We start from the raw sequence: 113,193 nt of genomic DNA, 5'->3' as shown, positions 1-113,193 counted from the left end.
CGAGTAGATAACTTAGTAAAACAAGCTCTTGATGATTCATTTTGCGTGAACCCCTCGGAACTGGAGCGCATTGTAGAGAGTTCTTAATAATGATCAAGCGTTATTTTCATTATTTTTATTTTTCTTGTTTGTTAGCTCATTTATCAAACAATTCATTGAGCTTCAGCTTAAAGCATGCTTCATATTTCTTTTTGTATGAGCTTAACTTTTGTTTAAATGTCAATATCAATTAAGCAGTAAAATACCTACCGGCTTAAGTATTGTCGTACACGCGGATAAAATTAAGACTTCTCTTCAATTGATTCATAGTTGGTTCTTATTAATCTATTATGCAAGTTCTAGCTCTTTAGCTCGGTAATTCAGTTAGATAGTTATTAAATGAAATGAGTACTATTTACTTCAATAACTTAACAATGAATTACATTTCCTTACTTGACTTGCACTTTTGTTACTATTGCATGATACTTATTAACAATAAAGAAAAGGCAAAGTACATGAAAGTGTATTACGCAAAACCACCGGTCTAAGGGAAAATCTATTTTATCTTTTCCTACGACAGCGGAGTCACCTCCATTAACAGGATATCCGGGGTTTTTTCTTTTATTGACTCAATAATAAGGTTATTAAATGAAAAAAGTATTAATAGTATCAACCATCAGTGTTTTAATATTTACATCGGCTATGACAGCCCCAAAAGTAAAAGCGGCAGATATTGGCACAACTATTTGTGAGTATGTCGCGAGTGATAATAAAAATCGTCTACGTTCACTTTTAAAACAAAATAAACTTAAAATTCGTCATATCTTTGGTGAACTCCGTTGTAACGGTCAAAATATATTAGAATTCTCGGCAACTTCTGGTTCACTAGATGTTGGTGAGCTGATCATTTCTAAATTACCTAAAGATGATGTTGCAGCGAATTTACCTGCATTAGAAACAACTTCAAAACCGTTATTTGATGCCGCTAACGATCGTATAAATGGTTAGGTCTATTTTAAGCTAGCGTTAAGCCTCTATATTTAGTTAAAATTTATCTCAATATTTTATTAAATGTGATTCAAAATATTTATTAATGTGAATATTTTGAATCACCTCACCTATGTTCACCATTAATTTATATGCCAATATATAGCGAAGTAAATTAAAACCACTTACACTTAATTCATTGAAATTGATCAAAAATCGATATATTTAAATTAACCAAATTATTATAATAATAACTCTATGATCCAAAAACGTAGTTACCTTAATAGCAATAATGCACTTGTACTTACTGGTGGAGGCGCGAGGGCTGCTTACCAAGTAGGTGTCTTATCGGCTATTGCAAAGTTAATTCCTCGAAATCATGGTATTCCCTTCCCAATACTTTCTGGCACCTCGGCTGGTGCTATTAATACAACTGCTTTAGCTTGTCATGCATCTTGCTTTAATTTAGGTGTTAAGAAATTAGAATGGGCTTGGAAGAATTTTAATATATCAAGTATTTATCATAGTGATCCACTTCATGTTTTTGGTCATATTGGTCAAGGCATGCTAGCCAGTTTTCAAGCCGATTATGCTAATAAAAAACCTCGAAGTATACTTAATAACTCCCCTTTACGATCTTTACTAAACCAGATACTTGACTTCAAGCGTATTGATCAGAACATAGCTCGCGGCTATTTGTCAGCCGTTTCTATCACCGCCTCAAGTTATAGTAACGGTGATTCAATCAGCTTTTATCAATCAAATGGTATAGCACTTCCCTGGACTCGTGCCAAAAGACGCGGCGTGTTATGCCAATTAAATACAGAGCACTTAATGGCTTCTGCTGCGATTCCGATGGTATTCCCTTCAGTCAACATTAGAAATCAACATTTTGGCGATGGCTCTGTGCATCAATTATCACCGTTAAGTCCTGCAATTCATTTAGGTGCGAAAAAAATATTTGTAATTGGTGTTGATCAACCCAAAGAGTCTTTGTATCCAATAGAAAACATTTCTCATCCACCAAGCTCTGCAACCGTTGCAGGTCATTTGTTAGACTCCATATTTGCAGATACCATGCACAGTGATTTAGAGCGTTTGAAACGAATTAATCAAACTCTCAAATTAATATCAGCTGAAGATCGAAAAGCTAATGCAGGTTTACAGCATATTGATACTTTTGTAATAAATCCTAGTCACGATTTTAATGCTATTGCTGCAAAGTATTACTATGATCTTCCCATAACTATACGCTTTCTATTACGAAGTGCTGGCATAGGTAATGATTCTGAATCGAGTATTCTCAGTTATTTATTATTTGATAAAAACTTTTGTAGTGAATTAATAAAGTTAGGTTTTGATGACGCAATGGAAAAAGAACAATCGATTAGGTATTTTCTCGATTTATAAGTGTTTAGAGTATTCAAAATAGATAAAGCTACTCACCTTTTACCTTTTTGTAAGTAATGTTCTGCACGTTCAACATCTATTGGCTTCCCTCTTATCACTAGCGTGTCTTGATTTTGCAAAGTAGTTTCCATTGCTGGATCAGCTATTTCAATTCCCTCTCTATGTAATGCAACCACATAAACATTACGAAGTTGTAATGCTAATAAATGAATTGACTTGTGGCATGCAAAAGAATGATCGCTTAATTGCACGCCATGGGCAAACTCAAGTCGATCAATAGTTTCAGGTCCCATATTCGTTTGCTCGCCCTGAAAAAATCCATGGAGATGGCTATAATGATTCTTACGTTCTTTTTGTACGCTACGCATAATTTTAATTAACGGCACCCCTGATAAAGACAACACTTGAGACACTAACATTAAACTGCCTTCTAAGCTTTCTGGTACTACTTCATTCGCCCCCGCTTCACGTAAATTATTTAATTGGTCGTCATTTCTTGTTCTAACTAAAATAGGAACATCGGTATTAATTCGTCTAATTTTTTTAATCACCTCTATCGATTGATTATCATTGCCAAACGCAATAACTACCAGTTTTGCTTTACCAAGATTTGCAGCAGTAAGCACCTCCGTTTGTCGTGATGAGCCAAATAATACCTTCTCACCAGCATCCCGTGCTTTTTGTGTACGAAGTGGATCAACATCAATAGCAATAAAGTCGATATTATCTTGTTTTAAAAATCGACTTACTGTTTGCCCAACACGACCAAACCCACAAATTATAACGTGACTCTCTAATTTTTTTGCCTCAGGTAAAATTGATAATTTCAAAGTAGCTTCGGTAGTTTTATCACAGAGTAATAAAGCCCACGCCCTGGCATTGTTTATCATATACGGAGTGATTGCCATACTAAGAATCCCTGCACCTAATAACATAGATGCAACATCCGTCGGTAATACATTACTTTGACTAGCTAATGCAATTAACACAAAACCAAACTCCCCCATCTGCGCCAACATCAAAGCAGATGCCCAGGCGTCTTTATCAGATTCTCTAGCTTTTACTGCCAGTACTTTAATCACTAATATTTTTATCGCCATAAAAACAAACATTAAACTGAGTAGACTAAATGGAGACGAAATAAGTAAAGCTACATCTAGTTTCATCCCTACGGTGATAAAAAATAAACCTAGTAAAATATCTCTATATGGGCGAATATCAGCTTCTAATTGATGTTTATATTCACTTTCACTGAGCATCATACCAGCTAGAAATGCTCCTAATGCCATCGACAAACCAAACCATTGTGTAAATGCCGCCGCTAATAAGGTGACCAATAGTGTGGTTAAAACAAACAGTTCATCAGTACGTACTTGAGCAATAATTTTAAATATTTTTGGTAGTAACCATTTGCCAATTAATAGCAGTAATGCAACAACAATTATCCCTTTAATCATGGCAAATATTAATGCCCAAACCATGGTTGTTTGATTAGATAATGTCAACATAGGAATAATAATTAACAAAGGAACAACCGCAACATCTTGAAAAAGTAAAATGGCAACAGAAATTTGCCCTGATTTACGCTTCATCGCCCCAGTTTCACTTAATTGCCTAATAACAATCGCAGTAGAAGAAAGTGTTAATATACCGCCGACCACAAAAGCTGCAGAAAAACTTAATCCCCAAAATACACCTGCCACCATAAAAATGAGAAGTGTTATAGCAACTTGTAAACTACCAACGGACAAAACCAAATGTCGCATGGCCATCAATCGAGGTAATGAAAACTCTAAACCCAGTGTAAATAGTAAAAAAACAATACCCAGTTCAGCAAAATGATCATAATCCACTTGATCATTAGTTATATCAAAACCATGTTGACCAACAATAACTCCTGCTACTAAGTAAGCCAAAATAGCAGGCAATTTTAGGCAGCGAAATACCCACACCACAAAAACGGCACAGCTGAGTATTACTAATATCTCAAAATATCCGTTCACATAAGATCCTTTATTATCAGTTTAATAATGATTTACATTGAGAATGTAGGCTTATTGATAACCTGATTACTTATCAACGCTTGATTCGTTGAATCTGGCCCTATTGACCATTCGAGATTATTTTTACAATAATTAACTTCTGATTTAAACAGATAGAACATCTAAAACAGCCTCTAGTAATACTATTTAGCCTTTATTACCAAGCTCTCTAAATAGCGGCAATTTATTGCCGCCTAAACTATTAAACAAATAACCTATTTCATCAAAAAAAAGACAACAAAACATAAAAACGATAAATATCAATCAATTAAAAAATACATTGCAATATGGCTTGTATGGAAATTAAAAAAAACATCAAAAAACAATGCTGGTATATATTTTGCTTTACTCTAACTAGATAAGATTTACCGTCAATATTTTCGCGCTTTGCAATGAATATTTGATCCCTACAGGTAAAAGATTAGTTAAAGAGGTTGTTGTATGCAAACACTAAACGTACTTGATAATAGATTCTCAGCATTGAATACCTATAATACGTTAAGCACGGATGCGCTTGTAGCAGAAGGTTTTACTCAGTTGTTATTTGACAAGCGTCAAATGGTAACCTTCATGAGTCAATTACAAACAACGCTTGATCTCGATAAATTATTAACTATATTTTCGATTGAGGCCGCTCGTTATATTGATTTTTCAGGTTTATACTTTAAAAGTCCTCAATTAAATAAAACGTTACGCGGCAGTAGAAAAGCTAAAAAAGAACGTTGTTTTGAATTAAAGATGGGGGACGATTTTGTCGGTACATTAACTTATGGGATTAATAGTCCGATAAGCTTAACTAACTTTAAAGTTTTAGAACAACTTCACAACTGTTTACTATACCCGATAAAAAATGCAATCGCTTATCACAGTGCTATACAACTAGCTATGCAAGACGGGTTAACAGGTCTTGGGAATAGAAGGTATTTTGATGAACAATTAAAACGAGCCATGCATAATGCGAATAGACACCATACTTTAGTGGGTTTAGTGTTAGGCGATTTAAATAAGTTTAAAGCAATTAACGATACCTTTGGACATGTAACTGGCGATCTTGTATTAAAAGAATTTGCTAGCGTGTTACGTCAATGTACACGAGACTCTGATAGCCTATTTAGGTTTGGTGGTGATGAATTCGCCATTATTGTAGAAAACTCTATTGATTCAGCATTGACTATTATTGAAAGTAGAATTGTTTTTGCTCTAGAAAACAATCCGCTGTTAAGTAAGTATCAATTATCATGCAGTGTAGGTTCAACGTTCATGAGTAGAGCTGATAATGAAGAAAGCTTTTTTGAACGGGCTGATCAAATTTTGTACCGAAGAAAAACACAAAGTGCAGCTCATTTATCAGTCGTTTAATAGGTAAAAACCAGTCACTAGTAAATTAATTATTTTGATTAATCATTCGAATTAATTAACGTCAAAAATGCCACCTTTAACTCACTCTGCGTGGCATTTACTAATAATCGACAAAAGCGAATCGTTTTCGCAAATGATTTCTCATCTATATGTCCATCAGCCATATATTGTAAAACCGCGTTAACATAACCTTGGTCTAATAAAAATATACCCGCATAATGTTCAATCGCCGCAGTAACCGATGGATATGCTACACCATCAAAGTGAAACAATTCTTCTGCTTGTAACTCCTCGTAAACCGACTCATCAAGTACCACGCCATTAGCAATTAATGGCCAACCGGCATAACTTACCCTCCCCTTTGCTACTTCATAAACAAACCAAGCACTTCTAGCAAACCCTGCAAAATTTCCGTGTTCAAATTCACTGCTTGCTAACTCTTCTTGCGTCCAATTTACACCAATAGCGAGATGTTTAGCGTAAATTTTTAATAACTGTTTTTTTACAAAAGCATTAACAGCCCAGATATTGTCGACTTCTGCTTTACGTGCAAGGCTTTTACACTCACTGCAACAAGGAACTGAAATACGCGGGTGTGGACAATTAACAACTAGATAATTAGTGTTATAAATAGCGCTAGAAGTGTTGGAAGATGGGGGGAAATTAAAGCTCACATGACTTGGCTCGCCACAAAACCAGCAACAGTGCCTTTTATCAAAAGGCGTTTCCGTTATAACAACAGTTTGTGTTATAAAATCCATTACTGGTTTTGTCATTTTAACAAGCTCTTCGAATAAAGCTTAACGCTTTTTCTGAATTTTATTATTGTACTTAGTACTTGTACGCGCAGCTTTGTTTTTATTCTGCTCTTTACCTTTTACATCTTTCTTTGCCAAGCTTTGGTTCTTTTCTTGGGTTGCGCGGTATCTATTTTTACTATCACGCTTTACAGTTGCTTCTTGATAAGCATCGAACTCTTGACGGTTAAATTCATAACCAGGGGCAACGATACGTTCAAATTTTCGCTCAATTAACTGTTCAATATTTTCTAAGAAGCGCTCATCTTTTGGACTTACTAAAGAGATTGCCGTTCCTGATTTACCTGCTCGACCTGTACGACCCACACGATGAACGTAATCTTCAGGTAAAAAAGGTAAATGGAAGTTAACTACATAATTAAGATTAGGTATATCTAGTCCGCGAGCGGCAACATCTGTTGCAACTAATACGCGAACGTTACCTTCACTAAATTGCTCTAATGCTTTATTTCTAGCTCCTTGGGTTTTATCGCCGTGACATAAAGCGGCTTTAATACCATCTAACTTCAATTCTTTCGCTAAAATATTCGCGCTTTCTTTAGTGCCCGCAAAAACCAGTACTTGCTGCCAATTATTAACGCCTATAATTTCAGAGAGTAATTCACGTTTTCGATCTTCACTTACCCAATAAACCGCCTGTTTAATTTTACCTGAGGTGGTATTTTGTTTAGAAATACTGATTGTTTTAGGTGATTTTAATAATTGATTAGCTAACGACTTTACGCGTTCTGAAAATGTTGCGGAAAACATAACGGTTTGATGTTTATGTTTTACCGCCACCAATAATTTTTCAATATCAGCTAAAAACCCCATATCTAACATACGGTCGGCTTCATCAAGAACCAAAAATTTTACCTGAGACAGGTCCACATTACGTAAGTTTAAATGCTCTAATAAACGTCCCGGCGTTGCAACTAACACATCGACACCTTGTTTTAGCATATTAGTTTGCGACGCCATTTTTCCGCCGCCATATACCACGCCACTTTTAATTGGTAAGTATTGACTATATTGTTTTATGTTGTCTGCAACTTGATTAGCAAGCTCTCGAGTAGGCGTTAATATCAAAGCACGAATTGCTTGACCTGAAGCGCTTTTCGAATCTTCTGACTTGTTCGCGCTATTAGATGCATGATTTGCTTTAGCGATTGCATCTAATATAGGTAAACTAAACGCGGCTGTTTTGCCTGTACCCGTTTGTGCGCTCGCTAAAAGATCAGAGCCTTGACGAATAACTGGAATAGCTTCTTGTTGAATCGGGGTTAAGTTTTTATAACCACACTCTTTAACCGCCTTTAATAAATCGGCTGACAAGCCAATTGCATCAACACTCATATCTCACCTGAACCCTAAATAAACTTATTACATGCTGAAAATAGCACTATTGGCGCGGATTATAATACAAATTGTTGTTAAAAGCAGAACTAGTATTGATTAATTTATTGTTTAGGTTAGTAAGTAGTTTAGTGATTAATTAATTGTCCACTTAATGGCTATTTTCTTAATCTCATAATTTTGTAATAGGAGCAGCAACCCCAGCGGCAACATAAGGAATAACTCGGGCAATAACACCAGCGATATCTAGTTTATTATTAAAATCATTTTGTGCAATATCAATTAACGCTTCACTAGATGACATAGTAAAAACCAAGGTGCCCATGGTAAAATGTAAACGCCAAAACATTTCTTCAGTACTTAATTCTGGGTAGGCTTTTTTAACAGCGTTAGTAAAATGAGTAAACACATTAGGGTATTGCGTAGTTAAAAACCAACGTAAAAAACCTTGGCTATCGGTGTAACCTCGACCTAATAATTGTAGAAAAGTACTTGTGCCATTTTCTTTAAAACTATTAAGGTTTAATAACGGCTCAATAAATGCCGAAAAAACCTCATCTAACGTAGGCTTTTCTTCTGCTTGACAGATCAAAGATAACGCTGATTCTAATTGCGGAGATAATTCATCCATATAACGAGACATTACCGCTTTGATCAATTCTTTTTTAGAACCAAAATGATAATTCACAGCAGCTAAATTAACATTAGCTTGGCTAGTGATTTCTCTTAACGATGTGCCATTAAAGCCTTTATTAGCAAAAAGTACATCGGCGACATCTAATATTTTATTTTTGGTACTCATATTCTACTTCTATTATTTACAGGTTATTGTCTAAGGGGTTAACGAAACGAAAAAAAGACAATTTAAAACACTCGTTTCAATACAAAAATTACGTGCTTTTAACAAATAGGTCAAGCGTTTCAACTTGGTGAATAAGTTTCAAGTAACTTAAGCTAATTAATTTTAGTGATAACTTTAACAAATTAATACATTGTAATAAATTATACCATAGTGCTATTACAAAAGCGTAATTACAATTCATTACCTAATCAATACAGTAAAATACAAAGCAAAGGGATATGATGAATTCAGTTTCAAGCAAGCAGCAATGACCATATTTACTGTGTTACTTGATATTGTTATCCCCCTATGTTTTATGTTGTTTTAGCTCATTCATTTTGAATGAGCTTTTTTTTGCCTAGAATATACCCATAAATAAAAAGCATCATACTCCTAGAATGTTTTCTAATTGTATCATTACAATTAATAACATAACTGAAACAGTAAAAAACACTATTACCTATTAAGATGAATTCAGTTTCAAGCAAGCAGCAATGACCAATATTTACTGTGTTACTTGATATTGTTATCCCCCTTATGTTTTATGTTGCTTTAGCTCATTCATTTTGAATGAGCTTTTTTTTGCCTAAAATTTAGGAGGGACGGAATTACTAGCTTCATTAATTTAATTAGCTATTTCACTTATGTAAGCCAACTCACATTTATAAGAGTTGTATCACACGAGTAATTTTATATACTGTTTTTAAATATCAATTCGCATTAATGATTATTATAAAATGAAACAACTTCATACAATGACTAAACTCTCAACACTAGCGTTTGCGATTAGTCTCGTTATTGGTATTACAGCCTGCGACCAAACCACGAAACGAGTATCAGATACACAAAAATTATCGGAAGACACTGTAAATGTTAAAGCACAATTAACCGCTAGTGATGCGCAAAATTTCTTAGAGAAAACAGCCGAAGAATTAACCGCCTTAAATATTGAAAATGCTCGCGCTGCATGGATTTATGCCAATTTCATTACTGAAGATACAGCACATTTAGCTGCACAGGCCGAACAAAAATCAACTGAAGCTGGAGTTAAATACGCAATGCAAGCGGCTATTTTTGATAACGTAGCCGTTAACCCTACGCAACGACGACAATTGAATTTTCTAAAGCAAAGTTTAGTTTTACCTGCACCACAAAACTCAGTTAAGTCGTCTGAATTAGCGTCAATAGGCGCTAAACTTAGCAGTATTTATGGTAAAGGAAGTTATACCACTAAAGACGGCAAGACATTGAGTTTAGGCGATATGACAACAATAATGGCTAATTCTCGTAATTATAACGAACTACTAGAAATATGGATTGGCTGGCGCGCCATAAGCCCAGTAATGAAACCGTTATATACCCGTCAAACTGAATTGGCTAATGAAGGCGCACAAGGTTTAGGCTATCAAGATTTAGGTGCTATGTGGCGCTCAAATTATGATATGCCTGCTGATGAATTTTCAATTGAATTAGATCGATTGTGGGCACAAGTAAAACCTTTATATGATGATTTACATTGTTACGTTCGTAGTGAGTTATCAAAAACCTACGGCAGCGAAAAAGTTCCATTAGACGAGCCTATTCCAGCACATTTGCTGGGAAATATGTGGGCACAATCCTGGGGAAATATTTATGATTTAGTTGCGCCTAATGAAGCCGATCCTGGTTATGATATTACCAAACAATTAACGGCTCACAATTACAGCGAAATTGATATGGTTAAAGGCGCTGAAAAATTTTTCACTTCACTTGGCTTTGAGCCTCTGCCTGAAACCTTTTATAGTCGATCTTTATTTACCAAACCTGCAGATAGAGAAGTAACTTGTCACGCAAGTGCATGGAGCCTTGATGCTAAAGATGATATTCGCATTAAAATGTGCATCCAAAAAACAGGCGAAGACTTTAACGTAATTCATCACGAACTCGGACATAACTTCTATCAACGCGCTTATAACAATCAACCGATATATTTTCAAAATAGTGCCAATGATGGATTTCATGAAGCCATAGGCGATACTATCGCTTTATCAGTAACACCAAAATACTTAAAAGAAATTGGTTTAATTGACACTATTCCTGATCAGTCTAAAGACATTGGTTTACTACTTAAAAAGGCGCTTGATAAAGTTGCTTTCATTCCATTTGGTTTGTTAGTTGATCAATGGCGCTGGAAAGTCTATTCAGGCGAAATAGGACCTGATGACTATAATAGTGCTTGGTGGGAGTTACGTGAAAAATATCAAGGCGTGACCGCTCCAATTGAGCGAAGTGAGCAAGACTTTGATCCCGGCGCTAAATATCATGTTCCTGGCGGAGTACCTTATAGCCGATATTTTTTGGCGCATATTCAACAGTTTGAATTTCATCGTGCGTTATGTGCAATAGCAGGTAATACTGATCCTATTCATCGTTGTTCTATTTATAACTCCAAAATAGCAGGAACTGCACTTAATAACATGTTAACCATGGGCTCCAGTCAACCATGGCAACAAGCTTATAAAGTGATAACAGGACAAGAGAAAATGGATGCTAGCGCTATCTTAGATTACTTTGCGCCTTTGCATGTTTGGTTGAAAAACAAAAACCAAGGTAAACAATGTGGATTTTAACCTTAGTATCTTAACGATCAACACATTACATAACGAATTACATAACTAATTAGATAGCTAGCACAACTTATATAAATAGAACGGAAAAGGCGCTATTACTCTAATTTAAATTAAGAGTAATAGCGCCTTTTATATCGAATTCACAAAGTACTAACTTAGCTAAATCCTTATGAACCTAATTTTTCTATGGCTATTAGAAAGCTGTAAGTTAACAATGTTAAATATTTATAATAATTCTCGGATCTTTTCAACATCCACATCACTATAGCCTAATGAAATTGCGGCTTTAGTTAACATCATCTTTTTACGCGTGGTGTTAGAATTGGTAATAACCCAAAAAGGACTTTCTGGAATTTGACGAGGCTTAGTGCTACTGCCACTTTCAGCCAGTTTGCTTTCGCTATCTGCAAAATATAAACGATCACGCCCACTAATTTCAGATACTACACCAAATTGCTCTGGATGAGCACGGTATAATCCAGCAAGAATTAATAAAAATCGACCAACAGCGCCGCGTTGCATAGCTAGTTCTTCTTTATTAATAAAATTAAAAACCGTTTCATGACTGTCGGTCTTAACTTTAACAACAGTCGTTTTATTCGCTTGTTTATCTATTGCTTTAGTTTCAAAATCACTTGTTGTTGGCTCACTATTCTCAGGCGTAACATTTTCGTTAACTATTGATTCAGGCTCTTTAAGCTCATGTATTTCCGCACCAGTTGCTAAATCAAAATTTAGTAAACGACGTAAAATGGCAGAAGCACTTTCGCCAATAAATTGAGTGTTGGTTGCAATATATTGATAAAGTTCTTCGTCTATTTCGATGTTTTTCATTGTTACCCTTTAACTTAAAAAAAACTTAACAGTATTATTTAGCTTAAATAATTCACGGTAGAATATCGCGGCAGAGTATATAGGTAAATGCGTTTATGTTGAACTTATTTATGCAAAATCACTTATCCACATCAATTCATCACTCACCCAATTATTTCACTTAATACAGAGGTAATGGGTTTAAATTGCAAATAGTCGTTAAAAACAGGACAATATTAACAAGCATAACTCAATAGAAATAAAAATCATGACAGCACAATCTCAATTTCTTAATTTTAAACAAATTGGTAATGGTGAAAACATCGTATTAATTCATGGTTTATTTGGCACTTTAGAAAACCTGAATATGGTCGCAAAACCATTAGCTGAACATTACCGCGTTACGAGTGTCGATGTTAGAAATCATGGTGATTCATTTCATGCCAAATCAATGGAATACTCTGAACTTGCCCAAGATATTGTCAACTTATTAGATCATTTAAATATTCAACGCTGTATTTTATTAGGCCATTCCATGGGCGGAAAAATAGCAATTCAAGTAGCATTAGAGCACCCTGAACGAGTAACTAAACTAATTGTTGCTGACATAGCACCTGTTAACTACCCTGCTCATCATTTAAAAATTATCGAAGGCTTACAAGCTATCGACTTATCAAAAGTAACGAAACGTAAAGATGCTGATACGCAATTAGCTCCTTTTGTTGAGAGTGTTGGCGTTCGACAATTTTTATTACGTAATTTAGCCCTGAACGATCAAGGACAATTCGCGTTTAAATGCAGCCTTACCGATATTAGTGCATGTTATCCACAGATAATGAAAGGCAATGAACTCACAAATAGTACAAGCGCATATCAAGGTTCTACATTATTTATAAAAGGTGGGACTTCCGATTATATTCTACCAGAGCATAGAACAACCATTGCTGCTCTGTTACCTAATAGTAAAGCAAAAGTGATTCAAGGCGCAGGACACTGGCTGCATGCAGAAAAAACTATCGCCTTTAATAAAATAGTGTCCGATTTCATTAATAACTCATAAATAAATATCAAAATTTATACAACCAAGTGGGCCATTAGTAATTTTAGACATGAGTAATTACTTTTTAGCGACAAATGCTAATGGTATGGCGGCGATGATATGCTATAATGTCGCCAATTTTTTGGCCGTAAAATAATTTGGCCTTGGTGTAAAGACGCTATAAGAATAAATAACCATTATGCTAGCAGAACATTTAGAGCTTATAGAGGCTATCGGTCTCAACTTGTTTTTTCTTTTTATCTTTGGTTTTATCGGCCTCTCCATACATGACGTAATGAATAAAAATGATATTCCTAAAATGGGCAAGTTTGTAGTGTATTTTGTATTGTTTTTAGGTTGTGCTGGCTTTATCGCTAAAGGTATTATTCAGTTTATTTTTGAAAGTCAGGGTGTTGGTTAACCATGGCAAAAGAAATAGCAGATTTAACAACCATTGATTTATTTAGCGATGAAAAGCGACCGGGTCGTCCTAAAACGAACCCCAATTCACGCAGTGTACAAATAAAAATCAATAAACGTAATCAAGTTAAACGAGATAAAAATAAAGGTTTAAAGCGTGTTGAGTTTAAAGTTCATCACAGCTTATTTGAACAATTAGAACAATTAGCTAAAGCTCAACAATTGAGTAGAAGCGAATTAATAGAATCGCTTTTAATAGAATCATTAGCGGCACACATTAAGTAATTTTAAGGTAGTATTTTCATGGCAATCGTAGGTTTATTCTTCGGCAGTGATACAGGTAACACTGAAGCAATTGGTAAAATGATCCAGAAAAAATTAGGTAAGCAACTGGTTGATGTAAAAGACATCGCCAAAAGTACTAAAGAAGAAATCGCTGAGTTCGATTTACTTATTTTAGGTATACCTACTTGGTACTACGGTGAAAACCAATGTGACTGGGATGATTTTTTACCTGATCTAGAAGAAATCGATTTTGCCGATAAACTTGTAGCAATTTATGGTTTAGGCGATCAAGAAGACTACTCAGAATATTTTTGTGATGCTATGGAGCCATTACGTGACATAGTTGAAAGTAAAGGCGCCATCGTTGTTGGAAATTGGCCAACTGAAGGCTATGAGTTTGAAGCCTCTAAAGCATTAATTGATGAAAATACTTTTATCGGCTTATGTATCGATGAAGATAGACAAAGTGAATTAACCGAAGAGCGTGTTGATAAATGGGTTGCTCAATTAAACGAAGAAATGTGTTTAGCTGAGCTAGTGTAATGCTTTCGGCTAAGTATATATAACTGTCACTGCGTATTAATAATACTTAGCAAAGAACATAAAAAACACACTATTCAAACTAGTATAATTAAAAGCTCATTTATTGGGCTTTTTTTTTATCTTTTGTAAACAAAGACAATATTTTCCAAAAAGAAATAAACTAAAGCTTTTCTCTTTAGCTATAACCCCCTATAATTTTGCCATCAAATAATTTAATTACTTTAGAGAATTAGTATGGCTGAACAAAACGAAGAACTTAAACGTGCAGGATTAAAAATCACCCTTCCTAGAATAAAAATCCTCAGTATTCTTCAACAGCCACAGAACCAACATATCAGCGCCGAAGATGTTTATAAAATATTATTAGAGCAACATGAAGAAATAGGGTTAGCAACAGTATATCGCGTATTAAACCAATTTGATGATGCTGGTATTGTTACTCGCCACCATTTTGAAGGTGGTAAATCAGTTTTTGAATTAGCGCATAAAGCACATCATGATCATTTAGTTTGTTTGAAGTGCGGTAAAGTTGTTGAGTTTGAAGATGATGTTATTGAACAAAGACAAAAAGATATCGCCGTTGCCGAAAAAATAAAATTAACAGCTCACAGCTTATATTTATACGGTGAGTGCGAAGATGAAGTTGCTTGTGAAGCTTATCGCAAAGACAATCTATAATAGTTACAAAAAATTGTTCTAACTATATTCATCTAAATAGAAAATATAAATAAAAAACGCTGTGATAGGAATATCACAGCGTTTTTTTGTATTACCATTTGTATGTTAAGAGCTTTATATAGAGATAAATTTTTAAGCTTTTTTCAAGTACGCTGCAACAAGCACGATACGCGTTCCGTTTACTTTGCCTTCAATATGCTCTGGGTTATCCGTTAAGCTAATACCACGAACCATTGTGCCCTGCTTAGCTGTAAAGTTAGCACCTTTAACCTTTAAATCTTTGATCAAAGTAACATTGTCGCCATCTTGTAATTCAGCACCGTTACTATCACGAGTTGGCCCTTCTCTACGCTCTGCGGCTATGCCTTGTTCGGCCCATGTTTTCACTTCATCTTCTAGGTAAATCATATCTAGTGCATCTTGTGCCCAACTTTCACTCGAAAGTTTATGTAGCATACGATAAGACATAACCTGTACAGCTGGCTCTTGGCTCCACATACTGTCATTTAAACAACGCCAATGATTAACATCTAGTGAATCTTGTCCTTCTATTTGAGATAAACAGTTTTGACATATATAAATAGATTGCTGAGCACTTAAGTCACTGGTTGGAGGCACTGGATATACCGTTAAATTTTCAGCGCTAGTGCAAAGTTCACAAGTGTTATTACTGCGGTTTTTTAAAGCTTGTTCAGTCGCCATAATTAATTCCATTAAGGTAGTAAATATCTTAACTCATCATATTAAATAATAGGTGATTATAATAATCACTAATATGATGAGTTAAATCATATAAGTAGCGATATTATACGCTTGTGCTCTTAATATCGCCTCAACTTTCTATAAAATATTGATTTTTAATGATTCTTGGATTCAAATAATAAGTGCATAACTTGAATCAGCTAAGGAGGAATAAGCTAGGGGAATAAAAATTAGGGGTTAACCGTTGAATTCAACAGACAACGAAGGTTGATTATTACTCGCGATAAAAGGCTTACATACAAAGTACCCTAAAGCAGAAACTAACACGTTGTCATAATATAAAAATGCAATACGCTTACGCTGCCAAGGAGGTATTGTTAGCTCTTGAAGTACTTTTTTTACACTGCGTGAGTGTTGTCTAAAGTGAGGTAAACATTTAGGGTTGTTATGACCAAAACTAATACTCACTTGTTGCCCTGTATTAGGTAATAAAATATTTGGCATTAGCTTTTCAACATCCGCTCTTTCATGCTGAACGTTAATAACAACATTAGCAGTAGCAGTAGCAGTAATATTTTTAGCTGTAAAAATTACCTTACCTAAATGATCAGGTAAAGTAACCTGACAAACATGTTTATGCGCGTCTGGCTGTGTTAATAGCTCTAGATTCGTTGTTTTCTCTGACTGCTCTGACTGAATAAGCGTTAATAGTTTAAATAGATCAAACTCTATTTGCCAACTACTTAAATCGCTATAAGTAGGCGTTAGATAAAGCGCATTTTTAAAACGTCTAAAAAAATGAGAGCCAACCTTAACTTCAGGTGTTTTATCATTACTAGCTTCAAGCTGCATACGTACCTGATTAATTTGCTCAGTATTTGGCATCAAGCAATGATAACTTGGATGTTGCGCCATAAAATATCGAAGCAGATTATTAAAGCGCGCTGTTGATAAAGCTTTTAACTCATCAATCCGTAAGCTGTCTAAACTTGCCTTACATTGTTGTAAATCTTGTTCAGCAAGCTCATCTAACAATTCTTGTCCTGCCAAACAATGCTCTGCACTGCGGTTAATAGTAGTATTAATACTTGGCCATCGTTTACGTAAAAGCGGCATGATGCTTTGTCTAATAAAGTTTCGGTCAAAGCTGATATCGCTATTCGATTCATCTTCTACCCAGTTTAATCCATTAGCTTTAGCGTAATGTTCAATTTCTTGGCGAGATGTATCAAGCAGAGGTCGCACTAATAAATGTTGAGCAAGATTAGTTTGAGCCAACATTGCTGACAACCCCTTTAAACCAGAGCCACGTTTGAGTGCTAATAGAAAGGTTTCACTTTGATCGTCACTATGGTGCCCTGTTAATATTATCGCAGGTTTATCTGTTAATGACTTAAGTGCATCATACCGAGCATCGCGAGCTAATGCTTCTAATGATTGTTGCGCCTGTGCTTGAACATTCACAGCTTTGACAATCAGTTTTACCGCGTATTTTTCACAGGCTTTCACTGCAAAATTTTGCCAAACTTCCGCATTATTACTCAAACCATGATTAACATGACAAACGGTAATTTCATTACGGATAAGTTGTTGCTGTTTTAATTGCACCAGAGCGTGTAAAAGCACTTGCGAGTCGACACCGCCACTGTAGGCAATAATCAACTCAATATTTCCATAAGTATGGAAAAGAGGTTTGAGTTTTTTTAGTAGTGTGGAGGTAAGTTTATCCATACAAAAATGTCGATAACTCATTATTATGCAATGAGGTTATCGACAATATTCCGCTTGTAAAGGCTACTAAAGCGTACTTAACTGCACACTTTAGCGAAGATTACTTAACAGTAACCAAATGACATTAATCTGTCGTAACGTTGCTCAATGAGCTCTTCTTTGCTCAAACCCTCAAGGTCGGCTAAATCTTGTTTAATTGCTTGTTTAAGATAAGCACCCATAAGATCCATATCACGATGCGCGCCACCTAATGGCTCTTCTACAATACCGTTAATTAAGTCTAACTCTTTAATACGCTGTGCAGTAATACCCATAGCAGCCGCTGCCGTTGAAGCCTTTTCAGCGGTTTTCCATAATATAGATGCACAACCTTCTGGTGAAATTACCGAGTAGGTTGCATATTTTAACATGTTAACTCTGTCGCCTACACCAATGGCTAAAGCACCACCAGAGCCACCTTCACCTATTACTGTACAAACAATAGGAACCGTTAAACGCGCCATCACTTTTAAGTTGCGAGCAATAGCTTCACTTTGACCACGCTCTTCAGCACCAACACCAGGGTAAGCACCAGGGGTGTCGATAAAAGTAATGATTGGCATATTAAAACGTTCTGCCATTTCCATTAAACGCAGCGCTTTACGGTAACCCTCTGGACGCGGCATACCAAAATTGCGTTTAACCTTTTCAGCCGTTGAACGACCTTTTTGATGACCAATAACCATTACTGGTCTGCCGTCTAAACGCGCAGTACCGCCAACAATAGCGCTATCATCAGCATAGGCGCGATCACCTGCTAACTCATCAAATTCAGTAAAAACACGTGAAATATAATCAAGTGTATAAGGACGCTGTGGATGACGTGCTACACGCGCGGTTTGCCAAGGATCTAAATTGGAAAATATTTTCTTGGTTTGCTCTTTATTTTTTTCACGTAATTGCGTGATTTGCTCTTCTATATCGAGATCAAGCTCTTGACCGTTATTAACTAACTGAAGCTCTTCAATTTTTGCATCAAGTTCAGCAATTGGCTGTTCGAAATCTAAAAAGTTTAATGACATGTTTATTTTTACCTAATAAATCTAGTTAATTTTTTAAAATAGTATTTACAACTTAACGTAAAATTCTCATCAATATCTTAACTATTAATATCTTAATTAAAAGATAATCAAAGAAAATCAAAAATAATACCGCTAACTTGTATTATTTAAATTCCATAGCGACATGTTCTTCGCCAAGTAATGTTTTTAATTCGTATAATAGCGTATCGGCCGGCGTTACTCGCCATTGTACGCCTAACTCAAGCGTAGCCTGAGCTTCTTCGCGCTGATAAAAGACTCTTACCGGACAGGTACCCTCTTTAAAAGGCGTTAATACCTGAGTAAATTGGTCAATGAAATTATCATTAATTAAACTGCTATTCACTTGAATATCGATAGAGCTAAGATAATTTTCTCGCGCATCTGTAATAGTCATTATATCCCGAGCGGTCATCGTATTACCACCAGAATAATCATCAAAACTGACTTGTCCACTACAAACTAAAATGGCATCGGTTACTAGCAGCTCAGCAAAGCGATCATAATCGTCTGGGAATAAGCGAATATCCATACGCGCGCTTTTATCATCTAAGGTAACTAAAGCCCAGCGCCGTCCGCGTTTATTAACAAGTACGCGTACACCAATAACTAACCCAACAGCGACAGCTTGTCTGTCTCGTCCTGTTGGTTGCATCGATACTAATCGATTTGAGGAGTATTTTTTTATTTCGGTTAGATAACGATTTATTGGATGACCTGTTAAATAGAGTCCTAACGTTTCTTTTTCACCATCAAGCCAAACTTCTTCTGCCCAAGGTTTAACAACTTTAAAACTTTGTCGTGAATCAGTTTGCTCATCATTAATTAAGCCAAATAAATCATTTTGACCTAAAGATTCTGCTTTAGCATGCTGTTCAGCCGCTTTTATCGCCTCAGGTAAGGTTTCAAAAAGCGCCGCTCTGTTAGCACCTTGATTTTTAGCCACACCTTTTTCAAAATTAGGACCTAGTGCATCCATGGCACCTGATTTGATTAACTTTTCTAATACGCGTTTATTGGTCTTTTTAAGATCAAGGCGAGCACAAAAGTCAAATAAATCGGTAAACGGGCCGCCCGATAATCGCGCTGCAATAATAGCTTCAATAGGGCCTTCACCAACCCCTTTAACAGCCCCGATACCATATACAATTTGATTATCATCATTAACCGTAAACTTATACTGTCCGGCATTAACATCAGGCGGTAATAAGTCAATTTCCATATTGCCACACTCATCAACGAGGGTAACAATTTTCTCGGTATTGTCCATATCAGCAGACATTACCGCAGCCATAAATGGCGCCGGAAAATGGGTTTTCATCCATAACGTTTGATACGATACAAGTGCGTAAGCAGCAGAGTGAGATTTGTTAAAACCATAGCCCGCGAATTTTTCAACTAAATCGAATATTTTGATGGCAAGCTCGCCATCAACACCACGATCTTTTGCACCTTGCTCAAAACCAGCACGCTGCTTAGCCATTTCTTCAGGCTTTTTCTTACCCATTGCACGGCGAAGCATATCAGCGCCACCAAGCGAGTAACCAGCAAGTACTTGGGCAATTTGCATTACTTGTTCTTGGTATAAAATAATGCCGTAAGTAGGTTCAAGTACTGGTTTTAAATCAATATGTTGCCACGTTTCATCAGGGTAACTAATGGCTTCACGACCATGTTTACGCTCAATGAAGTTATCAACCATGCCTGATTGTAATGGCCCTGGTCTAAATAAGGCTACCAGTGCGATGATATCTTCGAAGCAATCGGGTTTAAGTTTTTCAATCAGCGATTTCATACCGCTTGATTCTAATTGGAATACCGCGGTTGTTTTTGAGGCAAGTAACAATTTAAAACTGGCTGGGTCTTCTAAGTTGATTTTAGTAATATCGATTGGCTCTTTGCCCGCTTTTAACAATTTAGCATCGGCCATTTCAATAGCCCACTGCAAAATAGTTAAGGTACGCAGCCCTAAGAAATCGAATTTAACTAGACCTGCATCTTCTACATCATTTTTATCAAATTGTGTTACCGGGTTTTTTCCTTCATCATCACAATAAAGAGGAGCAAAATCAGTAATAGTCGTTGGTGATATAACAACACCACCAGCATGTTTACCCGCATTTCGTGTTGTACCTTCAAGAATACGACACATATCAATTAAATCTTTTACGTCGCTATCTTGCGCATAAACTTCAGATAATTTTGGCTCTTCTTCAAACGCTTTAGCTAAAGTCATACCAGGAGTTGGCGGAATAAGTTTTGAAATTCTGTCAACAAAGCCATAAGGATGACCAAGCACACGGCCAACATCGCGAATTACAGCTTTTGCAGCCATAGTACCAAAAGTAATGATTTGCGATACCGCGTCACGACCATATAATTCGGCAACGTGATCGATTACTTCATCACGTCTATCCATACAAAAATCGATATCAAAATCGGGCATGGAAACACGTTCAGGGTTTAAGAAACGTTCAAAAAGTAAATCGTACTCCAGCGGATCTAAGTCGGTTATATCAAGCGCATAAGCAACTAATGAGCCCGCACCTGAACCACGCCCAGGGCCTACAGGAATATTATTGTCTTTACTCCATTGGATGAACTCCATTACGATCAAGAAGTAACCAGGGAAGCCCATGTTGTTAACAACTTCTAATTCGACTTTTAGACGTTCATCGTACGGTGCTCGAATTTCAGCAAAGTTTTCAGCATTTCGATCAAACAATTGATCGAGACGTTTTTCTAAACCTTTTTCAGATACTTTGATAAAATAGTCATTGATTTCCAAACCTTCGGTTGGAAAATCCGGTAATACATATTCACCAAGGGTAACTGTAACATTGCAACGTTTAGCTATTTCAACACTGTTAGCTAACGCTTCAGGAATGTCACTGAAAAGCTCACACATTTCCTCTTCAGAGCGTAAGTATTGCTCAGCGCTATACTTTCTAGGTCGACGTTTATCATCTAATGTGTAACCGTCATGAATGGCAACACGAATTTCGTGGGCATCAAAGTCATCGGGCGAAAGAAACATTACCTCATTGGTAGCAACAACAGGCAAGCCATGTTTCTCAGCAAGCTCTATGGCTAAATGAATATAATTTTCTTCGTCATTTCGGCCGGTTCTGATTAACTCAAGGAAAAAACAACGGTCAAAATGTTGTTGGTAAAAACTAACCATTTCGGTTACAAGTGGTGTATTACCTTTTAATAAAGCTTTACCTATATCACCTTCCCTGCCACCAGAAAGTATAATGAGCCCTTCTTTATAGTCAACCAACCATGATTTATCTATAACGGCTTTATTTTGGATATGCCCACGAAGGTACGCTTTTGAAATAAGCTCGGTGATATTTTTATAACCAGCGTTATTAGTAGTTAACACGACAATGCGTGAAAGCTCATTTTCTAATTCATCACTCTTAACCCAAAAATCACAGCCGATAATAGGCTTTATGCCCGCGCCATGTGCGGCATGATAATATTTAACTAAGCCGCAAAGGTTAGTTTGATCGGTAAGCGCCAAAGCGGGCATATTTAATTCTGCCGCTTTTGCTATGATAGGTTTTACTTTTTTTAACCCATCACACATAGAGTAATCACTATGTACTCTTAAATGGATAAATTTAGGGGGAATAAAGACTTTTTCTTGTTCAACAATAACGTCTTCAGTCATATTATTACTCATGGTATGTGCCTAAAACGCGGGCTACAGGTTTAAAACTTTGTCGATAACAATCTAACACACCGTGCTCAATAATTTTTTCTAAATGGAGCTTAGTCGGATAACCTTTATGCTTAGCAAAACCGTATTCTGGATGAAGTTTATCAAGAGCTATCATTTCATCATCACGAGCAACTTTAGCAATAATAGATGCCGCACTAATTTCAGCAACACGCGCATCACCTTTTACTACAGCCTGACTTGGTATCTTTGTGCTATTTTCTTCGTGGTGAGTATGATTGCTAATACCATGAACTAAAAAAGTAGGACTGCGGTTACCATCTACCAAGACAAAGTCTGGCTCTACAGACAAACCTTCAACAGCGCGTTGCATAGCAAGCATGGTGGCATGTAATATATTTAACGTGTCAATTTCTTGTGGATTAGCTCGACCGATAGACCAAGCGATGGCTTTTTCTTTGATTTCAACAGACAATAAAGCACGTTTTTTTTCAGATAACTTTTTTGAATCCATCAAACCTGCAATAGGATTATCGGGATCTAAAATAACTGCGGCGGTAACTACATCACCAACTAAAGGTCCGCGCCCCACTTCATCAACTCCCGCAATGCAATAAGCGATGGGATATTCAAAATCTGGAAAAGTTGGTTTAGCTGCCATAGAATTTATACGCCGTTTATTTATGCTTTATGTGTCTTTTATCTGTAGTTTGTGTCTGTTTTACACCGCTTAAGTTTATACTACTGCTGAGCGACACTGAACTTATTTGTCGGTATAAACTTACCGCTTAAAGTATCATTGTCACATGATAGTTAATCATTTTTTTCAAGTACATTTAGCACGGCTTTAGCGGCTTGTTTACTGGCGTCACATTTAAGTTGTTGATGTATTGCGGTGTAACTTGCATTGAGTTGGCTTTGATCTTGGTATAAGCGCTCTTTAACTAATGGCACAATATTTTCAGGGCAAACTTCAGTTTGTAATAACTCAGGTACTAAGGTTTTATTCGTGAGTAAATTAGGCAGTGAAAACCATTTTAATTTAACAAAGCGTCGCCCAAGAAAAAAGGTGATCGGGCTAAATTTATAACAAATAACCATAGGTCGTTTGATTAAAGCCGCCTCTAAAGTAACAGTTCCAGATGCCATTAACAAACAGTCACTCGCTGTCATTACCGCTTGTGTTTTATTCAAAATAACTTGTACTGGTAAATCAGGCGCAAGCTCTGCTTTAAGAGCGTTAAACTGTTCAACTCTTTTCTCGCTGATCATCGGTGCGACAAGCACTAACTCACGGTCTTGTGCTAGTAGCTGTTGAGCACTTGTAAAAAAATCTTTAAGTAGACGTGATAATTCTCCGCCGCGACTACCAGGCATAAGCGCTAGAATTTTTTTGCCTTGAGGTAAACCTAAATTATTTCTTGCTAAGGCTTTGTCACTTTCCATCGGAATATCATCAGCAAGAGGATGACCAACAAAAGTACAAGGTACCTTATGCTTATCATAAAAAGCCTTTTCGAAAGGCAATAACGCTAACACCATATCGGTTGCTTTGGCTATTTTAAAGATACGTTTTTCACGCCAAGCCCAAACTGAGGGACTTACGTAATGAACAGTTTTAATGCCCTTTTCTTTAAGCTTTAATTCTAAACCGATATTAAAATCAGGCGCGTCTATACCAATAAGTATGTCTGGTTTATGACTCTCAAAATATTCTACTAAGGTTTTACGAACATAGAGTAAACGTCTGATCCGACCAAGTACTTCAACAAGTCCCATGACCGAGAGCTCGTCCATAGCAAAAAGGTTCTCAAAACCTAATGCTTGCATTTTAGGACCGCCCATACCAATAAACTTTGCACCAGGATGTGTTAGTCGTAATGCGGTAATTAAACCTGCACCTAGGGTATCGCCTGAATGTTCACCAACAACAATGGCGAATACGGTTTGCGGGATCTCACTTGGAGTTTGAGCAGTCATAAGTGTTAAAGTACTTAAAGTTGAAGTACTTATATTAAGCTAATAGCAAAATAACCACTTAATATAAGTATTAACGACACGGTAATATTAGTTAATATTAGTTAATATTATTCAGTAATATTAACGAATAATACCACGATTAGATTCTTTGATTGAATTACTAAATATTTCTAATTCAGCTGATTGTACAGGCATTTCAGTGATAGCCTGTAAAGCTTCTTCTACCGATAATCCTTGGCGATAGACAGATTTATAAGCACGTTTAATTGATAAAATAGTTTCTTTATCAAAGCCGCGGCGTTTCAAACCTTCGCTGTTCAAGCCAAATGGTTTTGCCGGTTGTCCTGAAGCCATAACGTATGCGGGTACATCTTTTAATATTAAAGCATTACCTGCAATGAAGCTGTGCGCACCAATATGACAAAATTGATGAACGCCAACCATACCGCCAATAATGGCATGATCACCGACATGAACATGTCCTGCAATTGAAGCGTTATTAGCAAAGACACAATGACTTCCAACCATACAATCATGGGCTACATGGGTATAAGCCATAAATAAGTTATTACTTCCTATTTGGGTAAGGCTGTTATCCTGAATAGTTCCGCGATGAACAGTACAAGACTCTCTAAACGTGTTGTTATCACCAATCACCAACTCTGTCAGCTCACCTGCATACTTCAGATCTTGACAATCTTCACCGATACTGGCGAATTGGAATATTTTGTTGCCTTTACCAATACGTGTAGGACCATTAATGACCACATGTGATTTAATTTCACAGTCATCTCCAATAACAACATTACTAGCAATGTGTGTCCACGGACCTATTGATACGTTTTTGCCAATAACAGCACCAGGTTCAATAATAGCTTGAGGATGAATCATAAGTAAAATCTTCTAATAGGTAATAATTAATAGGTAATCGACGAATAAGGTTTAGTGTAAATGAAATTTATAAGGCTCTACGAGCACACATAAGATCTGCACTACATACCACTTTACCATCAACAATAGCTTCACCATAAAATTTCCACATGCCTCTACGTTCTTTAATGAACTCAACATGAAGGTGCATAGTATCACCAGGAATCACTGGCTTTTTAAATTTAGCGTTATCGATCGAAGCAAAAAGATACATTTCGTTTTCGTCACGACCTTCTGTACTTTTAAAACCAAGAATACCAGTAGCTTGAGCTAAAGCTTCTAAAATTAAAACGCCAGGAAAAATAGCTAACTCAGGAAAATGCCCCGTAAAAATAGGTTCATTTATAGTTACATTTTTAATAGCATGTAATGACTTACCAGGTTCATGATCCAACACTCTGTCAACTAATAACATAGGGTATCTATGAGGTATAAGTGTTTTAATTTCATTAAGATCGATTGGTTTTTTAACAGTTTCCAAATGAATATTCCTTTTTGGCTAGTTCAACGCTAGAACAGTTAGTGTAATAAACTAATTGTTTTATTAATAGTTTGCTGTAATAGTCATCTTTCTGCCTTGATAAAGGCACAGTTACCATATAGTTACAATTGCGATATAGTTACTATATAGCTGCGATATAAAAGACGACACTAAATACTTTGCCGTATTTTACGCATTGGCGGGGGGAATAGCTAGTTTTTCAAAACTAATTTTTCTAACTCTTTAACTCGATTTATTAAACTTTCTAAGCGCTTAACTCTAGCGTTATTTTTATTCCATTCTTTATTTGATACAACCGGCATACCTGAAGAGTATACTCCCGCATCGGTTATGTTTTTAGTGACCATTGACATGCCTGTAAATACACAGTTGTCGGCAATATTAATATGACCGTTAATACCAACTAAGCCAGCAATAGTACAGTTTTTACCTATAACGGTACTACCAGCAACAACAGTGCAACCAGCAATAGCGGTATTTTCACCAACAACAACGTTATGCGCGATTTGGATTTGATTATCCAAAATAACCCCATCATGTATTTCGGTATTATCTAGCGCGCCGCGATCAATTGTCGTACTAGCACCTATTTCAACATGATTACCAATAATGACGCTGCCAAGCTGTGGTATTTTATGCCATTTGTATTGACCTTTAACAGGTGCATAACCAAAACCGTCTGAGCCAATGACAGTATTTGCTTGAATTAGGCAATGATGACCAATTTCGACATTGTGATAGATAGATATATTTGCCCAAAGTGTTGTCGATTCACCAATAATAGCATTTTTACCAATAAAGCAACCTGCGCCAACGCTAACATTATCGCTTAGTTTTACCCCTGTCTCAATTACCGCATTGGCGCCAATACTGACGTTATCACCAAAGGTAACATCTTCAGCGATTACGGCACTAGGGTGAATTCCATTCGCAACTTTAGGTGTAGTGTCTAATAAGCTAGCTAAAATAGCATAGCCCATATACGGATTATTCATTACAAGGGCAATGACCGGACAAAATTCTACCATATCAGGCGAAATAATAACGGCAGTCGCTTGCGTACTGCTTAATTGTTGCTGATATTTACTGTTTGCTAAAAATGCTACTTGCCCTGCTGATGCTTTAGCTAATGTAGCTAAGCTACTAATATGACAAGATTGCGCTGAAGAAGCATCAAGGTGCGATGGAATAATCAGATCGGCATCTAATTTTTTAGCTATCTCAGCTAGTGTAAGTGTCATACGTAGTATCTCTGCAGCAATAATTTGGGCAAGTTTTAGTTAATGTTTAACGTAAGTTATTTACATTAATTATCAACGTTATGTTAAACATTAATTAATAGTATTAAGCGTTACTTAATTTTACTTACTTGCTCAACAACAAGCTCTGTAATGCTTGAATCTGGTTTAGAGTAGATAACACCTTGTTGTGCTAATACTAAATCATAACCTTCTTTAACAGCGATACTATCAACTGCTTGGCGAACTACAGCAATAATTTTATTAGTTTCTTGGTTTTGACGTTCAGTGGCTTTTTGCTGTAATGCTTTGCCTTTAACTTGATAGTCTTGATATAAAGATTGAACCGTTGTTTCAAGTTCTTCTTTTTCCTTCGCGCTCATTAAAGAGCCGTCACGTTGTAGCTTTTCTGTGTAGTACTTAATATCTTTTTCAAGTTGGGTAATAAGCGCTTTTTCATCTTTAAATTCACTTTCTAAGCTTTGCATTAACGCTGCTGTTTGCGGTATTTTTTGCATAACTTCTTGAAAGTTTACAACACCAATTTTTTGATCTGCCGCCATTGCTGAACTTGCTAATAACATACCTGTAGCTGCTACGCCCATTACCATAGTTTTAATAACTTTTTTCAACGTTGTTCCCCTAAATTTGATTGATTGTTTTTTATCTGTGTCTTGTTAACAAACTTAATTCTTTAAGTGAGTTTGCTTCAAGTGAATTAATATAACAAGATTAAATTATTTCCGCATAAAAACTTACTTCTTAAGATATATGCGGATAAAAATATATATTTAAAAGGTGTATCTACACTTTTATTTAAATTCTTTAAAAAGTTTGCCCTATATTAAAACTAAAGAAGGATAAGTCATCACCTGGCTCTTCTCTAATTGATTTAGCAAAACTAAATATCATTGGCCCCATTGGTGATAACCACTGGATGGAAATACCTGCAGAACTTCTAAAACGCAAACCATCTGAATAATCTTGTAACTTATCATATTCATATGGAGATAAATCTTCATAGTTTTCTAAATTAAATTCAGTATCCCATACGTTACCAGCATCCCAAAATATACTAGTACGAACGCTATTAGAGAAACTTTCATCTAAAAATGGTGTAGGCACAATTAACTCTATACCCGCCAATGCCATTGCATTACCACCAACCGAGCTTAATGAAACATTAAGTGAATCATATTCTGGCCCTAAACAACAGCCCCCAGGTATAGTCTGTGGAGTGGCGTAGATAGCTCTTGGTCCAATGGTATTGTTTTCAAAACCACGTAATGTATCGGCACCACCAGCACTGAAGTTTTCCCAAAAAGGTAGTAATTGATCATTACCATCAATTTGCCCATAACCATTGGCATAACCTAGTTGTAAGCGAGTTAATAAGCTCCACTTTTGACTTCTGCTTAATGGAAAATAAAATTTTGCGTTGTAATTTAACTTAAAGTATTGCAGGTCAGACTTTGGTGTAGTTACTTTAGCATCAAGTCGTTGTGACGAACCATCTGACGGGAAAGTGCCTCGGTTTAATGTACTACGCGACAAACCAATATTTAAATCAAAAGTTTTAAACGTTAATGCTCCATCAGGATCGTTAGGATCAGCATAAATATCATAAAATGTCTGAATCTGCTCATATGGACGTAATTGTCCAATTTTATTGTACTTCCAGCCAACACCAAAATTTAAACGTAGGTATTCGTTAACAGGGAAACCCCAGTTAAGGCCAACACCAAAGGTTTTGTTATTGTACTCAACTAAGTTAGCATTACCTGCATCATAATCTTTATAATAAACTTGCCCGCCTAACGATACAGCGTCAACGGTAAAGTAAGGGTCAGTATATGAAATTGTTGCACTTTTTTGATAATAGTTTTTAGCAAGACTAAAACCTAACTGATTACCCGTCCCTAAAAAGTTATTTTGTTGAACACCTGCATTTAAACTTAATTTTGTTTGTGAGCCATAACCAACACCCGCAGTAAATTGACCAGATGGTTGTTCTTTAACCGTAAAGTCAACATTAACTAAATCATCTTCACCTTCAATTTGTTTGGTTTCAAATTCAACACTTTCTAAATAAGGTAAACGCATTAACCATGCTTTTGACGATTCAACAACCGAGTTAGATAACCAAGCCCCTTCCATTTGTCTCATTTCACGACGATAAACCTGATCTTCAGTAACATGGTTACCAACGATATTGATGCGATTTACATAAACACGCTTACCAGGGTCGATTGAAATTGAAAGTTTAACGGTTTTATTTTCGTCATCAATATCGGGGATTGTTGTTACTTTTGGATAAGCATAACCATATCGACCTAAAAATTTACTGATCACTTCTTCAGTATAAGTAACCTCAGCACCATTATATAATTCATTCGCTTGTAATGGATTAATAGCACGGATAGTGTTTTCAAAACCTGCCATTTCACCAATAAAGTCAACTTCACTAATGCGGTAAGTATCACCTTCTGTAACATTTAACGCGATATAAACTGCTTCTTTATCTGGGGTCATTGACACTTGCGTTGAATCTACTTTGAAACGTAAATAGCCACGGTTAAGGTAATAACTATTAATAGTTTCTCTATCACCTTCTAATGTTTGTTTTTGATACCTATCTGCCGCCATAAAATCCCACCATGGCGAATCGTAGGTCAGTTCAATTTTTTCTAATAACTCAGCATCGGTGAAAACTTCATTACCAACGATGTTTATCTGCTTGATAGCGGCAGAATCACCTTCAATAAAAACAAATTCAATATTGACTCGGTTTCTTGGTAAATGGGTGATTTTTGCGGTAACTTTGGCGTTGTATTTACCAACACTGTGATAAAAATTCTCTAAGCCCATTTCGATGCCTGAAATAACTGTACGATCAAGGGTTTCGCCTACGCGAATATCACTGTTATCAAGGCTTTCAGTTAACTGTTCATCTTTAAGATCTTTGTTACCATCAAAAGTGACTTCACTAATGGTTTCACGCTCACGGACGCGGTAAACTAAACGGTTGCCATCGCGATATACTCTAATGCCATTAAAGTGGCCAGATTTATAAAGTGTTTTGATAGATTGGGAAATACGGAAATCATTAACATTGTCACCAACGTTAAATGGTATGTGTGTTAATACCGCACCTAGTGCCACACGTTGCAGCCCTTTTACTTCGATATCTTCAACTTGGAAGCTTTGTTCAGACGCTTGTACTGCTTGAGCAGCTTGAACCGTTTGCGCTGTTGTGCCTAATACGCCTAATAAAAGGGAAAAGGTTAGATTTCTCATGATCATAAATTATAAACTTCGTTACTTCTTTTTATAAAAACTGTTAGCGACACTCTCTAAACGTCTTAACTAAACTAACACTCGACACTAACACTCAACCTACGCTCTGCTGGCACTGTTACTATTTTCAAAAATCACAGCGTTAAACCTATTCACTAAATATAAATGTATATACATTTATATTTAGGACTTAATGCCTAGTTTGTTTCGCAACTCGAAATATGCCGAGATAATCGTTATCTGAATTAGCCTAATACTCGACTAAAGTCATTGAATAAACCGATTGCCATTAACGTTAACAAGGCTAATGCGCCAAACTTAAAACCACTTTCTTGTATTTTCTCGGGTACTTCTTTTCCAGTAAAAAGCTCTATAAGATAATAGAGTAAGTGTCCGCCATCAAGTACTGGAAGCGGTAAAAGGTTAATTATTCCCAAATTAATACTTATTAAGGCTAAAAAGCCTAGAAAATATACAAATCCGTGCCCTGCACTACTGCCTGCTCCTTGCGCAATACCAATAGGCCCACTTAAATTTTTAACTGAAACATCACCAGTAATTAATTTACCAATCATACTAAAAGTTAAACTTGTTAGATTCCAAGTTCGCTCAGCACTTTCCATTAAGGCATCAAGTGGACCGTAACTCAACTCTATAAGTTGTGATTCAGGCCAAGCATCAGCTTTAGGTGCTACACCAATATAACCGACTGTTTTGCCACTTTGTTCAATACTGCTTGGTGTAATGGGTAACGACATTACATTCCCATCACGATTAATGGTAATTAATACTTCCTGCAACGGGTATAACTTTATTTCTTTCGCAAAATCAAGCCAAGTATCAAGAGGCTTTCCTTTAACCGCGACAAGTTTATCGCCAACTTTTAAACCTGCTAATGCTGCAGGGCTATCTTCAGCCACTGCTGATAATTCATTATGTACGTTAGGTCTAAAAGGCGTGATACCTAAACTTGTTAAGGCAGAAACTTTATCAGGTGAAAAATTCCAATCACGGGTATCTAAAACTGACGTAGCAATATAAAGATTGTCACCATCTTTTGTTTTAACTTCAATTTTTTCATTACCAATTTCACCTATAAGGGAAAGATTTACCTCTTGCCAATCACGTGTTTTATTACCACCGATACTGACTATCTCGGTATTATTAGGCAGACCCGCTTTACTCGCTATGGAGTTCACTTCAACATGGCCAATAACAGGTCTTACACTAGGCACACCAATCAAAAACATAAGATATAATGCAAACAAAGCAAAAATAAAATTAGCCATTGGCCCCGCAGCTACAATAGCAATACGTTGGTATACGCTTTTACTATTAAAGGTTTTATCTTTATCTTCGGGAAGTACATCATCAACACGTTCATCCAACATTTTGACATAGCCGCCAAGCGGTATCATCGCCAAAACGTACTCTGTGCCGTCTTTAGCTGTTCGTTTATAAATAGCCTTACCAAAACCAACAGAAAAGCGTTCTACTTTAACGCCATTTTTTCTCGCAACCCAAAAGTGACCGTATTCATGAACGGTAACTAAAATGCCTAAGGCAACCACAAACGAGGTTAGGTTCCAAATAAAATCAATCATGGTGTGCATTACTCTGTCGCATTAGCGCTGGAAACGACAGTAAAATCGCTCAACAATGTTTGTGCGAATATACGAGCTTGTTTATCAAGAGCAATCGCATCATTAATATTATCTACCTCTTGTGAGACAAATTTTTTCACAGAAGTTTCATTTATTTTAAATATATCGGTAAATTTTACCTGTCCGTTTAAAAAAGCAGCTACTGCTATTTCATTTGCGGCATTTAATGCGGTACATGCTGCCTGACCTGCACTACAGGCATCAATAGCCAACTTTAAATTAGGGTATCTTTTAAAATCAACATCTTGAAATTCAAATGCTGGCGTATTAAAAAAATCTAGTGGCTCTACACCAGAATTAATTCGATCAGGAAAACTCAATGCATGGGCAATAGGCGTACGCATATCGGGGTTACCCATTTGCGCAATGACCGAACCATCCTTATATTGCACCATTGAATGAATAGTACTTTGCGGATGTAAAACCACTTTAATATCTTCAGCTTGAACATTGAAAAGCCATTTAGCTTCAATAAACTCGAGGCCTTTATTCATCATAGTGGCTGAGTCGACAGATATTTTTCGTCCCATGTCCCAATTAGGATGATTACAGGCTTGATCTGGTGTAACGAACTCTAGAGCATCAACGGCTAGGGTTCGGAATGGACCGCCTGAACCAGTCAGTAAAATTTTATTAATGCCATTATCTAGTAAGTTACAATCACCAATTTTAGTCTGTTGATTGACAGGTAAACATTGAAAAATAGCGTTATGCTCGCTATCTATTGGCAAAAGTTGTGCGCCTGACTCTTTTACTGCACGCATAAATATTGCGCCTGAGGTCACTAAAGCTTCTTTGTTAGCTAACAGAACTCTTTTACCGGCATTAACAGCTGCAAGGGTTGGTAATAAGCCTGCTGCGCCAACAATTGCAGCCATAACTGTATCAGTGTTTGTTTCTTCAGCAATATCGACTAAAGCTTGCTCGCCAGATAACACTGTAATATCTAAGATATTAGCTATCGCTAATTTTTCAGACAATATAGCCGCATGCTCTGCTGAAACTAACACGACATTTTTAGGCTTAAATTCAACACATTGGGCAAAAATGACATCAACACTGGCATGTGCTGCCAAGCTGATTATTTGAAATTTATCGGGATGAAGTCGAACCACATCGAGTGTATTACAGCCGATAGATCCTGTTGAACCTAAAATACAAAGTTGTCGTTTAGACACGTTACTGCTCCCAATAAATTAATTAAAAATGCGCGCGTTATACATTATTTTCAAGCAAAGAGTCTTATGCTAGTAATATGTAACAAAGCGCAAAAATAGGAGCCGTTGCTGTTAAGCTATCGATACGATCTAAAATACCACCGTGTCCGGGTAATATCGCGCCACTGTCTTTAACCCCGGCTTGGCGTTTAAACATACTCTCGGTTAAATCACCTAACACTGAAATTGATGCAATAAGCAAAGTAACCAACAAAGCTGTAATATACTCTTCAACTGCCCATTGTAATGACATGCCAACAACCACTGTTAATATAGCGGCGCATACTACCCCACCTAAGAAACCTTCGATGGTTTTACCTGGGCTAACGTTAGGCATTAATTTATGTTTACCGACTGATTTACCAACAAAATAGGCGCCAACGTCAGCGCTCCATACCAGCATAAATAAATACATTAATAACTGTGCACCTTGAAAATCATCCACAGCATAATTGTTTGTTCTAAGCACCATGAATGCTAACCAAGTTGGTATTAATGTTAACCAACCAAAGACTGCAATAAAGAATTTATTCGTTGCCCATATAGCGCTAGATTTAGGAAATGAAAACATTAATATCGCAGCTAAAGCCCACCAAGCAACACTTAACCACAAGGTTGAAGTGATTTCATGTGTTACACCTGAAACGACTAGCCAGGTATCACTGACAGGTAAGAGCAGCCATAATGATGCAATTAATACGCACGTTATTCCAACATACGCTAAACGTTGAATGGTGCTAACTAAGCCCATAAAGCGAGCCCATTCCCAAGCACCTATAGCGATAATAGCCATTAAAAGTGTTGCGAAGTAGTTAATCGGAAAATAGAAAATTGCTGCGATTACAGATGGAGCTAGTATTAAAGCCGTTATAATTCGTTGTTTTAACAAGGGCTACCCTTTTTTTAGTATTAGACTATCACTAGCCAGATAATCGCTGAGTATCCTCTCAGCTTATTTTATCAGTTAATATCTTAGTGTTATTTATTAATTTTATTTATTTAACTTCGTATTCTTAACTCAGTCTTATAACTCTAGCTAATGGTTTCATTTCTAGCTTGCTCACCGGTTTTACCAAAGCGGCGTTCTCGTTGTTCAAAACTATCTATCGCTTTTTGAAATTGCGTTTCATCAAAATCAGGCCATAAAGTATCAGTAAAATAAAGCTCAGCATAAGCTGCCTGCCATAACAAAAAGTTACTTATGCGATAATCGCCACCTGTACGAATAAGTAGATCTAGCTCAGGGAGGTTAACTAAACACGTTTCTTGATGAAGGCTGTCTTCAGTAATATCATCAAGTGTCATTGTACCTTGTGAGACTTCAGTCGCCAATTTTTTAGCCGCTTGGGCTATATCCCATCGGCCACCATAATTTGCGGCAACAGATAAAACCAAACCAGTATTCTCTGCGGTAAGCTGCTCTGATTTAGCAATATTCTTTTGTAGCTTCTCAGAAAAACGACTTAAATCCCCAACAACTTGAAACCGAATATTATTTTTATGTAAGCGTTTAACTTCTTTCGTTAAAACAAACATAAATAGATCCATTAACACACTAACTTCTGTTTCTGGACGTTTCCAGTTTTCGCTACTAAACGCAAAAAGAGTAAGTGCTTTTACGTTTAATTTACGTGCACTAGCAACTGCAGCTCTAACAGAATCTACACCTGCTTTATGACCGGCTACACGTCCTTTGCCTTGTAACTGTGCCCAACGGCCATTACCATCCATGATGATAGCAACATGTTGAGGGATATTTTTATGCTCTGCTTGTTCAGCCACGACGTCACTATTACCCACTTAACTATTACCTATTTAACAAATACTTATTTACCAATCACTCGCTGACCATGTATAAGCTAGCAATTCATCAATCGATTATCTTATCTAATACATTACGGTGTAAGCTACTTAATACTTAGAGCCTAGCACTTAGTAAATTACCGAGTAACTTTTCAAATAAATTTTCGATTACGAAATTAAACAACCTGAAAAACTGACATTATCTAACGAGTTAATTTATAACTGTTAATCTTAGTAAAAAACGCCTGCTAGCTACCAATTTTTAATGAGCAGTACGGCGTTTTTTTCAAGGACAACATTAGATTTCCATTAATTCAGCTTCTTTCTTCACAAGTACTTCATCAACTTGCTTTACATAAATATCAGTGATTTTTTGGATAGAATCTTCTGCTTGATGATGCTCATCTTCACTGATTTCTTTATCTTTTAATAAGCTTTTAAAATCAGAGTTTGCATCACGACGAATATTACGAATCGCTACTTTTCCGCCTTCGGCTTCGCCACGAACAACTTTAACTAAGTCTTTACGACGTTCTTCTGTTAACGGAGGTAATGGTATACGAATTAAAGTGCCGTTCGACTGAGGATTCAAGCCTAAGTCAGATTTTAAAATAGCTTTTTCAACAGCACTGATCATGCCTTTATCAAAAACAGTAATTGATAAGTTACGGGCATCGGGTACTGAAATATTGCCAACCTGATTTAATGGCGTGTCCATACCATAATATTCAACTACTATGTTATCAAGTAATGAAGCATGCGCACGACCCGTTCTAATTTTAGTCAAGCTATTTTTTAAAGCTTCAATACTTTTACCCATGCGATCTTCTGCATCTTCAATTATTTCATCTATCACGTTAATCTTCCTAAATATTAAGAGGTTAATTTAAGCCAGCGAGTTCTAGGTGTTTACTTATTAAACATCACTTGTTCTATTTTTTGAGTAAACTAAACACTCAAATACTGACTTGTCTATCCTAAGTTTTGACTTAAGTCTCAACACGTTATTTGTGTGTGATCACTGTACCTTCGCTGCTACCCATGATGACTGATTTAAGTGCACCTGGTTTATTCATATTGAAAACACGAATTGGCATATTGTGATCTCTTGCTAAAGTAAAGGCAGCTAAGTCCATTACTTTTAATTCTTTTTCTAATACTTCATCATAGCTTAATTCGCTATAAAGCTCGGCATTAGGGTTTTTAACTGGGTCTTCTGAGTAAATACCATCAACTTTGGTTGCTTTAAATACGGCATCAGCTTCAATTTCAATTCCGCGTAAACAAGCTGCAGAATCGGTTGTGAAAAATGGATTACCTGTACCAGCAGAAAAAATAACAACGCGGCCTGATTTTAATAAACTTATTGCATTTGCCCAGTTGTAACGGTCACAAACACCCGCTAAATCAATAGCAGACATCAAACGTGTATTAACAAGAGCACGATGAAGCGCATCACGCATTGCAAGACCATTCATTACGGTTGCTAACATACCCATTTGGTCACCAACAACACGGTTCATACCCGCTTCAGCTAAGCCAGCACCGCGAAATAAGTTACCGCCACCGATAACCAAACCGACTTGAATTCCCATTTCCACTAGCTCTTTTATCTCTTGTGCCATGCGGTCTAGTACTTTTGGATCGATACCAAAACCTTCATCCCCCATTAGGGCTTCACCACTAAGTTTTAATAGAATGCGTCGATAAGCAGGTTTTGAATTGGTTGTCATAGGGGAAATTCCTGTCGCGGTTAAAGTAATAATATTTAAGCATAATATTTGCCTAGGTCAAAAAGACCGCGGCTATTTTAATACGTTTAGCTCATACACGATAGTCTAAACTTCAAAAACTCTATTTTATTATGTAATTTTTTAGCGCGGTTTAATTTTAACGGATAATTTTCATACAAAAAAAAGAACTTTCAATGTATTTATTATAGGGGCTGTTGACCTTTCAGGGTTAAAGTTTATTCAGTTTAAAACGGATTGAATCGCGGCGCGAGCTTTGTAGCATAGTAATTCTATTTAAAAAGCGTGTAACAAAGAGTAAATTCGTTTTAAATGAACCTAAAGACAGCACTTTTTTGAAATTTATACTGCGCTTGTGCATGTTGGTGTAGCCAGTTACACGAACATGCTCTGTCTTGTCTAAGTGCCAGACAAGTTGCTGTAAACTAATCTCGAAAGATCAACTGACACTAAAGTATAGACATAAAAAAACGCCTACCTAGGTAGACGTTTTTTGATTCTAATTATGAAAAAGCACTATTATTTAATAGTGTTTTTAATAATCTGAATTAACCTTTAGCAGCTGCAAGTTGAGCTTCAACTTCAGCAGCAAAATCTTCAACTTTCTTCTCGATACCTTCACCAACTTCTAAACGAATGAAGTTAGCTACAGTGATACCTTTTTCTTTCAAGATTTCACCAACAGTTTTCTTAGGTTCCATGATGAAAGCTTGACCAGTCAAAGAAACTTCACCAGTAAATTTCTTCATGCGGCCGTTAACCATTTTTTCAGCGATTTCTTGAGGCTTGCCTTCATTCATCGCGATTTCGATTTGGATAGCTTTTTCTTTTTCAACAACTTCAGCAGGAACATCATCAGGAGTTAAAAATTCAGGCTTGCTTGCAGCAACGTGCATTGCAATGTGCTTAAGTGCTTCTGCATCACCTTCACCAGCAACAACAACACCAATAGTAGCGCCATGGCTATATGAAGCTAATGCAGTACCGCCGATGTATTGAACACGACGTACATTGATGTTTTCACCAATTTTAGTTACAAGTGCAATACGCTTTTCTTCGAATTGAGCTTGTAATTCTTCAATGCTTAATGTTGACTCTACAGCTGCTTGAGCAACTTCGTTAGCAAATGCTAAGAAGTTAGCATCTTTTGCAACGAAATCAGTTTGACAGTTAACTTCAACTAATGCAGCCATGCCGTTAGCAGTTTTAATTAAAATAGCACCTTCAGCAGCAATGTTGCCTGCTTTTTTAGCTGCTTTAGCTTGGCCAGACTTACGCATATTTTCAATCGCAAGTTCCATATCGCCTTCAGCTTCTTGTAACGCTTTTTTACAATCCATCATGCCCGCAGCTGTGCGTTCACGTAGTTCTTTAACCATTGCAGCAGTAATTGCCATGAGTTAATTCCTCGGTGTTCAGTTATCCCCAAAATTAAAATATCGATATTTTACAATCTAAAAATAGTTACATCAATTTTGGGCATAAATATTAAATAAGTTGCCACAAAACGAGCGTTTGTGGCAAAAGAAAATAAACGTATTATAAACTGAAATTATTCAGTTTCAACAAAACCGTCTTTTTCAGCTTGTACTACGATGTTTTGCTCACGACCACTGATCACTGAGTTTGCAACAGCGTCACAGTATAAAGTAACAGCACGGATTGCATCATCGTTACCTGGTACGATGTAATCAACACCGTCAGGGTTTGAGTTAGTATCAACTACAGAAATTACTGGGATACCAAGGTTGTTTGCTTCTTTAATAGCAATGTGCTCGTGATCAGCATCAATGATAAATAAAACGTCAGGTAAACCACCCATGTTTTTGATACCACCTAAGCTTTTATCAAGCTTTTCCATTTCACGAGTACGCATTAACGCTTCTTTCTTAGTAAGAGCTTCGAAAGTACCGTCAGTGCTTTGAACTTCTAAGTCTTTTAAACGTTTGATAGATTGACGAACTGTTTTCCAGTTAGTCAACATACCACCTAACCAGCGATGGTTAACGTAGAATTGGTCAGACTTGATAGCTGCATCTCTGATTGCATCACTTGCAGCACGTTTAGTACCAACAAATAACACTTTACCTTTTTTCGATGAAACATTGTTTACAAAAGTAAGAGCTTCATTGAACATTGGAACTGTTTGTTCAAGGTTGATGATATGAACTTTATCACGTGCACCAAAGATGAATTGCTTCATTTTTGGATTCCAGTAACGAGTTTTGTGACCGAAGTGAACACCTGCTTTAAGCATATCGCGCATTGAAACGTTTGACATTTTTCTTTCCTTTATGGGGTTAAGCGTTCATACACCCAATATACACGACCTCTTTGTTTCGACATTATTGTCAAAAACTGGGCACCCCGGTATACCTTTAATAGATGTATGTGAGTTTATAATAATGACTTATAAGTCAGGTTCTTTAATAACCCCTGATCAAATAGTCGATTTAAAGTGTCACTAAACCAAGCTAGGTTGTTATTTTTACTCACCCTTTGACTTAACACTTTTATTAAAAAAGCAGTAATCTAAGTTACTTCTGTTTATAGCAAAGTCTTTAATTATAAAAATTAATCTCTAATTAAAAGCAATCTACCAAAAACGATTCAGCAAGAAAATAAGCTAACTAAAAATTTAGCGCCGCACTTTATACCATAACTAAGCTATTTTGGCGAGATAAAAATCATTTTTCACCAAAACACGATTTAAGGTGGGATATTAAAGCAAGGCGAGTTAAAATCACTTTATTATTGATGTAACTCATTACATTTACATTAATGAGAACATAATCACTTTTTAGTATTAACTTTGTAGAGATAGAAATGGCCGCACAAATTTTTTTTATTTATGACACTCACTGTCCTTGGAGCTATGCAGTAACTCCATTAGTGAACGCCGTAAACCAAATATTACCAGAAGTCAGTATTAACTTATGGCATTGTGCCTATTTTTCTGATGCAGATGGTGATAACTTCATTACTAAACAGCAAATAGGCCAAGTAAAAGACTTATCTTTGGTAAACTTTTCACCTGAATATATAAAAAGCTTAGCCCAGAGTAAAGACTCAACCGTGTGTGCTAATTTAATGACTTGGGCTACAGCCAAAACACCACGTCAAGCATTAGCCTTATTAAATGCATTACAAACTGCACATTTTAATAAAGGTAATGAACTTAGCGAACAAACTGACTTAACTGATATTGTTGAAGAGTTTAAATTATCTATTCCGGCAAAGGTACTTAATAAAACTAAATTAACTAGCGATGCACAAGTACAAGTACAAGAAGTTTATGCGTTGCAAGAAATCATTCAAACACAAGCCATCCCTGCTATTTTATTAGCTGTTGATGATGAATTAGTTTTAATGAATCACAACCTTTATTTACAAGATACTGACGCCTTTGTTGAAGCGGTAAAAGTAGAATTAAATAAAAACAGTTAATAGCACTATGTTACAAACGATAATGCTATTTATGCACTATTGCTAAATGTGCCAAACTAAATATTATTGGCTCATGAATAAATAGCTGACTGATAACTAACCTGAGTTCAGGATAAGCAAAGTGCTACATCAGCCTTATTTATCCGTATTCCTTCGTTAAGAAAACTATCAATAACTCGTTATTGGCTTCGCTTTCTCGCCTTGGACTACGACTAACTAAAACGATTGTAGATGCGCTAGTACAAACAGTTGATATTGTTATACTTTACAATTTCATTATCTCGAGCTCAGATTAACCAATATTTATTACCCGTAATAAATTAACGAATAACCAAAAGAGAAAAAAAAACTATGGCCATCAGCATAAAAAGCCAAGAAGAAATTGAAAAAATGCGTATTGCAGGTAAATTAGCTGCCGACGTTTTAGAAATGATTGGACCTCATGTAAAAGCAGGTATCACAACTGACGAACTCAATACCATATGTGCTGACTACACAGATAAAGTACAAAATGCTATTTCAGCGCCTCTTAATTATCACGATTTCCCTAAATCGGTGTGTACTTCAGTTAACCATGTGGTTTGTCATGGCATTCCTGATGACACTATTTTAGCCGATGGGGACATTATTAATATAGATGTTACCGTGATAAAAGACGGCTACCATGGCGATACCAGTAAAATGTTTTTAATTGGTGATGTATCACCTGAAGATAATCGTTTATGTCGTATTACACAAGAATCATTATATTTAGCCCTTAAAAAAGTAAAGCCAGGCGCTACTTTTGGTGATATTGGCACGACGATTCAAAAATTTATCAAGAAGTCAGGCCGATACTCTATCGTTAAAGATTATTGTGGTCACGGTATTGGTAATGTTTTTCATGAAGAACCACAAATTGTTCACTATAAAAACAATGATAAAACCAAGATGGAAGTCGGTATGTGTTTTACTATCGAGCCAATGGTGAACTTAGGTAAAGCAGGCACCGTTTTGGATAAAACAGATAATTGGACTGTGTATACTGTTGATGGTAAAAGATCAGCGCAATGGGAACACACTATTGTCGTTACTCCTACGGGTTGTGAAATATTAACGCTTCGTGGTGAAGAAACTATTCCGCGCATATTACATAACTAGATTTAATGACTATTGCAAACGTTATAAAAAATCTTTATCCGGTAGCTTTCATTACGTGATAATACGTTATCAATAATCACTAACAATATTAATTTAAGATAAATTAAAACAATACAAGGTACGCTCTTGGCTAATCATATAATAACCACAAACTTAGCAGCATTAACGTTAGTTCCTGAGCATTTCATGAATAAACTAGCTGTTTGTGCTAATTCACTGTCTCTTCGTGATATATCTCAATTACGTGGTGCCTTCAATATTTGGTTAAGAGATGCTTTTTATCAAAATGATATTAATGACTTACTTATTGCACGTGCTAGTTTCGTTGATGCATTATTATCTAAATTATGGTCTCAACATCACCTAGATGAAGATCAAGTTAGTTTAGTTGCCGTTGGTGGATATGGAAGAGGTGAATTACACCCTCACTCAGACGTAGATATATTAATATTAACGCAAGAACAAGTAAGTTCAGCGTTAGAAGAAAAAATATCTAGCTTTATTACACAGTTATGGGATGTAAAGTTAGATGTAGGACACAGTGTTCGCTCTATTTCAGAGTGTATAAAACAATCTGAAAAAGATGTTACTGTGGCTACTACCTTAATGGAAAGGCGTCAAATAGCTGGCAGTAAATCACTCGTTCAGCAATTAACAGCTACCTTAAATAAAAATGACTTTTGGACATCTGAAAAGTTCTTTATTGCCAAGTGCAAAGAGCAAGGTGGTAGACATCAACAATACCGCGGTGCAGCCTATACATTAGAGCCTAATTTAAAAGCAAACCCTGGTGGTTTACGAGATATTCAAACTATTGCTTGGGTAGCTAAAAGGCACTTTAACGCTGACTCACTTGAGGAATTAGTTGAACATAATTACCTCTATCCGAATGAATTTTTTGAACTTTTAGAAGCACAAGATTATTTATGGCGTATGCGTTTTGCATTGCATTTTGTTGCCGGACGAAGTGAGAACCGTTTATTATTTGATTACCAAGCCGATGTCGCAAAAATGATGGGATTTGGTGATGAAGGTAAAGCGCCGGTAGAACGCATGATGAAACGTTTTTTCCGTATACTTTCTCGCGTGACTGAATTAAATATTATGCTATTACAGCATTTTAAAGATGCCATTATTAAAAAAACGAACACAAATGATATTACGAACCTAAATACCGATTTCGAATTGGTTGGCACGTTAATCAATGTTCGCAATGACCGAGTATTTATGGGCTCATTCAAAATAATTGAAATGTTTTTAATTATTGCCCAAGAGCCTCGTATAAAAGGTATTCATTCACACACCATTAGACTAATGCGTTATGCCCGCCGTCGACTTATATCAGGTTTACTTGACTATGAGGATTGCCGTAAAACATTTATGTCTATTATCCGTCATCCACGTGGTTTAGGATTACCATTAACGTTAATGCATAGGCATAGTATTATTGGTGCCTACTTACCCATATGGCGAGATATTGCTGGACAGATGCAATTTGATCTTTTTCATGCCTATTCTGTTGACGAACACACTATTCGTGTAATTAAAAACCTACATCAGTTTAGTCAACCCGAGCATAACCATAAATTTCCGCTGTGTAGTCAAATTGTACAAAAAATTCGTAAACCAGAAGTATTATATCTAGGTGGTTTTTTCCATGATATAGGTAAAGGTCGTGGCGGCGATCACGCCAAACTTGGCGCCGTTGATGCGTTAGACTTTTGTTTATCCCATAAAATGAGTAAACATGACAGTAATATGGTGGCATGGCTTGTTGAACATCATTTATTAATGTCAGTTACGGCTCAGCGCAGAGATATAAACGATGAAAATGTGATTCGAACTTTTGGTGAAATAGTACGTGATGAAGCACACTTAAATTACCTTTATTGTTTAACCGTAGCGGATATGCGCGGTACTAACGAAAGCTTATGGAATAACTGGAAAGCTAACCTACTCGAAGAGCTTTACTTTAATACCCTTAGTGCATTTCGAAATGGTTTAGAGAAACCGGTTGAAACACGCTCTAAAATCCGAGAAAACCAACAACAAGCTCTCGCCTTATTGCTCGATGATAGAATCAATGAACAACAAGTTAAAGCACTATGGTCTGAATTTAGAGTTGATTATTTTTTACGTTACTCACCAGCGCAAATAGCAAGACAATGTAAAAACATTATTAAACACGATAGAGAAAAACCACTAGTGCTTATTAGCCCTATTCCTTATCGCGGTGGTACTGAGGTATTTATTTTCACTAAAGAAAAAAACAATACTTTTGCCAGTACGGTCTCATATTTTATGACCAAAAAGCTTTCAACACATGACGCAAAAATTATCACTACCAAAACAGGTTATACGGTTAACACTTTCGTAGTACTTGATAGTCGTAATAAACCATTACGTGAAAGTTCCTATACTAAGACAATGAGTCATGAGTTAGTTGAAAGATTAGCGCAACAAGATGTGACTGTATTACCTGAGCCGAAAGTGGCCCGAGTGTTAAAACAATTTAATGTAGCACCACGCGTTAACTTTATTAACATACATGCCAAAAATAGAACAATGATTGAAATAGTGGCTTTAGACAGACCCGGTTTATTATCAAATATTGCCGAAGTTTTTCAAGAAGACAAAATTAATATTCATTCAGCAAAAATCACTACTTTCGGTGAAAAAGCCGATGATGTTTTTACTATTTCTAATGCCAATGACGATGCATTAAGTGAAGAAGAAAAAACCGCATTAGTATTGCACTTAACGGAAGAAATTGAATAAGTAATATACTTCTTCACTTATTTCAGCGTTTATTTAGCATTTAATGGATTACAATATTTTATAAATGAGTACGGGTAAGTTGAGTTAATAAATAATTAACCCAGTTTACCTAATACTATTTAGAAAAAAGTTTTAAAAGAGGATAGCCTAATGACAGATTTAACACACTTAGCAAAGGTAATTGAACAAGCTTTTGATGACAGAGCTAATATTACCCCTACTACTGTTACACATGAAATTAAAACAGCGGTTCTCGATGCACTTACGGCATTAAACAATGGTAGTGCCCGCGTTGCTGAAAAGCTAGACGGTCACTGGCACGTTAACCAATGGCTAAAAAAAGCCGTACTCCTTTCTTTTCGTATTTGGGACAACCAAGTTATTGATGGCGCCGAAAGTACTTTTTTCGACAAAGTACCAATGAAATACGATGGTTACAACCAAGAAATGTTTGAAGCCGATGGCGTGCGTGTTGTACCTGGCGCAAGTGTACGCACCGGTAGCTTTATTGGTAAAAACGTTGTAGTTATGCCGAGCTTTGTCAATATAGGCGCTTATGTTGATGAAGGCTGTATGGTTGACACTTGGGCAACAGTTGGTTCGTGTGCACAAATAGGTAAGAACGTACATTTATCTGGAGGTGTTGGCATTGGTGGAGTTTTAGAGCCTCTACAAGCTGGTCCAACTATTATTGAAGATAATTGCTTTATTGGCGCACGTTCAGAAATTGTTGAAGGTGTGATTGTCGAAGAAGGCGCTGTTATTTCAATGGGCGTTTATATCGGACAAAGCACTCGAATTTTTGATCGTGAAACAGGTGAAACACATTATGGTCGAGTACCGGCAGGCTCTGTTGTTGTACCAGGTAATTTACCTTCAGCCTGTGGTACTTATAGCTTATATGCCGCTATTATAGTGAAAAAAGTAGATGCAAAAACATTAGCCAAAATCACTATTAATGAATTATTACGCTCAGTCTCTGAAGAGTAGTTTATATTACTTATCGGTCACGCGTTAAAAAATTGACACTTAGTACTATAGCCAATCTCACCACCTACTTATTTAACCTCAAGTTGTTAATAAAATAATAGGATAGTGAGATTTTTTATTTAAAGGCTAATAATTGATAGATTATTTAAAAAACAATTATCAATTAATTCAGTTGATTACAAATAATAGTTACAAATCTCTAACAAAACCGCAGACAAAAAATAATTTTATGGCATAACCCTTGCCCTATTGATAGTAACTCCGTTTACTCTTTATTAGCATTAGGTTTGTTATGACTATTTTAAAGTTATGTTTTTTATTTTTCATTTACTTCACTATTACCGCCTGCAGTAGTACAAAGCAGACTAGCCTAACACCACAAAGTGATAATTATTATGCTAAAAAATTTAGTCACTATGAGTTTACTCGCAACAGTGTCAATTCCGTAAAAAAACCTGCGACTTCAGATCAAGCGTTATTAATGTCACTACTTAATAGACCCATACCTGAGGATCAGCGCATGATGCTTGCTTTCGCTGAGCGTCAAGATAACTATTTACCCGACAGTACAATAATGGGTATAGAAATTAGAGGCGAAAAAAGCCAAAAAACTCAAAACAAAGTAAGATCTAATTATGCTTATATTATTGGCCAAGATATCAACTCAATTAAGATTACCTCACGCCCTAAGTAACATCGACAACGTTTATTCATAAATCCCACTGCTCTGAGTCTGTTGTTTGATTGATTGTTAACTTGTTAATACCGTTTTACGCTTTCAGCAAAAACACAAGCCCTCATAGTTAATTCGTAACTGACCACAAACTGATAAAAATCTCATTCATTACCGGTAGATAAAATCAACCTTAATTAATGTAGCAATAATGCATACATTTAATGCTATAATCCCGCCCCTAGCCATCAAGGCAGAAAATATACTACTAATACGGTACGTTCAAATCAGTGCCAATAAAGATGACTAATAAGGCTTAATATGACTCAAGATGAAATGAAAAAAGCAGCTGCCATCAAGGCATTAGAGTTCATTGAAGACGATACTATCGTTGGCGTTGGTACAGGTTCAACAGTTAATTTTTTTATTGAGGCATTAGCCACCATAAAAGATAAAATCGTTGGTGCAGTGTCAAGCTCAGAAGAATCAAGTAAGCGTTTAAAAGCACACGGAATTGAAGTTTTCGATTTAAATAGTGTCGATGTATTAGATGTATACATTGATGGTGCTGATGAAATTACCGAACACATGGCTATGATCAAAGGTGGTGGCGCCGCCCTAACTCGCGAAAAAATAGTTGCCGCTGTCGCTAAAAAGTTTATTTGTATTGCTGATGATACAAAACAAGTCAGAGTATTAGGTAAGTTTCCATTACCGGTTGAAGTAATTCCAATGGCGCGTAGTTATGTAGCGCGTGAACTTGTTAAACTTGGGGGTGATCCGGTATATCGTCAAGGCGTAGTAACAGACAATGGTAATGTTATTCTTGATGTACACAACCTTGAAATACTTGACCCAAAAGCATTAGAAACAGCAATTAACAATATTGTTGGTGTGGTGACTAATGGTTTATTTGCATTGCGCGGTGCTGACACTTTAGTAATGGGTAGCAAAGCAGGAATTCAAGTTCTTAAGTAATAGCATTTTTTTACTATTGTTAACAATAACCAGAAATTTTTATGCTAATAGGTCAATAATAATTCTTTTAGTGTTTAAACACTATATGATATATTAAAAACCTATTTAGATATCTAGCCATCTAAACGTATAGTAACAACAATATTTTTACTCGTTTAATTTTGATAAGTGAAACCAATTTTATGACCATTTCTAACAAAAACTCATTAGCAAAAGACAAAATTAAGATTTTATTACTTGAAGGTTTACACCCAAGTACTTTGGAAGAGCTGAAGTCAAAGGGTTATTCAAACATTGAATCACTGAAAACTTCATTATCTGAAGAAGAGTTAATTAAAAAGATTGCCAGTGTTCACTTTATTGGTATTCGCTCACGTACTCAGTTAACTGATGAAGTACTTAGTCATGCGAAGAAATTAGTTGCTATTGGTTGTTTCTGTATTGGTACAAACCAAGTTGACTTACAAGCTGCACAAAAGCGTGGTATCCCAGTATTTAACGCACCTTTCTCTAATACACGTTCTGTAGCAGAGCTTGTTATCGGCGAAGCGTTATTATTATTACGTGGTATTCCAGAGAAAAGTGCTAAAGCACATCGCGGCGAATGGTTTAAGTCAGCTGTTGGCTCGGTAGAAGCTCGTGGTAAAGTATTAGGTATTATTGGTTACGGTCACATTGGTATGCAGCTTGGTATTTTAGCTGAAACTCTTGGTATGCGTGTACGTTTTTATGATGTAGAAACTAAGCTTCCTTTAGGTAATGCAAGCCAAGCACCATCCTTAGACGCCTTGCTTGGTGAGTCTGACGTTGTTAGCTTGCACGTACCAGAGACTGTACATACACAAGACATGATTGGCAAAGCACAATTTGACGCAATGAAAGATGGTGCAATCTTCATCAATGCTTCTCGTGGTACTGTTGTTGATATTCCTGCGTTAGCACAAGCTTTAGAAAGCAAGAAAATAGCGGGTGCTGCAATTGATGTATTCCCTACTGAACCAAAAAGTAATGACGAAGAATTTACTTCGGTATTACGTGGCTTCGATAATGTAATTTTAACACCACACATTGGTGGTAGTACTAAAGAAGCACAAGCAAATATCGGTTTAGAAGTTGCAACAAAACTCGCTAAATATTCAGATAATGGCTCAAGCTTATCAGCAGTAAACTTCCCTGAAGTATCATTACCTGAACACGGTACGCCAGGACAAGGTGGCACTAGCCGTTTATTACATATTCACCACAACCAACCAGGTGTGTTGACTAAAATTAACCAAGCTTTTGCTGAGCACGATATTAACGTTGCCGCACAATACCTACAAACTGATGATAAAATTGGTTACGTGGTAATTGACATAAACTCTCAGGATAGTACGTTAGCATTAAAAGCATTAAAACGTATTGAAGGTACTATTCGCGCAAGAATATTACACTAAACTGAAGTTTACAATTTATAAAAAAGCCCGCTTAATGTAAATAATTAAGCGGGCTTTTTAATGTCTATTTTATATTTACTTTGTCGAGATCTAAACTAGGTAAATTATTCAAAGAATTATTTGTAACTGATAGCTAATACTAGTTCTCTTATTATATTATCAACCTTAAAAGTTTTGATCGATAAAATCCTGATAATTCTCCATCGCTTTTACATTACCTTTATTACGCTGACAAACACTTCTTTGATATTGATAATTAAATACATCAAACCATAAATCTAATATTTGTGCGTTATTTGTTTCGCCATGCATGGCTAATACTCGGGCAGCAACTTCAGCTGTTGAAAATTGATGTTCAAGCTCGGTTTTTCTCACCGTGTAGCGAGAGTCTTGCCCAACAGGTGATAATTTATTATGAAGCTGTGATGACGTGCTCACTAAGTCACTACCTATGGCGTTACTCGTTACTGAGTCAGTTATAGCTTGTATTGCCTTACTCGCATCGAAAGACACCATAGGAAATCGGTCTAGATAGGGGCTTTTACGAAACATTTTTTTAGCTTCACGCCAACTACCATCTAACATAATAAATAAAGGTCGTTTACCTTCTGGGCACTCAACTTTATTAGTAAATACTTGACGTGTATCAGATGCATATTCTTGTGGAAAAACCACTAATGGAAACCATTGTTCGTCATTAATTACCGCTAACAGCTCAGAATTCCCTACCGTTCTTGACCATAAAAAAGCAAAAGTATCAGGAATTAAGTCTGCAATAAGTTTGCCTGTATTGCTTGGTTTTAACACCTCTGTGTCGTACATTAATAACAAGAAACCCGCACTTGTTTGCACTTGCTGATTACTTGGCGATATTGCACAAATACAATAGTCTTTCGCTAATTGACAAAGCGGGCAACGCACTACTCGCTGCCCTCTTGATTTATAGGTTGTGGTACTAATACTTTTACGATATTCGTGGAGTTTATGAACCGCGTGCATTTAATGACTCTTACTTACTGATTTGCTGGTTTAACTTCTTAACACGATACTAATTCGCTTGTTGTGTAACTTGTTTTCTAGTTTGATCGACAGTTTTAGATACTGCATCAGTTACCGACTTTGTTAGGTCTCTGTTTACATTTTTAGTCACCGTCAATACATTAATATTTTCCAGTGCTTTAACATTGGTTTTTAATTGCCACTCTAGGCTATCAATGTTAATTATTTTGGGACAAAGTAAATTCGATTCATTTTCTATGGTTGCCGTTCTTTTTTCTATTTCTTGCTCGATATTATCAGTGAATTTTTTTACTCGGGTATCAAAGGTTCCACCTTTACCATTGTCGAACATCATTTGTTGGCCTATCGCCATTAAAATGCTGCCCATAGAATTTACCACCGCATTTTGCACTGCGGTTTTAATGCGTTGTTCGAAATCTTTACCTAAGATATCCTCGCCTTCAATACCGTCGGTGCCAATGTTAATACCTTTTTCAATAGAAAGGTTGGTATCAACTTGTGAGCGAATTAATGTTAACTCTTTAGTTAGATCTTTTACTAATTGATTACCACTACCTAATAAACCATTAAACGCTGCATTGATCCCTTCTATAGCAGAATCAATACCATCGATAGCGACTTTTTTAACTTGCGGTACCAGTAATCGAATATCTTTATCATATTGGCTTACAATCGCTTGTTGAGTTTTGCTTAAACTAATCGTTTTCCCTTCAACCACCAATTTTGTGCCATTGTTTATTTGATACAAGATATGAGCTTTGTCATCTCTCTTATCCGCTTCTTGGCTAAAAATCGTGTTTGTAGAATCAATACGAACAGCCGCTGACAACTCAACATCACAGGACTGGTTGGCAGATGCGTTGGTTGATATCAGAGCAATCGATAAAGCACTTGTCAGCATACTTTTGACAAAAAAGCCCATTACGCTTTCCTTAGAAAATTCACCAATTGAAATAATAAATCAATCATCTACAAATGGCTAAAACATTAAATAAACCAATTTAGTTTAGATAAGAGTGAACAGGGAGAGAATCCACTCATCGGTTTTATGAAACAGTATTTTAAATAAACAGTTATAAATACAAAGTAATATCTAATTAGTTAAATGACGTGCGTTAAAAGTACGTCCCTTCATTTTACCTTTGGCTATTTTTTTCAAAGCAAGGTTTAAAGCAGGTTTAGTTACCGCCACATAAGCTTTATTATCAAGCACTAATATTTTACCTACTTGTGATCCTTGAATTCCGTTATCACCAGTAAGTGCGCCCAGAATATCACCAGGACGTACCTTTTGCTTTTTACCGCCATCAATTTGAATGGTAGCCATTACAGCTTGCGGGCGTTTGTTAGTTAACACGGCAGTTGACGGTAAATCAGCTGGTGAAATAACCGCTTCTAAATAATCTTCAAGCAAGCCCACTTTATAACTTTCTTTATCACTGTAAAGTGAATACGCTAATCCAGTGCTGCCTGCGCGCCCCGTGCGGCCAATTCTGTGCACGTGCACTTCACTGTCACGGGCTATATGGTAATTAATAACTAAGTCTAAACTATCAATATCTAAACCACGCGCAGCCACATCGGTAGCTACCAAAATTGAAGCGCTTTTATTAGCAAATTGTAATAAGGTTTGATCTCTATCGCGCTGCTCTAAATCACCATGTAAAGCTAATACACTAAAGCCGTCAAAGTGTAGGGCTTCAGCCACTTGTTGGGTTTCTTTTTTGGTATTACAAAAGATAACTGTCGATTCAACTTGCGTGTCTAGTAATAATAAACGCAGTGCATCAATGCGATCATCATCATTACCTACTTTAAAGAACTTTTGGCTAATCGTTGATTTATTTTCACTTGAAGCAACTTTAACCATCACAGGATCTGTCATGATACTTTCACTGATAGATTTAATTTGATCGGGGAATGTTGCACTAAACAATAAAGTTTGACGATCAAGCGGCGTACGGCCAACAATGTTATCAAGTGCAGCTTGAAAGCCCATTTCTAACATGCGATCAGCTTCATCTAGCACTAACAAATCAACATCATCTAACTGTAGCGTGCCTTTAATTACATGCTCTTCAAGACGACCTGGCGTACCAACAATGACATGAGCGCCATGCTCTAAGGAGCCTATTTGCGGGCCAAATGGTGTGCCACCACATAATGTAAGAATTTTTATGTTATGAACAGAGCGCGCAAGTCGTCTAAGCTCTTTGGCAACTTGATCTGCTAGTTCACGAGTTGGACAAATAACAAGTGATTGAATACGAAAACGTTTCACTTCAAGTTTATTTAATAATGCTAAACCAAAAGCCGCAGTTTTTCCTGATCCCGTTTTACCTTCACCAATAACATCTTTACCAGCAAGCATTTCAGGTAATGTTTGCGCTTGAATTGGGGTCATTTCATTATAGCCAAGCGACGCTAAATTTTTAACTAAATCCTGTTTTAAGCCAAGTGATGAAAAAGCTTTTGATGATGTAGTTGATTGTGTACTCAAAATAAACGCCTCTGGTTATATTATTTGCTAAAGTGCTTAAGCCATTTGTTAATGGTATTATTAAGCTAAAAATCATAAAAACTTCAGTTTTGCTTACCATGCAAACATAAAGTAGCCTAATCAACAAAGAAGAAACTTTCATGAAAAAGATATTGCGCGCATAATACCAGTAATTTTTGTACAACCCCAGTAACTTCAAACCTATGACAACAGATTCAAATCAATTAATCAGCCAGAAACTTCTAGCGCAATGGCAAACTTTACATAATAGTCATGAAGATTATGAAAAATATGCTTTAATAATCAAGATTGTAGCTATATTAATATGCTTAGTTTCAGTTATTTATTCAATATCAACCTTTGTTGGTCTGCTACTTTTAGCCACTCTGTGGTTACAAGAAGGTATTTGGAAAACCTTTCAGCAACGCACTGAAAGTGCGATAATTGCCGTAGAAGAGAAATTAGCGTTATTAACTACTGATACTGACACTATTCCTTACTTATTTTATACACAATGGCATGCTAACCGTTCAGGTGTTACAGCGCTTATTGCTGAGTATATTGCTAATGCGTTAAAGCCAACGGTTATTTACCCGTATTTGCCATTAATGCTTATTGTTATTATTTTTTAGCGTAGAGATATTAAAATGAATAGAAAAAAGAAAATGAACAATATTCTGAAAAAGAAAGTAAAAAAATCTAATGCAAAATTACATACTAGTAATAAACCTAAGTATGTATCGAAAGCAGAGCGAGCTAGACTTGCAGCAGAAGAAGAAAATCTGCAAGCGTCAGAGTAACGCGAAAAATATAATAAAAAGGGCACATAATTTTATGTGCCCTTTTTTTGGGTTTGCGCTTTTGTTGAAGTTAACTCTCTAATTAACCTGAGTTCTGGATAAGCAAAGTGCTACAACAGCCTTAATTATTCGTTTTCCCGCCTTGAAGGATAATAACTAAAACTATTGTAGATTCGTGAGTACAAACAGTTATATTGTTATACTTTACAATTTAATCATCCTGTTCTCAGGTTAGTTAAGATCAGATTCACCTTTAAACTTTTCACGCATTCGTTGCACTAATAAGTAAAAGTAAGGGACAAACAAGGTGCCAAATAAGGTTGCCGCAATCATCCCTGCTAACACAGTGACACCTAATGAAACACGGCTTCCAGCTCCTGCTCCCGTGGCAAATACAAGTGGTAAAACGCCAAGAATAAACGAAAAGGCTGTCATTAATACCGCCCGAAAACGCATTTTTGCAGCGTTAAGTGCAGAGTTAATAATGGTCTCACCTGCAGCTCTTTGTTCCATGGCAAATTCAACGATTAAAATAGCAGTTTTTGTCGAAAGCCCTATTAACAAAACCAAGCCTACTTGCGCATAAATATTATTTGCCATACCTATGGTATACAAAGCCAGCATAGCGCCAAACAGTGCTAGTGGTACAGCAGCTATTACAGAAAAAGGAATAGTCCAACTTTCATATTGAGCAACAAGGAATAAATAAACAAAGATAATAGCTAAGCCAAATAATATTGGTGCTAAGTTACCCGCTTCTAATTCCTGTTTAGACTGCCCTGACCACTCGTATATATAACCGTTAGGCAGGTTACTCGCTAACTCTTCCATTATTTGTATAGATTGCCCTGAAGAATATCCAGGAGATGCTTGTCCTGTAATACTTGCGCTACGATACAAGTTAAAGTGACTAATCGTTGTTGCACCAAGAATAGGTTTAACACTTGCTAAGGTTGTTAACGGCACCATTTCATTATCTTTATTACGTACAAAGTAAAAACGTAAATCAGTAGGATCGGCTCTATATTTACTTTCCGCTTGAATAGTTACTCTATAAGTACGACCGAATTGACTAAAGTCATTGATATATAATGAACCCAATTGCGCTTGTAATGTAAGAAATATATCAGACAAAGCAACACCTTGTGCTTTAGCTTTATTACGATCAACATCTAAAAAATATTGCGGAACATTGGCTCTAAAAGTACTAAAAACACGCGATAATTCAGGTCGTTGATTAGCTTCATAAATAAGACCATTCATTACTTGCGCTAATTCTGCAGGATCTCGCCCTTCACTGTCTTGTAATTTAAAATCAAAACCTGAGCTATTACCTAAACCTGGAATAGGTGGCGGATTAAACACCATAATTTGGGCATCAGGCATTGTCCATAATTGCCCCATTAACCTTGGAATTACCTGCTTTAAACCAAGCTCTGGTGCAGTACGTTCTTCCCAATCTTTAAGAATGATAATAGCCAGTGCATTATTTGAACCCGCACCACCTAATAATGAATAGCCTGCAACGGTAATCACGTCATCTACGGCAGCATCATTTAAAATAACAGGCGTTATTTTATCGACAACCGCTTGAGTACGATTACTAGATGCGGCATCTGGTAATTGAATATCAACAAACAAGTAACCTTGATCTTCAGCAGGTAAAAAACCTGTTGGAACTACTGATGTTAACCAACCGGCACTGATGAAAATTAAGCCAATAAAAAGTCCTACTCTGGCTAAACGTTTAAGTAAAAAGCCAACCGTATTACTGTACTTACCTGTCACAGTAATAATGAGACGTTCAAATGGAAGTAACCACTTAATTGGTTTCATTTTATCTGCACTTAACAATACCGTACATAGTGCAGGACTTAGGGTTAGTGCATTGATTGAAGAGATAATTACTGCAAAAGAAATAGTAACAGAGAATTGTTTATACAACTCCCCAGTTATACCAGGCATAAAAGCAACAGGAACAAATACCGCAAGTAATACCAAGGTAGTAGCAATAATAGGACCTGATACTTGCTCCATTGCTTTAGTTACTGCTTCTTTAATTGGTAACTGTTCTTCTTTTAAAATACGTTCTACATTTTCAATAACAATTATAGCGTCATCAACCACAATACCGATGGCGAGAACTAGGCCAAATAAAGTAATGGTATTAATTGAATAGCCCATCAAAATCATAAAAGCAAATGTACCAACAAGTGATACTGGGATAGCTAATGTAGGGATGATGGTCGCGCGCCAGTTTTGTAAGAATAAAAATACAACTAAGATTACTAACACAATCGCTTGGAATAAAGTCACCATCACTTCTTCAATAGAGCGGTTAATAAACTCAGTGGTATCGTATGGAATAGCGTACTCTAAACCATCAGGAAAGCGCTCAGCAAGCTTTAGCATTTCAGCTTTAACTAACGTAGCAACTTCTGTCGCGTTAGCGTCAGGCAATTGATAAATTACCAGGAAGGCTGTTTCTTTACCGTTCAGTCTTGCTTGAGTCGAATAATCTTCAGCACCTAATTCTAAACGTGCAATATCACTTAACCGAATAAAGTTGCCATTACGTTGAGCCCTAATAATAGTTTTACCAAACTCATCAGGTGTTTGTAAGCGCCCTCTTGCTTGAATAGAATACTCAAACTGTTGGTTAGGTAATGTTGGGCTAGCCCCTAATTTACCGGCAGCGACAATCATATTCTGCTCTTGTAGGGCTTGTTGTACTTCAGTTACCGTGATGCCAAGCGAAGCCATACGCTCTGGGTTCATCCAAGCACGCATACTGTAGGTCATTTCCCCCATGACTTCGGCTGAGGCAACCCCTTTAATTCGTCCTAATGGCTCTGTTAAATAGTTAGTTGCATAGTTACTTAAAAACAGTTGATTAATGCTTTCTTGTTCTGAAAAGAGGTTGATACCTAATAACATTGAACTCGATTTTTTCTTAACATTAACACCTTGTCGTGTTACTTCAGACGGTAATGAACTGGTTGCTAATGCAACTCTGTTTTGCACATTGACTTGGGCAATATCACCATCAGTACCCACTTTAAAGTAAACCGTGATGATAGCGCTGCCATTGTTTGATGCTGAAGATTCTATATACATCATATCTTCAACCCCATTGACTTGCTCTTCAATGGGCCTGATCACCGACTCTTCTACAATTTGAGCACTCGCTCCAGGGTAAACTGTTGAGATTTGAACTTGAGGTGGGGTAATTTCCGGGTACATATTCACCGGTAATACGTTTAGCGCAATTAAACCTGCCATAGTTATAACAATAGATATAACAAAAGCAAACTTAGGTCGATTAATAAAAGTTTTACTGATCATAAAATCGCCCTTACTTGTCAGCTTTAGCACTAGGGCTACTAATAGGCTCAGTTACTTTTGCTGAATCGACTGATTTATTATCAATATCTGAAATGGTACCTACCAAAGGATCTACATATTTTTCAACGGGATTAACTTCAACACCAGAACGAACTTTTTGTAATCCCTCAACAATAACTTTTTCACCAACACTAACACCACTTTCAACAGCCCACATGGCATTAATTCTTCTACCTAATACCACATGACGTTGGCTAACTTTATTATCTGCATCAACAATAAGTACAAATTTACCTTGTTGATTTTCTTGTACGGCAGCTTGTGGAATTAACGCTACTTCTTCTTTCTTTTTACTTTCAAGAGTTAAGGTCACAAATAATCCTGGAAGAATTATATTCTGTGGATTAGGAAAAACAGTTCGCAATTCAACAGTACCCATACCTTCAGAAATTTTGGTATTAGCAAAGTCTAATTTACCTTTTTCAAGGTATTCAGAGTTATTCGGTAGGCGTAATGAAATATCGAATTCAACCCCACCCGTTTTGTGTGCACCTTGATGCGCTTGTTGATAGGAAATATAGACACTTTCTTCTACTTGAAAACTAACATAAATAGGATCTGTTACAATTAGCGTTGCTAGCGTATTGCTTGTAGGACTAACAATATTACCTACGTTATAATTGACTTTACCAATACGCCCAGTAAAAGGTGCGGTAATGGTGGTATAACTTAAATTAAGCTCTGCTTTTTCAAGCGCAGCCTCTGCCGCCTTAACCGCAGATGTTGCTTGTGATTCCTCGGTAGTTAATCGGTCAAAATCAGATTGAGATATATACCCATCGTTAATAAGGTCATTAGCGCGTTTTAAGTTACTTTTCGCGTTATTTTCGCCTGATATTCTAGAACTTAAATCAGCTTTTGCCGATGATAAAGCGGCTTTATAGGCTGCGGGATCAATTTTTAAAAGCACTTGCCCTTTTTCAACAATACTACCTTCAGTAAAGTGACGTTCTAGTAACTCTCCTTCAACACGAGCCCGTAAATCGGCTGTTTTAAAAGCCTCGGTGCGAGCAACAAACTCACGATAGCCGCCTATTGATTCTGCTTTTATTGAATAAACAGATACTGCAGGAGCTGGTGGTTGCATTTTAACCTCAGGCTCTGAGCAAGCAGATAATCCAAAAGTAAAAGCTAAAATAGCAACTAATGAAGGTTTATTTATAATTATTAGGTTTTTTTTAAAAAAAATAGAGCGCATCAAATATTCCTTGTACGGTAATACTTTATAGTATGAATTAAACAGATTATTGCACAGCAAGCAGGGATATAGAAATTAATTAACCTAAATAGATTCAAATACCAATTGAAATAATGAATCAATTATCTTCAAATGGTCTAAATAATCAATTTCTGCGTTACGCTCAATCTCATAAGCCAGCAATAACTCAATCTCGCGCCTTGAACTTGACTATTTTTCCTCATTGAATTTTGCTCCATTCTTTAATTCATTTGGTATAATTCATCTTAGTGTATTAGGTTTGTATAATAAAGTTATCAAAAAAACGACAAAAAAAAACTGCGAACCAAGTTCAGCAGTTTTTATAGGGCTGTATTTCTTATGTTTTAGAAATTAGCTTAAGTCCATCTCTTGAACTTTTTCATGGGCAATTTCAGGCGTTGTTGCCTCAGGTTTAGCATGTAAATTAGCTTTTAATTGACCTTTTCTATGCTTCAATGCAGCATCTAATTTTTTAGCCGCACTTGCTATAGCTGGATACATAACCTCATCGCTACCTGTAGCTGAGATATGTCCGCCTTCATAATTTGTGGTTAATTCGACTTTAATTTTATGATGTTCTTTCGAAAGAATTACATCTAACGTTATGAGTGTTGGAAAATGACTAGCAATTTTAGAAAATTTTTCTTCTATATGTTCTTTGATTGTATCGTTAACTTCTACGTGATGACCAGAAAGATTTATTTTCATAGGTATTCCTTTTTTGCTGTTTCTTATTAGCTACTAATGACTATGTACCTAAATGGCAATTGTGTTCAATTATATTAATCGTTGAATAACAATGTGCCACTTAATATAGACTTGAGGGCAACTTATGCTAAAACAAGTAGGTAAACGAAATATTATCATTTAATTTCAAAGCTTATTACTTAGCATTATTTATCACCTGACTTAAAAGTAGCGTATAAATAATCATAATACTATTAATCTAAAGTAAGAAAATGTATCAAAAAATGGCTTCTTAATAACGAACTTACCATTAGTTATAAATTAAACTTGTAAATTAAGTTCTAAATGATGATGAGGTATTTAGCTAAAAATAAAGTGCATAATGACCAGTGCCAATATCCCAGCAAGAATATCGTCAAACATGATCCCAAAGCCACCCGTTAATTTTTTATCTGCGACAGAAATAGGCCAAGGTTTGACAATATCTAAAACTCGAAAGAGCAAAAAGCCAACTAAAATACTTTGCCAACTTACCGGAATCATAAACATGGTAATAAAAAAACCAGCAAACTCATCCCAGACTATGGCTCCATGATCATGTACACCAACATCACTTGCTGCTTTACCACAAATATAGACGCCAGCGATACAAATCACTAAAACGATTAGCCCGTAAATTAAAGGTGTTAGTCCACTCAACAATAAAAATAAAGGAACAGCTGCAAGCGTGCCAAAAGTACCTGGCGCTTTAGGGGCTAAACCACTACCAAAACCTAAGGCCAAAAATTGTATAGGGCTAGCAAGGTTAAATTTAACTTTTACACTTTTCTCTGACATGTCACAGACTCTTAACTGGTTTGTTTACTGTTAGCTGTTGTTGGTTATTGATAAGCTTAATTCTTATTCCGAAATACTGAACATTAGTTGATACAATTAATGTTCAGTAACGCATTTTTATTGAAACTATGAGCAACTATGACTAACAGTGTTAATCTGAAAAGTGTTCGAAGCCATTCGCTTTAATAGACGTAGGTTTATTATTTAATGTGGTAGAAATAGTACGTGAGGTATTTAATTGACCAATACAAGTAATAGGCGTACCAGCATGTGACATGGCCGTTTCCATACCTACCTTATTATCTTCTGAGACAGTAAATAATAACTCGTAGTCATCGCCGCCTGATAATGCTAATGAAAGAGCATCATCAATCAGTAAGCTTTCGCGCATAATTGTAGAAAGTGGTATAGCATCAAGTACAATATTAGCGCCAACATTAGATGCTTGGCATATATGACCTAAATCAGCAATTAAGCCATCAGAAAGATCAATTGCGGCAGAGGCATACTCTCGTAATGTTTGTCCGGCTAATACTCTTGGTTTTGGAAAGTCGAGCTTAGCTTTAATGCTGCTAATATGTTGTGGTTCTAATTCCACTTTACCGGTAATTTGCTGTAATGCTAAAGCCGCATCACCAAGATCACCCGTAACATAAAGCCAATCACCTGCTTTAGCACCAGATCGTGATAAGTAACTATCTTTAGGGGTTAACCCTTGAGCAGTGATAGTAATACTTAAGGGGCCTTGGGTGGTATCACCACCAATAAGTTGTACATTGTAAAACTCACACAACTCAAATACACCTTCAGCAAATGCTTCTAACCAAGCTTCATCAACTTCAGGTACAGTTATAGCTAAAGAGATCCAACTAGGCTTTGCTCCCATTGCTGCAATGTCTGATAAATTGACTGCAACAGCTTTATGACCAATAGCTTTAGGACTTGTATCCAGTGGAAAGTGTACACCAGCAACTAATGTGTCGGTGGTGACCACTACATTTTGATTTTCAATTGGCGCTAAAACAGCACAATCGTCACCAATACCAAGCACTACATCTTTACGCTTAACTAACTGTTTACTAAAGAATTGTTTTATTAATTCGAACTCTTTCATACTAAGCCTTTCGTCACTAATATAAATATATTAATAACTTATTCTTCAGGGCGAATTAACTTAACTGTTTTATCTAAAACACCGTTTACAAATTTGTGACTGTCATCAGCGGCAAATGCTTTAGCTAATTCAATAGCTTCGTTGATAACAACACGATAAGGCACGTCAGTACAATCTTTAAGTTCAAGTACAGCTACACGTAAAATGGCTTTTTCCACCTGATCTATATCATCAAGAGGACGATCTACGAAGGGTGAAATAGCAGCATCAATATCGGTAATCTCAGAAGTAACACCACGTAATAACAATTGAAAATATTCAATATCAAAGCGACGTTTGCTATTTTCAGCGATAAAGTTAACTTCAATTTCCTTCGCTGGGTTTTGACTAACTTGCCATGAATAAATTGCTTGTACAGCTAGTTCACGGGCTTTTCTTCTAGGAGACGGTTTCAAAATATGTTTCACTTTTCTTAATATAGTTAATTAAACTTAACTCAGGTTACTGTATTTTTTCAGTCGATAAGATTACCGACTGAAAAATTATGAGCATTAAACATAGCATCAATTATTGATAATAATTTGCCATAAAAGCACTGTTCATGTTGAGCTAAGATTAAATAGGGTAATAGATTATATTTGATCTAATACATTAACCATTTCTAACGCGCCTAAAGCTGCTTCAGCACCTTTATTACCGGCTTTAGTGCCTGCACGCTCAATGGCTTGTTCAATAGAATCTGTGGTAATAACACCAAATGAAACAGGAATACCTGAATCTAAACAAACTTGCGCTAAACCTTTATTACTTTCACCTGCAACAAAGTCAAAATGCGGTGTGCCACCACGAATTACCGCACCAATTGCGATAATTGCGTCACATTCACCTTTAGCCGCAACCTTTTTAGCAACAAGCGGAAGTTCATAAGCGCCAGGTACACGAATAACAGTAATATCGTCATCATTTACATTGCCATGACGTTTAAGGGCATCAATTGCACCTTCTAATAAACTGTCTACAATAAAGTGGTTAAAACGTGATACTACGATTGCGAATTTTTTGCCTTTCGCTTCAAACGAACCTTCAATAATATTCATTTAATAATTCCAATATGGTGTGTCTAAAAAATTTGCCGCAATTCTAACAAATTGTTACCTGCATAGGTACTCGTTTATTATAAAATTCGCTTATTCAGCAAATTCTAATCAGTTTTTTATTTTACTATTAATGCCTAGCTCTTAAACAAGGCATTAATAGCAAAAATAGTTATCCCTAAAAATCATCAAGCAATGCGTCTATTTCAGCTTCTTGTGCTTCGTCAATTATAATTGGCGGGTTACCATCATGAACTTTATAATTCATGTTTTGAAAGTAAGCATTTTTAATGAATGAATAAGGATCTGCAGACTCTAAAACCAATTGCTCTTGATCTCTTACCGCCGCACGTTTTTCTAAACCTAAAACACCTAAACGTACCATATTAGGCCAAAAATCGATGACTGCCATCGGCCAATATAGACCATCAACATAATCCCCAACCTCTTCTCTTACTGAACTAGGCCCTAAACCTGGAATTACAAGGTAAGCACCATCAGGAACACCATATACGCCTAATACCTCACCAAACTCTTCTTGTTCAACTGACCAGTCAAAATCACTCGCGGGGTCATAAAACCCAAATAAACCAATAGTACTATTAAGTACAAATCTGCCAGTGCTTTTAGCGGCATCGGTAAATTTTAATTGCAATATATTATTAATAATACTGGAGGGCTCATTTAAGTTTAAGGCCATATTGTACAAACCAGACCGTAAAAAAGGCGGTGTATAAGCGGTATAAACTTGTGATGCGGGTTTAGCAATGTACTTATCTACGTAATCCCAAGTAAAAATCCAAAAAGGTCTATTGATCACCTCTAAAGGATCTCTAGGATCACCTGAGGTAGTAATTTTTCCATTACTATTCTGTTGTTGATCAGCGGTAGAAGAACATGCTGATAATGTTAGAATAATCGTAAGGAGTAATAATTTAGAAATGGAAGTTATGGCGGAGTTCACTGGGCCTTTATCCTTGCCTATATAAAGAATATATTTAAAAACGAGGCAGTCTAACATGGAATGAATATTAGGGTGAATAAGGATTTAATTTAAAACAGTCTTATTTGTATTTCCTACATTCACATAATCACACTGCTAATAGGTGATTATTGCGAACGATTACGCTGTTGATAAACAGACAATAACATTTCAACTTCAGCTCGAGGTAGTTCACACTCACTCATTATTTCGTCAACATCAGCACCTTTAGCTGCAAGTTTGAAAGCTCGATTATAGAACTTATCTTGCCCTTGATTTTCTTGCCATTGAGTTAAGCGTTGCTCTTGTTCAACCATTTTTTGTTGAAGATTTTTAATACGTAGCTCTAATTGTTTAGTTACTTGATTATTTTCAGTGGTTTCTTGGTCAAATGCAGCTTTCAATATATCTAATTGCTGTTGAGTTTTGTTATTAATTCCTTGTAATTCATTAATTAAAAATGATGTACTTTGCACTTGGACATCTAACAAGACCAATTTCTGTTTATAATTCTTCAACGAAATAAAGAAAATAGTACTACTTAATAGCACTAAAAATAACGCTGAAATCGCAATAATTGGACCTGCTAATAATGACATTGGTACTATGTGCCTTAATAAAACGCTGTATTTCTAAAATGAAAAAGCCTGTAAATACAGACTTTAAATAAATATCAGTTTAAATAAAAATCTTATTAAAACTGTTTTAATTCATCCCACTCATCATCTGACAATAATTTATCTAAATCAACGAGGATAAGTAGTTCGCCATCTCTATTTGATACACCTTGAATAAACTGAGCACTTTCTTCGTTACCTACATTAGGAGCTATATCTATTTCTGATGATTTCAAATAAACCACTTCAGCAACGCTATCAACCAAAATACCAATCACTTGTTTTTCTGATTCTATAACAACAACACGTGTGTTATCTGTAATATCACAAGGTTCAAGACCAAAGCGAGATCGTGTATCAATCACGGTAACAACATTACCACGCAAGTTAAGAATACCTAACACATAAAGGGGTGCTCCTGGTACTGGGGCTATTTCACTGTAGCGTAAAACCTCTTGAACTTGCATAACGTTAATACCGTAAGTTTCATTTTCTAACTTAAAGGTAACCCACTGTAACACTTCATCATTCACTTCAGTTTTATCGCTGGTACTGCGTCTTATATTAGACATATTATTCGCCTCTAAAATTACTTACTTTTAAACTGTCTATGCTTATTAGTTTAGTCTAATTTAACCCAGACAGGGATAATTTACTGTTATTGATATACCCACTCTACTGAAGATCTAGGATTCAACTGATATTAAAAACGTCGTATAGCGTGTTTCTAAATCTAGCATTGGGAAAGTCTGAGTCCCCCCTGCTTTACATCTATTTTTAAAGAAGCCCCCTTTAATAAAACATGCTGTGGTTATAAATTACTCAGTCTTCCTGAGACAATTATCTTCAGGTGACGCTGGTATAAATATCGCTTCCTTTATCAAGCAATTCAATCAAAGCACTTACATCAAGTAAGGCACACATTTTTTCTTTGACTAAACCCGCTAACCACGGTCGTTTGCTACTAGTATCTAACCATTTAACTTGATCTTGAGATAGTACAACAGTATCAACTAAATTCTCCGCAAGTAAACCCCAATTACTATCATTAAGCATGATAATATATTGATAGTTTAGCGAACTTTTTAATGTTTCGTCACATTTTTCTGGCATGACCCATAAGGCAGTGTCTACCACGTTAATTTTTTCATCACGATGCAGCATTACGCCTTTAAACCAGTCAGGTTTTCCCATTAAACTAGTTGTTTTATCAGCTTTATGAATACCACCCAACTCAATTAACGGCACGGCAATGATTAAACCCGCCACATCAAAATACATGGCTTGAAAATCACCTTGACGATAACTCTTTTCTTTTAACTTTGAAAGTTCATCAATACTGTCATTTACCTGAGAGGGTAAATTCTCAAGTTTAGTTAGAATTGTAGCGTCAAGATCGTTTTTTACTTTATGACTTAGCTCTTGTCTTCTTTCAGTAACTTCTACTTTAACTTCTAAAGCTGCGATTGAAGCATCACTTTTTAGCGGTGTTAACTGCTTAGGCTCACTAACTGTTTTTAATAGTTTTTCTAATGATTTATTTTCTTTATGTGCTAGTGGCTTGTTAAATTTAGGTTTAACATCACGCTGTTGTGCTAACTCAAGATCAGGGTCTGTTAACAACTCTGACAAATAAGTTTTCATCACATTTTTACTAGCGGTTAACGATTTACTCATTTAACGTACAACCCCATTACTTTTTCACTATTTGTTTATTTAAAAAATTCAATAAGCTTTTATACGCTAAAGTGCCACGAGAGTTAGGTGCGTAATCTGATGGAACCCGCTGTGCTGAGCTAGCATTTCTCAAGTTTGTATCAACGGGAACAACACCTGGCCATATTTTATTAGAATACACTTCTTGTAGCTTTTTAAATGCTAAAATAGAGGCCGTAGTTCTTTTATCAAACATAGTAGGCACAATAGTGAATTGAAATTTTTCAATTTGTTCACCTTGCATAATTTCCATTGTTTTTATCATACGGTCTAAACCTTTAAGCGCTAAAAACTCTGTTTGCACTGGAATAATTATTCTATCTGCTGCGGCTAATGCATTAACCATTAATACCCCCAAAACAGGCGGGCAATCAATTAGAACATAATCGTAACAATCAACTACTTTTTGTACTGCCTTTTTAAGCACTAATCCCATACCGCCTTTAGCGCCCATAGAGCGATCTAATGTGGCAAGCCCCATCGTGGCTGGTAAAATATCGATATTCGGATACTGAGTTGGACAAAGGGTTTGTAATATCTGCTCTCTTGACGATACTTGACTAAAAAGTTCATATACACTTAGATCAAGATCTTCAGATTCTATGCCAAAATAATAACTGAGTGATGCATGTGGATCGGTATCAACTAATAATACCCTATGTCCTTGCTCTGCAAGTATTCCCGCAAGAGAAATAGTTGTTGTGGTTTTACCAACACCACCTTTTTGATTTGCTACAGTCCACACTATCAAGAGTACTACTCACTTAGTTAAATTTAGATAAGTTAAGTTTAGTTAACTTAATCTATTTAAATTTATTTGCAATAAGTTAACTTCATCCATTATTTAAAAAGGATTACGCTTTACCTGCCTGTAATTTTTTACCTTTACACTGGCCGTATACTTATAAACTTACACTGACTAAACAATGATTATTAACACCAAAATGTTCCGTATATATTGTTTATACTGATCCATTAAGTATGTGCTCATTTCTACTTGTTAAAAGATCTAACTACTTCAATATTTATTTGGTAATTATAACAACTAGTTAATCAAATAAATGTATTGTATTTGGTCATTTTTCCTACGTATAAAATAAACCTGCTAATTATGCTAATTGAAATAATAAATCAATCACCTTCAAATGGTCTAAATAATCAATTTCTGCGTTGCGCTCAACTTCAATAGTCAGCTATTACTCAATCACGCGCCTTGAACTTGACTATTTATCCTCATTGAATTTTGATCCATTCTTTAATTCATTTAGTATTAATAGAGCTAGTATTACTCATCTTCTGATCGAGTTGTGATTCGTATACCACCATTTTCTAAGCGAATAACTTTTATTTTATCCGTACTTTCAGGCGCTTCATTCTCAGACCTTGATTTAACTTCTGATTTTATCGTATTAATTGACTCTACACTTTTTAAGTCAATCGTTTGCGGTTTAATCAAATTCTGTTTTTCTAGTCCGTATTTTGAAATGGCGACCACGACTTTTCTATTTTTAGCTCTTCCTTCTGCGGTCGAGTTATCGGCATTAGGGTAATATTGACCATACCCTTCAATAGCCATGCGCGCTGGATTTAAACCTAACGTTTCTAAAACATGTAAAATGGCTGTTGCTCGAAATACTGATAACTCCCAATTAGAGGCAAATATCTCATTATTTATTGTTTCGTTATCGGTATAGCCTCGAATACGAATAAAATTAGTGCTTTGACCAATCACGTCGTAAATCACGCCTAAGATATTCTCAGCTGAATTAGTAGCCGAAGCCGAGCCACTTGGAAAAAGTAAACCACTATTCAGTTCAATCTCTAACCAATCACCATCAATTTGTAATTGAGCATAACCAGACTCAACTAAATCATATAGTGCGGTATGTAACGCCTCTTCTAACGAGGATAAATTGCTTCCTACTTGAGCATCTGAAATATTAGATAAGCTTTTTTCATCATCCAGCAATTCAGGACCCGCAACTTCTAACACCCCATTACCATAGAGTTTTTTATTCGTTTTACTTGTGTTTACCATTAAAATACTGTCGCCATGACCACGGTTTTTCGGTTTTTCAGTTTCCGCTTGAAATACCCGACCAAAAGACTCAGTGATACTTGCAAAAGGATTTTCATTAACCATGGCCATTGCATATAAAACAACGAACAAAGCAAACATTAAGGTCATGTAATCGGCGTAAGAAACTAACCATCGGTGAACATTTTCATGCTCACTGGTATCTCTTCTCCTACGCAAACGGTTCATTGTACTAACCTAAATGCCGATAATTTGTTTTCAATCGCATGCGGGTTTTCACCATTAGCAATAGAGACTAGCCCTTCGCATACCATTTCTCGATACATGGTTTGTTGATGAACTATAGTACGAATTTTATTCGCTACAGGTAAATAAAGTAGATTTGCAAAACCAACACCGTAAATTGTGGCTATAAAAGCGGTTGCAATGCCCTGTCCTAATAAAGCAGGGTCTGTTAAATTACTCATCGCGTGTATTAAACCTAATACAGCGCCTAAAATACCAATTGTAGGGCTATAGCCGCCCATGGCTTCATAAATATTTGCTGAACGTAAATTATGCTCACGATAAAGCTCTAAGTCTAACTCTAGTGAGGTACGTAGGTTTTCAAGTTCTGCGCCATCAACTAGTAAATTTAAACCTTTTTGCGTAAAAGTATCTTCAATTTCTAAAGCGGTATCTTCTAGTGCGAGATAACCTGATTCTCTAGCCTTAGTAGCCCAAGTTATAATTTCTGTAATACCTCGTTCCATATCATATCGCGGTGGATAAAAGATCCAACTTAATAACGAAAGCGCATGACGAAATTGAACTATTGATGATTGCAACATTATCGCACCGACAGTGCCACCAAACACAATAATAAAAGCAGGTAATTCAAATAATGCTGAAAGATGCCCGCCATCAAGGCTAAAGCCAACATAAATCGCTAAAATAGCAATTAATAATCCAGCAACACTCAATTTATCCACAGACAACTTCCTTCATAATAGAGGTTGAAATCATATCTAACGGTATTGATGAATCAGACAAGCCTGCTTTATCAATAGCTTGAGGCATACCGTATACAACACAAGACTCTTCATCCTGAGACCAAATAGTAGCGCCCTTAGCTTTTAACATTCTAGAGCCTTCTTTTCCGTCAGAGCCCATACCTGTTAATATGATGCCAAGTACTTTACCGCCATATGCTTTTGCCGCTGAGCCAAAACTAATATCGACACTTGGCTTAAAGGTAATCTTAGGCGAATCATCATCTAGTATTTTAATTTTGCCGGCATTTTCACTGCCAGTAATTATCATTTGTCGCCCCCCTGGAGCTAAATAAGCATGACCCGGTTTTAATACATCACCATCAGCCGCTTCTTTTATCGTTATTTTACACATATTATTAAGTCTACTGGCAAAGGCAGCGGTAAAAGCAGCAGGCATATGCTGAACAATAATAATAGGCAATGGGAAGTTTTGATCGAGGTTAATTAATATTTTTTGTAACGCTACAGGCCCTCCTGTAGAGGTACCAATCGCCATTAACTTGTATTCTTTACCTGAACTACGGGTAATAGGTTTATTAGCGCGAGCGGGTACTGATGTTCTTGGCGTTGTTGAGGAGATAACTGTGCTAGTTCTTTCTCTTGTTGGTTGCACAGTGCTTGGTTTAATTGTAGCTGAAGCTCTCGAGCGACTAAAACCAGATTTTCGTGCTATCTCAACCACGCGTTGGCGTAATAAACTACCGGCTTCATCACTGTCTTTTGCAATATCACTAAACTTTTTAGGTAAAAAATCTAAGGCGCCCGCTTCAAGTGCTTCTATTGTTGCTTTAGCCCCTTGATGCGTTAAAGATGAAAACATTAATATTGACGTTGGAAACTTCGCCATAATTTGTTTTACAGCATCAATGCCATTAAGCACAGGCATTTCAATATCCATAGTAATAACGTCAGGCTTTAATGAGATTGCTTTATCAACCGCTTCTTGACCGTTAATAGCAACGTCAATTACTTCTAATTGAGGATCTTTATTTAAAATATCTGTGACACGGCGTCTAAAAAAGCTCGAATCATCGACAACAAGTACCTTGTAGGTCATTTAACCTCTCTGATAACGTTATAATTAACGCGTAATAATAATGACATTCCGCCATAAAATATTTATGGCTAAAATAAACTACCGATGAAAATTAACCCTAAATGTGATTTATTTACGTTAATTATCTTTAAATCATCACTAACTGCGTAGCTTTTTATTTACTGGTGACTTTTTAGCATAAAATTTCAGTAAGTTAGCTATATCTAAAATAAGAGCTATTCCGCCATCACTAGTAATTGTAGCTCCCGCCATTCCTGGTGTACCATGTAGTAACCGATCAAGCGGTTTAATAACCACTTCTTCTTGACCAATTAAACTATCAACCACAAACCCAATTTGCTGATTACCTAATTGTACTATAACTACGTGGCCTTTCTCATGAGATTTTTTAACATGACCACGAATTAACCATTGGTCTAAATAAAACAGTGGTATTGCTTTTTCTCTAACAATAATAGTTAATTGACCATCAACACTATTTGTATTGGATAAATCTAAATGGAATATTTCATTCACTGCAGCAAGAGGTAAAGCAAAGGTTTGTTTACCGACAACAACCATTAATGTTGGCAAAATAGCTAATGTTAACGGGACTTTTATCTCAAGTATTGTGCCAACACCTAATTCAGAATCTATGTTAACGGTACCGTTAAGTTGAGTGATTTTGGTTTTAACCACATCCATTCCCACACCACGACCTGATACTTCTGAGATTTCAGTTTTGGTTGAGAAACCTGGAGCAAAAATAAGGCTATAGGCTTCTTTATCAGACATTCTAGCTGCAGATTCTGCGTCTAATACACCACGGTCAATAGCTATATTTTTTAATTTTTCGGCATCCATACCTGCACCATCATCTTTGATGGTTAATAGAATATGATCGCCTTCTTGTGAGGCTGATAGCAGCACGGTTCCTTCGCGAGGTTTACCCATAGCTTCACGTACATCTGGAGATTCTATTCCGTGATCGACAGAGTTTCTAACTAAATGCACTAGCGGATCTGCAAGCGCTTCAACTAAGTTTTTGTCTAAATCGGTCTCTTCGCCTTCTAAAATTAAAGATATCTCTTTTTGTAGACTACGTGCTAAGTCACGTACAACGCGAGGAAAACGACCAAAAACTTTTTTAATTGGCTGCATGCGAGTTTGCATAACAGCACCTTGAAGGTCTGTGGTTACTGAGTCTAAATTAGTTACCGCTTTACTTAGATCTTCATCATCTGAAACTAAACCTAAACTGGTCAGTCGGTTTCTAACTAAAACCAATTCACCAACCATGTTCATTATTTGGTCTAGGCGTTTAGTATCAACTCGAACTGTCGTTTCGGCTTGTGGTGCTGCAGGAGCAGCCTGCTTTTTAACACTTTCTTTTGCTGCACTAGTTTTTTGCTGGACTGGTTTTTCTTGAGTTGGCACGGCTCTTGGCGCAACAGATTTTGGAGTAGCATTCGCTTGCGGCGGTGGAGTATTAGCCGGAATCTCATTATTACTAGCAGTTGAATCTATAGCTGTATGACCAGGTGATGGAGTATCGCCTGCTTTAGGCGCATTACCTTTACCATGTAGTTCATCCAAAAGTTTTTCAAATTCTAAATCATCAATCTCATCACTTGACATAGACTGACTACTATCTGTTGAAGCTGTTGCATCTGCAGAAAAAGCGCCCTGACCATGTAATTCGTCTAATAAAGATTCAAATTCATCGTCTGAAATTTCATCACTAGAACTATCAGCAATTGATGTTGATGAAATATCAGGTGTTACATTTGGTTCATTAGCTGTAGTTGATACGCTGGAAGTGCCATGAAGTTCATCAAGTAGTTTTTCAAAGTCATCTTCACTCATTTCATCATTTGAGTTTACATCATTGTTAACTTCATCAAAAATATAATCAAACTCATCTTCAACATTTTCTATTGCTTGTTCAACATTTTCAACCGCTGCAACATTAGCAGCTGGACTTGCTCCTTCAGGTTTACTTAAACGAGCAAGTTCTGCAAGTAAATTAGGGTCAGCAGGCTCTAGTTCTTCTTTATTCTGCACTAATACAAACATACCATTTACGGTATCTAATGCTGATAGAATAGTATCCATAAGTTCAGCATTAACTGAACGTTTACCAGTGCGTAATAAATCAAAAATATTTTCAGCACCATGACATACGTCAACCAAGTGACCTAAAGCTAAGAAACCCGCTCCACCTTTAACTGTATGAAAACCACGGAAAATAGAATTTAATAATTCCGCATTATCTACATCATTTTCGAGTTCAACGAGCTCTTCTGAAAGCGATTCTAATATTTCACCCGCTTCGACTAAAAAGTCCTGTAAAATTTCTTCATCTGCTTCAAAAGACATGCAGTATTCCCCTTAAAATCCTAAACTTGATAAAAGATCATCAACATCATCTTGATCTTCAACTACATCATCTCTGTTTTTTGTATTAACAACTGGCCCTTCAACGAGATTTTCACCTACTTTAGGTGCGTTTTTATCTCGAGTAAAATCAGTTGATAGACCAAAAGCGGTAAGCATATTTATTAAACTATCTTCCACCTCTATTACTAGCTCAATAACTTTACGGATTACTTGACCTGTGAGATCTTGAAAGTCTTGCGCCATTAAAACGTCGGTCATCAAGTTATGAATATGACGGGTTTCTTTACCTGTATTCTTTAATAAGGTGTCAATATCTAGGCATAACGATTTAAACTCTTTTAAGTCTAGTTCATTATTCATTAACTTTGTCCAAGAAGGGTTAACCGCAGCCACTTGTTCTGAAATAGTATCTACAACAGGAAAAATGGCTTCGACAGCATCCATCGTTTTATTGGCAGCTTCTTCAGTGCGGGTAATTACGTAATTCAAACGCTCTTTAGCATCAGGAATATCCGCTTTGGCTAAATCATTTAACCTTGAATCTACTTGAAAATTGGTCAAAGAGTCATGAAGTTGACGTGTCAACTTACCAATTTCGGCAAAAAGCTCTGAATTAATTGGGTTTTGAATCCTAGCTAAGACAGCATCTGCTGCCTCTTGCTGCCCTGATTCTAAAAGCTCAACCAAAGATTTTGCCTGTTCTAATGAGATCCGACCTGTCATAGGTATACTCATGCAAAGTCCTTAAAACAATAGTTATTAAAACCTTACTTTAGCCGTATAAAAAGTAGCGGCTAAAGCCAGCACATTAAGCTAAGCGCTCAAAAATCTTATCTAACTTAGTTTTTAATGTCGCGGCTGTAAAAGGTTTTACAATATAACCATTCACTCCAGCTTGAGCTGCCATTACAATTTGCTCTTTTTTCGCTTCCGCTGTAATAAGTAAAACTGGGATATGGGAAAGGCTAGCATCGGCTCTAATAGCTTTAAGCAAGTCAATACCCTGCATACCAGGCATATTCCAGTCAGTCACTACGAAATCAAAATCACCACCTTGAAGCATAGGTAAGGCAGTACTGCCGTCATCTGCTTCTTGAATGTTGGTAAATCCTAAATCACGTAACAAGTTTTTTACTATACGTCTCATTGTTGAAAAATCATCAACAACAAGTACTTTCATATTTTTATCCAAGGCACCCTCCGGCGAAACATTCAAAATTAATTAGTTTTTATTTACCTAAACATAGAAAAGTTATCAAGGTATTTCGTATTTTACTATTATCTCTCATCAATTTACGTTATTTATTTTTAATGAAAGAGGTCATAACTGTTTTTTTAATAATATGGCTCTAGTTTAGCTAACTTTGCCAAGATTGCATACGTGCTTTAAGGCGATGCATTGCCTGACTATGAATTTGACTCACTCTTGATTCACTTACCTCGAGTACTTCGCCTATTTCTTTTAAGTTAAGTTCTTCGTCATAGTATAATGACAAAACTAAAGCTTCTCGCTCAGGTAACGACTTAATACATTGTGCTAAACCTGTTTTAAAGGCACTTTGTTCAATGCTTTGATAGGGGTCATTACTAAGTGAATCATCATTTGTTTTTATGGTATATTCACTAACACCAAGATCATCAATTCCGAGTATTTTCCCTGAACTTACTTCACTTAATATATGATGGTAGTGATTTAATGAAATATCAAGTTTTTCAGCAACTTCAACATCAGAAACATCTCGACCTAGTTGTGATTCAAGTTGTTTAATGGCTTCGCTGATCATTCTGCTGTTTTTATGCACAGAGCGTGGCGTCCAATCACCTCTGCGCATCTCGTCTAGCATCGCACCTCTAATTCGAATACCCGCAAAGGTTTCAAAACTAGCACCTTTGGAATTATCAAAGTTATTAGCCGCTTCAAATAAACCTATCATACCTGATTGAATTAAATCATCGACTAGAACACTCGCAGGTAATCTAGCTAATAAATGATAAGCAATGCGTTTAACCAGAACTGTGTGTTGTTCAAGTAACGTTGATTTATCGATTTGGCTACTATAGCTATTCGCTTTTACCACGTATTCTCGCTCTCGTTTAAGATGGACTAAATGGGGTGCTGTTCGAGCTAGCTAACATTTTAGTTAGCTAGTAACTGTTCAATGAAAAACTCTAAATGTCCTGAAGCTTGCTTTGGAATAGGCCATTCACTTACTTTTTTCGCTAATTCGATATAAGCTATCGCAGCAGGTGATTGTGGAAAGGCTTCAACTATAACTTGTTGCTTACGCACAGACTTACGCATGTTTTCATCAAACGGAATAACACCTACTAATTCTAGTGCAACATCAAGAAATCTGTCAGTTACTTTGGTTAGTTTAGCAAATAATTGCTGCCCTTCTTTAGGACTGCGCACCATATTCGCAACAACTTTAAATTTATAGACGCCATGATCACGACTGAGTAACTTCATCAAGGCATAACAATCGGTGATTGAGGTCGGTTCATCGCAAACCACTAACATGACATCTTGCGCTGCACGAGTAAAACTTAATACCATATCCGAAATTCCGGCGGCGGTATCAACAATCAATACATCAAATTGGGTTTGCATTTCGCTAAAAGCACGAATAAGGCCAGCATGCTCGGCAGGGGTTAAGTCTACCATCGATTGTGAGCCTGAGGTTGCAGGTATTATTTTAATACCGGCTGGGCCGTCGATAATAATATCATCAAGTTCGCATTCACCTGATAAAACATGTGATAAGTTACGTTTTACTCGTAAACCGAGCATTACATCTACATTGGCAAGCCCCAAATCGGCATCAAGCACTAGCACTCTTTTACCTTGTTTTCCTAAGGCAATAGCGGTATTAAGTGACGTATTTGTTTTGCCTACGCCCCCTTTCCCACCTGAAACTGCCACTACTTTAACTTGCTGTAGGTCTTGCATCTTTCTTAGGCCACTCGCTTGATCTATCATTTATTGATTACTTCTAATTAATACTGCGTGTTATATCTACATAGCCCAAAATAAGTTTTAAGCTATTGCCGCTGGTGCAATTGGCATTGGCCGAAATGCACTAACATTGTTGTTAACTGACTTTGTTGCCATCTTATCTGCAAGAGTAACTAATTTTTCAGCATTTGCAACTTTAATATCTTCTGGAACTCTTTGTCCATCAGTAAGATACCCTATAGGTAACCCATTTTGAATTGAAGTTGTAATTATTTCACCAATACTAATGCTTTCGTCAAGTTTAGTATAAATACAACCCGATAATGGTACTTTTTTAAAGCGATCGACATTTTCTTGCATAACTCTTTGTTGAGAGTTAGCTGCAATCACTAAGTAATTACGAATTCTAACACGAGAATTAGAAATTAAAGCAGTTAAATGCTCGGCTAAACGCATATCTCGCTGACCCATACCGGCAGTATCAATCAATATTAATTTCTTTTTAGCATATTGTTGTAATAACGTATCTAATGCTTGGCTGTCTTTAGCCAGACTTACTTGACAGCCAATTATTTTTCCGTAAGTTGCTAATTGTTCAAAACCTGCAATACGAAAGGTATCGGTAGAAATGAGCGCAACTTGGTCATTACCGTGAACTTGAGCAAAGCCTGCTGCAAGTTTTGCTATTGTGGTTGTTTTACCAACCCCTGTTGGACCAACTAAAGCGACAACACCACCACGGTTTATAATATCATTTTGAGTGGTATTAATTTGCTTAGCAATAAGCTGTGTTGCTTGTGACCATGCTTCACTTTCATGAGATTGTTCTGGCACATAGCCCGCAATTTGGTCTGCAATTTGATCATTTAGTCCTAATGCCAATAAACGATTTACTAATACAGCGCGTTGCGGATCTTTTTGAGCCATATCTTGCCACATTAAACCCGATACTTGATGTTCAAGTAATGAGCGAATAGACGCCATTTCTTGCTGCATTTTGGTAAATTCTTGTGAAGAAACTTGGCTGTCGTTAGTTTTATTTGAATGTTGAGCATTATAGTTAGTTGCCGAGTTATGTAACTTAACATTGGCGGTAATATTGTCACTATCATTGTCAATAATATTGTCCGTATAAGATGACTGACTAGGTTGCTGTGACATATCTGCATTAGGCTGACTAAGGCGATCAGTAAAGTCTCTTAGCTGTTGCTCAATAGTTACTTCATCTAGATTAACTGGTGATTGCGCTTGTTGCTGCTGCGTTGCTTGAGATGATGAATAATATTGCTCTGAAGATTGCTGTGCTGATTGAGGTTGACTTGTATGTTGAGCAGGTTGTTGTACTTGACGACCAAGTAACGCTGATAAACTATCTGCAGGTACATGTTCACTAGCAGATTGATTCATATTTGCCGTGGTTGGCACAGAGTTATAATCTTGATTAGTTGTATGTTGTTGTCCAGAAACCGTATTTACTGAGCCAGATTGACCAAGGCTAACAACATCATCGCTTGCTTCTATTCTTTCACTTACAGAACTAGCCGAGCGATTAGCGTTTTGCATTGATTTATCTGCAAACTTAGCCACTGGAACAGATTGGTTATAATCCACAGCGGCCATTAACTCGACCCCTTCTGGAATTTTTTTATTGGACATAATCACCGCATCCACGCCTAGCTCTTCTTTAATTTCAGCTAATGCTGTACGCATATCTTTGGCAACAAAACGTCTAATTTTCATATCCAACCTCTACTTTTCAACTACTTTCAGTTATAAGTTATTGCTAACCACCTGAACTTTTATTAAACAATTACGATGTTTACGCTTTAATCGGCTCTAATTTTTACCTGACTATTTTTTACTGGCCTATCGCACTCACAATTTTAATTTGTTTATCATCAGGTATTTCTTGGTAAGAAATAACACGCAAGCTAGGTATGGTATATTTAACAAATTTAGCTAGCACGTGCCGTAAAATACCTGATGTTAAAAGTATTGGTGTATCACCAGCCATTTCTTGCTGGTTAGCTCCTTCAGTCAATGATTTTTGTAAGCGTTCTGCTAACCCTGGTTCAATACCAGCTCCATCATCTCCTGCCATCTGCATAGACTGATGCAACATCTGTTCCAACTCAGGAGCCAAAGTTATGACAGGTACTTCTTGCGCGCTGCCAACAAGGTCTTGAATAATAAATTTTCGTAAACTAATGCGCACTGCAGCGGTTAGCACTTCAGGATCCTGACTTCTAGGACCATATTCAACGAGTGTTTGTACAATAGAACGCATATCTCTAACAGCTACGCCTTCATTCATCAAACTTTGTAATACCTTAACCACAGTGCCTAATGACAAGGTTTCAGGAACAAAACCCTCAATCAACTTAGGGTAGTTTTTAGCAAGTAGGTCAAGTAAATTTTGTACTTCTTCATGGCCCAGTAACTGTGCGGCATTATTGCTTAATATCTGGCTTAAATGCGTGGCTAATACTGTAGAAGAATCAACTACCGTATAACCTAATGTTTGCGCTTGATCACGTTGATTTTGATTTATCCAAGTAGCATCAAGACCAAAAGCGGGATCTTTAGTGGCTACACCTTCAAGAGAGCCAAAAACTTGACCTGGATTAATCGCTAATTCTTGATCATGACGAATTTGAGCAGTACCTACCACAACCCCCATTAATGATATTTGATAGCTATTTGGATCTAAATCTAAATTATCGCGAATATGTACCGCAGGTACTAAGAAGCCAAATTCTTGCGATAATTTTTTACGTACGCCTTTAATTCTACTTAATAACTCTCCGCCTTGAGCTTTATCAACCAATGGTATTAAACGATAACCTATTTCTAAACCAATCACGTCAACATGGTTAACGTCATCCCAACCTAACTCTTTTACTTCTTCTTCTTTTTGTTGGGTCAATGTTTGTTCATCGTGTGCTATTTGCGCTAATTCATTGGTTTTATTTACCTTATTCCTTGCGCCCATAAAAGCAGTTGTAGCAATGATGGTTGCAAAAAGAATAAATACAAAATGCGGCATGCCAGGGATAACACCCATGATCAGCATTACGCCTGCAGCAATATAAAGTGAGCGCTCTTGACCAAGTTGACTACTTACTTGCTCGCCCATATCTTCAGAAGTATTTTGACGAGTTACAACAATTGCCGTACCAATTGATAATAATAAACCTGGAATTTGTGCAACAAGACCATCACCAATAGTTAATAAGGTATATATTTCAACAGCGCTATCAAAAGATAAATCATGTTGAACCATACCTATAATTAAACCGCCAATAATATTAATGAATAAAATTAAAATTCCGGCAATAGCATCACCTTTAACAAATTTGCTGGCACCGTCCATTGAGCCGTAAAAATCGGCTTCATTGGTAACTTCGGTTCTACGCTCTTTCGCTTGCTCTTGGGTAATAAACCCCGCATTTAAATCTGCATCAATTGCCATTTGTTTACCTGGCATAGCATCTAGCGTGAAGCGTGCGGTTACTTCAGCAATTCTTCCTGCACCTTTAGTAATTACCACAAAGTTAATAATGATTAAAATCAGAAAAACAACTAAACCAACAGCATAATTTCCTCCGATAACCACAGAGCCAAAGGCTTCAATTACTTTACCTGCAGCTTCAGGCCCTTCATGACCTTCCAGTAAAACAACACGAGTACTAGCAACATTTAACGCGAGACGTAAAATTGTCGCTACCAGTAAAACCGCAGGAAAAGATCCGAAATCAAGCGGTTTCAACGTATAAACAGTGATAAGTAATACAACGAGAGAAAGTGCTATGTTGAAAGAAAATAAGATATCTAATAACCAAGCAGGCATAGGCAAAATAATCATACCTAATGCGGCCATCACCAATATAGGCGTGCCTAGTCCACTAAGGTGACGTAATTTTGATTTATCAAATTGATTAAAATAAGCGGCTATTTGCATTATTACTTCATGATGGTTTATTGACAGTACTCATGATTTTGCAATTCTTATACCAATTGAACTAGCCAGCTAAATTGAGGAGCTTATTCTTCGTAAGTATTGGTTGATGTGAGATTAATAGACTAAAGCATTACTACTAGGTGCTAGGTTTTAAGTTCTAGTATTTAAAATCATCGGGGATAGGTAGATTTTTCGCTACTGCTTTAGGCTTTTTGGCTTTACCTTTTTTATGCTCATTTAACTGAAAAATAAAAGCCAACACTTGTGCAACTGCAGCAAACAACTCTTCAGGAATATCGTCTCCTACTTCAGCAGTATAATATAATGAACGAGCGAGCGCTGGAGATTGAATAATTTCAACCTGATGTTCTTTGGCAATAGTTCGAATATGTAATGCCATTTCGTCAACACCTTTAGCGGTCATTATCGGCGCACCACTACCTGTGGGGTCATACTTAAGAGCAATAGAAAAATGCGTTGGGTTGGTAATAACCACGTCAGAATCAGGTACATCTTGCATCATACGACGTTGTGACATTTCGTATTGAGTACGGCGGATACGCCCTTTTATTTCAGGGCTACCTTCAGTACCTTTATATTCATCTTTAATTTCTTGTTTAGTCATTTTCAGCTGTTTAGTATGATTCCAAACTTGGTATGGCGCATCAACCGCAACAATAATACCTATTGATAAAGCCAACACCAAAAACATCCACATTAACATATTAACGGCATGTTCAAAGTTAGCCGGCATTGTTTCACGACTCAGGCCTAAAATCTCTTCAAACAAGCCACTAAGCAGTAAAAACGCAACAATAAAAACAACAAAGAATTTTAATACTGATTTAAGTAATTCAACCGCTGCTTGTGTACCAAACATACGTTTAAAACCGGCCATAGGTGAAAGTTTACTGGCTTTAGGCATCATAGCTTCCCAAGAGAAGCTCATTCCACCAAGCATAGTATTACCTACAAATGCGGCAATCATCACAATAAAAAACAGCCAGAGTAATGGGGGAACTATTTGATAAATACCGTCGTTAATCACTTTAAACAAGGCATTAACATCCATAGCTTCCTGACGATTTATACTAAACATATGACTCATCATATCCGCCATAGTGCTAGCTAAACTGCCGCCTACCAATAACATGCCACACGCACAACCAACCAGCACAAAAAATGTGCCTAAATCTTTAGAGCGAGCAATTTGGCCTTTTTTTCGAGCGTCGGTGAGTTTTTTGGCCGTGGGTTCTTCGGTTTTTTCACCGCTATCTGAATCAGCCATTTACGTCGCCTGACAATCAATAAGGTAGCAACTAAAATCAAGTGCCCGTTGCCACTGTAGTTCAAAATGAGTGAAGAAATTACCAAAGGTTAACCACATAATAATTAAACCTGCCATCATGGTGATAGGAAAACCAATTGCAAAAATATTAAGCTGGGGTGCAGCGCGGGTCATAATACCAAATGAAAAATTAATTAATAACATAGCTGTAATAGGTGCTAACGACAAGGATAAAGCGGTAGCAAACATCCAGCCCCCCCATTCAACAACTTCACGGTATTTAATGCTAGATAAATGCTCTGTAGGGATTGGCAAGGTATCAAAGCTAGCGACAACAAATTGTAAATAAGCCAGATGACCATCCATGACCCAGAATAATAATGACGATAAGATTAAAAAGAATTGACCAATGGCGGGCACGTTCATACCACTAGCAGGGTCAACCAATGATGCGAAACCAAGGCCTGATTGCATCGCAATAATTTGCCCCGCCAAAGTAAAGGTGTTAACTACCATTACCGTAACAAAACCAAGCATAACACCAATGATCATTTGCTGGCCCAACAAAATAGCGGTTGTTAGTGACATTAAATCGTCAACCGAGGCAGGCGGAATTGCAGGCATTACAGCAACCGTAACACTGATACATAAAAATAATTTAACACGACCTGGAATAGTTTTAGCACTGAAACCAATCATAGTCATAATCAAAGCCGAAACACGACTAAATGGCAGAATAAAATCAGCCAAATATTGATTAATAACAGATTCAGTAAACTCCATGGCTAAAGACCGTGTGACAAGTTTTTAACGGGGTAATAAAGGATGATAATATTTAAAACACAAACATAGTTAGCCATTAGATAATTACGCTCGGGATACTTGATATAAGCCGAATAGTGTAATCCATCACTTTTTGTACCAACCAATGCCCACCAATAATTAAAGCAAGTAAGGTGACAATTAATCTTGGTAAAAAGCTTAACGTTTGTTCGTTAATTGAAGTCGCTGCTTGAAATACCGCCACCAGTAAGCCTACCGCCAAGCTGGGTAGGATGATAGCGCAAACTAGAATGATCACTAATAATAAGGCATCACCTAGCATATCAATATATATTTCTGGACCCATAATTTGCTCTCTTTTACTTAAGTTGTTAACTGAGCTTGTTAACAAGTTCTGTTAACAACGTTGTCTCTAATATGATGGCTTAGCTAACTACCCATACCGTAACTGGTAGCTATTGTACCTATCACTAGATTCCAACCGTCAACCAGTACAAATAGCATCAATTTAAACGGTAAAGACACTATCATTGGCGACAACATCATCATACCCATAGCCATTAAAATACTCGCTACAACCAAGTCGATAATTAAAAATGGGATAAAGAGTATAAAACCAATTTGAAACGCAGTTTTTAATTCGCTAATAATAAAGGCTGGAATGATCACCGTCATAGGTAAATCGGTAGGTTGAGCAACAGGCCCAACCCCGGCCATTTCAGCTAAGGTATCAAGGTCTTTTATTCGTGTTTGTTCAAGCATAAAAGCGCGTAATGGCACTTTAGCTAAATCAATTGCCTCAACCGAGGTTAATTGCTCAGAAATATATGGTTGAATGGCTGTTTTATCTATTTGATTATAAACAGGCGTCATAATAAACAAAGTCATAAACAGGGTTAAACCAATAATAACTTGGTTTGAAGGCGTTTGTTGTAGACCAAAAGCTTGTCGTAAAATAGCCATCACCACCACAATCCTGGTAAATGAGGTCATCATGATCACCGCTGCAGGAATAAAACTCAACGCGGTCATGAAAATTAATATTTGTAAGTTTACCGAATACTCCTGCGAGCCATCAGGATTAGTGGTTAGTTTTATTGCTGACAATGATAGATCTTCAGCCGAAGCGCCAAAGCTCAAACCAAGCAAAGACAAGGTAATGATGATAATGAACGAAATACTTTTCATGGTTCGCTGATATTCCCTATTTAGAAGTAGCCTTAAAGCACTGTATGCCTAGTTTTATAACCAAGTTATTAGATCTTTTTAGAGGCAAGAAAAGATAAAATATTTTTGGGTAAGGTCACGTTAGTATTTTTATCCGCTTGAGTATGTATAGGCTCAGCTAATTTATCAAGTAAGGTAATTTGTTGACCAGTAATACCAAGTAACAATTGTTGCTCGCCCACTTGAATAACAATAACACGCTCTTTAGTACCTAACCTAAGGCTAGTAACTACTTTTAGCTGACTAACGCCTTGCTGAGTTAGATTAAAACGTTTAAGTATTAACGCACAAACAATAATTAACCCTAAAACCATTAACAGAGATAAAATCATACTGCCTGGATTCATGTTGGCCATGACATGTTTACCCACTTGCGGCGTTTGCTCTATTGCTACTAAAGCTGCTTTATCTGGTTCAGGTGCAGAACTTTCTAACGCTGAACTTTCTGGAGACACGCTCTCTTTCGCTAACGGCTCAACAGGTGTAACGCTTAAATCTTGTATAGCAGGTTTAACTGAGATTTTCTCTAGTACTTTATCCGCAATACTACCCGAGGTTTGCGCAGTATTACTGGTTTGTACTTTATTAGTATCAATGGTATTGGCTTGAGCATTTACCGTTAATGAGTATAAAGTACAGCTCAGTGCTAATAAAATACTAAGTGATTTTTTTATCATCGTTTCTTTTTCATCAGTAACTTAAATTAAAATGAACAATACTCCGTTTATTTTAATTTTTTAATACGCTCAACTTGGCTAACTACATCAGTTAAACGAATACCAAACTTATCATTTACCACAACCACTTCACCGTGAGCGATTAGGGTACCATTAACGAGTACATCAAGTGACTCACCCGCAACACGATCTAGCTCAACCACTGAGCCTTGGTTTAGTTGTAATAAATTACGAATACTAATATTACTACGCCCAACTTCCATCGAAATAGTTACAGGAATATCTAAAATAGCATCAAGTTTGCGCTTTTCTTCACCAGTAATAGGGGTTTCATCTTCTGTTAACTCTTCAAGTTCAACAGTTTCAGCACCTTTACCTGTAGCTAGAGCTTCCGCTTGCTCATCAAGCGCCTCATCCCACATACTTAGGTCTTCATCTTTATCGTTACTCATAACACGGGCCTCTATTTATAATTCATTTAATATTTAACTTTATTAATAACAAGACTACAAATCATCTTCTAACAGATGAAGCTCTGCATCGTTATCAAGACGTTTACCGCCTTTAGTTAAAATAGTTAATTCTGATTTAGCCGATTCCGGGCGTTTAATTTTAGATTCAATTTTCAAGGCGACATTATCTCGACTTCGCCCTAACTTAGCTCTAAATGTCGGTAAATCTTCAATTAATACAGTAATATGCTCAGGCATTTCTATCGGGATAATATCACCGGCTTGTAATTCCATAACTTGACTTAGCGGTAAATTAACTTCAATAAATTTAGTGTTAATATTTACCGACACATCCATAATTTCATCGCGTAAAGCTTTTGACCAACGCATATCGGTGTCTTCTTTGTCACTTTGCACACCTGCATCAAGCAATTCGCGAATAGGTTCGAGCATAGAATATGGCAAGGCAATGTGGAAATCACCGCCACCGCCGTCTAATTCAATATGAAAAGAGCTGATAACAACGACTTCTGTCGGGCTAACAATATTCGCCATCGACGGGTTAACTTCTGAGTCTAAATATTCAAAAGATACATCCATTACTGGTGACCAGGCCTCTTTGTAATCTTCAAAAATAAGCTTTAACAGCATTTGAATAATACGGCGCTCGGTAGGTGTAAATTCACGACCTTCAATTTTTGCATGATAGCGTCCGTCGCCACCAAAGAAGTTATCAACCAAAATGAATACTAAACGCGCTTCCATAGTAATTAACGCGGTGCCTTTTAATGGACGAAAACGTACCATATTCAAACTAGTAGGAACGAATAGAGTATGTATGTACTCACCAAACTTAATCATTTGAATACCATTAATCGAAACTTCGGCAGTGCGGCGCATCATATTAAATAAACTAATACGCATATGGCGAGCAAAGCGTTCGTTGACCATTTCCAACGTTGGCATTCGACCACGAACAATCCGATCCTGTGAAGAAAAGTCATAATCAGAAGTGCCATCACGTTGCTGGACGACATCCTCAACTATTTCTTCTTCTTCAACATCGTCAACGCCATGTAATAAGGCGTCAATTTCGTCTTGGGATAATAAATCACTCACTCAATACACTCTTCTTATTTATTTGGTCGATTATTTATTTGGTCAATTATTAGTTACGAGCTTTTCTGGACAATCATTATTGCATTACAAAACCAGTAAAAAGTACTTTCTCTACGGTTTCATTACCTTCAACTTCTTTCATTGTTTGCTGTACCGCCGCTAACGATTGCTGTTTCAATGATGTTTTGCCGGCACTTGTTGCTAAATCATCGGCATTAGCACGAGAAAAAACGCCTAATAAAATACTTTCAATCAGCGGAATATGCATTTTAGCATTTTCTTCGTTGGCACCGCTGCGAACAAGTAATTGTACGCGAATTTCAACAAAGCGATCACGTGTTGCGCCTGGCACATTAAAGCGAAAAGGTCTTGGCATTGGAACATATAAAGCAGAGCCTAATTTAGCATTCGCATCTGTTTTTGTTGTCGTCGTTTCACCGCTTTCATTATTACTATCTAACGCACTGCTAGGGTCAGGCTGACTTGTGTCATCTCCTCCCATAAACATAAAATAACCGCCTGCGCCACCGCCTAATAAAACAACAACCGCGATGATGATAATAATCATTTTTTTCTTTTTTCCCGAGTTATCTAGCTCCAACTCGCCCGCTTTTTCATCTGCCATGGTAATCCTCAATATTTACAATCAGTAAACACTCAAAAACAATAATAAATAATTACTTACGCTATAAGGGTGACTATATCCTTGAATAGCCTTTGAGCCAATGTGTTTTCATTAACTTAACTGCTTTTTAGCTTCACTTTAGTTACATATTAGACAATTAAGCATAATAATCTACTCCCCTTGTCGGAGAGCCGAACAAGTTAGCTGAAAAAACACGCTCTTCTTGATTTTGTTTTGATAACAGATCGTTAGCATCATTCCCTGCTGTTTTATTTAATTCAGCATTATTGTTTGTATTTTGCTCGCTGTTATTGTCATTGTTTCCTTGTTGATTTTGCTGTTCAACATTGGCATCGCCAACATCAACGCCCTGCTCGGCTAGCATTTCTTTTAATTTATGCATACTTTGTTCAAGAGCGTCTTTAGCTTGTTGGTTTTGTACTACAAAATTAACTGCCGCTTGCTCACCTTGTAAATTAACTCGCACTTGCATATTACCGAATTCAGGTGGATCTAGGGTAATATCAAACTGTTGTAGTTTTTGGCTGATCATGATCATAACTTTATCTTTAACGGCATCGGTAAAGTCTTTTCTAAAAATTGATATTGTCTCTTGTTGGAGTTGCACATTATTTTTTTGAATTTGCGCCACATCCGTCGCCACTGAATGATTTAACACTTCAGCAGTCTGATGTTCTAGGTAGGCATCATTAGTTTGCTTGCTTTGTGCTGCTTGTAACACTTGCGCCTGGGCATCTGTACTAGCTCGAGCTGTAAATACATCTGTTACTTGATTTGAGGTTTTGCTGCCTTGTGCACCTGGTTTGTTATCAGCCAACAATGTTGTCTCTGAAAATTCGCTATCTGCATTAGTATTGTCAGACTCAGTAATTAATTCCTCTTTAACAAAAGATTCATTAAAAGCGGCTTTTTCATTGGCAGCTAATTGCATTTTTTGTTGTGCTTTAGCATCTAAATACTGTGCTTTTGATTGGTTATCAACTGCCGCTAAGCTAGCGGCAATTTTATCTGTGGTTAGCTTATCTATATCACCGTTACTATTACGGGTACTTAGCGGTTCATTAGATGATTCAATTGCTTCATTCGAAATGGACGTTTTATTTTGAGCTTCTAGTTTTACTGCGGGACTAATGGAGTCACTAACGCTATCTTTCAATACATTGTTAGCTAACGAGCCCTTAACTATTGTATCTTGGTTAACTTGCTCTTTATCAAATTCAGTCATCGCTTCAGACGTTAAAACATCACCTGATATTTCTTCGCCAACTAATGATGTTAAAGCTGCATCAACCGGCTCTATTACTTGAGCTTTATGTGCTTGTGAAACACCCGTGGCTATATCAGTTATTTTATTATTTTTAAAATCGGTATTGCTCAGCTGATTTTTCATTAACTGATCGCTGGTTAAATTTTGATTTTTAAAAGCATCATTGCCTAACGGTTGTGTACCTTTTAAAGCCTGCTCAGTTGTTTGTGTTCTAGTACTTTGACCTGAAATTTCTTTAACTGCATCTTCAACATTTCCTGAAGCTCCACGGGCTAATAACTCTGAATTTGAAAAAGATTTTAATTTGTGTTCAGGAGTTGAGGTGTTTGATATTTGATCATCACTTAATGATTCTTCTGCTTCACTATATCCATCTACAACTTTATCTGTACTACTGGTATTAGTACTGGTATTACTGTTTGATAACAGAGGATTACCGTTAGTTGAAAGCTGTTTTGCATTTTCAGCAGTTGAATTCACAGACGGTGAATTAAGTGTTTGATCACTATTGTATAATAACGACATAAACTGCTCAGATTCAGCCAATGCTTTACTCTGTGATGAGTCTGTTGCACCGCTTACTTGCTTAGTTGGCTGTGCTGATACATTACTTGCATTGGGATTATTTTCGCTATTGCCTTGATTAACAGCGACATCATCAACATTTTTCTTGTTGGCATTGTCTAGATGAGCTTTTTCTACCTGGTTAGCTGCAGTATCAGTATTTTCTGAGTTGTTATTATCTTTAGGATTGTTAGCTGCAGTATTCGCTTCACTTGAGTCATTTTCTTGTCGATTCAGCTCGTTGTCTGCTTTATTGCCGCTTTCTTCACGAGTATTACCAAGGTTTGCCGCTTTGCTTTCTGCTTTATTCTCTAAAGTAGAATCGGCTGTATTTTTTTCTTTATTAGTTAAACTCGACTTTTTATCTTCATTAACATGTCGTTCAACCAGACGTGAAAAGTTTAGCTCACTATGTCGCTCACTAGTTGAAGTTAAATAATCTTTAGTCTTTAAATCAGTATCTTGCGACACAAAAGCAGGTAAAACATTGACTGACTGCATAATTACCCCAACAGGTTAACGGCTTAAAAATAAAGTTATAGTGGTTTGTTAATAGCTTTTAATGGGCTATATTGATAAAAATTTTAAGGTTACTGTTAACCTAAAATGCCCTCAGCTAACTTCTTTAAAACTTTTATCTAAACTTAGCTTACTAAGAACAAAGCAATTTTCATTCCAGTTACAATTAGAAGTTCTATATTATTTAGCTTGCTAGCCAGTAGAAATTATCGATTCGGACGACGTAAATACTGCTGAGTTGCTATTTCATCAAACATTTTTTGCTCTGTTTTCTCTTCCGCAACCGCAATTAATTTTAAACGTTTTTCACGTAATAATTCGACTGCTTTGACTTTCTGTCTTTGTTTAAGCCAGATGCTTTTACTTTGCTCTGCTAATGCTTTTGCTTGACGCATAGCTATTTCCACCTGTGCTGAAGCGCCATCAAGCTTGGCAATAAAAGCATGGTAATGACTATAAGTAGCACTATCTAAACCTTGCTGTGCACGCTGGCTTAATCGTTTCATATACTCTAAACGGTAATCAGCAACGCCTTGCAAGCGAGAAATATTTTGTTGGTATTCATGCTCAGCCAACTTTAATTGATCAGCACAACGTTGTTCCTTGTCCTGTTCAAATTTTAAGATGGTATCAAGTTGTTTCATAGCCATATTGAATACTCATTTAGCCCTAGTGCGATATTATGATTTGTTATTATGCGCATGCGCCGCGGCAATAATTTCTTGCAGCTGAGCAATGCTTTGTTCATAGGGGATAACTTCGCTAATTTTTTGCTGTAAAAAGAAATTAATAACCGGTAATACATTAATGGCTTGATCAATACGAGGATCATTACCTTTGGTATAAGCACCTATGGCGATAAGATCTTTATTTTGTTGATACAGTGCGTACATTTGTTTGAGCTGTTTGGCTAATTCTTGATGCTCTGGAGTAGTTACCATTGGCATAACTCGCGAGATTGACCCCTCAATATTAACCGCAGGGTAATGCCCTGCGTCGGCTAATTCGCGTGATAACACCACATGTCCATCTAATATGGCGCGTGATGCATCGGCAATGGGATCTTGTAAATCATCACCTTCAGTTAGTACGGTATAAAATGCAGTAATTGAGCCTTGCCCTTCTCCGCCGTTACCCGCTCGCTCAACTAATTGCGGTAATTTAGAAAACACTGATGGCGGATAACCTTTTGTTGCTGGTGGTTCACCCACAGCTAAGGCTATTTCACGCTGTGCTTGCGCGTAACGAGTTAACGAATCAAGCAGGAGAAGAACATTTAAGCCTTGATCACGAAAGTACTCACTAATTTGCACTGCGGTTTCACAACCTTTAAGGCGCATTAATGGTGAGTTATCGGCAGGTGCTGCAACAACTACTGCACGTTTTAACCCTTCTTCACCTAAAATTTCTTCAATAAACTCTTTTACTTCACGGCCACGTTCACCCACTAAGCCAACCACAACCACATCAGCGGTAGTACCACGGGTCATCATTCCCATAAGTACACTTTTACCAACACCTGAGCCCGCAAAAAGCCCCATACGTTGACCTTTACCAATACTAATAAAACTATTGATTGAGCGCACACCAACATCAAGTACTTCGGTAATTGCGCGTCTTGATAAAGGGTTCATTGGTTTAGTGTCATGATGATAATTATCATCTGATTTAATAGGGCCTTTGCCGTCAAGCGGCTTACCAACACCATTAATAACTCGGCCAAGTAATCCCATAGATAAAGGTACTTTGGCTTTACTTGAAATAGGCAATACCCGCGCACCAGGCATAACGCCGCGCAGGCTTTCTTCTGGCATTAAATAGGTAATATCTTGTGCGAAGCCAACAACCTCGGCTAACAAATCACCGTGTGCAGTTTCAACTAAACATTGGCTGCCAACATGGGCTTTTACACCAACTGCTTCAAGGGTTAACCCAACAACACGTACTAAACGCCCGGCAACAGGCGCGGTAAAATTGTTAATATACTTTTGACTTTTTTTTAATCGCTCGGTTAAGCGTACGCTATCAACCATAGTTTTATTGACCTTGAGAGTTTAGCATCAGCGACTAAAAGCAATTCACCATTCTTTTCAATAGAAGCTTAAGTTAACTTATTGATAGTGGTATTCAATAACTGACGGTTAACCGTCAGTTATTTAGTCATCTGACTGATGTAGAGCATCTTGCAAGAAAGGTTCCAGTACTTGCTTTAACCGAGCTTTCATTTGCAAGTCGATATTAGAAGTGCTGTTTTCAATTTGACAACTGCCCTGTGGAATTTGTGGCGCGGGTAATAAGCGCCAGCCTTGCTCGGCGATATGCTTGGCGCCAAATTGTTTCTCTACCAATTTTATATCACTTGGGTTTAAACAAATTTGGGTTTGCGCTTCACTACTTGGTAAACTTTTAATGCCGGTAGCAATGGCGGCCATTAAAATGTCTGGATTGGTTTTTGCCTCGTGTAGCACTACCGCTTCAGTTAATTGTAAAACTAAATTTAGTAATTGCTCCTCAACATTTTTGTCAACATCGGCAAGTGGCTTATGTAATTGCTCTATTAGTTTTTCTAAATTAGCTGCTTGTTCGTCAATCTGTTCTTTACCTAAAGTAAGCCCTTGTTCAGTACCAACTTCAATACCTTGCACTGTACCTTCTTCAATACCTTGGGCTTTACCTTCTTCATAACCTTTAGCAAAGCCTTCTTCTTTACCTTGATTAAAGCCTTCTTCACTAGCCGCTTGTCGAATTTCTTCAATGTCTTGTGCTGTTAACGGCTCTGGTTCAATTTCTTCTGGCTCTGGTGGCTCAAACACCCAATTGCTTTTTTTACCTAAAGCATTAGTTTTATTATTATCTTGCTCGGTAGGTGTACTTTGCACATTAGGTAACGACCACACATCAGGCGAGTCATTTTGTGACGCTTTTATAATTCGAACCGGTGGTTTACTCATGACAATACCTTTTGCTGATATGTTAGCGATTGCTAGGGGCTATTAATCTTTCAGGATTAAAATTTTTTTATAAGAACTCATCACCGCCACCACCACCGCCAAGCATTATTTCGCCTGAGTCAGATAAACGGCGCGCAATAGATAAAATTTCTTTTTGGGCAGCTTCGACTTCACTAATGCGAACTGGTCCCATCGCTTCTAAATCATCCTGCATCATTTCAGCCGCACGCTTAGACATGTTACTCATAATTTTATCTTTTAAGGCTTCATCAGTACCTTTAATGGCTTTCATTAACACTTCTTGCTGTACTTCTCGTAATATGGCTTGCATACCACGGTCATCAACATCTGCAAGATTTTCAAAGACAAACATCAAGTCTTGAATTTGTTGGCTCATCTCTTCATCATTTTCACGAATTGAGTCCATCAACATACCTTCAACGTTAGTATCTAGATAGTTCATGATATCTGCTGCAGCTTTTAAACCGCCCATTTTGGCTGCTTGTGCGCCAGCTTGTCCGGCAAACTGTTTTTCCATGATCTCATTTAATTCTTGTAATGCGGCCGGTTGAACTTCTTCTAAGTTAGCAATACGCATCATTAAATCTAAACGCACTTTCTCAGTAAACTGACCAATAATCTCAGCCGACTGCTCAGGTTCAAGGTAAGAGAGTACAATAGTTTGAATTTGTGGATGCTCATTACGAATGATATTGGCTACTTGCTTAGAGTCCATCCATTTTAACGAGTCTAGCCCTTTCGCGCCGCCGCCCATAACAATTTGGTCAATTAAGTTACCAGCTTTGTCTTCGCCAAGTGCAGCCGTTAAAGCTTTACGTACAAACTCTTCACTTTGGAAACCAATCGTAGAGAAGTTTTGAATCTCATGAATAAATTGCTTATGTACAGCAGTAATTTTTTCCTGAGTAAAATCTTGCATTGCCGCCATTACAGTACCTACTTGCTGCACTTGTTTTGGCTCAAGATGTTTTAATATTTGTGCTGCATCTTCTTCAGATAAGCTAAGCAATAATATCGCTGCTTTTTCAGAGCCTTCTAACTTATCTACGTCAAAGCCTATTGGGGCTGCGGCTAATTCGCCGACTTGATTTTTTTCATCACTCATCTTCGTTCAACCAACTTTTCACAACTTGCGAGGATAGCTCTGGCTCATTTGCAACTAAAGCACGAACCGCTTTTAATACATCTTCATCACGATGCAAATCAGGTAATTGTAAACTACCATCTGCTGCGAAACCTACAGCACCAGCATCAAAGTCCGAGGTTAGCATATCCATGGTTTCATCACCTAAATCAATATGCCCATCAAGTGATTTATCACCATAATCGTTAGGCGATTGATCTGGATAAATTAGGCGTTTAAGCATAGGACGAACCACGGCAACAATAAGCACAATAATAACCAAAGCACCTAGAACAAGTTTAAGCACTTTAACAAACCAAGGTTGTTGCCAAATAGGTAGTGTTACTTCTTCACCATAATCAGGGCGATTAAACGGAATAGTGATGACTTCTAATACATCACCACGTTGAAGGTCAAAGCCAATACTGCCTTGTAATATACGACGAATACTGGCTGTTTCAGCGGCTGATCTTGGTACAAACTCAGCGGGTGTATTTGTGCTATCTTCTGCTGGTGTAGTTGTTCCGCCGGCTACATAATCAAGGGCAACCGAAACACTTACTCGTCTGATCACGCCTGCTTGTTGCTTAGTATGGCTAATGGCTTCATCTAGTTCATAATTTTTAGTTGACTCGGAATGTTTACGACTTGGCATGGTTTTCTTTTGCTCGCCGCCTACTGCATTTTCAGGGATAGCCGATTCCATTGGCGGTTGATTAGATAAAGCGCCTGGAATACCGCCTAAAGCACCACCAATGTTAGTACTTTCAACATTCATTTCACTACGCAATGCTGGTAAGTCTGAATTATAACGACGCTGTGTTTCTTCTACGTTAGTAAAGTCCATGGTGATATCTACTTGCGCCGTATAATTACCTAAACCAACAACAGGAATTAGAATGCTATCAATTTTATCCATGTATTCTTGCTCACGTTTTTGCTCAATTTCAAACTCTTTACGTGAACGCGATGAAATAGAGTCTTGTGAACCTGAGTTAAGTAAACGTCCGTTTTGGTCGGTAACGGTAACTCGGTTTGGTGTTAAACCCTGTACCGCTGAGGCAATAATATCGACAACTGAATCAACTTCTTCTTCAGAAAGTATTTTTCCGCGTTGCATTGTTAACACAACAGTAGCGGATGGATTTTTTTCGCGGCGAGCAAAAACGTTTTCACGTGGGATAGCTAATAACACTTTAGCACGGCTAATACTTTGTAATTGCTCTACCGTTTTAGCAAGTTGTTGCTCACGGCCATATTTTAATCTTTCACGCTCAAGACGTTGGCTTACACCAAAGCCCATATCTTTCATTAAAATATCTTCACCTTGAGTAGGTTCATCTGTTAACCCCTCTCGAGCTAGAAGTAATTTTACATTTTGATATTCATCAGTAGGAACAGAAATAGTGTTGTTTTCTTGACGATATTCCACTTCATTGGCATCAAGAAAGTCCATAGTGGTGATTAATTGTTTAGTAGGTAACTTAGACAGAAAGCGGTATTCTGGCTCATTAGCTAACATGATTACAAAAATGGCAATAGCTAAACAAATAGCCAAAGCAACTACGATAGTTATTTGTCTTAAAAAGTCGACATTCCCTAATGACGCGGCAAATCCTGATTTTTGCTCTTCTAAATCAGAATTATCATCTTCATTAGCGATCATATTACCGCTGTTATCAGCTGCTACCATTGCATTTGTATCGGCCACTTTACTTCTCCGTTGTACTGTTCTTTATAACAAGGTGTTTTATTCTGGCCTAGTGCCTATAAATAATACCGATGATACGATTATTAAAATTTACGACTAATATACCTAACTAAGATACATAACTGTGATACATAACTAATTGAGGATAAACCATCAAGAGCAAGGCACTTGAATAAAATATAGCTAGCTATTTCGATTGAAAGTAACCTAGCTATTATTGGTTTAGACCAACTAAATTAGACTGGCATACTCATTATTTCTTTATATGCTTCAACAAACTTATTACGTATTTGCACCGTTGCATCTAATGCAATACCCGATTTAGATGAAGCAATCATAACTTCAGCAAGCGTTACACTAGTATCACCCATTTCGAAGGCTTTTTTCTTGTCACCCGCATCTGATTGTAATTCATTCACGTTATTTAACGCGCTACTTAACATGTCACCAAAGTTGCTGGTTGATTGATTGATTTTGCCAACACTATTCGCGGGAATGCCATCAACACCTATAGCATCAGCGCCTGTTGTAGGTAGCTTATTGCCCATAGCTTGTAATGACATACTTTGCATTTGGCTGTATAGAGAGTTGCCTTTGATATCCATAGTGCGCTCACTTTTGTCAATTTATTTACGTTTTCGTAAGAGTTAACACTGAGGTTGCAAGCATAATGCCAAAATATATATTTAACGTATAGCCAGTGGTTGAAAGGTTAATTGAAGCAGAATAAATGGAGGGAAGTTATTTTTAAGTACGAGTATTAAGAATTGGAAACTAGCCCTAGAGCCTAGGTTCTAGGCTCTAGTACTGAATTTGATAATGCTAAGCGGGTATTTCAATACCTGAATCGCGCATTTTAGCAATTTTATATCGCAGCGTTCTTGGGCTAATACCTAATCGCTCGGCAACATCTTTTCGACTGCCATGACAAGCTTGCAAGGTATCGAGAATAATTTGATGCTCTTGTAATTTAAGCTCACTCCCCAGTTTATCGTCACTGATAATCATTTTATCAGGCTCAACAATTAACGCCGTATCGAAGTTTTCAATAAGTAAGTCACTAGAATCAATTAATTGATCAGTATGTAAAATAAGAGCCCGTTGAATAACGTTATCTAATTCACGTACATTGCCCGGCCAAGTGTAAGCATTTAACTTACTACGAGCCGCCCCCGAAAACTCAGGAATAGCGTCGCCATTTTTTTGACAATGACGTTTAACTAAATGTTGCGCAAGCACAAAAATATCATCCACTCGTTGCGCTAAAGGCAACCAAGTTAATGGAAACACGTTTAACCGATAATATAAATCTTCACGGAAAAGCCCAGCTTTAACCGCCTGTTTTAAATCACGGTTACTAGTAGCAATAACGCGCACATCAAGGCTAATGGTTTTTCTGCCACCTAAACGCTCTACTTCACGCTCTTGTAACACCCTTAATATTTTCGCTTGTAAGCCTAAATCCATTTCGGTTATTTCATCAAGTAAAATAGTACCGCCCTGTGCCTGCTCAAACTTACCAGGACAAGCTTGAATAGCACCAGTAAATGCACCTTTTTCATAACCAAACAATGTTGCTTCAAGCATATTCTCAGGAATAGCTGCACAATTAATCGCGACAAAGGATTCAGTATGACGTTTTGAATGATTATGCACATATTGCGCTAACACTTCTTTACCAGAGCCACTTGGGCCAAGGATCATTACCGATGCTTCAGTACTGGCAACCTTTTTAGCTAACGTTAATAATTCTAAAGAGCGCTTATCAGCCACAATAGGATCATGCTTGTTTACAACCTCAGGTGGCATATATTGACTCACCATGTTCAGTAATACTTGGGGCGCAAAAGGCTTAGCTATATAATTACACGCGCCATCTTGCATGGCTTGAACTGCATCATCTATGGTGCCATAAGCGGTCATTAATAATACGGGTAAGTTAGGATGCTGGCTTTTAATACTTTTTAATAAAGATAACCCCGTCATACCGCCCATTTGTACGTCGCTAATAACAATATCAACTCGGTGTGTTTTAAGGGCAATTAATGCGGCTTCACCAGAATCAGCTTCAACACAACGGTAATCGGCTAATGCAAGAGTATCTACTAGCGCTTCACGCAAGCCGGCATCATCTTCAACTACAAGAATTTTATGTGTCGTCATTAGTACTCTCCCACTTGATTAGTGTTCATTTCGTTAGCACGATTCGTTGCATTACGCTTTTCAGTATTTTCATTTTTTGCTACGACTGAACCTTGCTGTACTGAACCTTGCTGAATTAAAGGCAGTTTTATAACAAAATGTGCCCCTGAGTTATTATTGCCATCGAGATTTGCGTTGCTACTTTCATCATTTTCTTTCAGTAAACTTTCTTTAAACAAGTTGTCTTTAAGTAAGCTCACTTCACCTTGGTGAGCATTAACAACCGATTTCACTACCGATAGACCTAACCCAGTGCCTTTACTACTTGAGGTATAAAAAGGCTGAAAAATTTTGTCACTAATTTTTGCATCAATACCTGGCCCATTATCTTTAACACTTAAATAAAGATCATTGGCTTGGCTGTAAACTTGCAGAGTTATTTGTGGGCTAAAGTCATTGTTAGGAGTAGCTGCTTTTAATGTACTCATAGCCCGAATTGAATTATGTAATAAGTTTTGAATAGCGCCTGTTAACGCACTTTTATTACCTAATATAAAAAGATCATCGTCTGCCAATTTAACATTTACCTTTGTAGATGCCTCGCTAAACAAAGCGTCCATTGAAGCCACGGTATCGTTTATTAACTCATTAACGCTAAGTGGTGAAACAACTTGTTCAGTGCCACTTTTAGAGAACAATAACATGTCATTCACTTGCTGCTCTAAATCATGTAAACGCGCATTTAACTTTTGTTGAAACTTGAGACGAGAGTTTTCAGCTAATGCACTCGTAGCTAAATTTTCACCGTACAAAATAGCCGCTGATAATGGCGTTCTAATTTGATGAGCAAGCGTAGAAACCATTTTTCCTAATGAGGAAAGACGTTGCATTTGTGATATTTTATCTTGCAGTAAACGGGTTTCAGTTAAATCTGTGATCATGATCAACTGACCTGGCTGAGAGCCTAAACTAGTGATTTCTAATTTTACACGACGACCATCTTTTAACGAAATTTCGTGCCAATCGTCTTCTCGCGGTGTAAATGAACGGGCAATAACATTAAACCAAGGTTGGCCTAATATTGGTTCATCCAATAAGTTTTTAGCGACTTGGTTTATTTTAACCACAATACCGTTACCATCGAGCATAACTAAACCGGTAGGCATAACATCAATTAATTGATCCGCTAACTGGGCATCTAATCTTTCACTACTATTATTTTGTTCAGCGTTAGCAGCTAGCTTTGATGGCAAAGGTGTAGAGCTAAACTGGTGAGTAGAGGCTTTAGCGGCTTGTATTCTTAATGCGGCTAATTCACCCGGAAATGCTTCTTGAGCAAGATTTTTTTGCGATTTTCGCTCACTCATGCGTTCATTAGTACGTAAGGCGGGATTACTTCTGGCAGCAACATTATTTGACACATGCTCACTGCTAAACCTAACATGCGCGTTTGATTGAGTCGTTTGAGGTGTTGTTGCTAATATTGCTTGAGCCATAATTTGTGCCTTAATATAGGTACTGAATAAAACTATCTAGTACCTGTAGTAAAGCATTTACTATGCCATTATTTTTAACCTTTAAATTCAACAAGATAATAGTTATTACTATTAAAATCATCTTGTCAATCTATTGACTTTAATAAGTAAAAATTAACTCAAAACATTGTGGCATCTTCTGATAAGGAGATTCTGATAACGTGATCCTGTTAACCCAAATATCTAAAATTATTCTGTTGGCTTTTGTAAGTCGTATTTACGCATTTTCTCAACCAAAGTTGTTCTGCGCATCCCTAAGGTTTCTGCGGCTCTGGCAACCACATAATCATGCTTAGTTAACGATTGATTAATTAATGACACTTCAAGATCAGCCAAGTGTTCTTTTAAATTAATACCGTCATCGGGTAATAAAGCAGTATCTACCGCTGAAGTTAACGCTTCTTCAGCTGAACTAGTTTCTTCAATATCTTCGTCATCATCAAAGTCAAAGCCTGAAAAAAGCTCATTGATTACATCTTGTTCTTGAAGTTCTTCAGGGTATTCAGGATTATAAACTTGCGCATCTATATGTTGGTATTTAAAAGGTAGCTCTGCCACGTCTACAATTTGATCGCCATACATAATTAACATACGTTCAATCAAATTAGATAACTCGCGCACATTACCAGCCCAAGGATGCTCCATTAACGATTCAATAGCTCTGTCGGTAAAGCGAACTCTTTTACCTTGTTCAAGCTCAAAGCGAGACAATAACTCTTTTAATAGCAGCGGAATATCTTCTTTTCGTTCACGCAGTGCAGGGGTTTCAATCGGAAACACATTTAAACGATAGAATAAATCCTCTCTGAAACCGCCCTCTTTGATCATTTCTTCTAAATCTTGATGTGTTGCTGCAATAATGCGTACATCAGCTTTGATACTTTTACTGCCACCTACACGCTCAAAAGTGCGCTCTTGCAAAACACGTAACAATTTTACTTGCATAGGTTGCGGCATATCACCTATTTCATCTAAAAATAATGTGCCACCTTCAGCTAACTCAAAGCGCCCTTTTCGAGTTGAAATAGCGCCAGTAAATGCGCCTTTTTCATGGCCAAACAATTCACTTTCAAGTAACTCGGCAGGAATAGCACCGCAGTTAACAGGTACAAAAGCTTGTTTTCCTCGATCTGACAAATCATGAATATTACGAGCAACCACCTCTTTACCTGTACCCGACTCACCAAGCACTAAAACACTGGCAGGGGTTTTAGCCACTTGCTCAATTAAAAATCGAACTTGTGACATAGGCTCGCTACTGCCCACTAAAGAGCGAAACAAGGCGGTTGATTTTAGTTTAGTGCCACTGCGCGGTAACTTATTATGGTATTGATGACAGTGATGAATAAGCTCAGTAAGCTGGGCATAATTAAGTGGCGTTGCAAGTGTGCCAATAACATTAATTTTACTTGTTAATATATTAGCGTCGAGCACATCGTGTAAAAGAAACGGAATACTAGGATTGCTTTTAATTAAATTTGCGCAATCGGCACTAACATTACCGGTTAAAACAACCGTTAAAATTTGACTACTATCCGCTAATACTTCGGCAGCATTATCTTGCGTGCAATGAATGAAATGTTCACCAACAAAAGCAAGTACGGTACTAATTTGCTGACTTCTTGCTAAATCGTTATCAACAATTATAATTTGTTTTAGACCTATTTTTTGAGGGCAGTCTTGCCCATTTATACCTATTGTAGTTTCAGGTGCTATTGCTGATGTTATGTTTGGTGTTACGTTTACGTCATCACTCATATTTAACTCTTCACTGCATGGAAAATAGTTATTTTTTATAGTATTACCGACAATTCTAGCCTTTAAACAAGATTTATCAACAAAAAATTGACACATGTGCGTCATTAATCTGTCAGAACAATAACTTTGACAAAATACTCCATGGAAAGTTGAATTGCTTTTTAAAGTTCAATCTACACATTTGTACTGTTTTGTATTTAAGTAAAAACTGTCAAAAAATTGATGTTTAAGATGTTTTACTGTTTCAAATAAAGTAGCAAAACTAGTCAACAACGCTATAGTTTACTTAGCTACAGGCAGTTAGGTACATATGATGAAGCAAAGAAAATATATATAAAATAAAGTTGGCATAAAAAAAGCATCAGGGTTTACTAAGTTAAAAAATCACTTTTATAAGGTAACGTAATATGTTGATCATCAACGGTACAGCTGAATTAATGCAAGATAATAAAGAGTTCACTAAAGGAACTCGCCATGAATTTAATATGTTTTCAAGAGATATGCCTTTTGAACAACAACTATCTCAAATAGAAGAATACTTAGTAACCCGTGGTTGGGATAATATTATTGTGCATAATAATGGTGTAATTGAAAACCCGACAGATATAACTCATAAAGTACTACAAAAGGCATTTGAAAAAGCCCTACAAGAAGGTATTGCCGTAACAATAAATAACCAAGCGCTGTCTTAACCCTATTTATAATAATAGTTATTACTCTGAAAAATTGTTTCAATTATACAAATTACCTATACTACTAAATATAGTAAATGAGGAGGCCTTTATGGCACATGCATCACTTAAAAAGTATCAACAAACAACTAAAAGTGCAGCACAACAAGCTACACCTTATCAATTGGTTGCTATGTTATTTCAAAAATTATTAGATAATATTTCAACAGCTAAAGGTGCTATTTCACGTAATGATTTTGACAAAAAAGGAACTGAAATATCTAATGCTATAGCAATAATAGGTGTACTCGAAGGCTCATTAGATTTTGAACAAGGTGGGGAGATTTCAGAAAACTTAGCTGCACTTTATAAATTCTGTTCTGATGAATTATTTGTAGCTAGCGCTGCCAATGATATCGACAAATTAGAGTCAATTATTCAAATTATTCTCCCAATTAAATCAGGCTGGGACGGAATTCCATTTGAAGAACAAAATAAAGTAAGTTTTTAAGTAATAAACTCTTATGTCACTAAAAGTTAAATTAAACAGTATTATTCAGTTATCTCAAGATGAATTATCTTTATTAAATGAAGATGAATTAGACTTAGCGCTGTTAACAAAAATAGAAGCGGATAGGTTTTTGGAAATAAAAAATCTTTTTGAAGTCTTTCCTAAAGCCGAATTGGCCATTGAATCTGATTTGTTAGCTCAAATTAAAGAGCTTGATCAACAATTAACTATTAATGTACTAGAGCGCCAAAAATCAATTACCAAAACACTATCTGAATTCCGTAATAATAAAAAAGCATCAAAAGCCTATAATAATATATAAAATCAGATTGATTGTTGGTATCTTACCAACAATCAATACATATAAGGTTCAATGAGTTATGTTTAATAATAAGAATATATTAATTACCGGTGGAACTGGTTCTTTAGGTAAATTAATAGTAAAAACTTTACTTGAACGTTATTCCCCTAAAAAAATAATCATTTTTTCACGTGATGAATTAAAGCAATATGAAATGCAGCAAGATTTTAATGCTTCCTGTATGCGCTATTTCATTGGTGATGTTAGAGATAAAGAGCGCTTAACTCAAGCAATGAATGGTGTTGATTTTGTAGTCCACGCTGCAGCTCTCAAACAAGTCCCTGCAGCTGAATACAATCCGATGGAATGCATAAAAACCAATATCAATGGAGCCGAAAACGTCATATCTGCTGCTCTGGTAAATAATGTATCAAAGGTCATTGCTCTTTCAACCGACAAAGCGGCAAATCCTGTTAATCTATATGGTGCAACAAAGCTCGTTTCAGATAAACTTTTTGTTGCTGCTAATAATATTTCAGGTGGTAAAAACACCACCTTTTCTGTCGTTCGATACGGCAATGTAGTTGGCTCTCGCGGTTCTGTAGTACCATTTTTTAACAAATTAATCAAAGAGGGGGCAAGTGAAATCCCCGTAACACATGATGAAATGACACGTTTTTGGATAAAATTACAAGATGGTGTTGATTTTGTATTGAAGAATTTTGAACGCATGCTCGGTGGAGAAATTTTTGTTCCTAAAATTCCATCAATAAGGATAGTGGATTTAGCTAAAGCAATGGCTCCTAACCTATCGATTAAAATTATTGGCATTAGACCTGGCGAAAAACTACATGAAATAATGTGTCCTGCCGATGATTCATACCACACCTACGAATACGACGATCATTTTGTTATAGCGCCTAGCATCACATTTTCAAGCAGGTGTAATGACTTTACGGTCAATGCCATAAAAGAACATGGCAAGCTTGTTGAGTCAGGTTTTGAGTATAATTCAAAAAGTAATCCTCAATTTTTAACGCATGCACAATTATTAACATTCAACCAATTGGCTGAACAATGATCCCCTACGGTAGACAAGATATTTGCCAAGCGGATATCGACGCTGTAGTTACTGTTTTAAAGTCTGACTTTCTTACTCAAGGCCCCGTTCTAGCGCAATTTGAGCAAGCAATTGCTAAATATTGTAATGTAGATTATGCCGTTGCTACCAGTAACGCCACCGCGAGCTTGCACCTTGCTTGTTTGGCGCTTGAAGTAAGCAAAGGTGATATTGTTTGGACTAGCCCCATATCGTTTGTTGCTTCAAGTAATTGCGCTCTTTATTGTGATGCCAGCATCGACTTTGTCGATGTTGAATTTGATACAGGGCTTATGTGTGTAAATGCACTGAAGAAAAAACTTATTGAAGCAAAGTTACAAAATAAATTACCTAAAGTAATAATTCCTGTGCATTTAGCCGGTCAATCTTGTGATATGGCAACTATTGCAGATCTCGCAAAAGAATTTGACTTCAAAATAATTGAAGATGCTTCCCATGCCATTGGAGCAAAATACCAAGAATCAGCTATAGGTAATTGTCAGTATTCTGATATCTGCGTATTTAGCTTTCACCCCGTAAAAATTATCACAACAGCAGAAGGTGGTATTGCCACTACTAATCAGCCCTCACTAGCTAAAAAAATCAAGCTGCTGTCTAGCCATGGTATTACTCGTAGCCCAGAAGACATGACAGAAGAAAGTCACGGCTCATGGTATTATCAACAAATAGCGTTAGGGTTTAATTACCGCATGAGTGAACTCCATGCTGCATTAGGGCTTAGTCAGCTTAATCGTCTAGATGAATTTGTTAACCAGCGAAATGTTGTCGCCAAACGCTACACGGAAAAATTAGCTAAGCAACCTTTAACTCATTTAAAGCAATATGATGACCGCTATAGCAGTTATCATTTGTTTATTATTCAACTCGATAATAGTAAACAGCACGCAAAAGTATTTGAGCAACTAAAACAGGCTGGTATCGGTGTGAACATTCACTATATTCCAATTCATTTACAGCCTTATTATAAAAATCTTGGTTTTGAAGCTGGTGATTTCCCTAATGCGGAAAAATATTACCAACAATCAATAACCTTGCCACTACACCCAAATTTAACCATAAAAGAACAAGACTTTATTGTGTCCTGCCTAAAAAATATAATTTAACAGGATATACCTAATTGATTGTACTTAATAAGCGCTATTTACTTTTCTTATTAAAACGCTCAAAAAAAGTCTCTTATATTGCAAAAAGTAAGGATTCGTTATGTTGCCCGATAAAAAACCATTAAAACTTGCCTTTATTGGTGGTGGAGAAGACTCTGCTGTCGGTTATGTACATTTTTCAGCAAGCCAGCTTGATAACTGTTTTGAAGTAGTTGCGGGAGCATTTTCTCGCTCTTCAAAATCGAATGAATTAACTGCGCAGCGTTGGAATATTAATAGCGAACGGCTATATACTTGTTGGAAAACATTAATTCAACAAGAAGCCGACAACGTTGACGCTTTTGTTTTATTAACACCCACACCAGATCATTTAGCGATGTTAACAACGCTACTTGATAAGAACTTAGCCATTATTTGTGAAAAATCATTGGTAGGCGGCCCTAAAGAAATTGCACTTTTGAAGCAACATTACCAAGCAGATAAGCACTTTTTAGCCGTTACATTCAATTATAGTGGCTATGCTATGGTAAGAGAGCTAAAACATAAAATAGCTAATGGTGAGTTAGGTGCTATACAAAAAATTCATTTAGAAATGCCACAAGAAGGCTTTCGTCGCCCGCCAGATATCGCAGGACAAGCAGCAACACCACAACCTTGGCGGCTTTGCGATGGAGAGTTACCCACTATTTGTTTAGATTTAGGCGTGCACTTGCACCATTTATCAAGTTTTTTATTAAATATTGAGCCAAACGAAACCATTGCTGAATTCTCTAACCATTCTCAATACCCTGAGCTTATTGATGATATTCAAATGTTACTCAAATACCCGAATAACATTAAAGGCAGTATGTGGATGTCTAAAACAGCAATAGGACATAGAAATGGCTTAAAAATAAGAGTTTATGGCGATCAAGGTAGCGCGCTGTGGTATCAGTTAAATCCTGATGAGCTCGAACTGAGCTTTAATGATGGCCGCCGTGAAATTCTCGACAGAGCAAGTCAGTGCCATCATGCTGGAAAGTTCATTTATAATCGAATGAAACCAGGGCATCCAACAGGTTTTGTTGAAGCATTTGCAAACTTATATCGAGACATCGCTACGTCATTACATACATTTAAAAGTAATAAAAAAATTCAATCACCGTATGTTTTTAGTGTAGAGCACGCGGCAGATGGACTAAATTTATTTAAAGCGGCAAAAGAGTCAACACTAAGCAGCCAATGGCAAAAAGTTAAATAAAGCTATAATTCCCAAATATATAACCAATCAACCTACACTCGAATGAATAAATGTGTTTCTATCGGCAATTAATTTAGCTTTTATTTCTTGCTTTAACACTTTACCTAAAGCACTTTTAGGAAACGCATCAAAACATTGATAAAACCGAGGTTGCTGGTAATCTGTTAGTTGTTGCATGGCTTGTAACTTTAATTTTTTCTCATCAAACGGATGATCATCGGCTAACACATAGGCAACCCAAATAACTTCACCAAACTTATCATCTGTAATACCTATCGCAGCGCATTCTTTTATTTCGGGTAATTCAATTAAAACCGACTCAATATCTTGAGGGTATACATTAATCCCCCCAGTCTTAATCACCTCTTTTGTACGACCAACAAAATATAAGTAACCTTGCTCGTCAAGGTAGCCCAAGTCTCCCGTATAAAAATATCCTTCATCATCAAAGCTGGCACGCGTTTGTTCGGGCAAGTTAAAATACCCTTTAAAGCGCGTAGGGGTTAAACAAGCTATTTCGCCAATTTTACCACAGGGTAAAGTTTCTCGTTTATCGTCACAAATTTTCACGGTTATTCCTGGTAGGGCTCGCCCCACACTACCAAGAGGAACACCTTGTTCAGTAATATCAAAATCAGTGACTACGCCAACTTCTGATGCGCCATAACATTCATGAAAGTGACAATTAACCACTGACAACAACCGCTTTTTGTCTTCTTCCTTTAATGTAGCCGAAGACGAAACGATGCAACGTAATGAGCTGAAGTTTAATTTATTTTCCCTGGTAGAGTTCTGTTTCGATTGAGTTAACAACGCAACGAGTTGACTCGCTACGGTAAACAGAAAACTAACCTTATGAGTACTAATGGCGTTTAACCATGCAGGTAATGAAAACTTGGGTAAAATAACCACGGTAGCGCCCAGCATGAGTGGCATTAATAAAGAGCGTTGAGCAAGCGAATGATACAAGGGGGTTGCAACAAGTACAGTATCACTTTCGATTAATTGGTAATAATTTATTGTCGCTTTAAACGCGCGCTCTATTTTTGTTTGTTGTGTAAATATAATTGGTTTAGGTGAGCCCGTAGAGCCTGACGTCATCGTTAAAATAAAGTCACTATCAATGTTAGCTACGCTATCCCATAGACTTAGAGGCGTGTTTAATAATTCTGAATATAACCACTCCTGCCGAGTTTTTTTAGGATCTAATGCAGTTTTAAAGTCTGCGGTGTCTAATGTAATTACCTTATGAAATGATAAAATATTGTTACTTACTAAAAGTGACGCCGCAGTAGGCCATGCGATAGCAAAATCGCACTCGGCTCCAGTGATTGCCAAGGTTAACGCTTTTCCCTTTAGCGTTAATGGTAATGGTGCTACAGACGCCCCTATTTTTGCAACCGCTAATAACACAACGACAAACTGCATGTTATTAGGACATAACAAAGCAATACGCGTGTTTGGTGTTACACCGATATTGACTAAACCTTGAGCAAAACGATCCACTTGAGATAATAGTTCGTGATAAGTAACTTGCTGCTCATTATAAATGCAAGCGACTTTATTAGGTGAGTGGTTATTGTGCTCATTAATCCGCTGGTAAATATTCATATTATTCATTACTGTTGCCAAAATCTAATTCTACATAATTAAAATGGCTTGTTGATGCTTGCGGAAAAAGAGATTGTGTAATCTTTAACGCTTCTGAATTAGCCGGTATTTGAGAAAACCCCATATACTGATTTAATAAATTAACAAACTTATTTTCTTGATTAATTACCGCTAACCAATGACCTCGCGGAAATAAAGTACGTGTGTATTCGAGTTGCCATTGCAGTGCTGCCATTGCAATATTAAATGACACATTGCCTTGTGCTGTAAACCATCCACCATACAAGTATTGCTTTAGACAATTGCCATTTTTAGAATCTAAAGCGCTTTTTTGACTGAACATTTGATGCCAAATATAGAGTAATGGTTGTTCACTTTTATATAATACATAGGACTCTCGTTGATTATTAATATTAAACCACCACAGATAATGCTCAAGCGGTTCAATCTCGCTTTGAATGGTCATTCTTTCGCTGTTATTCGGCAGATTACGAGATTCTCTATAATGATTAATATCTTTATCGTTAACTTTACGAATAGTTAATGAATCATTTAGCGCTATTATATCCTTGTCATTACTTAGCGTGTTTACAACATTTGTTGGTAATGAGTTAGTTAAGGTATGCAATTCATCACAAAGTAATATATTTACAATATTAAAAACGCCATTCCCGTCAACGTTAACAGTGGCTGATTCACGTAACAAGGTTAACCTTGGCAGTTGCAATAAAGCCATCTCAATTAACTTGCCAAAACTAGGGATATCTTCCAACGCTAAAAAAGGAAGGTGTAGGTGATGCGCTAAGTCATCTAAGTCACAATAATTATTTTGTTGGTTAGCCGCAATTGAAAAAGTAATTGCCGGCGTTTTAGTCGCTGCTAATTCATATAATGAAGTGCCAAGTGCGCCCACAAACAAATCAGTTTGCAAGTAATAATCAGCCAAACATTTAGGCTGATAAAGTAAAATAATGTTTCTATATCGTGTAGCTAGCGCTTCAATAACATGAGCATTTTCAGCCTTAGGGCCAATCACAATAGAAATTTCTATCCTCGGTAGCGACTTCATTTCTTGGGATAAAACCTCAACAATGTCAGCAATAAGTTGAAGGTCCCCTCCCCCACCGAGCGACATTAAAACTTTTTTTATGGCTAGATTATTATTGTTCTTAACCCGCTTAACATTCGAGTAAGCGGGCGATAATATGGCATATTGCGGGCCTAAAAATGTTCTACAACTTTCTGGGACTTTATGCTGATAGCGCTCATTGGTTTTTAAACCAACCCACTTTGCGTCAAAAACAATATCGCTACAATGCTCTCTAGCAAGATCATCAAAAACAATAACGCGTTTATTTGCATTTTTAAGGGTTTGTTCCCAGTTATAACCTAAGTCATAACTATCCAAAATAACATGTTCAATGCTAGGGAAAGCGGTAATAAACGCTAGTGATAACTGCGCATCTTCGTGCTCGTCATTAGGAGCTTTTTCAAGGTAAAAAAATAGACTGTTAAGCTCAGTTAAAAAAGGTAACAGACTATTTTCTTGGTTGTCGGCAAGATAGTCAAAAATAAAAATTGATTGAAAACCTTTATTTTGCAATGCCAAGGCTAGCCACTTCATGCGCATTACATGGCCAATACCTACTGAAGTAGAAACTCGAAAAGCAAACATCATATATGTTACTTGCTCACTAACGTTTTTAACAGACCACCAACGGTCGCGTTATTACCATCAAGTAATTCATCAGGTGAAATAGTTAATGAATATTCTGTTTCTATTGCCATAATCATGGTGAGTATTTCAAAGGAATCAAGCAAACCTGATTCAACAAAATTAAACTCAAGTAAGTTACTTTCTGTGGTTTCAATACCGCGCTCCATCAGAAACGCTTTGAAAAATGACTGTAATTTTTCTTCTATTAACATGTGTTATTTATCTCGTATATTTAAGCACTATTTTAAGTCACTATATCTAGGCAAGGTGTTGCCATGACAATTGTGTACCTCGGGTAAGGTGTTTACCTGATTTTCGACCTAACACTCTAATAATATCTTTAGGCATTAACTCCCCACCGCCAGGTCTTAAATTAGCGATATTATCGCGAGTAAACATCTCGCCAGCTTGAATATCTTTTATTACATATAAACAGCGACGTGATGTTGATGTTGTTAATGGGTAATCTACTTGCCCAATAGCTTTTTCAACTTGGCGTACCCCATGAACTAAGGCTTTTAGTTCGTCAGGCGTCATAGAAAAAAAGCTGTCTGCGGTCTCATCGTCTTTACTCATGACAAAGTGTTTTTCAATTACACAGGCCCCAAAGGCAACTGAGGCGATTGGCACATCATTACCTAAAGTATGATCAGACAAACCAACAGGACATTGGAAACTTTTACCTAAATGAGGAATAGTACGTAAGTTAATACTTTCTGCTGGGGCTGGATAAGTACTGGTACATTTCAGTAAACAAAGCTCGGTAGCACCTTCAGACTCAACAATTTGTACGGCTTCCGCAATTTCTGCCAAGGTTGCTCCCCCCGTAGACATGATAATAGGTTTGCCGGTTTTAGCCACATAACGAATAAGTTCATGATCAATAATTTCAGGTGATGCAATTTTATATGCTGGTGAGTCGAAACTTTCTAATAAATCAACGGCTGAATTATCAAACGGTGATGAAAAACAAGTAATCCCAATACTGTTTGCTAACTCAATAATTTCTTTATGGAAATCCCAAGGCATATATGCACCTTTATATAAATCATAAAGATACTGACCTTTCCATGCCCCTTGGGCTTCAAAGTGCGGTAACTTACAGTCCATAGTCAGCGTATCAGCAGTGTATGTTTGTAGCTTAATAGCATCTGCCCCCGCTTCTTTTGCCGCATAGACTAGCTCTTTCGCTCGCCCTAAATCTTGGCCGTGGTTTGCCGACATTTCGGCAATAATATATACAGGTATTCCTTCACCTATACTTCGACCATTTATTTCAAAACTATTTTTAAAAGTCACCTGTACTTACCTATCCCTATTAACTAATCGGAAAATCAAAACACTTATCTTTTCACCTTAATTGTCACGTATAGACAACTAAAGATGAAAAAATTTAGAAAACCCTGTACATCAGGATTATAAATATTGGGTATACGTCTGGTATGATAATGGGAACCTATTTCAGCATTATTCCAGTGGTAGTATAAACTGAGTAACCCCAAAAGGTGCCTATAATCAATATAAATTTCAGAACGATAAGTGAATTTTTCAACTGCATTTATCGTACACATTTTACTTTCTGGCGCTGATTTATTTAATTTCATACAAAACCGCAGCTCTTTAAGACAAATGCAATACCATGTATCTGTATCAAAGGTAAATTTGTGTAATGTATTTTGGTATGATTTATTAAGCATTCTTCCCAATTAACAACTGACTCACCTAAATTTGAAAATGTGACTTCATAGGCCATCGGACGAGAAGAAAATGACAAAGCATAATTATTCATTTCTTTATCTGAATATTTTTCTATTCGTACGTCTGAAGCTATTAAACCTTTAGCTCCGGAGGCCAAAACAATTGCTTTCCATCAAATTATAAAGCTTCAAAGCAGTCTATAAAACCTTGATATTTATTTAAATAATGAATTTACCATCTAAAATATATTGTCCTACAAAAGGGATAGCGACCTTAGGTTTTAAAACGCTACACTTCTTTTGTATCTAATTAAGCATTTCGCCGTGCTTCCATTTGGCAACGGCTAATAATTCCTCTCTTATGTCGAAATACTTTTAAGGGTATGCACCGGCATGAGATAATAACCCAATATCTGGACTACCTGTAAAGGTCAATAATTCAAACTGTGTTTCATCGTACCAACTATCATTAAGGTTAACGACCAACTCTTTACCAACTTTAACAGAATTTCATTAATTGACTTAAAGTGCTCACAATATTAAATCATTAGCAGGAGTAATTTAAGATACTTTATTATTTTGAGCTTTAATTTATGTCTTAAGCTATAAAATAGTGTAGTGATTTGATATCTTTATATAAATATAACTATGATAACAGCCCTTTCAATGTCTAAACTATTTATAATCATTCAAGCAAGAATGACTTCAACTCGCTTACCCAACAAAGTACTTTTACCTATAGGGGAAAAGCCTGCGTTACAAATTATGATAGAGCGATTACAAGGCTGGCGAGAAAATATCATAATAGCAACCACTAACGATGGCTCTGAAGATCCAATAGTTGCCTTATGCGAAACTCTGAATATAAGATATTTCAAAGGAAGTACCGATAACGTGCTTGAACGTTATTATCTTACAGCAAAGAAATTTGGTGCAACTTATGGTGATGCTATCATGCGTTTAACCAGCGATAATCCTTTGATTGATTATGACTTAACATCAAAAGTTATTAAAATCTATCAAGAAAACACTTACAACATGGTTAGTTTAGGACCTCATAGCGGCTTTCCCCGAGGCTTAGATTGCTGTATTTTCGATTTTGACTGCTTAGAAAAAACTCATTTAGGTGCAATAACAGATGCAGATAAAGAGCATGTAACTATGGGGATGACAAAGTTTAGTGACATCGCCTGTTATAACCTCTCAAGTGGCGAAGACCTTTCACATTACCGCCTAACTTTAGATGAAGAAGATGATTATAAAATGATACAAACCGTTTATGCACTTTTTAATAATCAAACAAGTTTTAATTACCTAGAATTGTTAGCGGCATTAAAAGACAACCCTGAAGTCATCAAAATTAATCAACATATAGAACAGAAAAAATATTAAAAAATAATCATGCAATAATAGATGCTTATTTAATAATGACTGAAATAATATACATTATTCAGTTCAGTGTATTCTATTAATTTTGTTCGAACTAAGGCGTAAGCCATTAAAAAACTAAAGGAGGCTTCAATGAGTACGACACAAGATTTGATAATATACGGTGCAGGTGGTAATGGGATAAAATTTTTCAATTCATTAAAAGATAATGGTTATAACATTATCTTTTTTTTGGATTTATATTCGAAAAAACAAGAGCATAATGGCATCAAAATATACCGCCCACATACATCACCAACAAAAAATTGTACTGTACTTATATCCGTATCATGTTATAGCCGTCAAATAGCTGACGATTTAAAAGAGCAAGGATACAATATCTGTCTTGATTTTAATCAATGCCTTAAAAGATTTCCAACACTTTTAAACCAATTTATATTACCCGAAAAATTATTAGACTGTACCAACGAAACAAAAAATAATTTAAATAAAATTAAAAATTTAAATTTAATGTTCAAAGATGAAGAAAGTAAAAATGCATTACAAAGAATATTAGCATTTCGATTAGCACCATCATCTAAGACTTATATTGAAAACGACTGGCAGGTTCAATACTTTCCTAATGATTTACCATTATCATCCGTACTTAAGAGACCAATAGTAATGTTAGATTGTGGTGCATTTACAGGAGATACTCTTCCTATAGCACTAAGTTTCTTTAAAAAACATAAAATAGATGTTAGTTCTATTAGTTTATTTGAACCTAATTTAAATAATAATGTTGTATTACAAGAAGTAATAGAAAAATTCACCACACCTGAATATTTGCTAATTAATTACCCTTGTGGGGTTTGGTCAAAGAATACAATACTTAATTTTGAGCTTGGTGCTGAGACTAGCCACATAGTAAATACTAAATCAGAGAGAAGTGTACAAGTACCCGTTGTAAGCTTAGATGCGGTAGCTTATGGGTACCAACCAAATCTTATTAAAATGGATGTAGAAGGAGCTGAAATAGAAGCGATAAAAGGAGCACGAAAAATAATCAGACAATATAGACCTACCTTAGCTATCTCGGTATACCACAAAGCTAGTCATTTATGGGAAGTAGCCTTCTTAATCAACGACATTAATCCTAATTATAATTACTATCTACGTACACACGGTGATTTAGGAAATGAAATTATTTTATACGCATTACCGACATAAATTTACGCTTGTGAATAAATGCTACACCGCTAATGAGCATATTAGTTAACGTATATTAAAAGCCCATAGTTTACTTTGTGTAGCCTTTTCTTAATCGTCATAACCACTTAATATTTCTTTAACATTATCATACTTCTTAATTTGTTGAGTAACCTCAGAAATAAACATAGAAGTAATTAAAACTACAAATTGATTATCACTACTTAATATTTCATCCGGTTTATTTATTCTATACCCGTAGATATTAGTTCCTATTTTATTAGGATCGTTGTCACAAAAATAATCAGGCTGAATACCATTACGCTCCAAAAGATCCATTATCAACACCAAGCCACTCCCTGTACCAAATAATAATATTTTATTATCAGTTTCCTTTAATCTTTTGATATAATTAAGTTTCTCAGTTTCTATATTTTGTTTGGTTTTATAATTAATAGAAAAAAAAGATTGCGATTTTTTAATAAATGATTTTACATCACTTTTTGTTTCTTCATTCAATTTGTCCAAATAAGGAATTATTTTCTCCCTAGTATTGTTGCTATATGCTATTTCTTCTTTCGTATCTCCATATGCAATGCCATATCGTAACTCTTCTCTGGGTTGCCATTCACAAGCAGAAACGTTCTTCTGTGGAATTACAATAGGTATACAACCACACATTGCAGCAAACATTGTATAAGCAGTTTGAAGGTCATATGAATAAAAATATTTAACTTTATTAAATATAATCTCCATCTCGGAGTGATTCATTCCATCAATTTTGATTGAATTTTCAAGGTTATGAGAGATTTCTCTTCCTCTCCCTTTCCTTAAAAGATAACCGCTACCACTTCTTTTGTTGAAATTGGTTTGTTGCCATAATTTTTTATTGAAATAAGACACATATAATTTATTCTCTAAATTAGAATTATAGTCTGTATCGTTAAATACAATTTGTTGATAGAAATACAGTTCATTATTTCCATAGTTAATTTTATTTGTAAAAAAACCCGGTTTATTCAAAAACCATCTAATGACATGCTTTGCATTAAGAGGATTACCGCTAACTATTTCAGTATAAACAACTATAAAGTCATCTAGTTTATCGGTATTAATTGCAGGAGTATTAAAGTCGTCATGTACCTTCACCTCAGACTCAAGCGTTCCGAGCCATATAAAGGCTTCAAATCCATTATAATTTATTAAGTCACATAATCTGTGCATGGCAATAGACCCACCATTAGTTTCCACAAAACCTGGCGTGTACATTATATATTTCTTCACAGGCAATCACTATCGATCGCATACAAGATTGCTTCCGCCCCAGTGTTGGTATAATAATCAAAGTACAATTTATAATTAGGATTAATTTTTTTTATTATTGAAGTGATTGTGATTAAATCATCTTTTTTATGATAAACGCTAATAGCGAGTTTAGGTTTATCTTTCTTGATACATTCATATGCGCCATTGAGTGCAGGTACTTCAGCACCTTCGACATCCATTTTTATGAAGTCAATTTTCTCAATCTCTTTAGTTTTCACCATATCATCAATACTTAAAGTTACTATAGAACTTTGGTACTTCCCTTTTTGAGCGACAACACTTGCATTTCCTTTATCTAAATAACTTAATTCAAGATTTGATTCACTCCAAATAGCATTATTAATGATTTCAACTTCATCAGATATATTATTATTTAAAAGTTGCTGATTAATGGTCTTTATACTGGAAGGTAAAAATTCATATACATATATTTTTTTTGCTCCTTTTGCATAAAAATATAATGCGGTATCACCAGTTGCTCCTCCGCAGTCAATAACAACATCATCTTTAACTACTTCTATATTAATTGATTTTTGCTTATACGCATATTGTTCCAATATAAAATCAAGGATGATTCCAAGCTCTCCTCCAATAAATTTAAGATTGTAATTTATTGGAGATAGATCATACATGTTTAATTTTTTGTCGATGCGTAAACTGGAAGATATTTCCAACTGCTTTTGCAAGTTATGTTCATCAAAGGGAAGCCTATTTTTAAGGGCGCCTATTGCTCTAAACACAATATAATCTAAATATTTTTCTTTACTATAATCATCCGATAATAGTAAATATATTTCAGAAAACTTATCAATATTAATAATGAAAAAATTATTTTTATTAATTACTATAGAGCTATAGTCATCCTGAGTTATGTATTTTTTTGTTAGTAGCTTGAAAGTACGCTTCATTAATGAAATAGCTACTTCAAAGCTATAAATAATAAAGATTCGTGACGATAAAGATGTTCTAAATACATCATAATAACCATGTTTATTGTTGTGTAGCTCTTTCGTATACTTACAAAAAAACTCTTTATAGAAATATTTCATTGAAAACCTTAATTTATAAAATAAAACTTTTTATGATTCTATCTTCATTCAATTTCATCTGTTTAAAAACATTTAGTATTTGAGGTGTTGCTTGAGTAGCTGAAATAAGTATTGGATAATCATTTTCTAATAAAATAGAAGGGTCATATACCTTATAACCCATAAATTCATTTCCAATTTTACTGGCTGTATTATCTACCAAATATTGTATATTCGTATTTTTTAAAAAAATACTGCTAGCTAATAGTTTTTGAGTTTGAATTCCTGCCCCCCAAATAACAATATCGGTGAACTTGCTATAGTCGGCTAATATATAAGTACAATCTAACTCATGCAATTTATTAGTTAATAGCCTATACATTTCAATAGTATAAGGTAATCTAGCTCTTAATAAGTCATCGACGAATACCAACCTTACGTTTAATTGAGTCAATGCTCCATATAGCAAAACAATTGATAATAAAGATTCAAAACATATAACTTCTTTTTTAAAATCAAAACTAATTTGAAAATTGCAATCGTGTAGTTTTCGTTCGTCTATTAGCCTTACAAATTCGGAGATATTTAATCTATCCCTGTTTTCATCCAAAATAATATATTTAATAGTAATGTTTTCTGGCTTCTGCTCCGAATATTTTACAAGGTTATTAAATACCGTATCAAAACCTTTGTGCTTTCTGACTTGATAAAATGTCTCTTCAGTGCCAGCATCAATACTTGTTATAATTGACACTTTATCAATATCTATCAGCCTTTTAATTGTTTCATTATATTTAGTGCTGTTAGTAATTACCCTTTGCTTTATGGTTGATGAGCTTTGACTTACTTTATTTAGAAGTAATGTAAAATTATCACCTAATGTTGGTTCCCCGCCCCCATAAACTACAAT

Annotated in this window: 100 protein-coding genes and 1 riboswitch (1 of these 101 cut by a window edge); of the genes, 26 read left to right on the top strand and 74 right to left on the bottom strand. The window is 36.5% G+C overall.

Going from position 1 to position 113,193, the window contains the following annotated elements; genetic code table 11:
* The first annotated feature begins 474 nt into the window (after positions 1-474).
* Positions 475-572, top strand: a riboswitch (cyclic di-GMP riboswitch).
* A 55-nt stretch (positions 573-627) separates the two neighbouring features.
* Together CWS31_RS10010 and CWS31_RS10005 are read left to right on the top strand one after the other, a co-directional pair.
* Positions 628-987, top strand: a complete 360-nt coding sequence (locus CWS31_RS10010) for a DUF3718 domain-containing protein (RefSeq protein ID WP_101344038.1) — start codon at positions 628-630, stop codon at positions 985-987.
* Between the two features lie 237 nt (positions 988-1,224).
* Positions 1,225-2,376 carry a patatin-like phospholipase family protein gene (locus tag CWS31_RS10005; RefSeq protein ID WP_101344039.1) on the top strand — a complete coding sequence of 384 codons (1,152 nt, stop codon included), beginning with the start codon at positions 1,225-1,227 and terminating at the stop codon, positions 2,374-2,376.
* A gap of 32 nt (positions 2,377-2,408) precedes the next feature.
* Here CWS31_RS10005 and CWS31_RS10000 read toward each other — a convergent pair whose 3' ends face one another.
* Positions 2,409-4,379 carry a monovalent cation:proton antiporter family protein gene (locus CWS31_RS10000; protein ID WP_101344040.1) on the bottom strand — a complete coding sequence of 657 codons (1,971 nt, stop codon included), beginning with the start codon at positions 4,377-4,379 and terminating at the stop codon, positions 2,409-2,411.
* A gap of 480 nt (positions 4,380-4,859) precedes the next feature.
* Here CWS31_RS10000 and CWS31_RS09995 point away from each other — a divergent pair, with 480 nt between their 5' ends.
* On the top strand, positions 4,860-5,777 hold the full coding sequence (locus tag CWS31_RS09995) for a GGDEF domain-containing protein (protein WP_101344041.1): 918 nt from the start codon (positions 4,860-4,862) through the stop codon (positions 5,775-5,777).
* 38 nt (positions 5,778-5,815) lie between these two features.
* Here the strand turns inward: CWS31_RS09995 and CWS31_RS09990 are convergent, their stop codons facing one another.
* The 3 genes from CWS31_RS09990 to psrA all read right to left on the bottom strand — a co-directional run bounded on the left by CWS31_RS09990 (position 5,816) and on the right by psrA (position 8,732).
* Positions 5,816-6,553: a hypothetical protein gene (locus CWS31_RS09990; protein ID WP_246143471.1), complete on the bottom strand. Its 738-nt coding sequence runs from the start codon at positions 6,551-6,553 to the stop codon at positions 5,816-5,818.
* A 24-nt stretch (positions 6,554-6,577) separates the two neighbouring features.
* Complete coding sequence (locus CWS31_RS09985; protein ID WP_101344042.1) at positions 6,578-7,930, bottom strand: DEAD/DEAH box helicase; 1,353 nt, start codon at positions 7,928-7,930, stop codon at positions 6,578-6,580.
* A gap of 172 nt (positions 7,931-8,102) precedes the next feature.
* Positions 8,103-8,732 carry a TetR family transcriptional repressor PsrA gene (psrA, locus tag CWS31_RS09980; RefSeq protein WP_101344043.1) on the bottom strand — a complete coding sequence of 210 codons (630 nt, stop codon included), beginning with the start codon at positions 8,730-8,732 and terminating at the stop codon, positions 8,103-8,105.
* A gap of 776 nt (positions 8,733-9,508) precedes the next feature.
* Between psrA and CWS31_RS09975 the strand changes: the two genes are divergently transcribed.
* A complete protein-coding gene (locus CWS31_RS09975) occupies positions 9,509-11,380 on the top strand; it encodes a M2 family metallopeptidase (RefSeq protein WP_425457525.1) in 1,872 nt (623 codons plus the stop codon).
* Between the two features lie 225 nt (positions 11,381-11,605).
* Here the strand turns inward: CWS31_RS09975 and seqA are convergent, their stop codons facing one another.
* Entirely contained in the window at positions 11,606-12,214 is a 609-nt protein-coding gene (gene seqA / locus CWS31_RS09970) for a replication initiation negative regulator SeqA (protein WP_101344045.1), read from the bottom strand.
* Positions 12,215-12,461: 247 nt separating this feature from the next.
* Between seqA and CWS31_RS09965 the strand changes: the two genes are divergently transcribed.
* The 5 genes from CWS31_RS09965 (at position 12,462) to fur (ending at position 15,158) form a co-directional block, all read left to right on the top strand.
* Positions 12,462-13,253 carry an alpha/beta fold hydrolase gene (locus tag CWS31_RS09965; RefSeq protein WP_101344046.1) on the top strand — a complete coding sequence of 264 codons (792 nt, stop codon included), beginning with the start codon at positions 12,462-12,464 and terminating at the stop codon, positions 13,251-13,253.
* 178 nt (positions 13,254-13,431) lie between these two features.
* On the top strand, positions 13,432-13,653 hold the full coding sequence (locus tag CWS31_RS09960; RefSeq protein ID WP_101344047.1) for a DUF2788 domain-containing protein: 222 nt from the start codon (positions 13,432-13,434) through the stop codon (positions 13,651-13,653).
* Between the two features lie 2 nt (positions 13,654-13,655).
* Entirely contained in the window at positions 13,656-13,937 is a 282-nt protein-coding gene (gene ybfE / locus CWS31_RS09955) for a LexA regulated protein (RefSeq protein WP_101344048.1), read from the top strand.
* Between the two features lie 18 nt (positions 13,938-13,955).
* Entirely contained in the window at positions 13,956-14,480 is a 525-nt protein-coding gene (gene fldA / locus CWS31_RS09950) for a flavodoxin FldA (protein ID WP_101344049.1), read from the top strand.
* 234 nt (positions 14,481-14,714) lie between these two features.
* Positions 14,715-15,158, top strand: coding sequence for a ferric iron uptake transcriptional regulator (fur, locus tag CWS31_RS09945; protein ID WP_101344050.1), 444 nt, complete (start codon positions 14,715-14,717; stop codon positions 15,156-15,158).
* A 132-nt stretch (positions 15,159-15,290) separates the two neighbouring features.
* On the opposite strand, the gene CWS31_RS09940 is transcribed toward fur, so the two are convergent.
* The 19 genes from CWS31_RS09940 to rpsB all read right to left on the bottom strand — a co-directional run bounded on the left by CWS31_RS09940 (position 15,291) and on the right by rpsB (position 39,021).
* Positions 15,291-15,860 (bottom strand): PhnA domain-containing protein, encoded by a 570-nt coding sequence (locus CWS31_RS09940; RefSeq protein ID WP_101344051.1) that lies wholly within the window; start codon positions 15,858-15,860, stop codon positions 15,291-15,293.
* A gap of 237 nt (positions 15,861-16,097) precedes the next feature.
* Positions 16,098-17,591: a tRNA lysidine(34) synthetase TilS gene (gene tilS, locus CWS31_RS09935; protein ID WP_101344052.1), complete on the bottom strand. Its 1,494-nt coding sequence runs from the start codon at positions 17,589-17,591 to the stop codon at positions 16,098-16,100.
* 104 nt (positions 17,592-17,695) lie between these two features.
* Positions 17,696-18,652, bottom strand: coding sequence for an acetyl-CoA carboxylase carboxyl transferase subunit alpha (accA, locus tag CWS31_RS09930; protein ID WP_101344053.1), 957 nt, complete (start codon positions 18,650-18,652; stop codon positions 17,696-17,698).
* Between the two features lie 142 nt (positions 18,653-18,794).
* Positions 18,795-22,361 carry a DNA polymerase III subunit alpha gene (dnaE, locus tag CWS31_RS09925; protein WP_101344054.1) on the bottom strand — a complete coding sequence of 1,189 codons (3,567 nt, stop codon included), beginning with the start codon at positions 22,359-22,361 and terminating at the stop codon, positions 18,795-18,797.
* Complete coding sequence (rnhB, locus tag CWS31_RS09920; RefSeq protein WP_101344055.1) at positions 22,354-23,019, bottom strand: ribonuclease HII; 666 nt, start codon at positions 23,017-23,019, stop codon at positions 22,354-22,356. Before rnhB ends, dnaE begins: the two co-directional genes overlap by 8 nt.
* A gap of 152 nt (positions 23,020-23,171) precedes the next feature.
* Positions 23,172-24,338, bottom strand: a complete 1,167-nt coding sequence (gene lpxB, locus CWS31_RS09915) for a lipid-A-disaccharide synthase (protein ID WP_101344056.1) — start codon at positions 24,336-24,338, stop codon at positions 23,172-23,174.
* A 120-nt stretch (positions 24,339-24,458) separates the two neighbouring features.
* The gene (gene lpxA / locus CWS31_RS09910; protein WP_101344057.1) at positions 24,459-25,229 is read right to left on the bottom strand and encodes an acyl-ACP--UDP-N-acetylglucosamine O-acyltransferase; all 771 of its coding nucleotides are present in this window, start codon (positions 25,227-25,229) and stop codon (positions 24,459-24,461) included.
* A 67-nt stretch (positions 25,230-25,296) separates the two neighbouring features.
* Positions 25,297-25,749: a 3-hydroxyacyl-ACP dehydratase FabZ gene (gene fabZ / locus CWS31_RS09905; RefSeq protein ID WP_101344058.1), complete on the bottom strand. Its 453-nt coding sequence runs from the start codon at positions 25,747-25,749 to the stop codon at positions 25,297-25,299.
* Between the two features lie 212 nt (positions 25,750-25,961).
* A complete protein-coding gene (gene lpxD, locus CWS31_RS09900) occupies positions 25,962-27,011 on the bottom strand; it encodes a UDP-3-O-(3-hydroxymyristoyl)glucosamine N-acyltransferase (RefSeq protein ID WP_101344059.1) in 1,050 nt (349 codons plus the stop codon).
* A 110-nt stretch (positions 27,012-27,121) separates the two neighbouring features.
* Positions 27,122-27,640, bottom strand: coding sequence for an OmpH/Skp family outer membrane protein (locus tag CWS31_RS09895; RefSeq protein ID WP_101344060.1), 519 nt, complete (start codon positions 27,638-27,640; stop codon positions 27,122-27,124).
* 193 nt (positions 27,641-27,833) lie between these two features.
* Positions 27,834-30,305, bottom strand: coding sequence for an outer membrane protein assembly factor BamA (bamA, locus tag CWS31_RS09890; RefSeq protein WP_484038964.1), 2,472 nt, complete (start codon positions 30,303-30,305; stop codon positions 27,834-27,836).
* A gap of 245 nt (positions 30,306-30,550) precedes the next feature.
* On the bottom strand, positions 30,551-31,909 hold the full coding sequence (gene rseP / locus CWS31_RS09885) for a sigma E protease regulator RseP (RefSeq protein WP_101344185.1): 1,359 nt from the start codon (positions 31,907-31,909) through the stop codon (positions 30,551-30,553).
* Between the two features lie 8 nt (positions 31,910-31,917).
* A complete protein-coding gene (ispC, locus tag CWS31_RS09880) occupies positions 31,918-33,147 on the bottom strand; it encodes a 1-deoxy-D-xylulose-5-phosphate reductoisomerase (protein ID WP_101344062.1) in 1,230 nt (409 codons plus the stop codon).
* Between the two features lie 64 nt (positions 33,148-33,211).
* On the bottom strand, positions 33,212-34,075 hold the full coding sequence (locus tag CWS31_RS09875; protein ID WP_101344063.1) for a phosphatidate cytidylyltransferase: 864 nt from the start codon (positions 34,073-34,075) through the stop codon (positions 33,212-33,214).
* Between the two features lie 143 nt (positions 34,076-34,218).
* The gene (locus tag CWS31_RS09870; protein WP_101344064.1) at positions 34,219-34,986 is read right to left on the bottom strand and encodes an undecaprenyl pyrophosphate synthase; all 768 of its coding nucleotides are present in this window, start codon (positions 34,984-34,986) and stop codon (positions 34,219-34,221) included.
* A gap of 301 nt (positions 34,987-35,287) precedes the next feature.
* Entirely contained in the window at positions 35,288-35,845 is a 558-nt protein-coding gene (frr, locus tag CWS31_RS09865) for a ribosome recycling factor (protein ID WP_101344065.1), read from the bottom strand.
* Between the two features lie 148 nt (positions 35,846-35,993).
* Positions 35,994-36,722 (bottom strand): UMP kinase, encoded by a 729-nt coding sequence (gene pyrH / locus CWS31_RS09860; protein ID WP_101344066.1) that lies wholly within the window; start codon positions 36,720-36,722, stop codon positions 35,994-35,996.
* 566 nt (positions 36,723-37,288) lie between these two features.
* The gene (tsf, locus tag CWS31_RS09855) at positions 37,289-38,137 is read right to left on the bottom strand and encodes a translation elongation factor Ts (protein ID WP_101344067.1); all 849 of its coding nucleotides are present in this window, start codon (positions 38,135-38,137) and stop codon (positions 37,289-37,291) included.
* A 155-nt stretch (positions 38,138-38,292) separates the two neighbouring features.
* On the bottom strand, positions 38,293-39,021 hold the full coding sequence (gene rpsB / locus CWS31_RS09850; RefSeq protein WP_101344068.1) for a 30S ribosomal protein S2: 729 nt from the start codon (positions 39,019-39,021) through the stop codon (positions 38,293-38,295).
* Positions 39,022-39,566: 545 nt separating this feature from the next.
* On the opposite strand from rpsB, the gene CWS31_RS09845 reads away from it, so the two are divergent.
* The 7 genes from CWS31_RS09845 to serA all read left to right on the top strand — a co-directional run bounded on the left by CWS31_RS09845 (position 39,567) and on the right by serA (position 48,182).
* Positions 39,567-40,187: a hypothetical protein gene (locus tag CWS31_RS09845; protein WP_101344069.1), complete on the top strand. Its 621-nt coding sequence runs from the start codon at positions 39,567-39,569 to the stop codon at positions 40,185-40,187.
* Between the two features lie 351 nt (positions 40,188-40,538).
* Positions 40,539-41,327 (top strand): type I methionyl aminopeptidase, encoded by a 789-nt coding sequence (gene map / locus CWS31_RS09840; RefSeq protein ID WP_101344070.1) that lies wholly within the window; start codon positions 40,539-40,541, stop codon positions 41,325-41,327.
* Positions 41,328-41,453: 126 nt separating this feature from the next.
* A complete protein-coding gene (glnD, locus tag CWS31_RS09835) occupies positions 41,454-44,105 on the top strand; it encodes a [protein-PII] uridylyltransferase (RefSeq protein WP_246143470.1) in 2,652 nt (883 codons plus the stop codon).
* Between the two features lie 150 nt (positions 44,106-44,255).
* Complete coding sequence (gene dapD / locus CWS31_RS09830; RefSeq protein ID WP_101344071.1) at positions 44,256-45,095, top strand: 2,3,4,5-tetrahydropyridine-2,6-dicarboxylate N-succinyltransferase; 840 nt, start codon at positions 44,256-44,258, stop codon at positions 45,093-45,095.
* A gap of 292 nt (positions 45,096-45,387) precedes the next feature.
* Complete coding sequence (locus tag CWS31_RS09825) at positions 45,388-45,789, top strand: hypothetical protein (RefSeq protein ID WP_101344072.1); 402 nt, start codon at positions 45,388-45,390, stop codon at positions 45,787-45,789.
* A 300-nt stretch (positions 45,790-46,089) separates the two neighbouring features.
* Positions 46,090-46,746 carry a ribose-5-phosphate isomerase RpiA gene (gene rpiA / locus CWS31_RS09820; RefSeq protein ID WP_101344073.1) on the top strand — a complete coding sequence of 219 codons (657 nt, stop codon included), beginning with the start codon at positions 46,090-46,092 and terminating at the stop codon, positions 46,744-46,746.
* A gap of 182 nt (positions 46,747-46,928) precedes the next feature.
* Positions 46,929-48,182 carry a phosphoglycerate dehydrogenase gene (gene serA / locus CWS31_RS09815; protein WP_101344074.1) on the top strand — a complete coding sequence of 418 codons (1,254 nt, stop codon included), beginning with the start codon at positions 46,929-46,931 and terminating at the stop codon, positions 48,180-48,182.
* A 165-nt stretch (positions 48,183-48,347) separates the two neighbouring features.
* On the opposite strand, the gene CWS31_RS09810 is transcribed toward serA, so the two are convergent.
* The 3 genes from CWS31_RS09810 to dbpA all read right to left on the bottom strand — a co-directional run bounded on the left by CWS31_RS09810 (position 48,348) and on the right by dbpA (position 51,702).
* Positions 48,348-49,181, bottom strand: a complete 834-nt coding sequence (locus tag CWS31_RS09810; protein ID WP_101344075.1) for a tRNA-uridine aminocarboxypropyltransferase — start codon at positions 49,179-49,181, stop codon at positions 48,348-48,350.
* A 49-nt stretch (positions 49,182-49,230) separates the two neighbouring features.
* A complete protein-coding gene (locus CWS31_RS09805) occupies positions 49,231-50,124 on the bottom strand; it encodes a DUF2884 family protein (protein WP_101344076.1) in 894 nt (297 codons plus the stop codon).
* A 171-nt stretch (positions 50,125-50,295) separates the two neighbouring features.
* Positions 50,296-51,702: an ATP-dependent RNA helicase DbpA gene (gene dbpA / locus CWS31_RS09800; RefSeq protein WP_101344077.1), complete on the bottom strand. Its 1,407-nt coding sequence runs from the start codon at positions 51,700-51,702 to the stop codon at positions 50,296-50,298.
* 203 nt (positions 51,703-51,905) lie between these two features.
* Here dbpA and CWS31_RS09795 point away from each other — a divergent pair, with 203 nt between their 5' ends.
* On the top strand, positions 51,906-52,334 hold the full coding sequence (locus CWS31_RS09795; protein WP_101344078.1) for a hypothetical protein: 429 nt from the start codon (positions 51,906-51,908) through the stop codon (positions 52,332-52,334).
* 15 nt (positions 52,335-52,349) lie between these two features.
* Positions 52,350-52,502, top strand: a complete 153-nt coding sequence (locus CWS31_RS09790) for a DUF2986 domain-containing protein (RefSeq protein ID WP_101344079.1) — start codon at positions 52,350-52,352, stop codon at positions 52,500-52,502.
* Positions 52,503-52,733: 231 nt separating this feature from the next.
* On the opposite strand, the gene CWS31_RS09785 is transcribed toward CWS31_RS09790, so the two are convergent.
* The 40 genes from CWS31_RS09785 to CWS31_RS09590 all read right to left on the bottom strand — a co-directional run bounded on the left by CWS31_RS09785 (position 52,734) and on the right by CWS31_RS09590 (position 97,381).
* A complete protein-coding gene (locus CWS31_RS09785) occupies positions 52,734-55,847 on the bottom strand; it encodes an efflux RND transporter permease subunit (RefSeq protein WP_101344080.1) in 3,114 nt (1,037 codons plus the stop codon).
* Positions 55,848-55,857: 10 nt separating this feature from the next.
* Entirely contained in the window at positions 55,858-57,105 is a 1,248-nt protein-coding gene (locus tag CWS31_RS09780) for an efflux RND transporter periplasmic adaptor subunit (protein ID WP_101344081.1), read from the bottom strand.
* Between the two features lie 372 nt (positions 57,106-57,477).
* On the bottom strand, positions 57,478-57,834 hold the full coding sequence (gene hpf, locus CWS31_RS09775) for a ribosome hibernation-promoting factor, HPF/YfiA family (protein WP_101344082.1): 357 nt from the start codon (positions 57,832-57,834) through the stop codon (positions 57,478-57,480).
* 339 nt (positions 57,835-58,173) lie between these two features.
* Entirely contained in the window at positions 58,174-58,650 is a 477-nt protein-coding gene (locus CWS31_RS09770) for a phosphatidylglycerophosphatase A family protein (RefSeq protein ID WP_101344083.1), read from the bottom strand.
* A 151-nt stretch (positions 58,651-58,801) separates the two neighbouring features.
* Positions 58,802-59,764 carry a thiamine-phosphate kinase gene (gene thiL / locus CWS31_RS09765; RefSeq protein ID WP_101344084.1) on the bottom strand — a complete coding sequence of 321 codons (963 nt, stop codon included), beginning with the start codon at positions 59,762-59,764 and terminating at the stop codon, positions 58,802-58,804.
* A 38-nt stretch (positions 59,765-59,802) separates the two neighbouring features.
* Positions 59,803-60,219 carry a transcription antitermination factor NusB gene (nusB, locus tag CWS31_RS09760; protein ID WP_101344085.1) on the bottom strand — a complete coding sequence of 139 codons (417 nt, stop codon included), beginning with the start codon at positions 60,217-60,219 and terminating at the stop codon, positions 59,803-59,805.
* A gap of 177 nt (positions 60,220-60,396) precedes the next feature.
* Entirely contained in the window at positions 60,397-60,861 is a 465-nt protein-coding gene (gene ribH / locus CWS31_RS09755) for a 6,7-dimethyl-8-ribityllumazine synthase (RefSeq protein WP_101344086.1), read from the bottom strand.
* A gap of 175 nt (positions 60,862-61,036) precedes the next feature.
* Positions 61,037-61,822: an MlaA family lipoprotein gene (locus tag CWS31_RS09750; protein ID WP_101344087.1), complete on the bottom strand. Its 786-nt coding sequence runs from the start codon at positions 61,820-61,822 to the stop codon at positions 61,037-61,039.
* A gap of 146 nt (positions 61,823-61,968) precedes the next feature.
* Positions 61,969-62,439: a DUF2802 domain-containing protein gene (locus tag CWS31_RS09745; protein ID WP_101344088.1), complete on the bottom strand. Its 471-nt coding sequence runs from the start codon at positions 62,437-62,439 to the stop codon at positions 61,969-61,971.
* Positions 62,440-62,534: 95 nt separating this feature from the next.
* Positions 62,535-63,029, bottom strand: a complete 495-nt coding sequence (locus tag CWS31_RS09740) for a chemotaxis protein CheW (protein WP_101344089.1) — start codon at positions 63,027-63,029, stop codon at positions 62,535-62,537.
* A 274-nt stretch (positions 63,030-63,303) separates the two neighbouring features.
* Positions 63,304-64,134: a chemotaxis protein CheW gene (locus CWS31_RS09735; protein ID WP_246143468.1), complete on the bottom strand. Its 831-nt coding sequence runs from the start codon at positions 64,132-64,134 to the stop codon at positions 63,304-63,306.
* Between the two features lie 16 nt (positions 64,135-64,150).
* Complete coding sequence (locus CWS31_RS09730; RefSeq protein WP_101344090.1) at positions 64,151-64,924, bottom strand: ParA family protein; 774 nt, start codon at positions 64,922-64,924, stop codon at positions 64,151-64,153.
* A gap of 534 nt (positions 64,925-65,458) precedes the next feature.
* Positions 65,459-66,439, bottom strand: a complete 981-nt coding sequence (locus CWS31_RS09725) for a flagellar motor protein MotB (RefSeq protein WP_101344091.1) — start codon at positions 66,437-66,439, stop codon at positions 65,459-65,461.
* On the bottom strand, positions 66,436-67,182 hold the full coding sequence (locus tag CWS31_RS09720; RefSeq protein WP_101344092.1) for a flagellar motor protein: 747 nt from the start codon (positions 67,180-67,182) through the stop codon (positions 66,436-66,438). The genes CWS31_RS09725 and CWS31_RS09720 overlap by 4 nt, the downstream gene beginning before the upstream one ends.
* The gene (locus CWS31_RS09715) at positions 67,175-68,302 is read right to left on the bottom strand and encodes a protein-glutamate methylesterase/protein-glutamine glutaminase (protein WP_101344093.1); all 1,128 of its coding nucleotides are present in this window, start codon (positions 68,300-68,302) and stop codon (positions 67,175-67,177) included. The genes CWS31_RS09720 and CWS31_RS09715 overlap by 8 nt, the downstream gene beginning before the upstream one ends.
* Before the next feature lie 138 nt (positions 68,303-68,440).
* Entirely contained in the window at positions 68,441-70,660 is a 2,220-nt protein-coding gene (locus tag CWS31_RS09710) for a chemotaxis protein CheA (RefSeq protein ID WP_101344094.1), read from the bottom strand.
* A 12-nt stretch (positions 70,661-70,672) separates the two neighbouring features.
* The gene (locus CWS31_RS09705) at positions 70,673-71,416 is read right to left on the bottom strand and encodes a protein phosphatase CheZ (protein WP_101344095.1); all 744 of its coding nucleotides are present in this window, start codon (positions 71,414-71,416) and stop codon (positions 70,673-70,675) included.
* Between the two features lie 73 nt (positions 71,417-71,489).
* The gene (gene cheY, locus CWS31_RS09700; RefSeq protein ID WP_081967698.1) at positions 71,490-71,873 is read right to left on the bottom strand and encodes a chemotaxis response regulator CheY; all 384 of its coding nucleotides are present in this window, start codon (positions 71,871-71,873) and stop codon (positions 71,490-71,492) included.
* Between the two features lie 166 nt (positions 71,874-72,039).
* Entirely contained in the window at positions 72,040-72,759 is a 720-nt protein-coding gene (locus CWS31_RS09695) for an RNA polymerase sigma factor FliA (protein ID WP_101344096.1), read from the bottom strand.
* Between the two features lie 59 nt (positions 72,760-72,818).
* Entirely contained in the window at positions 72,819-73,661 is an 843-nt protein-coding gene (locus CWS31_RS09690; protein ID WP_101344097.1) for a MinD/ParA family ATP-binding protein, read from the bottom strand.
* Positions 73,662-73,718: 57 nt separating this feature from the next.
* Positions 73,719-75,377: a flagellar biosynthesis GTPase FlhF gene (gene flhF, locus CWS31_RS09685; RefSeq protein WP_101344098.1), complete on the bottom strand. Its 1,659-nt coding sequence runs from the start codon at positions 75,375-75,377 to the stop codon at positions 73,719-73,721.
* A 118-nt stretch (positions 75,378-75,495) separates the two neighbouring features.
* Positions 75,496-77,598, bottom strand: coding sequence for a flagellar biosynthesis protein FlhA (gene flhA / locus CWS31_RS09680; RefSeq protein WP_101344099.1), 2,103 nt, complete (start codon positions 77,596-77,598; stop codon positions 75,496-75,498).
* A 157-nt stretch (positions 77,599-77,755) separates the two neighbouring features.
* Positions 77,756-78,886, bottom strand: coding sequence for a flagellar biosynthesis protein FlhB (gene flhB / locus CWS31_RS09675; RefSeq protein WP_101344100.1), 1,131 nt, complete (start codon positions 78,884-78,886; stop codon positions 77,756-77,758).
* On the bottom strand, positions 78,887-79,669 hold the full coding sequence (fliR, locus tag CWS31_RS09670; RefSeq protein WP_101344101.1) for a flagellar biosynthetic protein FliR: 783 nt from the start codon (positions 79,667-79,669) through the stop codon (positions 78,887-78,889).
* 76 nt (positions 79,670-79,745) lie between these two features.
* Positions 79,746-80,015, bottom strand: a complete 270-nt coding sequence (gene fliQ / locus CWS31_RS09665) for a flagellar biosynthesis protein FliQ (protein ID WP_101344102.1) — start codon at positions 80,013-80,015, stop codon at positions 79,746-79,748.
* 83 nt (positions 80,016-80,098) lie between these two features.
* Entirely contained in the window at positions 80,099-80,857 is a 759-nt protein-coding gene (fliP, locus tag CWS31_RS09660; protein ID WP_101344103.1) for a flagellar type III secretion system pore protein FliP, read from the bottom strand.
* Between the two features lie 68 nt (positions 80,858-80,925).
* Positions 80,926-81,573, bottom strand: coding sequence for a flagellar biosynthetic protein FliO (gene fliO, locus CWS31_RS09655; RefSeq protein ID WP_101344104.1), 648 nt, complete (start codon positions 81,571-81,573; stop codon positions 80,926-80,928).
* Between the two features lie 47 nt (positions 81,574-81,620).
* Positions 81,621-82,025: a flagellar motor switch protein FliN gene (gene fliN, locus CWS31_RS09650; RefSeq protein WP_101344106.1), complete on the bottom strand. Its 405-nt coding sequence runs from the start codon at positions 82,023-82,025 to the stop codon at positions 81,621-81,623.
* Positions 82,026-82,079: 54 nt separating this feature from the next.
* Positions 82,080-83,144, bottom strand: a complete 1,065-nt coding sequence (gene fliM, locus CWS31_RS09645) for a flagellar motor switch protein FliM (protein ID WP_101344107.1) — start codon at positions 83,142-83,144, stop codon at positions 82,080-82,082.
* A gap of 76 nt (positions 83,145-83,220) precedes the next feature.
* Positions 83,221-83,769, bottom strand: coding sequence for a flagellar basal body-associated protein FliL (gene fliL / locus CWS31_RS09640; protein WP_101344108.1), 549 nt, complete (start codon positions 83,767-83,769; stop codon positions 83,221-83,223).
* 157 nt (positions 83,770-83,926) lie between these two features.
* Positions 83,927-86,122 (bottom strand): flagellar hook-length control protein FliK, encoded by a 2,196-nt coding sequence (locus tag CWS31_RS09635; protein ID WP_101344109.1) that lies wholly within the window; start codon positions 86,120-86,122, stop codon positions 83,927-83,929.
* A gap of 224 nt (positions 86,123-86,346) precedes the next feature.
* Entirely contained in the window at positions 86,347-86,790 is a 444-nt protein-coding gene (gene fliJ, locus CWS31_RS09630; protein ID WP_101344110.1) for a flagellar export protein FliJ, read from the bottom strand.
* A 30-nt stretch (positions 86,791-86,820) separates the two neighbouring features.
* Complete coding sequence (gene fliI, locus CWS31_RS09625) at positions 86,821-88,173, bottom strand: flagellar protein export ATPase FliI (protein WP_101344111.1); 1,353 nt, start codon at positions 88,171-88,173, stop codon at positions 86,821-86,823.
* A gap of 123 nt (positions 88,174-88,296) precedes the next feature.
* A complete protein-coding gene (gene fliH, locus CWS31_RS09620; RefSeq protein ID WP_101344113.1) occupies positions 88,297-89,091 on the bottom strand; it encodes a flagellar assembly protein FliH in 795 nt (264 codons plus the stop codon).
* A 67-nt stretch (positions 89,092-89,158) separates the two neighbouring features.
* Complete coding sequence (gene fliG / locus CWS31_RS09615) at positions 89,159-90,217, bottom strand: flagellar motor switch protein FliG (RefSeq protein WP_101344114.1); 1,059 nt, start codon at positions 90,215-90,217, stop codon at positions 89,159-89,161.
* Positions 90,210-91,946: a flagellar basal-body MS-ring/collar protein FliF gene (fliF, locus tag CWS31_RS09610; protein ID WP_425457524.1), complete on the bottom strand. Its 1,737-nt coding sequence runs from the start codon at positions 91,944-91,946 to the stop codon at positions 90,210-90,212. The genes fliG and fliF overlap by 8 nt, the downstream gene beginning before the upstream one ends.
* Before the next feature lie 236 nt (positions 91,947-92,182).
* The gene (gene fliE, locus CWS31_RS09605; protein ID WP_101344115.1) at positions 92,183-92,551 is read right to left on the bottom strand and encodes a flagellar hook-basal body complex protein FliE; all 369 of its coding nucleotides are present in this window, start codon (positions 92,549-92,551) and stop codon (positions 92,183-92,185) included.
* A 217-nt stretch (positions 92,552-92,768) separates the two neighbouring features.
* The gene (locus CWS31_RS09600) at positions 92,769-94,109 is read right to left on the bottom strand and encodes a sigma-54-dependent transcriptional regulator (protein ID WP_101344116.1); all 1,341 of its coding nucleotides are present in this window, start codon (positions 94,107-94,109) and stop codon (positions 92,769-92,771) included.
* Positions 94,109-95,584 carry a sensor histidine kinase gene (locus CWS31_RS09595; protein WP_246143465.1) on the bottom strand — a complete coding sequence of 492 codons (1,476 nt, stop codon included), beginning with the start codon at positions 95,582-95,584 and terminating at the stop codon, positions 94,109-94,111. Before CWS31_RS09595 ends, CWS31_RS09600 begins: the two co-directional genes overlap by 1 nt.
* A gap of 228 nt (positions 95,585-95,812) precedes the next feature.
* A complete protein-coding gene (locus CWS31_RS09590; protein WP_101344190.1) occupies positions 95,813-97,381 on the bottom strand; it encodes a sigma-54 dependent transcriptional regulator in 1,569 nt (522 codons plus the stop codon).
* A 407-nt stretch (positions 97,382-97,788) separates the two neighbouring features.
* Between CWS31_RS09590 and CWS31_RS09585 the strand changes: the two genes are divergently transcribed.
* The 6 genes from CWS31_RS09585 (at position 97,789) to CWS31_RS09560 (ending at position 102,327) form a co-directional block, all read left to right on the top strand.
* Positions 97,789-98,073, top strand: a complete 285-nt coding sequence (locus tag CWS31_RS09585; protein WP_101344117.1) for a type 1 periplasmic-binding domain-containing protein — start codon at positions 97,789-97,791, stop codon at positions 98,071-98,073.
* 91 nt (positions 98,074-98,164) lie between these two features.
* Entirely contained in the window at positions 98,165-98,563 is a 399-nt protein-coding gene (gene fliS, locus CWS31_RS09580; RefSeq protein ID WP_101344118.1) for a flagellar export chaperone FliS, read from the top strand.
* 13 nt (positions 98,564-98,576) lie between these two features.
* Complete coding sequence (locus CWS31_RS09575) at positions 98,577-98,885, top strand: hypothetical protein (protein ID WP_101344119.1); 309 nt, start codon at positions 98,577-98,579, stop codon at positions 98,883-98,885.
* Positions 98,886-98,943: 58 nt separating this feature from the next.
* On the top strand, positions 98,944-99,945 hold the full coding sequence (pseB, locus tag CWS31_RS09570) for a UDP-N-acetylglucosamine 4,6-dehydratase (inverting) (protein WP_101344120.1): 1,002 nt from the start codon (positions 98,944-98,946) through the stop codon (positions 99,943-99,945).
* The gene (pseC, locus tag CWS31_RS09565; protein WP_101344121.1) at positions 99,942-101,087 is read left to right on the top strand and encodes a UDP-4-amino-4,6-dideoxy-N-acetyl-beta-L-altrosamine transaminase; all 1,146 of its coding nucleotides are present in this window, start codon (positions 99,942-99,944) and stop codon (positions 101,085-101,087) included. Before pseB ends, pseC begins: the two co-directional genes overlap by 4 nt.
* A gap of 100 nt (positions 101,088-101,187) precedes the next feature.
* Positions 101,188-102,327 carry a Gfo/Idh/MocA family protein gene (locus CWS31_RS09560; RefSeq protein ID WP_101344122.1) on the top strand — a complete coding sequence of 380 codons (1,140 nt, stop codon included), beginning with the start codon at positions 101,188-101,190 and terminating at the stop codon, positions 102,325-102,327.
* A 27-nt stretch (positions 102,328-102,354) separates the two neighbouring features.
* Here the strand turns inward: CWS31_RS09560 and CWS31_RS09555 are convergent, their stop codons facing one another.
* The 4 genes from CWS31_RS09555 to pseI are packed head-to-tail and all read right to left on the bottom strand — an operon-like array spanning position 102,355 to position 106,954.
* Entirely contained in the window at positions 102,355-103,947 is a 1,593-nt protein-coding gene (locus CWS31_RS09555) for a class I adenylate-forming enzyme family protein (RefSeq protein ID WP_246143463.1), read from the bottom strand.
* The gene (gene pseG / locus CWS31_RS09550) at positions 103,940-105,616 is read right to left on the bottom strand and encodes a UDP-2,4-diacetamido-2,4,6-trideoxy-beta-L-altropyranose hydrolase (RefSeq protein WP_101344123.1); all 1,677 of its coding nucleotides are present in this window, start codon (positions 105,614-105,616) and stop codon (positions 103,940-103,942) included. The genes CWS31_RS09555 and pseG overlap by 8 nt, the downstream gene beginning before the upstream one ends.
* Before the next feature lie 5 nt (positions 105,617-105,621).
* Entirely contained in the window at positions 105,622-105,867 is a 246-nt protein-coding gene (locus CWS31_RS09545; RefSeq protein ID WP_101344124.1) for an acyl carrier protein, read from the bottom strand.
* A gap of 46 nt (positions 105,868-105,913) precedes the next feature.
* Positions 105,914-106,954: a pseudaminic acid synthase gene (gene pseI, locus CWS31_RS09540; RefSeq protein ID WP_101344125.1), complete on the bottom strand. Its 1,041-nt coding sequence runs from the start codon at positions 106,952-106,954 to the stop codon at positions 105,914-105,916.
* 1,064 nt (positions 106,955-108,018) lie between these two features.
* Here pseI and CWS31_RS09535 point away from each other — a divergent pair.
* Positions 108,019-108,744 (top strand): cytidylyltransferase domain-containing protein, encoded by a 726-nt coding sequence (locus tag CWS31_RS09535; protein WP_101344127.1) that lies wholly within the window; start codon positions 108,019-108,021, stop codon positions 108,742-108,744.
* 129 nt (positions 108,745-108,873) lie between these two features.
* Positions 108,874-109,950, top strand: a complete 1,077-nt coding sequence (locus CWS31_RS09530; protein ID WP_101344128.1) for an FkbM family methyltransferase — start codon at positions 108,874-108,876, stop codon at positions 109,948-109,950.
* A 90-nt stretch (positions 109,951-110,040) separates the two neighbouring features.
* Here the strand turns inward: CWS31_RS09530 and CWS31_RS09525 are convergent, their stop codons facing one another.
* The 3 genes in view from CWS31_RS09525 to CWS31_RS09515 are tightly spaced (at most 13 nt apart) and all read right to left on the bottom strand, a layout consistent with a single transcriptional unit that may run on beyond the window.
* Entirely contained in the window at positions 110,041-111,198 is a 1,158-nt protein-coding gene (locus tag CWS31_RS09525; RefSeq protein ID WP_101344130.1) for a hypothetical protein, read from the bottom strand.
* Between the two features lie 11 nt (positions 111,199-111,209).
* The gene (locus CWS31_RS09520) at positions 111,210-112,304 is read right to left on the bottom strand and encodes an FkbM family methyltransferase (RefSeq protein WP_101344131.1); all 1,095 of its coding nucleotides are present in this window, start codon (positions 112,302-112,304) and stop codon (positions 111,210-111,212) included.
* A gap of 13 nt (positions 112,305-112,317) precedes the next feature.
* A protein-coding gene (locus CWS31_RS09515) for a glycosyltransferase (RefSeq protein ID WP_101344132.1) crosses the window boundary here: on the bottom strand, positions 112,318-113,193 show its final stretch. The gene runs 1,437 nt beyond the window's last position; 876 of the gene's 2,313 nt are visible here — the last part of the coding sequence; its start codon lies off the right edge, out of view; it ends in the stop codon at positions 112,318-112,320.

It is taken from the genome of Colwellia echini (genome assembly GCF_002843355.2).
GTDB lineage: Bacteria > Pseudomonadota > Gammaproteobacteria > Enterobacterales > Alteromonadaceae > Colwellia > Colwellia echini.
The sequence above is the reverse complement of the archived record's forward strand: the minus strand, read 5'-3'. Positions and strand labels throughout refer to the sequence as shown.

Bases quoted from the DNA above. Each gene is read 5' to 3' on its own strand.
- CWS31_RS10010 (WP_101344038.1), top strand. From the start codon at position 628: ATGAAAAAAGTATTAATAGTATCAACCATCAGTGTTTTAATATTTACA.
- CWS31_RS10005 (WP_101344039.1), top strand. From the start codon at position 1,225: ATGATCCAAAAACGTAGTTACCTTAATAGCAATAATGCACTTGTACTT.
- CWS31_RS09995 (WP_101344041.1), top strand. From the start codon at position 4,860: ATGCAAACACTAAACGTACTTGATAATAGATTCTCAGCATTGAATACC.
- CWS31_RS09990 (WP_246143471.1), bottom strand. From the start codon at position 6,553: ATGACAAAACCAGTAATGGATTTTATAACACAAACTGTTGTTATAACG.
- CWS31_RS09985 (WP_101344042.1), bottom strand. From the start codon at position 7,930: ATGAGTGTTGATGCAATTGGCTTGTCAGCCGATTTATTAAAGGCGGTT.
- psrA (WP_101344043.1), bottom strand. From the start codon at position 8,732: ATGAGTACCAAAAATAAAATATTAGATGTCGCCGATGTACTTTTTGCT.
- CWS31_RS09975 (WP_425457525.1), top strand. From the start codon at position 9,509: ATGAAACAACTTCATACAATGACTAAACTCTCAACACTAGCGTTTGCG.
- seqA (WP_101344045.1), bottom strand. From the start codon at position 12,214: ATGAAAAACATCGAAATAGACGAAGAACTTTATCAATATATTGCAACC.
- CWS31_RS09965 (WP_101344046.1), top strand. From the start codon at position 12,462: ATGACAGCACAATCTCAATTTCTTAATTTTAAACAAATTGGTAATGGT.
- CWS31_RS09960 (WP_101344047.1), top strand. From the start codon at position 13,432: ATGCTAGCAGAACATTTAGAGCTTATAGAGGCTATCGGTCTCAACTTG.
- ybfE (WP_101344048.1), top strand. From the start codon at position 13,656: ATGGCAAAAGAAATAGCAGATTTAACAACCATTGATTTATTTAGCGAT.
- fldA (WP_101344049.1), top strand. From the start codon at position 13,956: ATGGCAATCGTAGGTTTATTCTTCGGCAGTGATACAGGTAACACTGAA.
- fur (WP_101344050.1), top strand. From the start codon at position 14,715: ATGGCTGAACAAAACGAAGAACTTAAACGTGCAGGATTAAAAATCACC.
- CWS31_RS09940 (WP_101344051.1), bottom strand. From the start codon at position 15,860: ATGGCGACTGAACAAGCTTTAAAAAACCGCAGTAATAACACTTGTGAA.
- tilS (WP_101344052.1), bottom strand. From the start codon at position 17,591: ATGGATAAACTTACCTCCACACTACTAAAAAAACTCAAACCTCTTTTC.
- accA (WP_101344053.1), bottom strand. From the start codon at position 18,652: ATGTCATTAAACTTTTTAGATTTCGAACAGCCAATTGCTGAACTTGAT.
- dnaE (WP_101344054.1), bottom strand. From the start codon at position 22,361: ATGAGTAATAATATGACTGAAGACGTTATTGTTGAACAAGAAAAAGTC.
- rnhB (WP_101344055.1), bottom strand. From the start codon at position 23,019: ATGGCAGCTAAACCAACTTTTCCAGATTTTGAATATCCCATCGCTTAT.
- lpxB (WP_101344056.1), bottom strand. From the start codon at position 24,338: ATGACTGCTCAAACTCCAAGTGAGATCCCGCAAACCGTATTCGCCATT.
- lpxA (WP_101344057.1), bottom strand. From the start codon at position 25,229: ATGATTCATCCTCAAGCTATTATTGAACCTGGTGCTGTTATTGGCAAA.
- lpxD (WP_101344059.1), bottom strand. From the start codon at position 27,011: ATGACACTTACACTAGCTGAGATAGCTAAAAAATTAGATGCCGATCTG.
- bamA (WP_484038964.1), bottom strand. From the start codon at position 30,305: ATGAGAAATCTAACCTTTTCCCTTTTATTAGGCGTATTAGGCACAACA.
- rseP (WP_101344185.1), bottom strand. From the start codon at position 31,909: ATGATTGATTTTATTTGGAACCTAACCTCGTTTGTGGTTGCCTTAGGC.
- pyrH (WP_101344066.1), bottom strand. From the start codon at position 36,722: ATGACAACCAATTCAAAACCTGCTTATCGACGCATTCTATTAAAACTT.
- tsf (WP_101344067.1), bottom strand. From the start codon at position 38,137: ATGGCAATTACTGCTGCAATGGTTAAAGAACTACGTGAACGCACAGCT.
- rpsB (WP_101344068.1), bottom strand. From the start codon at position 39,021: ATGTCAAACGTTTCAATGCGCGATATGCTTAAAGCAGGTGTTCACTTC.
- CWS31_RS09845 (WP_101344069.1), top strand. From the start codon at position 39,567: ATGGCCGCACAAATTTTTTTTATTTATGACACTCACTGTCCTTGGAGC.
- map (WP_101344070.1), top strand. From the start codon at position 40,539: ATGGCCATCAGCATAAAAAGCCAAGAAGAAATTGAAAAAATGCGTATT.
- dapD (WP_101344071.1), top strand. From the start codon at position 44,256: ATGACAGATTTAACACACTTAGCAAAGGTAATTGAACAAGCTTTTGAT.
- CWS31_RS09825 (WP_101344072.1), top strand. From the start codon at position 45,388: ATGACTATTTTAAAGTTATGTTTTTTATTTTTCATTTACTTCACTATT.
- rpiA (WP_101344073.1), top strand. From the start codon at position 46,090: ATGACTCAAGATGAAATGAAAAAAGCAGCTGCCATCAAGGCATTAGAG.
- serA (WP_101344074.1), top strand. From the start codon at position 46,929: ATGACCATTTCTAACAAAAACTCATTAGCAAAAGACAAAATTAAGATT.
- CWS31_RS09810 (WP_101344075.1), bottom strand. From the start codon at position 49,181: ATGCACGCGGTTCATAAACTCCACGAATATCGTAAAAGTATTAGTACC.
- CWS31_RS09805 (WP_101344076.1), bottom strand. From the start codon at position 50,124: ATGGGCTTTTTTGTCAAAAGTATGCTGACAAGTGCTTTATCGATTGCT.
- CWS31_RS09795 (WP_101344078.1), top strand. From the start codon at position 51,906: ATGACAACAGATTCAAATCAATTAATCAGCCAGAAACTTCTAGCGCAA.
- CWS31_RS09790 (WP_101344079.1), top strand. From the start codon at position 52,350: ATGAATAGAAAAAAGAAAATGAACAATATTCTGAAAAAGAAAGTAAAA.
- CWS31_RS09785 (WP_101344080.1), bottom strand. From the start codon at position 55,847: ATGATCAGTAAAACTTTTATTAATCGACCTAAGTTTGCTTTTGTTATA.
- CWS31_RS09780 (WP_101344081.1), bottom strand. From the start codon at position 57,105: ATGCGCTCTATTTTTTTTAAAAAAAACCTAATAATTATAAATAAACCT.
- hpf (WP_101344082.1), bottom strand. From the start codon at position 57,834: ATGAAAATAAATCTTTCTGGTCATCACGTAGAAGTTAACGATACAATC.
- CWS31_RS09770 (WP_101344083.1), bottom strand. From the start codon at position 58,650: ATGTCAGAGAAAAGTGTAAAAGTTAAATTTAACCTTGCTAGCCCTATA.
- thiL (WP_101344084.1), bottom strand. From the start codon at position 59,764: ATGAAAGAGTTCGAATTAATAAAACAATTCTTTAGTAAACAGTTAGTT.
- ribH (WP_101344086.1), bottom strand. From the start codon at position 60,861: ATGAATATTATTGAAGGTTCGTTTGAAGCGAAAGGCAAAAAATTCGCA.
- CWS31_RS09745 (WP_101344088.1), bottom strand. From the start codon at position 62,439: ATGTCATTATTAGCAGGTCCAATTATTGCGATTTCAGCGTTATTTTTA.
- CWS31_RS09740 (WP_101344089.1), bottom strand. From the start codon at position 63,029: ATGTCTAATATAAGACGCAGTACCAGCGATAAAACTGAAGTGAATGAT.
- CWS31_RS09735 (WP_246143468.1), bottom strand. From the start codon at position 64,134: ATGAGTAAATCGTTAACCGCTAGTAAAAATGTGATGAAAACTTATTTG.
- CWS31_RS09725 (WP_101344091.1), bottom strand. From the start codon at position 66,439: ATGAACCGTTTGCGTAGGAGAAGAGATACCAGTGAGCATGAAAATGTT.
- CWS31_RS09715 (WP_101344093.1), bottom strand. From the start codon at position 68,302: ATGACCTACAAGGTACTTGTTGTCGATGATTCGAGCTTTTTTAGACGC.
- CWS31_RS09710 (WP_101344094.1), bottom strand. From the start codon at position 70,660: ATGTCTTTTGAAGCAGATGAAGAAATTTTACAGGACTTTTTAGTCGAA.
- CWS31_RS09705 (WP_101344095.1), bottom strand. From the start codon at position 71,416: ATGAGTATACCTATGACAGGTCGGATCTCATTAGAACAGGCAAAATCT.
- CWS31_RS09690 (WP_101344097.1), bottom strand. From the start codon at position 73,661: ATGATAGATCAAGCGAGTGGCCTAAGAAAGATGCAAGACCTACAGCAA.
- flhF (WP_101344098.1), bottom strand. From the start codon at position 75,377: ATGAAAATTAGACGTTTTGTTGCCAAAGATATGCGTACAGCATTAGCT.
- flhA (WP_101344099.1), bottom strand. From the start codon at position 77,598: ATGCAAATAGCCGCTTATTTTAATCAATTTGATAAATCAAAATTACGT.
- flhB (WP_101344100.1), bottom strand. From the start codon at position 78,886: ATGGCTGATTCAGATAGCGGTGAAAAAACCGAAGAACCCACGGCCAAA.
- fliR (WP_101344101.1), bottom strand. From the start codon at position 79,669: ATGGAGTTTACTGAATCTGTTATTAATCAATATTTGGCTGATTTTATT.
- fliQ (WP_101344102.1), bottom strand. From the start codon at position 80,015: ATGGGTCCAGAAATATATATTGATATGCTAGGTGATGCCTTATTATTA.
- fliP (WP_101344103.1), bottom strand. From the start codon at position 80,857: ATGAAAAGTATTTCGTTCATTATCATCATTACCTTGTCTTTGCTTGGT.
- fliO (WP_101344104.1), bottom strand. From the start codon at position 81,573: ATGATAAAAAAATCACTTAGTATTTTATTAGCACTGAGCTGTACTTTA.
- fliN (WP_101344106.1), bottom strand. From the start codon at position 82,025: ATGAGTAACGATAAAGATGAAGACCTAAGTATGTGGGATGAGGCGCTT.
- fliL (WP_101344108.1), bottom strand. From the start codon at position 83,769: ATGGCAGATGAAAAAGCGGGCGAGTTGGAGCTAGATAACTCGGGAAAA.
- CWS31_RS09635 (WP_101344109.1), bottom strand. From the start codon at position 86,122: ATGCAGTCAGTCAATGTTTTACCTGCTTTTGTGTCGCAAGATACTGAT.
- fliJ (WP_101344110.1), bottom strand. From the start codon at position 86,790: ATGGCTATGAAACAACTTGATACCATCTTAAAATTTGAACAGGACAAG.
- fliI (WP_101344111.1), bottom strand. From the start codon at position 88,173: ATGGTTGATAGCGTACGCTTAACCGAGCGATTAAAAAAAAGTCAAAAG.
- fliH (WP_101344113.1), bottom strand. From the start codon at position 89,091: ATGAGTAAACCACCGGTTCGAATTATAAAAGCGTCACAAAATGACTCG.
- fliG (WP_101344114.1), bottom strand. From the start codon at position 90,217: ATGAGTGATGAAAAAAATCAAGTCGGCGAATTAGCCGCAGCCCCAATA.
- fliE (WP_101344115.1), bottom strand. From the start codon at position 92,551: ATGGATATCAAAGGCAACTCTCTATACAGCCAAATGCAAAGTATGTCA.
- CWS31_RS09600 (WP_101344116.1), bottom strand. From the start codon at position 94,109: ATGACGACACATAAAATTCTTGTAGTTGAAGATGATGCCGGCTTGCGT.
- CWS31_RS09595 (WP_246143465.1), bottom strand. From the start codon at position 95,584: ATGGCTCAAGCAATATTAGCAACAACACCTCAAACGACTCAATCAAAC.
- CWS31_RS09590 (WP_101344190.1), bottom strand. From the start codon at position 97,381: ATGAGTGATGACGTAAACGTAACACCAAACATAACATCAGCAATAGCA.
- CWS31_RS09585 (WP_101344117.1), top strand. From the start codon at position 97,789: ATGTTGATCATCAACGGTACAGCTGAATTAATGCAAGATAATAAAGAG.
- fliS (WP_101344118.1), top strand. From the start codon at position 98,165: ATGGCACATGCATCACTTAAAAAGTATCAACAAACAACTAAAAGTGCA.
- CWS31_RS09575 (WP_101344119.1), top strand. From the start codon at position 98,577: ATGTCACTAAAAGTTAAATTAAACAGTATTATTCAGTTATCTCAAGAT.
- pseB (WP_101344120.1), top strand. From the start codon at position 98,944: ATGTTTAATAATAAGAATATATTAATTACCGGTGGAACTGGTTCTTTA.
- pseC (WP_101344121.1), top strand. From the start codon at position 99,942: ATGATCCCCTACGGTAGACAAGATATTTGCCAAGCGGATATCGACGCT.
- CWS31_RS09560 (WP_101344122.1), top strand. From the start codon at position 101,188: ATGTTGCCCGATAAAAAACCATTAAAACTTGCCTTTATTGGTGGTGGA.
- CWS31_RS09555 (WP_246143463.1), bottom strand. From the start codon at position 103,947: ATGAATAATATGAATATTTACCAGCGGATTAATGAGCACAATAACCAC.
- pseG (WP_101344123.1), bottom strand. From the start codon at position 105,616: ATGATGTTTGCTTTTCGAGTTTCTACTTCAGTAGGTATTGGCCATGTA.
- CWS31_RS09545 (WP_101344124.1), bottom strand. From the start codon at position 105,867: ATGTTAATAGAAGAAAAATTACAGTCATTTTTCAAAGCGTTTCTGATG.
- CWS31_RS09535 (WP_101344127.1), top strand. From the start codon at position 108,019: ATGTCTAAACTATTTATAATCATTCAAGCAAGAATGACTTCAACTCGC.
- CWS31_RS09530 (WP_101344128.1), top strand. From the start codon at position 108,874: ATGAGTACGACACAAGATTTGATAATATACGGTGCAGGTGGTAATGGG.
- CWS31_RS09525 (WP_101344130.1), bottom strand. From the start codon at position 111,198: ATGTACACGCCAGGTTTTGTGGAAACTAATGGTGGGTCTATTGCCATG.
- CWS31_RS09520 (WP_101344131.1), bottom strand. From the start codon at position 112,304: ATGAAATATTTCTATAAAGAGTTTTTTTGTAAGTATACGAAAGAGCTA.